Source organism: Pseudomonas sp. R5-89-07 (assembly GCF_003851685.1).
Classification (GTDB): domain Bacteria; phylum Pseudomonadota; class Gammaproteobacteria; order Pseudomonadales; family Pseudomonadaceae; genus Aquipseudomonas.
Genome location: NZ_CP027727.1, coordinates 5762758 through 5876519, shown reverse-complemented (window position 1 = coordinate 5876519; position 113762 = coordinate 5762758). Strand labels below are relative to the sequence as shown.

The 113762-nt window shown below is 62.1% G+C and carries 100 protein-coding genes and 2 pseudogenes (1 of these 102 running past the window's edge); 53 read left to right on the top strand and 49 right to left on the bottom strand.

Annotated elements, in window-relative coordinates:
- Positions 1–1270: the 5' portion of an aspartate ammonia-lyase gene (aspA, locus tag C4J94_RS27005; protein WP_124388809.1), read on the bottom strand. It extends 155 nt beyond the left edge of the window; 1270 of the gene's 1425 nt are visible here — the first part of the coding sequence; it begins with the start codon at positions 1268–1270; its stop codon lies off the left edge, out of view.
- A gap of 183 nt (positions 1271–1453) precedes the next feature.
- Between aspA and C4J94_RS27000 the strand changes: the two genes are divergently transcribed.
- From C4J94_RS27000 to C4J94_RS26980, 5 genes are all read left to right on the top strand, one after another.
- Positions 1454–2362: a LysR substrate-binding domain-containing protein gene (locus C4J94_RS27000; RefSeq protein ID WP_124388808.1), complete on the top strand. Its 909-nt coding sequence runs from the start codon at positions 1454–1456 to the stop codon at positions 2360–2362.
- Positions 2363–2706: 344 nt separating this feature from the next.
- On the top strand, positions 2707–3198 hold the full coding sequence (gene purE, locus C4J94_RS26995; RefSeq protein WP_003195648.1) for a 5-(carboxyamino)imidazole ribonucleotide mutase: 492 nt from the start codon (positions 2707–2709) through the stop codon (positions 3196–3198).
- Between the two features lie 11 nt (positions 3199–3209).
- Entirely contained in the window at positions 3210–4295 is a 1086-nt protein-coding gene (locus C4J94_RS26990) for a 5-(carboxyamino)imidazole ribonucleotide synthase (protein ID WP_124365023.1), read from the top strand.
- 105 nt (positions 4296–4400) lie between these two features.
- Positions 4401–4646 carry a GlsB/YeaQ/YmgE family stress response membrane protein gene (locus C4J94_RS26985; protein WP_005792540.1) on the top strand — a complete coding sequence of 82 codons (246 nt, stop codon included), beginning with the start codon at positions 4401–4403 and terminating at the stop codon, positions 4644–4646.
- Positions 4647–4723: 77 nt separating this feature from the next.
- On the top strand, positions 4724–5260 hold the full coding sequence (locus C4J94_RS26980) for a DUF3299 domain-containing protein (protein WP_124388807.1): 537 nt from the start codon (positions 4724–4726) through the stop codon (positions 5258–5260).
- 119 nt (positions 5261–5379) lie between these two features.
- Here the strand turns inward: C4J94_RS26980 and C4J94_RS26975 are convergent, their stop codons facing one another.
- Together C4J94_RS26975 and C4J94_RS26970 are read right to left on the bottom strand one after the other, a co-directional pair.
- Positions 5380–6279, bottom strand: coding sequence for a D-hexose-6-phosphate mutarotase (locus C4J94_RS26975; RefSeq protein ID WP_124388806.1), 900 nt, complete (start codon positions 6277–6279; stop codon positions 5380–5382).
- Positions 6280–6337: 58 nt separating this feature from the next.
- Complete coding sequence (locus tag C4J94_RS26970) at positions 6338–6742, bottom strand: acyl-CoA thioesterase (protein WP_003176975.1); 405 nt, start codon at positions 6740–6742, stop codon at positions 6338–6340.
- 405 nt (positions 6743–7147) lie between these two features.
- On the opposite strand from C4J94_RS26970, the gene C4J94_RS26965 reads away from it, so the two are divergent.
- From C4J94_RS26965 to C4J94_RS26930, 7 genes are all read left to right on the top strand, one after another.
- Positions 7148–8437 (top strand): MFS transporter, encoded by a 1290-nt coding sequence (locus C4J94_RS26965; protein WP_124388805.1) that lies wholly within the window; start codon positions 7148–7150, stop codon positions 8435–8437.
- 316 nt (positions 8438–8753) lie between these two features.
- Positions 8754–9740 carry a phosphate ABC transporter substrate-binding protein PstS gene (locus C4J94_RS26955; RefSeq protein ID WP_124388804.1) on the top strand — a complete coding sequence of 329 codons (987 nt, stop codon included), beginning with the start codon at positions 8754–8756 and terminating at the stop codon, positions 9738–9740.
- Between the two features lie 414 nt (positions 9741–10154).
- Entirely contained in the window at positions 10155–12188 is a 2034-nt protein-coding gene (locus C4J94_RS26950) for an ABC transporter permease subunit (protein ID WP_177413488.1), read from the top strand.
- A gap of 15 nt (positions 12189–12203) precedes the next feature.
- Complete coding sequence (gene pstA, locus C4J94_RS26945) at positions 12204–13874, top strand: phosphate ABC transporter permease PstA (protein WP_124388802.1); 1671 nt, start codon at positions 12204–12206, stop codon at positions 13872–13874.
- A 135-nt stretch (positions 13875–14009) separates the two neighbouring features.
- Entirely contained in the window at positions 14010–14843 is an 834-nt protein-coding gene (pstB, locus tag C4J94_RS26940; RefSeq protein WP_048723523.1) for a phosphate ABC transporter ATP-binding protein PstB, read from the top strand.
- A gap of 111 nt (positions 14844–14954) precedes the next feature.
- Positions 14955–15716: a phosphate signaling complex protein PhoU gene (gene phoU / locus C4J94_RS26935; protein ID WP_065953276.1), complete on the top strand. Its 762-nt coding sequence runs from the start codon at positions 14955–14957 to the stop codon at positions 15714–15716.
- 167 nt (positions 15717–15883) lie between these two features.
- Positions 15884–16786, top strand: a complete 903-nt coding sequence (locus C4J94_RS26930; protein ID WP_124388801.1) for a response regulator — start codon at positions 15884–15886, stop codon at positions 16784–16786.
- A gap of 120 nt (positions 16787–16906) precedes the next feature.
- Here C4J94_RS26930 and C4J94_RS26925 read toward each other — a convergent pair whose 3' ends face one another.
- From C4J94_RS26925 to phoB, 3 genes are all read right to left on the bottom strand, one after another.
- Positions 16907–18247, bottom strand: coding sequence for a hemolysin family protein (locus C4J94_RS26925; RefSeq protein WP_124388800.1), 1341 nt, complete (start codon positions 18245–18247; stop codon positions 16907–16909).
- 265 nt (positions 18248–18512) lie between these two features.
- Entirely contained in the window at positions 18513–19799 is a 1287-nt protein-coding gene (gene phoR / locus C4J94_RS26920) for a phosphate regulon sensor histidine kinase PhoR (RefSeq protein ID WP_256657739.1), read from the bottom strand.
- A gap of 81 nt (positions 19800–19880) precedes the next feature.
- A complete protein-coding gene (gene phoB / locus C4J94_RS26915) occupies positions 19881–20570 on the bottom strand; it encodes a phosphate regulon transcriptional regulator PhoB (RefSeq protein WP_003195617.1) in 690 nt (229 codons plus the stop codon).
- A 154-nt stretch (positions 20571–20724) separates the two neighbouring features.
- Between phoB and C4J94_RS26910 the strand changes: the two genes are divergently transcribed.
- Positions 20725–21102, top strand: a complete 378-nt coding sequence (locus C4J94_RS26910; protein WP_124388798.1) for a hypothetical protein — start codon at positions 20725–20727, stop codon at positions 21100–21102.
- A 110-nt stretch (positions 21103–21212) separates the two neighbouring features.
- Here C4J94_RS26910 and ubiA read toward each other — a convergent pair whose 3' ends face one another.
- Both ubiA and C4J94_RS26900 read right to left on the bottom strand, forming a co-directional pair.
- Complete coding sequence (gene ubiA / locus C4J94_RS26905; protein WP_124388797.1) at positions 21213–22103, bottom strand: 4-hydroxybenzoate octaprenyltransferase; 891 nt, start codon at positions 22101–22103, stop codon at positions 21213–21215.
- The gene (locus C4J94_RS26900; RefSeq protein ID WP_124388796.1) at positions 22103–22666 is read right to left on the bottom strand and encodes a chorismate lyase; all 564 of its coding nucleotides are present in this window, start codon (positions 22664–22666) and stop codon (positions 22103–22105) included. The genes ubiA and C4J94_RS26900 overlap by 1 nt, the downstream gene beginning before the upstream one ends.
- A 194-nt stretch (positions 22667–22860) precedes the next feature.
- On the opposite strand from C4J94_RS26900, the gene C4J94_RS26895 reads away from it, so the two are divergent.
- The 3 genes from C4J94_RS26895 (at position 22861) to C4J94_RS26885 (ending at position 24679) form a co-directional block, all read left to right on the top strand.
- Positions 22861–23028 carry a rubredoxin gene (locus tag C4J94_RS26895; protein WP_065953270.1) on the top strand — a complete coding sequence of 56 codons (168 nt, stop codon included), beginning with the start codon at positions 22861–22863 and terminating at the stop codon, positions 23026–23028.
- A gap of 36 nt (positions 23029–23064) precedes the next feature.
- Positions 23065–24213, top strand: coding sequence for an NAD(P)/FAD-dependent oxidoreductase (locus tag C4J94_RS26890; protein WP_124388795.1), 1149 nt, complete (start codon positions 23065–23067; stop codon positions 24211–24213).
- A 190-nt stretch (positions 24214–24403) separates the two neighbouring features.
- Positions 24404–24679 carry an HU family DNA-binding protein gene (locus tag C4J94_RS26885; protein ID WP_003195589.1) on the top strand — a complete coding sequence of 92 codons (276 nt, stop codon included), beginning with the start codon at positions 24404–24406 and terminating at the stop codon, positions 24677–24679.
- Positions 24680–24751: 72 nt separating this feature from the next.
- Here the strand turns inward: C4J94_RS26885 and C4J94_RS26880 are convergent, their stop codons facing one another.
- The 12 genes from C4J94_RS26880 to tssA form a co-directional block, all read right to left on the bottom strand.
- On the bottom strand, positions 24752–25321 hold the full coding sequence (locus tag C4J94_RS26880) for an Imm26 family immunity protein (RefSeq protein ID WP_124388794.1): 570 nt from the start codon (positions 25319–25321) through the stop codon (positions 24752–24754).
- 15 nt (positions 25322–25336) lie between these two features.
- Positions 25337–29725 carry an RHS repeat-associated core domain-containing protein gene (locus C4J94_RS26875; RefSeq protein ID WP_124388793.1) on the bottom strand — a complete coding sequence of 1463 codons (4389 nt, stop codon included), beginning with the start codon at positions 29723–29725 and terminating at the stop codon, positions 25337–25339.
- A 12-nt stretch (positions 29726–29737) separates the two neighbouring features.
- Entirely contained in the window at positions 29738–30172 is a 435-nt protein-coding gene (locus C4J94_RS26870; protein ID WP_124388792.1) for a DcrB-related protein, read from the bottom strand.
- Positions 30173–30186: 14 nt separating this feature from the next.
- Positions 30187–32127, bottom strand: coding sequence for a type VI secretion system Vgr family protein (locus tag C4J94_RS26865; protein ID WP_124388791.1), 1941 nt, complete (start codon positions 32125–32127; stop codon positions 30187–30189).
- A 156-nt stretch (positions 32128–32283) separates the two neighbouring features.
- Complete coding sequence (gene tssH, locus C4J94_RS26860; RefSeq protein ID WP_124388790.1) at positions 32284–34938, bottom strand: type VI secretion system ATPase TssH; 2655 nt, start codon at positions 34936–34938, stop codon at positions 32284–32286.
- Positions 34931–35974, bottom strand: a complete 1044-nt coding sequence (gene tssG / locus C4J94_RS26855) for a type VI secretion system baseplate subunit TssG (RefSeq protein WP_124388789.1) — start codon at positions 35972–35974, stop codon at positions 34931–34933. Before tssG ends, tssH begins: the two co-directional genes overlap by 8 nt.
- Positions 35938–37797, bottom strand: a complete 1860-nt coding sequence (gene tssF, locus C4J94_RS26850) for a type VI secretion system baseplate subunit TssF (protein WP_124388788.1) — start codon at positions 37795–37797, stop codon at positions 35938–35940. The genes tssG and tssF overlap by 37 nt, the downstream gene beginning before the upstream one ends.
- Positions 37794–38309, bottom strand: a complete 516-nt coding sequence (tssE, locus tag C4J94_RS26845) for a type VI secretion system baseplate subunit TssE (RefSeq protein ID WP_042945974.1) — start codon at positions 38307–38309, stop codon at positions 37794–37796. The genes tssF and tssE overlap by 4 nt, the downstream gene beginning before the upstream one ends.
- A gap of 78 nt (positions 38310–38387) precedes the next feature.
- A complete protein-coding gene (locus C4J94_RS26840) occupies positions 38388–38876 on the bottom strand; it encodes a type VI secretion system tube protein Hcp (protein ID WP_005792512.1) in 489 nt (162 codons plus the stop codon).
- A gap of 162 nt (positions 38877–39038) precedes the next feature.
- Entirely contained in the window at positions 39039–40535 is a 1497-nt protein-coding gene (gene tssC, locus C4J94_RS26835) for a type VI secretion system contractile sheath large subunit (RefSeq protein WP_049710908.1), read from the bottom strand.
- 2 nt (positions 40536–40537) lie between these two features.
- The gene (gene tssB, locus C4J94_RS26830) at positions 40538–41044 is read right to left on the bottom strand and encodes a type VI secretion system contractile sheath small subunit (RefSeq protein ID WP_010207547.1); all 507 of its coding nucleotides are present in this window, start codon (positions 41042–41044) and stop codon (positions 40538–40540) included.
- Positions 41045–41098: 54 nt separating this feature from the next.
- Positions 41099–42118: a type VI secretion system protein TssA gene (tssA, locus tag C4J94_RS26825; RefSeq protein WP_124388787.1), complete on the bottom strand. Its 1020-nt coding sequence runs from the start codon at positions 42116–42118 to the stop codon at positions 41099–41101.
- A 393-nt stretch (positions 42119–42511) separates the two neighbouring features.
- On the opposite strand from tssA, the gene tagH reads away from it, so the two are divergent.
- From tagH to C4J94_RS26760, 13 genes are all read left to right on the top strand, one after another.
- Positions 42512–43840, top strand: coding sequence for a type VI secretion system-associated FHA domain protein TagH (gene tagH / locus C4J94_RS26820; RefSeq protein ID WP_124388786.1), 1329 nt, complete (start codon positions 42512–42514; stop codon positions 43838–43840).
- 56 nt (positions 43841–43896) lie between these two features.
- On the top strand, positions 43897–44406 hold the full coding sequence (gene tssJ, locus C4J94_RS26815; protein ID WP_124388785.1) for a type VI secretion system lipoprotein TssJ: 510 nt from the start codon (positions 43897–43899) through the stop codon (positions 44404–44406).
- An 18-nt stretch (positions 44407–44424) separates the two neighbouring features.
- Positions 44425–45759, top strand: a complete 1335-nt coding sequence (gene tssK / locus C4J94_RS26810; protein WP_124388784.1) for a type VI secretion system baseplate subunit TssK — start codon at positions 44425–44427, stop codon at positions 45757–45759.
- A 6-nt stretch (positions 45760–45765) separates the two neighbouring features.
- Entirely contained in the window at positions 45766–47055 is a 1290-nt protein-coding gene (locus C4J94_RS26805; RefSeq protein WP_124388783.1) for a DotU family type VI secretion system protein, read from the top strand.
- A complete protein-coding gene (gene tssM / locus C4J94_RS26800) occupies positions 47052–50552 on the top strand; it encodes a type VI secretion system membrane subunit TssM (protein ID WP_124388782.1) in 3501 nt (1166 codons plus the stop codon). The genes C4J94_RS26805 and tssM overlap by 4 nt, the downstream gene beginning before the upstream one ends.
- Positions 50549–51202, top strand: a complete 654-nt coding sequence (gene tagF / locus C4J94_RS26795) for a type VI secretion system-associated protein TagF (protein WP_124388781.1) — start codon at positions 50549–50551, stop codon at positions 51200–51202. The genes tssM and tagF overlap by 4 nt, the downstream gene beginning before the upstream one ends.
- Positions 51203–51922, top strand: coding sequence for a PP2C family serine/threonine-protein phosphatase (locus tag C4J94_RS26790; RefSeq protein ID WP_124388780.1), 720 nt, complete (start codon positions 51203–51205; stop codon positions 51920–51922).
- Positions 51919–54888: a serine/threonine-protein kinase gene (locus tag C4J94_RS26785; protein WP_124388779.1), complete on the top strand. Its 2970-nt coding sequence runs from the start codon at positions 51919–51921 to the stop codon at positions 54886–54888. The genes C4J94_RS26790 and C4J94_RS26785 overlap by 4 nt, the downstream gene beginning before the upstream one ends.
- Positions 54888–55592 (top strand): ABC transporter ATP-binding protein, encoded by a 705-nt coding sequence (locus C4J94_RS26780; RefSeq protein WP_124388778.1) that lies wholly within the window; start codon positions 54888–54890, stop codon positions 55590–55592. The genes C4J94_RS26785 and C4J94_RS26780 overlap by 1 nt, the downstream gene beginning before the upstream one ends.
- Positions 55592–56776: an ABC transporter permease gene (locus C4J94_RS26775; RefSeq protein WP_124388777.1), complete on the top strand. Its 1185-nt coding sequence runs from the start codon at positions 55592–55594 to the stop codon at positions 56774–56776. Before C4J94_RS26780 ends, C4J94_RS26775 begins: the two co-directional genes overlap by 1 nt.
- Entirely contained in the window at positions 56769–58481 is a 1713-nt protein-coding gene (locus C4J94_RS26770) for an SUMF1/EgtB/PvdO family nonheme iron enzyme (RefSeq protein ID WP_124388776.1), read from the top strand. The genes C4J94_RS26775 and C4J94_RS26770 overlap by 8 nt, the downstream gene beginning before the upstream one ends.
- Positions 58482–58565: 84 nt before the next feature.
- Positions 58566–59489: a type VI secretion system-associated lipoprotein TagQ gene (gene tagQ / locus C4J94_RS26765; protein ID WP_124388775.1), complete on the top strand. Its 924-nt coding sequence runs from the start codon at positions 58566–58568 to the stop codon at positions 59487–59489.
- Positions 59490–59613: 124 nt separating this feature from the next.
- Positions 59614–59988, top strand: coding sequence for a hypothetical protein (locus tag C4J94_RS26760; protein WP_003195530.1), 375 nt, complete (start codon positions 59614–59616; stop codon positions 59986–59988).
- Between the two features lie 130 nt (positions 59989–60118).
- On the opposite strand, the gene C4J94_RS26755 is transcribed toward C4J94_RS26760, so the two are convergent.
- The 6 genes from C4J94_RS26755 to exbB form a co-directional block, all read right to left on the bottom strand.
- On the bottom strand, positions 60119–61519 hold the full coding sequence (locus tag C4J94_RS26755; protein ID WP_124388774.1) for an aminoacyl-tRNA deacylase and HDOD domain-containing protein: 1401 nt from the start codon (positions 61517–61519) through the stop codon (positions 60119–60121).
- 77 nt (positions 61520–61596) lie between these two features.
- On the bottom strand, positions 61597–63672 hold the full coding sequence (recG, locus tag C4J94_RS26750) for an ATP-dependent DNA helicase RecG (protein ID WP_124388773.1): 2076 nt from the start codon (positions 63670–63672) through the stop codon (positions 61597–61599).
- 8 nt (positions 63673–63680) lie between these two features.
- A complete protein-coding gene (locus C4J94_RS26745; protein WP_124388772.1) occupies positions 63681–64601 on the bottom strand; it encodes a hydrogen peroxide-inducible genes activator in 921 nt (306 codons plus the stop codon).
- Between the two features lie 158 nt (positions 64602–64759).
- Positions 64760–65506, bottom strand: a complete 747-nt coding sequence (locus C4J94_RS26740) for an energy transducer TonB (RefSeq protein WP_124388771.1) — start codon at positions 65504–65506, stop codon at positions 64760–64762.
- Positions 65503–65928, bottom strand: a complete 426-nt coding sequence (gene exbD / locus C4J94_RS26735) for a TonB system transport protein ExbD (RefSeq protein ID WP_124388770.1) — start codon at positions 65926–65928, stop codon at positions 65503–65505. The genes C4J94_RS26740 and exbD overlap by 4 nt, the downstream gene beginning before the upstream one ends.
- Before the next feature lie 6 nt (positions 65929–65934).
- Positions 65935–66900 (bottom strand): tonB-system energizer ExbB, encoded by a 966-nt coding sequence (gene exbB, locus C4J94_RS26730; protein WP_124388769.1) that lies wholly within the window; start codon positions 66898–66900, stop codon positions 65935–65937.
- 189 nt (positions 66901–67089) lie between these two features.
- Here exbB and C4J94_RS26725 point away from each other — a divergent pair, with 189 nt between their 5' ends.
- On the top strand, positions 67090–67941 hold the full coding sequence (locus C4J94_RS26725) for an SDR family oxidoreductase (RefSeq protein ID WP_124388768.1): 852 nt from the start codon (positions 67090–67092) through the stop codon (positions 67939–67941).
- A gap of 122 nt (positions 67942–68063) precedes the next feature.
- Here C4J94_RS26725 and C4J94_RS26720 read toward each other — a convergent pair whose 3' ends face one another.
- From C4J94_RS26720 to C4J94_RS26695, 6 genes are all read right to left on the bottom strand, one after another.
- Positions 68064–68807 (bottom strand): hypothetical protein, encoded by a 744-nt coding sequence (locus C4J94_RS26720; protein ID WP_124388767.1) that lies wholly within the window; start codon positions 68805–68807, stop codon positions 68064–68066.
- Positions 68808–68862: 55 nt separating this feature from the next.
- Positions 68863–69243, bottom strand: a complete 381-nt coding sequence (locus C4J94_RS26715; protein WP_003176922.1) for a RidA family protein — start codon at positions 69241–69243, stop codon at positions 68863–68865.
- A 39-nt stretch (positions 69244–69282) separates the two neighbouring features.
- Positions 69283–71388: a bifunctional GTP diphosphokinase/guanosine-3',5'-bis pyrophosphate 3'-pyrophosphohydrolase gene (gene spoT, locus C4J94_RS26710; RefSeq protein ID WP_124388766.1), complete on the bottom strand. Its 2106-nt coding sequence runs from the start codon at positions 71386–71388 to the stop codon at positions 69283–69285.
- A 60-nt stretch (positions 71389–71448) separates the two neighbouring features.
- The gene (rpoZ, locus tag C4J94_RS26705) at positions 71449–71712 is read right to left on the bottom strand and encodes a DNA-directed RNA polymerase subunit omega (protein WP_003176920.1); all 264 of its coding nucleotides are present in this window, start codon (positions 71710–71712) and stop codon (positions 71449–71451) included.
- Between the two features lie 167 nt (positions 71713–71879).
- The gene (gene gmk / locus C4J94_RS26700) at positions 71880–72500 is read right to left on the bottom strand and encodes a guanylate kinase (protein WP_124388765.1); all 621 of its coding nucleotides are present in this window, start codon (positions 72498–72500) and stop codon (positions 71880–71882) included.
- A gap of 10 nt (positions 72501–72510) precedes the next feature.
- Positions 72511–73374 carry a YicC/YloC family endoribonuclease gene (locus C4J94_RS26695; protein WP_124388764.1) on the bottom strand — a complete coding sequence of 288 codons (864 nt, stop codon included), beginning with the start codon at positions 73372–73374 and terminating at the stop codon, positions 72511–72513.
- 216 nt (positions 73375–73590) lie between these two features.
- Between C4J94_RS26695 and rph the strand changes: the two genes are divergently transcribed.
- Positions 73591–74313 carry a ribonuclease PH gene (gene rph / locus C4J94_RS26690; protein WP_124388763.1) on the top strand — a complete coding sequence of 241 codons (723 nt, stop codon included), beginning with the start codon at positions 73591–73593 and terminating at the stop codon, positions 74311–74313.
- A 22-nt stretch (positions 74314–74335) separates the two neighbouring features.
- Positions 74336–74707, top strand: a complete 372-nt coding sequence (locus tag C4J94_RS26685; RefSeq protein WP_124388762.1) for a DUF4870 domain-containing protein — start codon at positions 74336–74338, stop codon at positions 74705–74707.
- A 57-nt stretch (positions 74708–74764) separates the two neighbouring features.
- Here C4J94_RS26685 and C4J94_RS26680 read toward each other — a convergent pair whose 3' ends face one another.
- The gene (locus tag C4J94_RS26680) at positions 74765–75544 is read right to left on the bottom strand and encodes an exodeoxyribonuclease III (protein ID WP_003195493.1); all 780 of its coding nucleotides are present in this window, start codon (positions 75542–75544) and stop codon (positions 74765–74767) included.
- 82 nt (positions 75545–75626) lie between these two features.
- Between C4J94_RS26680 and pyrE the strand changes: the two genes are divergently transcribed.
- Positions 75627–76274, top strand: a complete 648-nt coding sequence (gene pyrE / locus C4J94_RS26675; protein WP_124388761.1) for an orotate phosphoribosyltransferase — start codon at positions 75627–75629, stop codon at positions 76272–76274.
- Here the strand turns inward: pyrE and C4J94_RS27960 are convergent.
- The 5 genes and pseudogenes from C4J94_RS27960 to coaBC all read right to left on the bottom strand — a co-directional run bounded on the left by C4J94_RS27960 (position 76268) and on the right by coaBC (position 80682).
- Positions 76268–76390: a hypothetical protein gene (locus C4J94_RS27960; RefSeq protein WP_256657615.1), complete on the bottom strand. Its 123-nt coding sequence runs from the start codon at positions 76388–76390 to the stop codon at positions 76268–76270. The two genes, pyrE and C4J94_RS27960, sit on opposite strands and share 7 nt — an antisense overlap.
- A gap of 34 nt (positions 76391–76424) precedes the next feature.
- The gene (gene argB, locus C4J94_RS26670; RefSeq protein ID WP_015886532.1) at positions 76425–77330 is read right to left on the bottom strand and encodes an acetylglutamate kinase; all 906 of its coding nucleotides are present in this window, start codon (positions 77328–77330) and stop codon (positions 76425–76427) included.
- 19 nt (positions 77331–77349) lie between these two features.
- Positions 77350–78753: pseudogene (locus tag C4J94_RS26665) on the bottom strand (phosphomannomutase/phosphoglucomutase); the annotation flags it as partial.
- Positions 78754–79012: 259 nt separating this feature from the next.
- A complete protein-coding gene (dut, locus tag C4J94_RS26655) occupies positions 79013–79468 on the bottom strand; it encodes a dUTP diphosphatase (protein WP_124388758.1) in 456 nt (151 codons plus the stop codon).
- A 5-nt stretch (positions 79469–79473) separates the two neighbouring features.
- Positions 79474–80682, bottom strand: a complete 1209-nt coding sequence (coaBC, locus tag C4J94_RS26650) for a bifunctional phosphopantothenoylcysteine decarboxylase/phosphopantothenate--cysteine ligase CoaBC (RefSeq protein ID WP_015886530.1) — start codon at positions 80680–80682, stop codon at positions 79474–79476.
- A gap of 154 nt (positions 80683–80836) precedes the next feature.
- Between coaBC and radC the strand changes: the two genes are divergently transcribed.
- Positions 80837–81511 carry a DNA repair protein RadC gene (radC, locus tag C4J94_RS26645; RefSeq protein ID WP_124388757.1) on the top strand — a complete coding sequence of 225 codons (675 nt, stop codon included), beginning with the start codon at positions 80837–80839 and terminating at the stop codon, positions 81509–81511.
- A 54-nt stretch (positions 81512–81565) separates the two neighbouring features.
- On the opposite strand, the gene C4J94_RS26640 is transcribed toward radC, so the two are convergent.
- Positions 81566–83158 (bottom strand): ABC transporter substrate-binding protein, encoded by a 1593-nt coding sequence (locus C4J94_RS26640; protein ID WP_124388756.1) that lies wholly within the window; start codon positions 83156–83158, stop codon positions 81566–81568.
- 458 nt (positions 83159–83616) lie between these two features.
- On the opposite strand from C4J94_RS26640, the gene rpmB reads away from it, so the two are divergent.
- Entirely contained in the window at positions 83617–83850 is a 234-nt protein-coding gene (gene rpmB, locus C4J94_RS26635) for a 50S ribosomal protein L28 (protein WP_003176907.1), read from the top strand.
- A gap of 11 nt (positions 83851–83861) precedes the next feature.
- Positions 83862–84017, top strand: a complete 156-nt coding sequence (rpmG, locus tag C4J94_RS26630; RefSeq protein WP_003176906.1) for a 50S ribosomal protein L33 — start codon at positions 83862–83864, stop codon at positions 84015–84017.
- A gap of 73 nt (positions 84018–84090) precedes the next feature.
- On the opposite strand, the gene C4J94_RS26625 is transcribed toward rpmG, so the two are convergent.
- Positions 84091–84453 carry a cupin domain-containing protein gene (locus C4J94_RS26625; protein ID WP_124388755.1) on the bottom strand — a complete coding sequence of 121 codons (363 nt, stop codon included), beginning with the start codon at positions 84451–84453 and terminating at the stop codon, positions 84091–84093.
- 229 nt (positions 84454–84682) lie between these two features.
- On the opposite strand from C4J94_RS26625, the gene C4J94_RS26620 reads away from it, so the two are divergent.
- Both C4J94_RS26620 and C4J94_RS26615 read left to right on the top strand, forming a co-directional pair.
- Positions 84683–86176: an aldehyde dehydrogenase gene (locus tag C4J94_RS26620; protein ID WP_124388754.1), complete on the top strand. Its 1494-nt coding sequence runs from the start codon at positions 84683–84685 to the stop codon at positions 86174–86176.
- A 165-nt stretch (positions 86177–86341) separates the two neighbouring features.
- A complete protein-coding gene (locus C4J94_RS26615; protein WP_124388753.1) occupies positions 86342–87484 on the top strand; it encodes an MFS transporter in 1143 nt (380 codons plus the stop codon).
- 14 nt (positions 87485–87498) lie between these two features.
- Here C4J94_RS26615 and C4J94_RS26610 read toward each other — a convergent pair whose 3' ends face one another.
- Positions 87499–89067 (bottom strand): phospholipase D family protein, encoded by a 1569-nt coding sequence (locus tag C4J94_RS26610; RefSeq protein WP_124388752.1) that lies wholly within the window; start codon positions 89065–89067, stop codon positions 87499–87501.
- A 62-nt stretch (positions 89068–89129) separates the two neighbouring features.
- Positions 89130–90554: a PLP-dependent aminotransferase family protein gene (locus tag C4J94_RS26605; RefSeq protein ID WP_124388751.1), complete on the bottom strand. Its 1425-nt coding sequence runs from the start codon at positions 90552–90554 to the stop codon at positions 89130–89132.
- A gap of 166 nt (positions 90555–90720) precedes the next feature.
- On the opposite strand from C4J94_RS26605, the gene C4J94_RS26600 reads away from it, so the two are divergent.
- Entirely contained in the window at positions 90721–90945 is a 225-nt protein-coding gene (locus C4J94_RS26600; protein WP_124388750.1) for a DUF1127 domain-containing protein, read from the top strand.
- Here the strand turns inward: C4J94_RS26600 and C4J94_RS26595 are convergent, their stop codons facing one another.
- Positions 90946–92238, bottom strand: a complete 1293-nt coding sequence (locus tag C4J94_RS26595) for an FAD-binding oxidoreductase (protein WP_124388749.1) — start codon at positions 92236–92238, stop codon at positions 90946–90948.
- A gap of 114 nt (positions 92239–92352) precedes the next feature.
- On the opposite strand from C4J94_RS26595, the gene C4J94_RS26590 reads away from it, so the two are divergent.
- Positions 92353–92706, top strand: coding sequence for a YkgJ family cysteine cluster protein (locus tag C4J94_RS26590; protein ID WP_124388748.1), 354 nt, complete (start codon positions 92353–92355; stop codon positions 92704–92706).
- 64 nt (positions 92707–92770) lie between these two features.
- Here C4J94_RS26590 and C4J94_RS26585 read toward each other — a convergent pair whose 3' ends face one another.
- Positions 92771–93259, bottom strand: coding sequence for an Lrp/AsnC ligand binding domain-containing protein (locus tag C4J94_RS26585; protein ID WP_003176896.1), 489 nt, complete (start codon positions 93257–93259; stop codon positions 92771–92773).
- A 156-nt stretch (positions 93260–93415) separates the two neighbouring features.
- Here C4J94_RS26585 and dadA point away from each other — a divergent pair, with 156 nt between their 5' ends.
- The 6 genes from dadA (at position 93416) to C4J94_RS26555 (ending at position 99509) form a co-directional block, all read left to right on the top strand.
- Complete coding sequence (gene dadA / locus C4J94_RS26580) at positions 93416–94717, top strand: D-amino acid dehydrogenase (protein WP_124388747.1); 1302 nt, start codon at positions 93416–93418, stop codon at positions 94715–94717.
- Positions 94689–95042: a RidA family protein gene (locus C4J94_RS26575; RefSeq protein WP_124388746.1), complete on the top strand. Its 354-nt coding sequence runs from the start codon at positions 94689–94691 to the stop codon at positions 95040–95042. Before dadA ends, C4J94_RS26575 begins: the two co-directional genes overlap by 29 nt.
- 77 nt (positions 95043–95119) lie before the next feature.
- Entirely contained in the window at positions 95120–96193 is a 1074-nt protein-coding gene (gene alr, locus C4J94_RS26570) for an alanine racemase (RefSeq protein ID WP_124388745.1), read from the top strand.
- A 116-nt stretch (positions 96194–96309) separates the two neighbouring features.
- On the top strand, positions 96310–96858 hold the full coding sequence (locus C4J94_RS26565) for a cupin domain-containing protein (RefSeq protein WP_003176893.1): 549 nt from the start codon (positions 96310–96312) through the stop codon (positions 96856–96858).
- Positions 96859–97038: 180 nt separating this feature from the next.
- Entirely contained in the window at positions 97039–97449 is a 411-nt protein-coding gene (locus C4J94_RS26560; RefSeq protein ID WP_124389046.1) for a cytochrome c5 family protein, read from the top strand.
- A 137-nt stretch (positions 97450–97586) separates the two neighbouring features.
- On the top strand, positions 97587–99509 hold the full coding sequence (locus tag C4J94_RS26555; protein WP_124388744.1) for an acetyl-CoA hydrolase/transferase C-terminal domain-containing protein: 1923 nt from the start codon (positions 97587–97589) through the stop codon (positions 99507–99509).
- A 124-nt stretch (positions 99510–99633) separates the two neighbouring features.
- Here C4J94_RS26555 and C4J94_RS26550 read toward each other — a convergent pair whose 3' ends face one another.
- Entirely contained in the window at positions 99634–100203 is a 570-nt protein-coding gene (locus tag C4J94_RS26550) for a xanthine phosphoribosyltransferase (RefSeq protein WP_003176890.1), read from the bottom strand.
- A gap of 58 nt (positions 100204–100261) precedes the next feature.
- Positions 100262–102271 carry a DNA helicase Rep gene (rep, locus tag C4J94_RS26545; protein ID WP_124388743.1) on the bottom strand — a complete coding sequence of 670 codons (2010 nt, stop codon included), beginning with the start codon at positions 102269–102271 and terminating at the stop codon, positions 100262–100264.
- 264 nt (positions 102272–102535) lie between these two features.
- Here rep and C4J94_RS26540 point away from each other — a divergent pair, with 264 nt between their 5' ends.
- Positions 102536–104200 carry a bifunctional diguanylate cyclase/phosphodiesterase gene (locus C4J94_RS26540; protein ID WP_124388742.1) on the top strand — a complete coding sequence of 555 codons (1665 nt, stop codon included), beginning with the start codon at positions 102536–102538 and terminating at the stop codon, positions 104198–104200.
- Between the two features lie 42 nt (positions 104201–104242).
- Here C4J94_RS26540 and C4J94_RS26535 read toward each other — a convergent pair whose 3' ends face one another.
- Positions 104243–105646: a NorM family multidrug efflux MATE transporter gene (locus tag C4J94_RS26535; protein ID WP_124388741.1), complete on the bottom strand. Its 1404-nt coding sequence runs from the start codon at positions 105644–105646 to the stop codon at positions 104243–104245.
- A 151-nt stretch (positions 105647–105797) separates the two neighbouring features.
- On the opposite strand from C4J94_RS26535, the gene C4J94_RS26530 reads away from it, so the two are divergent.
- Positions 105798–106718: a LysR substrate-binding domain-containing protein gene (locus C4J94_RS26530; RefSeq protein WP_124388740.1), complete on the top strand. Its 921-nt coding sequence runs from the start codon at positions 105798–105800 to the stop codon at positions 106716–106718.
- Positions 106719–106895: 177 nt separating this feature from the next.
- Positions 106896–108872 carry a methyl-accepting chemotaxis protein gene (locus C4J94_RS26525; protein ID WP_124388739.1) on the top strand — a complete coding sequence of 659 codons (1977 nt, stop codon included), beginning with the start codon at positions 106896–106898 and terminating at the stop codon, positions 108870–108872.
- Positions 108873–108904: 32 nt separating this feature from the next.
- Here C4J94_RS26525 and C4J94_RS26520 read toward each other — a convergent pair whose 3' ends face one another.
- Entirely contained in the window at positions 108905–110401 is a 1497-nt protein-coding gene (locus tag C4J94_RS26520) for a YifB family Mg chelatase-like AAA ATPase (RefSeq protein ID WP_124388738.1), read from the bottom strand.
- 164 nt (positions 110402–110565) lie between these two features.
- Here C4J94_RS26520 and C4J94_RS28220 point away from each other — a divergent pair.
- Positions 110566–110661, top strand: a pseudogene (locus tag C4J94_RS28220) (N-acetyltransferase); the annotation flags it as partial.
- A 42-nt stretch (positions 110662–110703) separates the two neighbouring features.
- On the opposite strand, the gene C4J94_RS26510 reads toward C4J94_RS28220, so the two are convergent.
- Positions 110704–110967 (bottom strand): accessory factor UbiK family protein, encoded by a 264-nt coding sequence (locus C4J94_RS26510; protein ID WP_124388737.1) that lies wholly within the window; start codon positions 110965–110967, stop codon positions 110704–110706.
- A gap of 422 nt (positions 110968–111389) precedes the next feature.
- Here C4J94_RS26510 and glnK point away from each other — a divergent pair, with 422 nt between their 5' ends.
- The 3 genes from glnK to C4J94_RS26495 all read left to right on the top strand — a co-directional run bounded on the left by glnK (position 111390) and on the right by C4J94_RS26495 (position 113739).
- Positions 111390–111728, top strand: a complete 339-nt coding sequence (glnK, locus tag C4J94_RS26505; protein ID WP_002555808.1) for a P-II family nitrogen regulator — start codon at positions 111390–111392, stop codon at positions 111726–111728.
- A 34-nt stretch (positions 111729–111762) separates the two neighbouring features.
- Positions 111763–113103: an ammonium transporter gene (locus C4J94_RS26500; protein ID WP_124388736.1), complete on the top strand. Its 1341-nt coding sequence runs from the start codon at positions 111763–111765 to the stop codon at positions 113101–113103.
- Between the two features lie 210 nt (positions 113104–113313).
- Positions 113314–113739 (top strand): secondary thiamine-phosphate synthase enzyme YjbQ, encoded by a 426-nt coding sequence (locus C4J94_RS26495; RefSeq protein WP_124388735.1) that lies wholly within the window; start codon positions 113314–113316, stop codon positions 113737–113739.
- Positions 113740–113762: the final 23 nt, after the last annotated feature.

Genomic DNA, 113762 nt, shown 5'->3' with positions numbered 1-113762 from the left:
CATAGCCGATATAAGGGTTCAGCGCGGTCACCAGGCCGATGGAGTGCTCCACCAGTTCGCGGCAGCGCGCTTCGTTGGCGGTGATGCCGACGATGCAGTGTTCGCGCAGCATGTCCATGGCGCGTTGCAGCAGGCGGATCGAGTCGAAGATCTTGAACGCGATCAGCGGCTCCATCACGTTCAACTGCAGTTGGCCGCCTTCGGCTGCCATGGTCAGCGCCAGGTCGTTGCCGATGACCTGGAACGCAACCTGGTTTACCGCTTCCGGGATCACCGGGTTGACCTTGCCGGGCATGATCGAGCTGCCTGGCTGGCGTGCCGGCAGGTTGATCTCGTTGATGCCGGTGCGTGGGCCGCTGGACAGCAGGCGCAGGTCGTTGCAGATCTTCGACAGCTTCACCGCGGTACGCTTGAGCATGCCGGAGAACAGCACGAAGGCGCCCATGTCGGAGGTGGCTTCGATCAAGTCGGCAGCCGGTACCAGCGGCTGGCCGCTGATCAGGGCCAGGCGCTGCACGGCCAGGGCCTGGTAGCGCGGGTCGGCATTGATGCCGGTGCCGATGGCGGTGCCGCCCAGGTTCACTTCGGTCAACAGTTCCGGCGCCAGTGTTTTCAGGCGGGCCAGGTCTTCACCGAGGGTGGTGGCGAAGGCGCGGAATTCCTGGCCGAGGGTCATCGGCACGGCGTCTTGCAATTGGGTGCGGCCCATCTTCAGCACGTGGCCGAACTCGACGCCTTTGGCGGCGAATGCCTGGATCAGGCTGTCGAGGCTGGCCAGCAGCGCGTCATGGCCCAGCAGCAGACCCAAACGGATCGCGGTCGGGTAGGCGTCGTTGGTCGACTGCGCCATGTTCACGTCGTTGTTGGGGTGCAGGTACTGGTATTCGCCCTTGTTGTGGCCCATGGCCTCCAACGCGATGTTGGCGATGACTTCGTTGGCATTCATGTTGGTTGAAGTGCCGGCGCCGCCTTGAATCATGTCCACCACGAACTCTTCGTGGAAATCGCCGCGGATCAGGCGGGCACAGGCTTCGCTGATAGCAGCGTGCTTGGCTTTGCTGAGCTGGCCCAACTCGCGGTTGGCGTCAGCAGCGGCTTGCTTGACCATTGCCAGGCCGACCACCAATTTCGGGTAATGCGAAATCGGAACGCCCGAGAGGCGGAAGTTATTCACCGCTCGCAGGGTCTGGATGCCGTAATACGCTTGAGCCGGTACTTCGAGTACGCCAAGCAGGTCTTTTTCTGTGCGGAATGATGCAGCGGAGGACATGACGGAAATCATCTCGATATGGACCCGGAACTGGCCGGAACGCTGCGAATGCTAGGCTTGTGGAAGTTTTTGGGCCAATGCTGTTAAACACTGGCCTATGCACAAACGGCATAATGTTGATGTGACCCGGTTACCATGACGGGCGTGTGTGCCAAAATGGTGCATTCGGCGTGGGAGGCAGTGATGAACCTTGAAAGCAAATGGCTGGAAGACTTCAGCGCCCTGGCAGCGACGCGCAGTTTTTCCCAGGCGGCGGAGCGACGCTTTGTCACTCAGCCGGCGTTCAGCCGACGTATTCGCAGCCTGGAAGCGGCGTTGGGGCTGACGTTGGTCAATCGCTCGCGCACGCCGGTCGAGCTGACGGCGGCGGGCCAGTTGTTCCTGGTCACCGCGCGTACCGTGGTCGAACAGTTGGGCGAAGTGCTGCGCCACTTGCATCACTTGGAAGGCGGGCAGGGTGAAGTCATGCAAGTGGCGGCGGCGCACTCCCTGGCATTGGGCTTTTTTCCGCGCTGGATCGCGCAACTGCGCAACGAGGGCCTGAACATCGCCACGCGGCTGGTCGCCACCAACGTGGGTGACGCCGTTCATGCGCTGCGCGAAGGCGGCTGTGATTTGATGCTGGCGTTCTACGACCCGGACGCCGCGATGCAGATGGACGCCGAGATTTTCCCGTCGCTGCACCTGGGCAATACCGAAATGCTCCCGGTATGCGCCGCCGATGCCGAGGGCAAGCCGCTCTTTGACCTGGAAGGCGAGGGCAGCGTGCCGTTGCTGGCCTACAGCGCCGGCGCTTTCCTCGGGCGCTCGGTGAACTTGTTACTGCGCCAGCGCGCGCTGCGCTTCACCACTATCTATGAAACGGCCATGGCCGACAGCCTCAAGAGCATGGCGCTGGAAGGGTTGGGCATTGCCTGGGTGCCACAACTGAGCGTGCGGGCGGAACTGGCCCGCGGCGAGTTGGTGGTGTGTGGCGGGCCGCAGTGGCACGTGCCGCTGGAGATTCGGCTGTACCGCTGCGCATTGGTGCGCAAGGCGAATGTGCGGTTGTTGTGGCGCAAGCTGGAAGGTGGCGCGGCGCAAACTACCTGAGCCCAATCTCGGGCCGAATGCAGGGTAACTGTGGGAGGGGGCTTGCCCCCGATTGCGGTGGGTCAACTGAAGATAAGCTGACTGATACACCGCTATCGGGAGCAAGCCCCCTCCCACAGGGTTTTGGGGTGAGTTGGCTGACTTGAAAGTCAATAAAACCGCCACTTTGCACCGCAAGACAGATGGTCATTCCAGGGGCTGTTTATCTGCATTATTACGGTATACTGCGCGGCCTTCGGCCGGTCCAACCGGCCTAAATTCGTACACCAAGCCACGCCGGATTTCCCGCGTGGCTTGTTGTTTTTTGACGCGCCTGCGGGCGCCCAGAGAGAAGAGGCACGACGATGAGTGCATTGGTTGGCGTGATCATGGGCTCCAAGTCCGATTGGTCCACCCTTAGCCACACCGCCGATATGCTGGAAAAACTCGGCATTCCGTACGAAGTGAAGGTGGTCTCCGCCCACCGCACCCCGGACTTGCTGTTCCAGTATGCCGATGAAGCAGAATCCCGTGGCATCGAGGTGATCATCGCCGGTGCCGGCGGTGCGGCGCATTTGCCTGGCATGTGCGCGGCCAAGACTCACCTGCCGGTACTGGGTGTGCCAGTGCAGTCTTCGATGCTCTCGGGCGTGGATTCGCTGTTGTCTATCGTGCAGATGCCTGCCGGCATCCCGGTGGCGACCCTGGCGATCGGCAAGGCCGGCGCGATCAACGCCGCATTGCTGTCCGCCAGCATCCTGGGCGCCAAGCATCCGCAGTTCCATGCGGTGCTGAAAAAATTCCGTGCTGAGCAGACAGACAGCGTGCTGGACAATCCAGACCCACGTATCGCCTGAGGTTGTTGACGATGAAAATCGGTGTAATCGGTGGCGGCCAGCTGGGCCGCATGCTGGCTCTGGCGGGAACCCCGCTGGGGATGAATTTCGCTTTCCTGGACCCGGCGCCGGACGCTTGTGCGGCAGCCTTGGGTGAACACCTGCGCGCGGACTACAGCGACCCGGACCACCTGCGTCAGTTGGCCGACGAAGTCGACCTGGTGACCTTCGAGTTCGAAAGCGTGCCGGCCGAAACCGTGGCGTTCCTGTCGCAGTTCGTACCGGTGTACCCGAGTGCCGAAGCCCTGCGCATCGCCCGTGATCGCTGGTTCGAAAAGAGCATGTTCAAGGACCTGGGCATCCCGACGCCGGCCTTCGCCGATATCCAGTCCCAGGCGGACCTGGACGCCGCCGTCGCCAGCATCGGCCTGCCGGCCGTGCTGAAAACCCGCACCCTGGGCTATGACGGCAAGGGCCAGAAAGTGCTGCGTACCGCTGCCGATGTGGTGGGTACCTTCGCCGAACTGGGCAGCGTCGCCTGCCTGCTGGAAGGCTTTGTGCCGTTCACCGGCGAAGTCTCGCTGATCGCCGTGCGTGCCCGTGACGGCGAAACCCGCTTCTACCCGTTGGTGCACAACACCCACGTCAACGGCATCCTCAAGCTCTCCGTGGCCAGTACCGACCACCCACTGCAGGCGCTGGCCGAAGACTATTCCAGCCGTGTGCTCAAGCAGCTGGATTACGTCGGCGTGATGGCGTTCGAGTTCTTTGAAGTCGATGGCGGCCTCAAGGCCAACGAAATCGCCCCACGCGTGCACAACTCCGGGCACTGGACCACCGAAGGTGCCGAGTGCAGCCAGTTCGAAAACCATCTGCGGGCGGTGGCGGGCTTGCCGTTGGGCTCCACGGCCAAGGTTGGCGAGAGCGCCATGCTCAACTTCATCGGCGTGGTGCCGCCGGTTGAGCGGGTAATGGCGATCGACGATTGCCATGTGCATCACTACGGCAAGGCTTTCAAGGCAGGGCGCAAGGTGGGTCACGCCAACCTGCGCTGCAAGGACCGCGCGACCCTTCAGGCGCAGATCCTCAAGGTCGAAGCGCTGATCGCCGAGCAATAAGCCTCGTAGCCGCGGGAACCATTAAGGCTCCATGTCCCTCTGATTGCAGGATGCCAAAGTCTGACTAGGCTTTGGCATGACTCACACCAATCAGAGGGAAATGCCATGGGTATCATCGGAACCATCTTTATCGGCTTGATCGTCGGCCTGCTGGCGCGTTTCCTCAAGCCCGGCGACGACAGCATGGGCTGGATCATGACCATCCTGCTGGGTATCGCCGGCTCCCTGGCTGCGACCTACGGTGGCCAGGCGCTGGGGATCTACCAGGCCGGTCAAGGCGCAGGCTTTATCGGTGCGCTGGTCGGTGCCATTGTGCTGCTGGTGATCTACGGCCTGATCAAAAAGAAGTAATCAGCCGACAAAGTCCTCTGCGCTGCGCAGGCGCAGAGGGCTAGAATGCTCGCCACCCGAACTTGTCGAGCCTTTGCATGCGCCGTCTTTTATTGACTCTCCTCTTGCTGGGCTCAAGCCTGGCCCACGCTGGCGAACTGCCGGAAACCGACTGGCTTGAGCTGATGCCACTGTCGGATCAGAAAGCCCTCGAGGCCATGCCCGAGATCGATCACAACTCTCCCGAAGCCCAGGGCACCTTTACCGATAAGGGCGGCCTGAAGCAGAGCAAAGGCTTGCCGGCGGTGATGTACTCCACCAAGACCGTGGCCGCCATGAACGGCAAGAACATCCGCATCGGCGGCTACCCGGTACCGTTGGAAACCGACGCCAAGGGCCGCAGCACGCTGTTTTTCCTGGTGCCCTATCCAGGCGCCTGCATCCATGTGCCACCGCCGCCGCCTAACCAACTGGTGCTGGTACGATATCCCAAGGGCTTGAAGCTCGATGATATCTACACGCCGCTGTGGGTCACCGGCACGCTGAAGGTGGAGAAGGTCAACAATGACCTGGCTGACGCCGCGTATGCGCTGGATGCGGGGAAGGTGAGGGTGGTGAAGGAATCCGATCTTTAAGCGTGCGCAGAACCCAATGTGGGAGGGGGCTTGCCCCCGATAGCGGTGTATCAGTCACCTATGAATTGACTGAGCCACCGCAATCGGGAGCAAGCCCCCTCCCACATTTTGATCTTCATCTACAGGGCGATAGTGGTGATGCTCACGCCTAGGGTGCGGCTTTCACCGGGCGCCAAAGCCACCACATCTTCCAGCACATTCGCCGTCTCGATGCACAGCATGCCCTGCCAGCCATCGTCGGCCATGTCGTCGAAAGCCTTGACGCGTTCGGTCCAGGGGTTCCAGACCACCGTCGACTTCGAACCCTGGCTGGTGAGTTGCACGCGGCGTCCCCAGGCTTTGTCGATGATGCTCAGCTGGGCCGGCGTATCGAGGTAGATGCGATCCGTCTCGGCGGTGAAGTGCAGCAGGCCCGATTGGGTCTTCTCGCTCCAGCCATCTGCCGTGTCGATATAGGTCGCGCCGTTTAGGCCATCGACCTGCACGTTACGCACATCGCTCACGGCAAAGTAAGTGTGCAGCGCCTGGCTTAGGGTCACGGTGTGGGTGTCACGGTTATGGCTGGTCAGGCGGATATGCAGTTGATCGTCCAGCAGCAGGCTCAGTTTCAGATCGACCTGATGAGGCCAGCCAGGGAAACCGCCTGATGGCACCGGCAATACCAGGTCAACGCGCAATGCCTGGCCTTCGAGTTCGGTCGCCGCCAACTCCCACAGCGCGGTCCGCGCAAAACCATGAGCCCCGGCCGGCTGGTCACTCTGGCGCATCGCCTTGACGCTTTGGGGGTTGCGGTCGAATACACCAAACCACGGCCAGCAAATCGGTACGCCGGTACGGATGCCTTTGCCTTGCTTGAACACCGCTTCAGGGTTCGGCCAGATCAGCGGCTGCTCGCCGTCGCGCTGGTAACTGAAAATATGCGCGCCCTGTCGGGCCACCATCAGTTCGGCGCCGTTGTGGCGGATGCGCCAGCAGTCCAGCTCGTCGATTTTCACGGTTTCAACGTGGGGCGTCGGCATAACAAAGCACTCTCAATGGCAGGCAATGGGGCAATTGACCGTCAAAACCCGGTGAGGTTTAACGCGCCCGCGACGGAACCGAGCGCGTGCGGCCGCTGCCATCGATGGCGACGAACACGAATACCGCCTCGGTCACCTTGCGCCATTCACTGGACAGCGGGTCATCGCTCCACACTTCGACCATCATCTGGATCGAGCTGCGGCCGATTTCCAGGGCTTGGGTATAGAAGGACAACTGCGCGCCCACCGCGACCGGTACCAGAAAGGCCATGCGATCAATGGCCACGGTGGCTACGCGCCCGCCTGCAACCTTGCTGGCCATTGCTGTGCCGGCCAGGTCCATCTGTGCGACCAGCCAGCCACCGAATATATCGCCAAAGCCGTTGGTTTCACGCGGAAGCGCGGTGATTTGCAGGGCGAGATCGCCTTGCGGGATAGGATCTTCTTGTTCGAGTTCGATCATGCCGAGGGTGCCTCTGACCCGTGACGCTTCATGGGTATTTCAAGTGGATAGCCGTCTTCTGGAAAAACGTTTCAGCACCAACATACACCGCTCGATGCGTTTCTCGTAAGGCGAACTAAAGGGAAACTCTGCCAAATCGGCTGGATGGCGCCCAACAGCGTTTTGGCACAGCAGCCCCTCAAGCTTGGGGTTCTTGCGCTTGCACGGGCGAGTATATCGGGACGCTGGCGCGCCGACGACCACCTGAGGCTCATTTGGTCGGTAAATAGAGGCTGTATCTGGGCTTTTGTGCGCAACTGTGCTCATGGCGCTGTGCTTTTTCAGGCGATTTGCTATCTTGCCAAGCCCGCCGCAAGTCACGGGCGTGCAGTCCTTTACGATGACTACTATAAGAGAAGCCTTGCCATGTCCTCCGTGCCCGCAAGCAGCGCGCAACCGTCGCGCCCGCTGACCCGCAACGACTACAAGACCCTGTCGCTGTCTGCCTTGGGCGGGGCGTTGGAATTCTACGACTTCATTATTTTCGTGTTTTTCGCCACCGTGGTCGGGAAACTGTTCTTCCCCGTCGACATGCCCGAATGGCTGCGCATGATGCAGACGTTCGGCATTTTCGCTGCCGGCTACCTGGCGCGCCCGCTGGGCGGCATCATCATGGCGCACTTCGGCGACCTGCTGGGCCGCAAGAAAATGTTCACCCTGAGCATCTTCATGATGGCCGTGCCGACCCTGATCATGGGCCTGCTGCCGACTTACGCGCAGATCGGCCTGTGGGCGCCGCTTTTGCTGCTGCTGATGCGCATCATCCAGGGCGCGGCGATTGGCGGCGAAGTGCCCGGTGCGTGGGTCTTCGTCTCCGAACACGTACCGCCACGCCATATCGGCTACGCCTGCGGCACCCTGACCAGCGGCCTCACCGCCGGCATCCTGCTGGGTTCGCTGGTGGCCACGGCGATCAACTCGATCTACAGCCCGGAGCAGGTATCGGAGTTCGCCTGGCGGATTCCGTTCCTGCTGGGCGGTGTGTTCGGTTTGCTGTCGGTGTACTTGCGCCGCTGGCTGCATGAAACGCCGATCTTCGCCGAAATGCAGCAACGCAAGACCCTGGCCGCCGAGCTGCCGTTGCGCGCGGTGCTGCGCGATCACCGTGGCGCCATCGTGCTGTCGATGCTGCTGACCTGGCTGCTGTCGGCCGGCGTGGTGGTAGTCATCCTGATGACCCCGACCGTGCTGCAGACCGTCTACCACTTCAGCCCCACCGTTGCGTTGCAGGCCAACAGCCTGGCGATCGTCACCCTGAGCCTGGGTTGCATCGCTGCTGGCGCACTGGCTGACCGCTTCGGTGCTGGCCGGGTGCTGATTACCGGTTGCGCATTGTTGCTGGCAACGTCCTGGACGCTTTATCACAGCCTGCTGGCCCACCCGGACTGGCTGTTCCCGCTGTACGCGCTGACCGGCCTGTTTGTCGGCACTATCGGTGTAGTGCCGTACGTGATGGTCAAGGCATTCCCGCCGGTAGTGCGCTTCAGTGGCCTGTCGTTTTCCTACAACGTGGCCTACGCCGTGTTCGGCGGGCTGACGCCGCTGGCCGTGTCGCTGCTGATGAAGGAGAGCCCGATGGGGCCTGCTTACTATGTCGCCGTACTGTGTGTGATGGGTATGGTGGTGGGCGGTTACCTGTGGAAACGCGGTCGGTAAACAGATCCCTTCGTGGCGAGGGAGCTTGCTCCCGCTGGGGCGCGCAGCGGCCCTGAAAAAATGGGCCTGCTGCGCAGTCCAGCGGGAGCAAGCTCCCTCGCCACAACGAATGTGCTTAACCAATGATTACAGTGTGTTTCTGAATTACCGTACTCCTGCGTCTCACCCCCCGCGTTTCCAGGCCTTCCTCTGCTTCTCAGCCTTCGCTGCCCATGCTGGCCTTTCATCTAATTGTCACATTCCAGACATAGAGTGTTCACACGGCCTACCGATACTTGGCCCCGATCCAACTATCCCTATCTGCTAGGAGTAAGGCATGAAACTGAAGCGTTTGATGGCGGCAATGACGTTTGTCGCTGCTGGCGTTGCAACTGCCAACGCGGTGGCTGCTGGTGTTGACCCGGCTATCCCGGCTTACGTGAAGACCACTGGTGTGTCGGGCAACTTGTCCAGCGTCGGTTCCGATACCCTGGCCAACCTGATGACCCTGTGGGCCGAGGGTTACAAAAAGGAATACCCGAACGTCAACATCCAGATTCAAGCCGCCGGCTCCGCCACCGCGCCACCTGCGCTGACTGAAGGCACCTCCAACCTGGGCCCGATGAGCCGCAAGATGAAGGACACGGAACTGGCGGCCTTCGAGCAGAAGTACGGCTACAAGCCAACCGCGATCCCGGTTGCCGTGGACGCCCTGGCGGTGTTCGTGCACAAGGACAACCCGATCCAGCACCTGACCATGGAACAGGTCGACGCGATTTTTTCCTCGACGCGCCTGTGCGGTAGCAAAGCCGACGTGAAAACCTGGGGCGACCTGGGCGTGACCGGCGACCTGGCCAACAAGCCAGTGCAACTGTTCGGTCGTAACTCGGTATCCGGCACCTACGGCTACTTCAAGGAAGAAGCCCTGTGCAAAGGCGACTACAAGCCTAACGTGAACGAACAGCCGGGCTCGGCTTCGGTCGTGCAGTCGATCAGCTCCTCGCTGAACGGCATCGGTTACTCGGGCATCGGCTACAAGACCGCCAGCGTGAAGACCGTGGCGTTGGCCAAGAAAGGCAGCACCGACTTCATCGAAGACACCGAAGAAAACGCCCTGAACGGCAAGTACCCGCTGTCGCGTTTCCTCTACGTGTACGTCAACAAAGCCCCGAACAAGCCGCTGGCCCCGCTGGAAGCCGAGTTCGTGAAACTGGTGCTGTCCAAGCAGGGCCAGGAAGTTGTGGTCAAGGACGGCTACATCCCACTGCCAGCCAAAGTGGCCGCCAAGGCCCTGGCTGACCTGGGTCTGAAAGAAGGCAACTAAGCCTGGTGTAACAGCGGGCCCTGTGGGAGCGAGCAAGCTCCCTCCCACACGGAGCTCCCTGCACCGCTAATTTTTCGTCCGCTGCCAGCCTCGCTACGCGGCGGATTTCTTGCGTCACTGCATTGTCATCTTTCTGTCATACAGGATCGCTAGGGTGTGCGCATGAATGATCTGGCCAATTCCACCATGACGACGACTTCCCCTCCCAAGCGCATTGATTTCAATACGCCTGAGCTGCAACGCAAGCGCCGCATTCGCGCGCTCAAGGATCGCTTCACCCGTTGGTATGTACTGGTCGGCGGCCTCGCCGTGCTGGCTGCCATTACCCTGATTTTTTTCTTCCTCGCCTATGTCGTCGCGCCGCTGTTCCAGGGCGCCTCGCTGACCAAGGAAGACGCGCTGACGCCCGCCTGGATGCAGGACGCCGGCAAGCCCTTGCTGATTTCGCTTGAAGAACAGAACCAGGTCGCCATGCGGGTTTCCGACAAGGGCCAGGCGCTGTTCTTTGAAGTCGACACCGGCGCTGAACTCAAGCGTGTCGACCTGCCACTGCCGGCCGGTACCCAGGTGGTGTCCATCGGTGAAGACCAGCCGGGCAGCCCGCTGGTGATCCTGGGTCTGTCCAACGGGCAGTCGATGGTGTTCCGGCACACCTACAAGGTGTCCTACCCGGACGGCAAGAAAACCATCAGCCCGGCGATCGAATACCCTTATGGCGAAACGCCGATCGTACTCGATGAGGCCGGCCGCCCGCTGGAACACGTCGCGCTCAATGCCACCGATGCGTCCCTGGTGGTGGCCGGCTCGGCCGGTTCGCACTTGAATGTGCTGACCCTGAGCCGCGAAGAAAACATGATGACCGGCGAAGTCACCAGCGAGCAGAAGCGTGTCGAACTGCCGCAAATGACCGAGCCGGTGAAGGCGATCTTCATCGACCCGCGTCAGCAATGGCTGTATGTGATCAACGGTCGCGCCCTGGCCGATGTGTTCAGCCTGCGCGACAAGAGCCTCAACGGTCGCTACAAACTGCTTGAAGACGGCAACGCCGAAGTCACCGCCAGCACTCAGCTGGTGGGCGGCATCTCGCTGATCGTCGGTAACTCCAAGGGTGGCCTGGCCCAGTGGTTCATGGCCCGCGACCCGGATGGCGAGCAACGCCTCAAGCAAATCCGCACCTTCCAGATGGGCAGCGCGCCGATTGTGGAAATCACCGCTGAGGAACGTCGCAAAGGCTTCACCGCCCTCGACGCTTCCGGCCAGTTTGGCGTGTTCCACAGCACCGCGCACCGCACCTTGCTGGTCGACCCCGTGGTTGACGGCCAAGGGGTGTTCGGCCTGTCGCCACGGGCCAACCGCGTGATCGTCGAGGCCGGTGGCAAGCTGCAGCCGTTGCTGCTCGACAACCCGCACCCGGAAGTGTCGTGGAGCGCGCTGTGGAGCAAGGTCTGGTACGAGAACTACGACGAGCCTAAGTACGTCTGGCAATCGACCGCCGCCAACACCGACTTCGAACCCAAGATGAGCCTGGCGCCGCTGACCTTCGGTACGCTGAAAGCGGCGTTCTACGCCATGCTGCTTGCCGCGCCACTGGCTGTCGCTGCGGCGATCTACACGGCTTACTTCATGGCCCCGAGCCTGCGCCGCAAGGTCAAGCCGGTGATCGAGTTGATGGAAGCGATGCCGACGGTGATCCTCGGCTTCTTCGCCGGCCTGTTCCTGGCGCCCTATGTGGAAGGGCACCTGCCGGGGATTTTCAGCCTGCTGATGCTATTGCCGATTGGCATCCTGGTGGCCGGTTTTGTATTCAGCCGCTTGCCTGAATCGATCCGCCTGCGCGTTCCCGACGGCTGGGAAAGCGCGATCCTGATCCCGGTGATCCTGTTCGTCGGCTGGCTCTCGCTGTACATGAGCCCGTACCTGGAAACCTGGTTCTTCGGCGGCGACATGCGCATGTGGATCTCCCACGACCTGGGTATCACCTACGACCAGCGCAACGCCCTGGTGGTCGGCCTGGCCATGGGTTTCGCGGTGATCCCGAACATCTACTCCATCGCCGAAGACGCCGTATTCAGCGTACCGCGCGGTCTGACCCTGGGCTCCCTGGCGCTGGGCGCTACGCCTTGGCAGACCATGACCCGTGTCGTGATCCTGACCGCCAGCCCGGGCATTTTCTCCGCGCTGATGATCGGCATGGGCCGCGCCGTGGGCGAGACCATGATCGTGCTGATGGCCACGGGTAACACGCCGGTGATGGAGATGAACCTGTTCGAAGGCCTGCGCACCCTGGCGGCCAACGTCGCGGTGGAAATGCCCGAGTCGGAAGTGGGCGGCAGTCACTACCGCGTGCTGTTCCTCTCGGCGCTGGTGCTGCTGCTGTTCACGTTCATCATGAACACCCTCGCCGAGCTGATTCGTCAGCGTCTGCGCAAGAAATACTCGTCGCTTTAAGAAAGGTAGAAGTCTGTGAAACAGAACTCCCTGAATGGATGGTTCAAGAGCGGCGCCCCCGGCGTCTGGATCAGCGGTGGCGCGGTGTCCATCGCGGTCATCATGACCCTGGGTTTGCTGGCCGTGATTGCGGTGCGCGGCCTGGGCCACTTCTGGCCGGCTGACCTGATCCAGGCCCACTACAACGTACCGGGCCAGGAAAACCATATCGTCATCGGCGAAGTGGTGCAGAAGGAAGAAGTGCCCCGCGAGCGCCTGAAAAGCGCTGGCCTGCCGGTGCCCGATGAGGGCCCGGAGTTCATGACCCGCGAGCTGATCAAGGTCGGTAACCGCGACTTGAACGGCAATGACTTCACCTGGATCGTCGGCGAATGGTTGAAGGACCAGACCAAGCCGGTGCAGTTGATGGCCATCGAGCGGCGTGAGTGGGGCAACTTCTACGGCACCCTGGTCAACGTCAAGCAGGACGGCAAGATCATCGCCGAAGGCGAGGCCGCGTGGCCGGAGCTGCAGGCTCGCGTGGACCGCGTCAACAAGCTCGCCACCCAGCTCAAGAGCCTGGAAAAAACCGATATCGGCGCGATCAACGCCGGGCTGGAACGCATCCGCCTGCACGGTCGCAAGCTGGAACTGGAAGGCAAGCTCGACGCCGCCGCCCAGGCCGACATGGACGCCGACCGCGCCGAACTGAACGCCCGCTATCAGGACATCGAAGCGCGCCTGGCCGACCTGCACGCCCAGTTCAACCGCGACGCGCTGACGGCCCGTGACGGCAACGGCAAGGAAATCGAAATCGGCATCGGTAAGGTGGTGCACGCCTACCAGCCGAACGCCATGGGCACCCTGACCAAGATCGGCTTCTATTTCAGCAAGGTCTGGGAATTCTTGAGCGACGACCCGCGGGAAGCCAACACCGAAGGCGGGATCTTCCCGGCGATCTTCGGCACCGTGATGATGACCCTGATCATGGCGATGATCGTGACGCCGTTCGGCGTGCTGGCGGCGGTGTACTTGCGCGAATACGCCAAGCAGAACACCTTGACGCGGATTATCCGCATTGCGGTCAACAACCTGGCGGGCGTACCGGCCATCGTTTACGGCGTGTTCGGCCTGGGCTTCTTCGTGTACGTACTGGGCGGCTCGGTGGACCGGCTGTTCTTCGCCGAAGCCTTGCCGGCGCCGACCTTCGGCACGCCGGGCCTGCTCTGGGCTTCGCTGACCCTGGCGTTGCTGGCGGTGCCGGTGGTGATCGTGGCGACTGAAGAAGGCCTGGCGCGGATTCCTCGCACCGTACGCGAAGGCTCCCTGGCGCTGGGCGCGACCAAGGCGGAAACGCTGTGGAAGATCGTGCTGCCGATGGCCAGCCCGGCGATGATGACGGGCATGATCCTCGCCGTGGCCCGTGCCGCCGGTGAAGTGGCGCCGCTGATGCTGGTCGGCGTGGTCAAGCTGGCCCCGTCGCTGCCGCTGGACGGTAACTACCCGTACCTGCACCTTGACCAGAAGATCATGCACCTGGGGTTCCATATTTATGACGTCGGTTTCCAAAGCCCCAACGTCGAAGCGGCGCGCCCGCTGGTATACGCCACCGCGCTGCTGCTGGTATTGGTGATCGCCACGCTCAACCTGTCGGCAGTGTGGATACGTAACCACCTGCGCGAGAAGTACAAGGCGCTGGACAGCTGATTTTTATAAGTGAACGCAGAATAAATGTGGGAGGGGGCTTGCCCCCGATAGCGGCGGATCAGAAACAGATGTACTGACTGGCACACTGCCATCGGGGGCAAGCCCCCTCCCACACAACAGCACAGGGAGCATCCCATGCAACACGAAACCCATTCCCACGGCATCAACATGTCTGCCCTGGGTCGCGACAAGCAGAGCCTGAGCCTGGCCCAGGAAACCGTGGCCATCGAAGTGCCGGGCCTGAGCCTCTACTACGGTGAAAAGCAGGCGCTGTTCGACGTCAGCATGAACATTCCCAAGCAGCGCGTGACCGCCTTCATCGGCCCGTCGGGCTGCGGCAAGTCCACGCTGCTGCGCACCTTCAACCGCATGAACGACTTGGTGGACGGTTGCCGTGTGGAAGGCGCCATCAACCTCTACGGCACCAACATCTACCGCAAGGGCGAAGACGTGGCCGAGCTGCGTCGCCGCGTGGGCATGGTGTTCCAGAAGCCCAACCCGTTCCCCAAGACCATTTATGAAAACGTGGTCTATGGCCTGCGCATCCAGGGCATCAACAAGAAGCGCATCCTCGACGAAGCCGTGGAGTGGGCGCTCAAGGGTGCCGCGCTGTGGGATGAGGTCAAGGATCGCCTGCACGAGTCCGCCCTTGGCTTGTCCGGCGGTCAGCAGCAGCGTCTGGTGATCGCCCGCACCATCGCCGTGGAGCCGGAGGTATTACTGCTCGACGAACCGTGCTCGGCCCTCGACCCGATCTCGACGCTGAAGGTTGAAGAACTGATCTACGAGCTCAAGTCCAAGTTCACCATCGTCATCGTGACCCACAACATGCAGCAAGCGGCGCGGGTTTCCGACTACACCGCGTTCATGTACATGGGCAAGCTGGTGGAGTTTGGCGACACCGACACCCTGTTCACCAATCCGGCGAAGAAGCAGACCGAAGACTACATCACCGGGCGTTATGGCTAGCCCCAGCTGCAAGCCGCAAGGTTCAAGCGGCAAGTAAAAGCAGTTTGATCAACGACACAAATCAGCTTGCAGCTTGTAGCTTGCGGCTTACAGCGTTTGCGGAGCAAACCCATGATTAGCAAAGAAGGCCTTACCCACCACATCTCCGCGCAGTTCAACGCCGAGCTTGAGGAAGTGCGCAGCCACCTCCTGGCGATGGGCGGCCTGGTGGAGAAGCAAGTCAACGATGCGGTCACCGCGCTGATCGAGGCCGACTCGGGCCTGGCCCAGCAAGTGCGTGAGATCGATGACCAGATCAACCAGATGGAACGCAACATCGACGAGGAATGCTTGCGCATCCTGGCCCGTCGCCAACCGGCGGCCTCGGACCTGCGTTTGATCATCAGCATCTCCAAATCGGTGATCGACCTCGAGCGTATCGGCGACGAAGCCACCAAGATCGCCCGCCGCGCCATCCAGCTGTGCGAGGAAGGCGAAGCGCCGCGTGGTTACGTGGAAGTGCGCCATATCGGCGACCAGGTGCGCAACATGGTGCGCGATGCCCTCGACGCCTTTGCGCGTTTCGATGCGGACCTGGCGCTGTCAGTGGCTCAGTACGACAAGGTTATCGACCGCGAATACAAGACTGCCTTGCGTGAGTTGGCCACCTACATGATGGAAGACCCACGCTCTATCTCGCGGGTCTTGAGCATTATCTGGGTGCTGCGCTCGCTGGAGCGTATCGGCGACCACGCGCGCAACATCTCGGAATTGGTGATTTATCTGGTGCGCGGTACCGACGTTCGGCACATGGGCCTCAAGCGCATGAAAGCCGAAGTTGAAGGCAACGCGGATCTTATCCCTAATGTTCCGGGCGAATCTGACGATAAGTAAGGTTGCCCGAGAAATTAACGCCCGGCCATTGGCCGGGCGTTTTCGTTTGTGGCGAGCGGAATATATTGCGGGTAGGGCGAAATAAGTCCTAACGTGACTGCAGAGTTTTGGCAAAATGCCATTAGTCAGGCGTACTGCCAGCCAAGGTTTTATAGGATGAAGGGTCGATGAGTAAAGTCAGTGTATTGGTGGTGGATGACGCCTCGTTTATTCGCGACCTGGTGAAGAAGTGCCTGCGCAATTACTTCCCCGGGATCAAGATCGAAGATGCGGTGAACGGCAAGAAGGCGCAATCCATTCTGATGCGCGAGACCTTCGACCTGGTGCTGTGCGACTGGGAAATGCCGGAGATGTCCGGGATTGAGCTGTTGACCTGGTGCCGCGAGCAAGCCCATCTGAAGGCCATGCCGTTCGTGATGGTGACCAGCCGTGGCGACAAGGAAAACGTAGTGCAGGCGATCCAGGCCGGTGTGTCCGGTTACGTCAGCAAGCCGTTCACCAACGAACAGTTGTTGAACAAGGTCAAGCAGGCGCTGCACAAGATCGGTCGCCTCGACGCATTGATCGCCAGCGCGCCGACCAAGATGAACTCGGCCTTCGGCAACGACTCCCTGAGCGCGCTGACCGGTGGCAAGCCTGAAGCCGTCAAACCGGCACCCGTGGCGGCAGCCCCGAGCAAAGGCCTGCTCAACAGCGCGCCGGTCGCCGCCGCTCCGGCCGCTGCGCCTGCCGGCGGTCGTGGTCAGGGCCAGCTGCGCCTGGCCAGCGGCACCCAGCAATGCGTGATCAAGGCGTTGAGCATCAAGGAGGCGTTGTTGGTGGTGCGTCGTGGTGAGGTGCTGCCCCAGGTGCTGGAAAGCGCCGTGCTCGACCTTGAACAAGGCGAGAACGCTGAAGTGGCGCGCCTCAATGGCTACCTGCATGCAATCGTGGCCTACGAGCCCAAGCCCGACAGCGACTGGCTGCAACTGACCTTCCGCTTTATCGACCAGGATGCGCAGAAGCTGGACTATATCTCCCGCCTGATCGCGCGTGGCACCGCACAGAAGCATTTCGTGCCGGGCGCGTAATCCAAAGCATAGCCAACAACCAATGTGGGAGGGGGCTTGCCCCCGATAGCGGTGTATCAGTATCAGATGTGCTGACTGACACACTGCTATCGGGGGCAAGCCCCCTCCCACAATGGGTAGTCAATCCAGCATTAGCACCTTGGCCAGCACGATCTTCGGCCCTTTCATCTTCTTGATGATGATCCGCAGGCCTTCTACCTCCAGCACTTCTTCCTCTTCCGGCACCCGTTTCAGGGTGTCGTAGATCAGGCCGGCCAGGGTTTCGGCTTCGATGTGGTCCAGGTCGATGCCGAGCAGGCGTTCTACCTTGAACAGCGGGGTGTCGCCGCGCACCAGCAGCTTGCCCGGCTGGTAGGCGAGGATGCCGCGTTCGGCCTTGCGGTGTTCGTCTTGGATATCGCCCACCAGCACTTCCAGCACGTCTTCCATGGTCAGGTAGCCGATGATCTTGCCATCGGCTTCTTCCACCAGGGCGAAGTGCGCGCCGCCTTTACGAAACTGCTCCAGCAGCTGCGACAACGGCATGTGACGCGATACGCGTTCCAGCGGGCGGGTCAGTTCGGCCAGGTTGAACGACTCGGGGATATGGTCCAGGGCCGCCAGTTCCAGCAGCAGGTCCTTGATGTGCAGCAGGCCCACGAACTCGTTGCGCTGCGCGTCGTACACCGGATAGCGGCTGAACTTGTGGCGACGAAACAGCGCGAGGATTTCCTTGAGCGGCGCGTTGAAGTCCAGGGTGACCAGGTCTTCCCGGGAGTTGGCCCAGTCCACCACTTCCAGTTCGCCCATTTCCACGGCGGAGGCGAGCACGCGCATGCCTTGGTCGCTGGGGTCCTGGCCACGGCTGGAGTGCAGGATCAGCTTGAGTTCTTCGCGGCTGTAATGGTGTTCGTGGTGTGGGCCAGGCTCGCCTTGGCCGGCGATGCGCAGGATGGCGTTGGCGCTGGCGTTGAGCAGGTAGATCGCCGGGTACATCGCCCAGTAGAACAGGTAGAGCGGTACGGCGGTCCACAGCGACAGCAATTCGGGTTTGCGAATGGCCCAGGATTTGGGGGCCAGCTCACCGACCACGATGTGCAGGTAGGAAATCACGAAGAAGGCGGCAAAGAACGACACGCCCTTGATCACTTCCGGCGACTCGACGCCCATGGCGCCCAGCAACGGCTCGAGGATATGCGCAAAGGCCGGCTCACCGACCCAGCCCAGGCCCAGCGAGGCGAGGGTGATACCCAGCTGGCAGGCCGACAGGTAAGCGTCGAGCTGGCTGTGTACGGTACGCAGGATCTGCCCGCGCCAGCCGTTGGTGTGGGCGATGGCCTCGACCCGGGTCGAGCGCAGTTTGACCATGGCAAATTCCGCCGCAACGAAGAAACCGTTGAGCAGTACCAGGACCAGTGCAAAAAGAATCATGCCGAAATCGGCGAAGAGTGTAGCGAGGGTGATACCAGGGGAAGGGTCCATGATGGGGTTTTGCGGGTTCCGTGTGTTCAATAGGGGACAGGCGGGCCTGAAAGGCAGGCACAAGTCGGCCAATGTAGCGGCTGATGGGGCGCTTGCCTAGTACTCACTGCCGGGCGGAGTGTGGAATACACCCTGCAGAACGATGCAAATCCAATGTGGGAGGGGGCTTGCCCCCGATAGCGGTGGGTCAGTCAGCACATGTGAAGCTGACACACCGCTATCGGGGGCAAGCCCCCTCCCACATTAGTTTTGTAGTGTCTGCGGGTTATTCGTCTGTGCCAATCGCCCGCGAACGGGTCACCTGCGCCGGCGGAAAGTGGCAGGTGAACGTACTGCCATGCCCCAGCACGCTGCTGATCTCCAGGCGCGCGCGATGGCGCAGCAGCACATGCTTGACGATCGCCAGGCCCAGCCCCGTGCCGCCAGTGTTGGAGTTGCGGCTGGAATCGACGCGGTAAAAGCGCTCGGTCAGGCGCGGCAGGTGCTTGGCGTCGATGCCAATGCCGGAGTCCTGCACGCTCAGGTGTGCGCCATGGCTGTCGGCCCACCAGCGAATGCGGATATTGCCCTTGTCCTGGGTGTACTTCACCGCGTTGAACACCAGGTTGGAGAACGCACTGCGCAACTCGCCCTCGCTGCCCTTGAGCAACACCAGCGGGTCGGCTTCCAGGGTGATCTGCTGGCCGCGCTCGCCCGACAGGGCCTGGGCGTCATTCTTGATGGTCTGTAGCAGGCTCTGCACGGCCACGGGGTGGTTATCCGACGGATAATCAGTGGCCTCCAGCTTGGCCAGCAGCAACAGGTCGTTGAGCAGGGTTTGCATGCGTGAGCCTTGTTGCTGCATTTGCTGCAGGGCGCGGCTCCAGCGCGGGTTGATCTCCTCGACGTTGTCCAACAGCGTCTCCAGATAGCCGCAGATCACCGTCAATGGCGTGCGCAGCTCGTGGGAGACGTTGGCGACGAAGTCCTTGCGCATCTGCTCCAACTGATGAATGCGGGTCACATCGCGCACCAGCATCAAGTGTTCGTTGTTGCCGTAGCGCGTCAGGTACAGCTGGATACGCACGCGGTCGTTGGTGGGCGAGGGGATTTCCAGGGCTTCTTCGTAATTGTCCTGCTCGAAGTATTCCTTGAAGCGCGGGTGGCGTACCAGGTTGGTCACCGGCTGACCGCTGTCCTGGGGCGTCTTGAGGCCCAGCAGGGTCTCGGCGGCGCGGTTCCACCATTCCAGGTTGCCGTCGCTGTCGAGCATGATTACCGCGTCCTTGAGCGCGGCAGTGGACTCCTGCACCCGGTCGATCACCGCTTGCAGGCGCCCGCGTACCCGTTGGTCGCGGCGTTGCAGGTGGTAAATGCTGTCGAACACCTCGCCCCACAGGCCGTAGCCGTCGGGCGGTGCTTCGTCGGGTTGGTGCTGGCGCAGCCATTCATGCAGGCGCAGCAACTGTTTGAGAGTCCAGCCCAGGTACAGCGCGATGCCGATGGCCAGGCTCCAGCCGTAATAACCACTGATCAGCCCGACCAGCAGGCAACCGGTGACCAGCAGGAGCATGTGGCGAATCAGGGTGCCATGCCAGTTTTGGTTCACTTGAACATGCGTCCTTGTCAGCTGTTAAGTCAGGAGACGGCCGGCTCAGCCCTTGGTTGAAAACCGGTAGCCCGTACCGCGCACGGTTTGTACCAGATTCTCATAGGCGTCGCCCAAGGCTTTGCGCAGGCGGCGGATATGCACGTCCACGGTGCGCTCCTCCACGTACACATTGCCGCCCCACACTTGGTCCAGCAGTTGGCCGCGGGTGTAGGCGCGTTCCTGGTGGGTCATGAAGAACTGCAGCAGACGGTATTCGGTCGGGCCCATTTCAGCGGGCTTGCCGTCGATGGTCACCCGATGGCTGATCGGGTCCAGAATCAGGCCGTCGACTTCGATAGGGGCTTCGCCATCGGTCGGGCCGGCCCGGCGCAGTACGGCTTTGAGGCGCGCGACCAGCTCGCGAGGGGAGAAGGGCTTGGTGATGTAGTCATCGGCGCCGACTTCCAGGCCCTGGATCTTGTTGTCCTCTTCGCCCTTGGCGGTGAGCATGATGATCGGGATATCCCCGGTCAGCTCGTCACGCTTGAGACGTCGGGCCAGCTCGATGCCGGAGGTGCCGGGCAGCATCCAGTCGAGCAGGATCAGGTCCGGCTTGCGGTCGACGATGATGGCATGGGCCTGCTGGGAGTTCTCCGCCTCCAGGCAGTCGTAGCCGGCCATTTCCAACGCAACGGCGATCATCTCGCGAATGGGCGCTTCGTCGTCAACAATCAGAATGCTCCTGCCAACCATGCTCAAAATCCTCTTGTCATTTAACTGTCTTGCGCCGCATTAGATAACGGAATTATTGCAGTCGTGTGACAGTAATTTAGTCGCTTGGGCAATTCACGGCACTCTGGACTACCCTTTGGGTCCGAATCCTGACAACCACAAAAGGAAGGTTCCGATGACTTACAGCACGATTTCCTGGAAAGCCCTGCTGGTAACGGCCGCGTTGACGCTGCCGGGCCTGGCCTTTGCCGCAGAACCTGCGATGACAAAAGACGGGATGCTGGTCGATCACAAGGGCTTGACCCTCTACACCTTCGACAAGGATGCCGACGGCAAGTCCGTGTGCAAAGACCAGTGCGCGACCAATTGGCCGCCATTGAAAGCTGAGTCTACCGACAAGTCAGCGGGTAAATGGACGGTAATCACCCGTGACGACCAGACCAGCCAGTGGGCCTACGACGGCAAGCCGGTCTACACCTACAAGGATGACAAGAAGGCCGGGGACAAGACCGGTGATGGCAAGGGCGGGGTTTGGCACATCATCAAGCCTTGAGGCTGGTGCGCCTTTGAGGCCTCATCGGGGGCAAGCCCCCTCCCACATTTGAAGGCGTTCGCAAATCAACTGTGGGAGGGGGCTTGCCCCCGATGGCTTCAGCAGCCCTCTCATCGCAATCCGTAGTCAGCCACAATCCCCACAAAAATCGCCAACCCCGCCCAATGGTTGTGTAAAAACGCCTTGAAGCACTTCATGCGGTCCCTGTCACGGGTATACCAGAACTCCCAGGCAAAACAGCCCGCTGCCGCCAGCAACCCGAGGTGGAACCAGCCGCCCAGCTCGAACCGTGCCCCGGCGAGCAACAGACACACCAGCGCCAGGCCCTGCAGGGTGAGGATGATCACCCGGTCAGCATCACCGAACAGGATCGCGGTGGATTTCACCCCAATCTTCAGGTCGTCGTCGCGGTCGGTCATCGCGTAGTAGGTGTCGTAACCCACCGTCCATAACAGGTTGGCGATGTACAGCAGCCACGCCTCCGCCGGCAGATGGCCCGTCTCGGCCGTGAACGCCATCGGCATGCCCCACGAAAACGCCGCGCCCAACACCACCTGCGGGTAATAGGTGTAGCGCTTCATGAATGGATAGCTCGCCGCCAGCGCCAGCCCGCCAAGGGACAGCAGGATGGTGCTGGCGTTGGTCAGCAGCACCAGCAGGAAGCTGATGCCCATCAGCAGCGCGAAAAACACCAGCGCCTCTTTCGAACTGATCTTGCCGCTGACCAGCGGACGCTGCTCGGTGCGCTTCACATGGCCGTCGACCTTGCGGTCGGCCCAGTCATTGATCACGCATCCACCGGCACGGGTCAGCACCACACCCAGCACGAAAATCACGATATTGAGCAGCGACGGCGAACCCTTGCCGGCGATCCACAGCGCCCACAGCGTCGGCCACAGCAGCAGGTAGATGCCGATGGGCTTGTCCATGCGCGTCAATTGAATGAAATCCCAGGCCCTGGGGTTCAGGCGATTCAAGGATTTGAGCACACGTTGGTACATCAGCGGTTCTCCGGATGGTCATGCAGCGCGTGCCAGAAACTCGGCAGGAAGACTTCCGCCACCAGCACGCTCAGCGATCCGCGGTCGAAGCGCGAGCGGCGCGCCCACAGCCCGTCGGCCTGATCCGCCGTGGGCAGCCATTGCCCTGGGTAATGGCACACTTCGATCGGCTGACGTTTGAAGGCGTGGTCGCAGAACAACAACTCGCCCAGCGATCGGCTGCCCAGCTCATCCATATGCAAGCCGTCGCCCTGCAAGGCGCTTCGTGACGCGACGCTGCGGGCAAATACCCAAGGCTGGTCATGCCCGCGCAGATACACCTCGCGCACCCAGCCGATGGTTGCCGGGGGCAGGCCCAGCGCTGCACATTCATCGTCACGCAACGGTTGCCAGCCCTCGAGCAGCGGCGTCACGCTGAAGCCATCGTTGGACAGCCCGGTCAGCCGCCGCGTCAGCGAGCCCTCATCGAACAGCCAATCGAGGGTCAAGGGCGCAGGCATTGGGCTTAGAAGGCTCTGGGGCAGCCATTGGCAAGCAGCGGAGGAGGCGATTGAGTGCGGCACGGCGAGTCAATATTGGCAGCAAAAGAGGCGGCGAGCTTACCATGGCGTCCTGAACTTTTGCCGGGCTGAACCCGCTGTTGACGTCGATCGTGCTTGCATCTGCCGGCTGCGATCAGTACAAAACGCCCTGAGCCGAGCGGCAGCGCAGGTTATCGACCGTCGGCCAAGATGCCTGGACCCTGAGGAAGCACGTAATGAAGAAGTGGCAATGTATCGTCTGTGGCCTGATCTACAACGAAGCGGATGGCTGGCCGGATGACGGAATTGTGCCCGGCACCCGTTGGGAAGATGTCCCCGAAGACTGGCTGTGCCCGGACTGCGGCGTGGGCAAAATGGATTTCGAAATGATCGAAATCGGCTAATTTGAAGTTTACGAAACGTACTACAAGGAGAAAGGAATGAACGCACCTGTCGTGATCATCGGCACAGGATTGGCCGGTTACAACGTAGCCCGGGAGTTTCGCAAGCTCGACAGCGACACCCCATTGCTGCTGATCACCGCGGATGACGGGCGCTCCTACTCCAAGCCCATGCTCTCCACCGGTTTTGGCAAGAACAAGGAGGCCGACGCCCTGAGCATGGCTGAACCTGGTGCCATGGCCGAGCAACTCAAGGCGCAAGTACGCACCCACACACGTATCAGCGGCATCGATCCAGGCCACAAGCGCCTGTGGATCGGCGAGGAAGCGGTGGTTTACCGTGACCTGATCCTGGCGTGGGGCGCAGAGACCGTCCGTGTACCGGTAGAGGGCGATGGCGCCGAGTTGGTTTTCCCGATCAACGATCTGGAAGACTACGCCCGCTTCCGCGCCGCGGCTGCCGGCAAACGCCGCGTACTGGTGCTGGGCGCCGGCCTGATCGGCTGCGAATTTGCCAACGACCTGATCCTGGGTGGTTATGAGGTCGACCTGGTCGCGCCGTGTGAGCAAGTCATGCCGACCCTGCTGCACCCGTCGGCTGCGGCTGCGGTGCAAGCCGGGCTGCAGGGGCTGGGTGCGCGTTTCCACCTGGGGCCGGTGCTCAACCGCCTGCAGCGCAGCGCTGATGGCCTCGAAGCCCATCTGTCCGACGGTGAAGTGATCCAGTGTGACCTGGTGGTTTCCGCCATCGGCCTGCGCCCGCGCATAGACTTGGCGGCGGCGGCCGGCCTGCAAGTCAACCGCGGCATCATGGTGGACCGTCACCTCAAGACCTCCCATGCCAATATCTACGCCCTGGGCGACTGCGCCGAGGTCGACGGCTTGAACCTGCTGTACGTCATGCCCTTGATGAGCTGCGCCCGCGCCTTGGCCCAGACCCTGGCCGGCAACGCCACGGCCGTCAGCTACGGACCAATGCCGATCACCGTGAAAACCCCGGTCTGCCCGCTGGTGGTTTCACCGCCTCCACGCGGCAGCGAAGGCGTGTGGAGTGTGGAAGGCGAGGGTGCCGACATCAAGGCCCTGTGCCGGGACGCCAGCGGTCGCCTGCTGGGCTACGCGCTGACCGGTACCGCCGTCATGGAAAAACTGGCATTGAACAAGGAACTTCCGCCACTGCTGGCGTAAATGCCGGTCGTTCTGTCGGAATAAGCCCCTTCTTACCCGTATAAAGGTCGCGGCGAGACTGGCGGAGCGTGCGAGGGCATGCCATCCTCACTCCCGTCTGCCGCAGAGTAGAGCCTGCGGCGCCTTGGCGCTGCTCCACCAGAGAGCAGCACGGACATAACAACAAAAAACCGTCAAAGAGGCTTCACACATGCGTAAACCAGATCTCGCCGCCGCCATCGCTGAAAAAGCCGATCTCACCAAAGAACAGGCCAACCGCGTTCTCAACGCCGTTCTCGAAGAAATCACCGGCGCCCTGCACCGCAAGGACAGCGTCACCCTGGTCGGTTTCGGCACTTTCCTGCAACGCCACCGCGGCGCCCGCACCGGCAAAAACCCGCAAACCGGCGAGCCTGTGAAGATCAAGGCGAGCAACACCGTAGCGTTCAAACCGGGCAAGTCGCTCAAAGACAGCGTCAACCCGTAAAGAGCGGTACCGCCTGAAGGGAGGCGGGATGGTATGAAAAGTGGGCACGCCAACTGGGTTGGGTGCCCATTTTTAGTGGGCGTTGAATAAGGCCTGTGCGCTGATGATGGCCTTGTTTACTCGTTCCGATGCAACGGTGCTGTCTACGCGCAAATCGGGAGGCAAGCGCTCATAATCCATCGGCTCATTCTCTGCCAGCGCGCCACGAAGATGGGCAATCACCCTGAAAATGATGTGTTCCATACGCCAGCAAATGGATGGTTCGATGTTGACTAACTGCCGTTCGCTCGCGGGCTTGCTGACCCCTCCCGTCCAAATTTCAGAATCAAACGCAAATTGAATCTCGTCATATCTGGAGGTCGCTTTTTGGTAATTTGGATCGCTGAAAAGAATCTTCCAGCGAGGAATGCCTGAAAAGCGCATGCTGCAAAAAATTGGGCGGAATAGGCGTTTTGAAGTGTCTATGTCGGTAATCGATGCGGGTATTTGTGTATAGAATTTCGCAAAAACCTCGATTAAATGCCCAAGCGCCGGAGGAATGAGTTCGATGTAACGAGCGATCACAAACCCTGGTTCATCTGAAGCATTGACGGCCGGGATATAAAAAAGATCGCCTGGCTTGGGTGCTGTAAGTGTTTTCATGCAGCGGTCTCTTCTCTATGTACAGGATTTAACCTTGCTTGGTTTAATGCCCAGCGCCTTGGCCGCAGCCCGGTAATTTTTATAATGAGCCTTACCCCGTGAGTCGGTGCGGCTCTTATTGATCGGTTCGATGACGTTGTTTGGAAATTTTCCCTTGGTCTTGTATTTTTCCCGATAGGCCTGTTCATAGCCTTTGGCCTGAGAGTAAGTCATCTTTCCGTCCTGGCCCTTCAACACTCTCAACTCCCCATTTCCCAAACGGGTAGTCCTGGCATGCTGACCTTCACGTACTGAGGGAATCTGCTCCGTATGGCCAATGTAGTATGGGGTTTTGGCATTGGGTGCGTAGAGTCCATATACATAAAATCCTGGCTTGTTCAGGGGAGTAGGCGCCCAGCCCAATGGATCCAGGCTAGTGAATGGATTTTCCCCATACAGGTAGAGGTTCAAGCCACCTTGGAGGCCAATCGGATCCGGCGTCGTAAACCGCCCCACATCCGGATCATAAAACCTGAACGTATTGAAATGCAGCCCCGTCTCCCGGTCCAGGTACTGCCCCTGGAACCGCAAATTCTGCTCTTCAATGTAATAAGGCTCGCGCACCTCTTCCAGCGTATTACCCCACACCCGATAGGTCGCCCGCCAGACGTTGTGTCCGTCTGCTTCGGTCAACTGTTCCGGCAGCCCATTCAGATCATTGTGGTAGTAACGAATTTTCTGCAGCGGCCCGCTTCCGTCGACGCGGGCTAGGGGCTCGTAGCCTTCGTCCTGATAAATATAAAGACTCGTCTGACTGTGCTTATGCTCCTGCAATAACCGCAAGCCATCCCAGGTAAACCGTGTTTCCCCCAGCGGATAACCATCGCTGCCAAGCTCGGTTTTCTCAACCCTGCGCCCCAGCGGGTCATAAGTCATCCTGACCACGCTGCCATCGTCATTACGCACTTCAATCAGTCGGCTTTCAGCGTCATACGCAAACCGCTGCACACCCCGTTTAGCGCTGCGTTTTTCAATCATCCGCCCAAACGCGTCGTACCGATAACGCTTGTCCTGATACGTCAGCAGCTTGTTGTGCACCACCAACCCGGCACCGGCCTGCGGCCCGTCGAGCAAGTTGGCGGCAGCGTCGTAGGCGAAGGTTTCGCGCTGGCCATGCAGGCTGTCCTGGCTGGCGATGATGCGGCCGGTGGCGTCGTAATGCAGCAGCTGGCGGTGCTGTGCGGCGGGCTGTTGGTCGAGTTTGCCGATCAGGTTGTCGGCGGGGTCGTACTCGAACTGCTTTTGCGCGACGGCTGGCATCAACGAGGGCTGACTTGCCAGGCGGCGCTGGCGTGAGCGCAGTCGGCCGCTGCGGTCGTAATCGCTGCGGGTGCTGAGTTGGCCTTGGGTGCGCAGGACTTCGCGATGCAGGCGGTCGCGTTCGAAGTCGCTGATCACTTGGCCATCAAGGTTGATCTGGTGCAGGTGGCCGCTGCCGTAGTACAGGCGGTTGAGCCAACGGCCGTCCGGCAGTTGGGTCTGGATCAGGTTGCCGAGTTCGTCGTAGTGGTGTTGCAGGCTACCCGCCGAGCTCTGTTCGACAAGCAACTGACCGAGCGGATCGTAACTGAACCCCAAGGCTTGGGTATTGCCTTGCAGGTCGGTGAAGGTGACGGCCGTCAGCTGATCCACTTCATCGTAGCTGTAGTCGGTACGACCCTCGTCGGTGGTTTTAGCAATGAGTCGGCCGACCGCATCGCGCGCCAGCCTATGCACGATGGGCGCGGGCGGTGTTTCGGGAACAATCGCCAGTCCATTGCCAAACGGTGCCGGGATGGCGGTCACGGTGGTGATGTTGTCCAGCCGGTCGTAATCGTAGCGTTTGGCACTGCCATCGAGGTCTTGCTGCTCAGCCAACCGATCCCCGGCATCCCAGGCAAACCGATAACGTTCGCCGTTCTCGTTGACCAGCGCTTGCAGGCGCCCGTAGCTGTCATAGCCAAACTGCACCTGTCGGCCATGGGCGTCGGTGCGCTGGCTGACCTGGCCACGCCGGTTGTGCTGGTAGAGCGTGGTGTGCCCGGCGGGGTCGGTGTAGCCCACCAGTTGGCCGTTGATGTCGCGTTGGAACTGTTCGGTACGACCATCCGGCAACTGGCTGCTGAGCAAACGGCCCTGGGCGTCATAGCGAAATTGAGTGCGCTCGCCGAGGGCGTCGGTGATGGCCTGCAAAAAGCCGCGTTCGTCGTAGCTGAACCGTGTTGGATAACCTGAGCAGTCGATATGCTCAACCAATTGCCCGAACGGGTTCCAGCGCAGCTTTTTGCTCTTGCCGGTAGCGTCGATGATTTCCACGACCTGCCCGTGGGTGTCATAGCCATAACGGGTGACGTAGCCCAGCGGATCGGTTTCGGCGATGCAGTTGCCGCGTTGGTCGTAGCGGTACTGCCAGCTGTTGCCGGCGGCGTCGGTTTCCACCAGCGGTAGCGCCCAATGCTCCAGCCACAACGTCGAGTCGCTGCGGCCCAGTGGGTCGGTTTCACCGATAAGGTTGCCGGACTCGTCGTAGCTGTATTCGTAGCGGCCTCCCAACGGGTCGGTGGCGCTGAGCAATTGGCGTTCGTCGCTCCAGTCGAAAAGCCAGGTCTGGCCGAGGTTGTCGCTGTAGCGAATGATTTGGTGCTGGGTGTTCCACAGGCGGGTACTGACGCGCTGCAAACCGTCGGTGATGCGGGTGAGGCCGGCCTGCAGGTCATAGTCGAACTGATACGTGTCGCCCTCGTCGGTCCAGTGGCGGACGACTCGCCATTCCAGGCCCTCTACCAGAGCCCACTCATAGAAACAGCGCAATCCAGTGGGTAACTGATGCTCCACCATCCGGCGTCCGGCATCGTAGGTGAAGCGCCGTTGAACCTGCCCGGTGGCATCGCGAACCAGAGCCAACTGACCGGCCACGTCATACTCATAGCTGACCAGCACTTCGCGGCGTTGATCGGGGTACAGGCGTTCGATCCGGGTCAAGACATCGAGGTCGCGGATCAGCTCAACCTGCACCAGGTCAAACGTATCGCGCAGCCGCAGCAGGCGTCCGGCCTGGTCATAGTCGACATGAATACGGTTGTCGTTGCGATCACCCAGCTGAACCAGGCGCAGCAGCGCAGCATTGGTCGGCGTGGGTTCGAACAAGCGGTACAGGCCGTTATCACTTTCGATCAACAACTGCCCGTTGAGGTGTCGCCGTACGGCAAGGCCTTCACCGGCGCTGTACACCGCACCACCCAGCGGGATGGAACCCATGTCGATAGGGCGCCCCTGCTCGTCGGTGTACACCAGCGTTTCGCCGCCTTCGGGGTGAGGACGCACTTCGACGCACACTTCATACGCCACGCTCCAGCCCGTGCCGAACAGGCTACCGGTACGCTCGTCACGGCTGTTGTAGACGCGTTGCCAGTCAATCGGCAAGATGCCGGGCAGTGCGAAATCCAGCTCTTCATCGCCGCCCAGCACTTTGGCGCCAGTCGCGGCATGCACCGGGTTCGACGAGCCCGTTGCCGCATTGGCCAGCGCGCCCATCGCACTGCTGACGGCCATCGAGGTGGCGCCGCCGATCAGCATGCACGGCAGCTTGCTGAAGAACTTGCCCTTGCCGCCCTTGAGCATCAGCAGCGCCGTGACCGCCAGCCCCACCCCCGGCGTCTTGCCGCTGCGAATCTCGCGCACCACCACTGTGCCGCCGCCGATGGTCACATCGGAGGAAATCAGCCCGGATGACACCACGGTCGCATCACACGTGCTGCGATCTCCGCTGCGCACCGCCGGCTGGCCGTTGATCGTGACCTTGTCCGAGCCCTCGGCCAGAAACTGCGGCGGCATCGGCGGGTGCTTCATGCACACGACCAGGTCCAGTGGCTTGGGCACGGCGCCGGGCGCAGGTGTGGCGACGGTCGGGCGCCACATCTGCGAGAAGAAGCTTTCGGCCATGTCCAGGTAGCTGGCTTCGGGTTCCGGCTCGGGGGCTTTCAGCTCGGTACCCGCTGGTGCAACGTGGGAGCTGATCGCCCCGGCGGCGCGGGCGGCGGGAATGTTGTTGGTGAGCGTGTTTGTGGAGCCGGTGAGAATGTTTGCTTGCACCGTGGGGGGGAACAGGGCATTGCTGAAGGCATCGCATAATTTGGTCAGCCCTTTATCCGCCCCGCTCTTGCTCATGAGAAGGCCGACTATCGTGCCCACCACCGCGCCCAGCAGGATGCATCCCAACCCGCCGGTAGCGACGGTAATGCCGGTAGCCGCGACCACGGCAAACGTCGCCACGGCGGTGATCGCGATATTCGCCGCCACCTCCAGCACGCCGCCGAGAATATCGGCCATCATCGAAGTGTGGGCCAGCGCATCGCCCATCCGGGCCGCCCATAACGGGTCAGACATGCAGGCCGCTCATCAGGAAACAGCGTCGAACGACAGGGAATTCTTGATCAATGCCCAATGCGCCGCTTCGGCATCACCCAGCGCATCCGCCTTCACATAACTCAACGCAAGCATCTTGCGCGTGCCCGGAATCACCAACGCCAACTGATACTGGAACACCTTGTCATTACCCTTGTTGAACTGGCTGCGCAGCTCAATGCCTTCCACCTCTTGATTCGTACCCAGGCGCACATCGACGCCGGGTTGATAACGCAGGTCCTGTACCTGTTTTTCCAGGCGCTGGAGTTGGTCGTTGAAGTTGCTGTGCAGGGTTTCGCCTTCGGCGAGCAAGCTGCGGCTGACGATCAGCGAGGTGCCCAGTTCGGGAAACTTGAGGATGTTGATCGTCGCATCCTGCAGCTCGCCGGCAGGCAACTGGAACTGGAATTCATTGATTCGATACGTCATGGAAACAGGTCTCGTCAGGAACTTTTAGGCGTGGGGAACGCGGCTTTGATATTGGCATCGATGCTGGCTTTCACGCCCTGGCCATCAGGCGTGGCGCCCGCGCCGCCGCCGTTGTTCAGGTGCAGCACGCCGCCGGTATTGAACTCGGCATCACCGCTGGCGTAGATACTGATCTGCACACCGGTCAGGTTGATCTGCCCGCTGGCGTTCAGCTCCAGGATGCTTTTGCCGCAGACCAGGCGCAGGTTTTCGCCCACTTCGATCACGTAGCTTTGGCTGATGCTGTCGGTCTTGCGCTGGCCCACCGAGAGGATGTCTTCCTGCTTGACGATGCGCAGACGGTTATTGCCGATGGTCACCGTCTCGTTATGCCCAATGCTTTTATTACGGTCATGCCCCACCGAATGGCTTTCATCCACCTCCACCACGATGTCCTGATTACGCTCGGCATGGATATACAACTGCTCCAGCCCCTTCTTGTCCTCCATGCGGATTTCATTGAAGTTGGCCGGCGTGCCGCCTTTGCTGGAGCGGCTTTTCATGCCGCTCTGGGTGGCGTTTTCCGGAAGGTCGTAAGGCACGGTCTGCTCGGCGTTGTACACCCGCCCGGTGATGATCGGCCGGTCCGGGTCGCCTTCGAGGAAGCTGACGATCACTTCCTGGCCGATCCGTGGAATCTGCATCGACCCCCAGTTCTTGCCGGCCCAGGATTGCGACACGCGAATCCAGCAGGAGCTGTTCTCGTTGGACTGGTCGTGGCGGTCCCAGTAGAAGTGCACCTTCACGCGGCCGTACTGGTCGGTCCAGATCTCTTCGCCTTTGGGGCCCACCACCAGGGCGGTCTGCGGGCCTTTGACGATGGGGCGGTGGGTGCTGGCCAGCGGGCGGAAGCTTTGCTGGGCGTCGATGCAGGTGAGGCTGCTTTCGAACTGCGCGCCGCCCGCGCCGCCGCCGCTCTCCAGGCTTTCCTGCACGATGTAGTAGCGACAGCCGACGATCAGGTATTCGCGGTTCTGATCCTGGCGGCTGAAACCGGTGAGGCTGAACAGGTGGCCCGAACCCAGGCCGCGGGCATTGCCGGCGAACTCGATCTGTTCGTGCAGGGTTTGCAGGGCTTCGATGCGGGTGCGCGCGTAGTGTTCGCCGTCGGCGCTTTGCACGTAGGTGCCCGGATAGTCGTACAGCGGGTAGTCACCGGCGGTGTGCGGGCGCGGCATCGCCGAGCGCACATCGATGCTGGCGCTGGGGCGCTGGAAGTCGTAGTCGTTGAGCTCCAGCGAACCCGGCTGCACCTCCTGCGCCAGGTGCCAGTTGTGCATATGGTCGCGTTCGCGCTGCTGCTCGTCCTTGGGGTAATACGGGATCGACCCATAGCCGGGCACGGTAGTGTGGGCGCCATAAGCGTCGGCCAGCACCAGCACATGGCGGTCCTGCTCGTGACGGAAGAAGTAGTAGATGCCTTCCTGTTCCATCAAGCGGCTGACGAAATCGAAGCTGGTCTCGCGGTACTGCACGCAGTATTCCCACTCGCGATACGGCCGGCTCAGGGCGTCTTCGAAGTCGGAAAAACCCAGGTCGCGAAACACCTGCTTGATGATCTGCGGGATGCTCAGGTTCTGGAAAATCCGGCAATCGGAGGTGCGGCTGAGCAGCCACAGCCAGGGGCGCAGCGTCACTTGGTAACTGGCGAACTGGCCCTGGTCGATGTTCTGGCTGCAGCGCGCGACGATGCCATGGAAGTGCCGCTCGCCACCGTCCGCCAGTTGCAGGCCCACGCTCATCGGCTTGCCCAGCAGTTGGTTGAGGTCGATGTTGGCGTCCAGGGACGTCAGTTGCAGCTCATAGTTGAACAGCCTGCCCAGCTCTTCACCGCCGCCCATTTCATTGAGCAACAGCACATCCGGCCCGAGGGGGCTGGTGATCTTGGCCAGGCGTGAGGCTTGGTTGAATAGCATCGGTAGTCCCGTAGACATCTTAATAACTGAAGAAACCGAATCCACTGTGGGAGGGAGCTTGCCCCCGATAGCGGTGTATCAGGTTAGAAATTTCTGGCTGACCCACCGCCATCGGGGGCAAGCCCCCTCCCACATTTTGAACAGCATTGCGTCAGGTTAATCGCTGAAGTCGTAGTGCAATTCGTTATCCCGGCTGCTGATGCGCACCCCCGCCAGCGCCTTGCCTTCGAGCATGCGCGTGAGGAATTCACGGCTCATGTCCGGCAGCAGGCTGTTGGTGAGGATGGTGTCGATCATGCGCCCGCCGCTTTCGGTCTCGGTGCAACGCGAGACGATCAGATCGACCACCGCGTCGTCGTAGTCGAAGGCAACCTTGTGGGTATTCTCCACGCGCTTCTTGATGCGGCCCAGCTGCAGGCGGGTGATTGCCTTGAGCATCTCGTCGCTCAGCGGGTAGTACGGGATCGTCACCAGACGGCCGAGCAGCGCGGGTGGGAAGATTTCCAGCAGTGGCTGGCGCAGGGCCTTGGCAATTTCCTCCGGCTCGGGGATGTTCGCCGGGTCCTTGCACACCTGGGAAATCAGCTCGGTGCCGGCATTGGTGGTCAGCAGGATCAGCGTGTTCTTGAAGTCGATCACGCGGCCTTCGCCATCTTCCATGACGCCTTTGTCGAATACCTGGAAGAATATTTCATGCACGTCCGGGTGGGCTTTTTCCACCTCGTCCAGCAGTACCACGCTGTAGGGCTTGCGCCGCACCGCTTCTGTCAGCACGCCGCCTTCGCCATAACCGATATAGCCCGGTGGTGCGCCCTTGAGGGTCGACACGGTGTGGGCTTCCTGGAATTCGCTCATGTTGATGGTGATCACGTTCTGCTCGCCGCCATACATGGCTTCGGCCAGGGCCAGGGCAGTCTCGGTCTTGCCCACACCCGAGGTGCCGGCGAGCATGAATACGCCAATCGGCTTGCTCGGGTTGTCGAGGCCGGCGCGCGAAGTCTGGATGCGCTTGGCGATCATCTGCAGGGCATGGTCCTGGCCGATGATGCGTTTTTTCAAGTGCTGGTCGAGGTTGAGCACCGTTTCCAGTTCGTTGCGCGCCATGCGGCCCACCGGGATACCGGTCCAGTCCGCGACGACCGACGCCACGGCCTGGTAATCCACGGTAGGCAGGATCAACGGGGTCTCGCCTTGCAGGGCGCTGAGGCGTTGTTGCAGGTCCACCAGCTGGGCGCGCAATTGATCGTTGCCGCTGTCGACTTCGCCGACCTTTTCACGCAGCGTCGCGCGGGTGGCGAGCAACTCATCCACCAGCGTTTTCTCCTCGGCCCAACGGCTTTCCAAGGTGGCCAGGCGCTCACGCTCGGCGCTCAACAAGGCTTCGCTGTTGGTTTGACGCGCACCAATGGCAATGCCAATCGCATGTTCACGGGCGATGATCTGCAGCTCGGTTTCCAGCGCTTCGATACGGCGGCGGCTGTCGTCGACTTCGGCCGGCACGGCGTGCAGGCTGATCGCGACGCGGGCGCAGGCGGTGTCCAGCAGGCTCACGGATTTGTCCGGCAACTGACGCGCCGGAATGTAGCGGTGGGACAGCTTCACCGAAGCTTCCAGCGCTTCATCGAGCACCTGCACCTGGTGGTGTTTCTCCATGGTCGAGGCCACGCCGCGCATCATCAGCAGCGCCTTGTCTTCCGACGGCTCGGCGACTTGCACCACCTGGAAGCGGCGGGTCAGGGCCGGGTCTTTTTCGATGTGCTTCTTGTACTCGGCCCAGGTCGTCGCGGCCACGGTACGCAAGGTGCCACGGGCCAGGGCAGGCTTGAGCAGGTTGGCCGCGTCGCCCGTGCCGGCCGCGCCGCCGGCACCGACCAGGGTGTGAGCTTCGTCGATAAACAGGATGATCGGCTTGGGCGAGGCCTGCACGTCTTCGATGACCTGGCGCAGGCGCTGTTCGAACTCGCCCTTCATGCTCGCGCCGGCTTGCAGCAGGCCCACGTCGAGGCTGCGCAGCTCAACGTCCTTGAGCGCAGGCGGTACATCGCCGGCGACGATGCGCAGGGCAAAGCCCTCGACCACGGCCGTCTTGCCCACCCCGGCTTCGCCGGTGAGGATCGGGTTGTTCTGGCGACGACGCATGAGGATATCCACCAGTTGGCGAATCTCTTCATCACGGCCCACGATAGGGTCGAGCTTGCCGCTGCGCGCCTGTTCGGTCAGGTCGACGGTAAACCGCTTGAGCGCTTCCTGCTTGCCCATTGCGCTGGGGGCCATGGCGCCGCTGGCTTCGCCGGGCACCCCGGCATTGAACCCATCGCTGGCGCTGAGGGCGTTCTCGGGCGAGTCGCCCACGTATTCATCAAAGCGCTCGCTCAGGGCCTCGGGCTTGATCTTGTCGAACTCGGACGACAAGCCCAGTAACGCGTGGCGCAGGCTCGGCGTTTTGAGGATGCCCAGCACCAGGTAACCGGTGCGCACCTGGCTTTCGCCGAACATCAAGCTGCCGTACACCCAACCGCGCTCCACCGCTTCTTCCACATGGGATGACAGGTCGGTGATCGAGGTCGAGCCGCGCGGCAGGCGGTCCAGGGCTTCGGTGAGGTCACGCGCCAGGCGCGCCGGTTCGACGTTGAACTGGCGGATGATGCGGTGCAGGTCCGAGTCCTGCAGTTGCAGCAACTGGTGAAACCAGTGGGCCAGTTCCACATACGGGTTGCCCCGCAGTTTGCAGAACACGGTGGCGGCTTCTATGGCCTTGTAGGCCACGCTGTTGAGTTTGCCGAACAGTGCGGCGCGACTGATTTCACCCATGCTCTGGATTCCTTGAGGTGGTGGCGTGATCGGCGTAATGCCGCGCCAGGATTAGGTCGTTGGCGTCATGCGCAGGTTGGCCGAGCCAGGTATTGAAGCCCAGGCGGAACTGGCCGTTGAGTTGCAGCGCCGGAACTTCGGGTTGTTGCAGAACCAGGTTCAGGTCCCAGTCCAGTTCATGGCCCAGGTACTCGGCGACCCAGGCCACCAGTTCGTTGAACGGCTGCTGGCCGGGCAGCATGCCCATGTAGTCGTCGAGTTTCAGCGGCCCCAGGCGAATACGGAACTTGTGCTGGCGGTCCCACACATGGCTGCCCAGGCAGAAATCCACGCCCAGCCGGTTGGCGCTCACGCCGACGCGGCTGCGTTCGGGCAGTTCCAGCCATTGGCCGACGTATTCTTCGATCGCCACCGGCAAGCCGAAGTACTCGCTGAGGATGGCTTTCAAACCATCCGGGTAACGGGTTTGCGCCGACAAGTGGCCGCTGTAATGCAGCTTCGCCGTATCCGGGATTAGCCCCTGGTTGAGCAGGCTCGGCATGCCGCGGCCGCTCAAGGCGGCGAGGCGTGCGGACCAGTAGTCATCGTCCGGGCGGTCATGGCTGACCGTTGGCCGCGCCTCGGCCCAGGCACGGTAGAACAGGGTCAGCAGGCGATGGTGAAACACATCCAGGAACTGCTTGCTGGTGCTGTCGGCGTTGTTGCGCTGGCGCTCGCGCACGTACTCGGTGATATGCAGCGGCAGCGGGCCGTTGGGGCCGCCGAGGCCGAAGAAGAACTGCTCCAGACGCGCCGGTTTACCCTCGCCACCGGGGTCGACTGAGGCCAGTGTGGCCGGGGCGAAGGTGCAATCGGCCTGCTGCCCCAGGCGCAGCGGGTCATCGGCCAGGCGCAGGGAATGGCCCAGCCGCGGCAGGTCCGGCGATTCGCACTCGATACGCCGCAGCGCCTGGAAGAAGTCATATTCCCAGGGCTCCTGGTGCATCGCGTCCAGGGTACTCACAGGGTCGGACGCCGTCCGGGCTTGGCTTTCCATCGCATGATCTCGCCGCGTTCGGTGGTACGGATCACCGTCTCGGTAAAGCTGTTGATCGACACGTAGCGTGCCAGGAAGCGTTCCAGCACCGCACCGAGCAGGAACACGCCGGTGCCGCGAAACGCGTTTTCATCGAACTCCAGGGTAATTTCCAGGCCGCGGCCAAACACAATCGGGCCGGGCATCGGCAGGCGCCGGGTCACCGCTTTGCTGCTGACTTCACGCAAGCCTTCGATCTGCAATTGCAGGGCGGCGTCGTTGCTGTCGCCATACAGGCGCAACAGTTCACGCAAGGCGCCCGCGCCCTGGCCCTGTTCGCTCAGCGACAGGTAATTGAGTGACAACTGGCTGATCAGGCGCCAGGCCTTGGCGTCGTGGGCATGGCTGGCGCGCGGGCGGCTGGGGCCTGCGACGCAGCGCACCGAGAGCACCGGGGCGCTGTCGGCCAGGGTGAAGTCGGTCTTGCCGTTGCCCACGCTCATGAACAGCGGCAGGTCGCGGTTGGTGCACAGCGCTGTGACGCCCAACTGGCGCAGATCATGGCGGTATGGCGCCTGTCGGCTGTCCACCAGGCTGACGAAGGTTTCGCTGCCCACGTAGGTGGAGCGCGGGCCGTTACGGCGCTGGTCGCTGGACAGCACCCGCGGTTCGCGGCGCACGGTGTAGTACGCTTGGTCGCGCCCATAGCGAGAGGGGTCACGCACGGCGTAAAACGGCAGGAACGGCTGCTCCGGCCCGGTGCCATGGCCGGTGATGCCGCTCAACGAGTGAATCTCGAAATCCATCGGCCGTGTGCGGTCAGCGATCACATGGTGTTCGTTGACCCGGTCGGACAGGTGGATGCGGTCCACGCGTTTGGGGAACAGGTTGATCGCCGGCGTGCAGAACGGCAGAAACTGCGCCGCGCCGACGCTGCCTTCCAGGCTCGGCTCGTGGCGGTCGAACAGCACGATCAGCTCCAGTTCCTGGCCGTCGCAGCGCTTGACCGCACGACTCAGTTCGGCGAATTCGACGAACAGGAAGCGGTGGGGCAGGGCGAAGTATTCCTGCAGCAACCGATAGCCCTGGAAGGCACGCGCGACCACCGGCATGGCCGCGTCGGCATCGTCAAAACCGCGAGAGCGCAACGCGTCGTGAGGCAAGCGCTCAACCCAGTCGCCCCCCGGCTTGCGCGCGAATACCGCGCAGGCGTTGCCCAGCAATTGTTCGTAGAGGCGGAACGGTTGCTCATCGGCGCCGCTGAGGTACAGCGGCAGGTTATCCAGGTCGAGGCTGTTGAAGGGCAATTCGGCGCCGGTGCGCAGGGTCAGGCGCAAGCCGGCCTTGGCTTTCGGTTCGCTGGCGGCCAGGCGACCGAGCACGGCGGCAGGGTTGCCGAAGTACTCGGCATTGCTTACCTGCAGCGGCCACAGCGTCACCGGGTGCGCGGTGCGGTACTCGCAGCAGGTCTGGGTTTCACGGCCCAGGGCCGCGCGCAGCACTGTGTCGCGGGGCAGGCGGAAACCGCTGGCCAGAGAGCCTTCGTCGGGGTCGGTCTGCAGTTGCACCACGGTCATCGACGGGGTGGGCGCCAGGTAATGCGGGTAGGCGATTTCCAGCAGGTTGTGGGTGAAGGTCGGGTACTCGGCGTCGAGCTTCAACTGCACGCGGGCGGTGAGGTAGGCAAAGCCTTCGAGCAGGCGTTCGACGTACGGGTCGGCGCAGTCCATACCGGACAGGGTCAGCCGACTGGCGATCTTCGGGTATTCCTTGGCGAACTCGGCGGCGCTTTCGCGCACATGGTGCAGTTCCTGGTTATACAGCTCCAGCAGGCGCGGGTTCATGGGCGCCTCCGTTGGTCTGCGTTCACCACGCGCACATGGCCGGACTCAAGGTCCAGGTCGGTTTGCAGCAGCAGGCGCAACGGTACCGGCTGGGCCCACAGGTCACCTTCGATCTCGAAACTCAGGGCGTTGTGGTTCATTTCACCCTGGCCGACGCGGGCCTTGACGCGCAGCGTGTGGCGCAGGATGCGCGGCTCGAACGTTGCGATGGCCTGGTAGATCAGGGCTTCCAGGGCCTTGATGTCGACGCTGGAAACACTGTTGCCCGCCAGCGCCGGCAGGCCGTAATTGACCACCGAGGTACCGGCCGGGGTGTGCAGCGTGGCATCGGCATCGAGCAACGACGTGGTGTTGAGCAGCCACGCCAGGTCGCGCAATACCGAGGCTTTCAATTGGGTCAGGGACAGCACGCGTTTGTCGGCGCTTTCCTTGGGATTGGTTGGGTCATCGTCGGTCAACCGGTCCAGCAAGGACGGTTGCAGACGGTCGCGGGAAGCGATTTCAGTTACCACCAAAGCAGCTCCACGGACGGGTTGCGAGAGGGACAAAAAGTTTGTGGCCGTGGCGCGAAGCCACGGCCACAAGGGCTATCAGCGCTTGGTGTTGGAACGGATGTTCCAGCCAAACTTGATCGCGCCGCCGTCTTTGGTGCCGTCGGCTTTCTGCGGCTGGTAGTCGACCATCACTTGGGCGAAGTTCAGGGTGACGTTCTCGGTCAGGCGGTCATCGGTGCCCGAACCGCCGGTGCTCAGGGAGGTCACCAGGACTTCTTCCAGGTTGATCACCATGTACTCGACCTGGCTTTCGCCACCGGCCTTGCGCACGGTCAGCTTGACCTTGTCGATGTGCTTGCCGCTGGCGCAGTGCATCATCAGGTTCGGCGAAGCCTTGTCGACGTACTTGGTCAGCGACAGGTCCTGGATATTCACCTTGCCCGCGCCGCCGCCACCGCCAACGTGCATGTTGCCGGACTGGGCCATGCCCCAGCTCCAGTTCAACACGTCGATTTCGTCCTTGTGGGCCTTGTCCATGGACTCGCCCTTGATGTCGCCGATCTTGATGAAAATATCAACAGCCATGTTTTCTCCCTGTGTGGCGTGGGCCACTGAATTTGGTTATGCCCCAAAGGGGATGCTTTTGTGTGGGAGGGGGCTTGCCGCCGATGCAGGCAACTCGGTCTGTCAGTCAGACCGAGGTGATGCTATCGGGGGCAAGCCCCCTCCCACAGAAGAGCGAGTTACTTAAGCGCTTTTTGCAGACGGCAGCTTCGACACCAGGCGCAGCGACACCGTCAGCCCTTCGAGCTGGTAGTGCGGGCGCAGGTAGAACTTGGAGTTGTAGTAACCCGGGTTGCCTTCCACTTCTTCCACGATCACTTCAGCGGCTGCCAGTGGGTGCTGGGCCTTGGTGGTTTCGGTGGAGTGCGCCGGATCACCGTCGACGTAGTTGAGGATCCAGTCCTGCAACCAGCGCTGCATCTCGTCCTTCTCTTTGAAGGAACCGATCTTGTCGCGCACGATGCACTTCAAGTAGTGCGCGAAACGGCAAGTGGCGAACAGGTACGGCAGGCGCGCGGCCAGGTTGGCGTTGGCGGTGGCGTCGGGGTCGTCGTATTCGGCCGGTTTCTGCAGCGACTGGGCGCCGATGAACGCGGCGAAGTCGGTGTTTTTCTTGTGCAGCAGCGGCATGAAACCGTTCTTCGCCAGTTCCGCTTCACGGCGGTCGCTGATGGCGATTTCGGTCGGGCACTTCATGTCCACGCCACCGTCATCGGTAGGGAACGTGTGGGCCGGCAGGTTTTCCACTTCGCCGCCGGACTCGATGCCACGGATGCGCGAGCACCAGCCGTAGTGCTTGAACGAACGGTTGATGTTCACCGCCATCGCGTAGGCGGCGTTGGCCCAGGTGTACTTGGAGCTGTCTGCGCCGTCGGTGTTTTCTTCGAAGGCGAAGGCCTCCACCGGGTCGGTCTTGGCGCCGTATGGCAGGCGCGCCAGGAAGCGCGGCATGGTCAGGCCGATGTAGCGCGAGTCTTCCGATTCACGCAGCGAGCGCCAGCCGGCGTATTCCGGAGTGGTGAAGATCTTGGTCAGGTCGCGCGGGTTCGACAGTTCCTGCCACGAGCCCATGCCCATCACGGTCGGCGACGCGGCTGCGATGAATGGAGAGTGCATGGCGGCACAGACTTTCGACAGCTCGCCCAGCAGTTCCACATCGGGAGGCGACTGGTCGAAGTAGTAGTCGCCCACCAGGCAGCCGTAGGGTTCGCCGCCGAACTGGCCGTATTCTTCTTCGTACATCTTCTTGAAGATCGGGCTCTGGTCCCACGCTGTGCCCTTGAATTTCTTCAAGGTCTTGTGCAGGTCCGGCTTGGAGATGTTGAGCACGCGAATCTTCAGCTGCTCATCGCTCTCGGTGTTGTTGACCAGGTAGTGCAGGCCACGCCAGGCGCTTTCCAGCTGCTGGAAATCCGGGTGGTGGATGATCTGGTTGACCTGGGCGGTGAGCTTGGCGTCGATGGCGGCGATGATCGATTCGATCGACTTGATCGCGTCGTTGGACACCAGGTCGGTTTGCGCCAGGGCCTGTTCGGCCAGGGTGCGCACCGCGGTTTCCACGGCTTCGCGGGCGCGCTCGGTCTTGGGTTTGAATTCCTGCAGCAGCAGGTTGGCAAACTCGCTGGCTTCTTCGGTGGCACCCAGGATCTGGCTGCCTTCGCGGGCGGTATTGTCAGTCATGATTACTGGTCCCCTGCAGGCTTAGGCGCACTGGCAAGTGCCTGGAGCAGTGCCGGGTCCTTGATCGCCTTCATGATGATTTCTTCAGCGCCGGTCTTGCCGTCCATGTAGGTCAGCAGGTTGGCCAGCTGGGTGCGGGCTTCGAGCAACTGGTTCAACGAATCGACCTTGCGCGCCACGGCGGCCGGGCTGAAGTCGTCCATGCTTTCGAAGGTGATGTCCAGGCTCAGGTTGCCTTCGCCTGTCAGCTCATTGGGTACGTGGAACGCCACGCGTGGCTGCATGGCCTTGAGGCGGGAGTCGAAGTTGTCGACGTCCACTTCAAGGAACTTGCGGTCGGCCACGGGTGCCAGCGGCTCGGCAGGCTTGCCGGCGAGGTCGGCCATCACGCCCATGACGAAGGGCAGCTGGACCTTTTTCTCGGCGCCGTAGAGCTCGACGTCGTACTCGATCTGCACTCGAGGCGCACGGTTGCGCGCGATGAATTTCTGAGAACTTTGCTTCGCCACGTTGCTGCTCCTGGTCGCTTGAGCGACGGTGTTGTTACTGCACGGTCCGGCGGCTTACTCGCTGTCTGGGCCGCGCAGGTTTTCAAATTGGGACATGCCGTCGGGAATCAGATTGCGCACGATGGCCGCGAAGTCGGCGTGCACCAGATGCTTCGCGCGGTTCAACAGCACCGGCAACGGGCTCGACGGCTCGTGCCGGGTGTAATACGCAAGGATTTTGTCGAGGCTGCGCAGCACGTCATCGCGGCTCGCGATATCGCCGACGGGGCGCGGTGCTGCGGACGCGGCGGCGTAATCCACCGAGGGGGCACTGTCTTCACTGACAGCCTCGGGTTCGCTGCTGCTGTCGCTGCCGGGTACGGCTTGATTGAGCAGTTGCAGGGCCTGTTTGAGCGGCTGTTTCAACGCGCCGAGGTCCACGCCCTGGGCGGAACCGACCTGCTCGTTGACCTGTTGTTCGATGGCTTCGCAGGCGGCGCGCGCGGCGCTCAAGGCGTCACGGGTGGCTTGCAGCTGTTGCGGGTCGCTGTCGAGGAACGCCGCGTTGAGTTGCTGCGCGCCCAGTTGTTCATCGGGGAAACTCAGCAGGCCGCTGGCGTTCAATGCGGCGCGCAGGCTCACGGGGCCGAAGGTGCGCGAGCGCGTGAGGATGCTTTCGCGCAGCAGGCGAATCGTCGTGTCGCTGGTCAAGCCGGACAGCGCGTTGATACGCACAGTGGGGTCGTTGTCGTCGTCGGCATCCAGGCGCGGGTGCAGATCGGCCCAGTACTGGCGCAGTAACGCGTCGATCAGTGTCAGGGTTTCGGCCAGCCCGGCCACGCCTTGCAGGGCAAGCGAGCTTTGCAGCAGGAAATGGGTGATGCGCAGGTCTTTGCTGCGCTGGAGCAAGTCCAGGCTCTGCTGCTGGATGCTGCGCCATTCCGGCGGCTCGGCGGGCAGGATCGAGTCGCCCATGCTGCGTTCGGGCTGGCCCTTGGCATCACGTTCCAATTGCAGAAATTGCGCGTCATATTCCATGTCTTCGCCACAAGGCGACGACGCGGACACGGCGGTGAGCAGCAACGGCACATCCACTGAATTCGATCTCCCTATCAGCCCGTTAGATGCCGGGCAATGCATGCATTAGTTGCGCTGTGAACTTTGCATGTTTTCTTGGTCATACTTGCAGAGTGCCACTACTGTGACATCACTGATGTTCAAGAAGTTGTGCATTTTTGGTGTAGTACTTATGCCTTGTCAAGGTAAGCTATTCGCCCTCTGTGACAGATGTGCGGTGTTTAACAACCTGCGCGACTGGTGGGTCGAACGGTGCCCGTCGTAGAGGATTTTTGTCATGCAAGCCGGATAAGATCAGCGATCATGCTGGCAAATACAGATTCAGACGGTCGTTTCCACGACCTGGCGCAGATACCTGGGCAAGCGTAGCCCTTGGATCGGCCGCGCGCGATGTATCAGCAAGGAGGCAAGATGTCGCTGTGTTTGACTATCACTAGTTACCACAAGATTACCCCTGGGCAGTGCTCCGAAAAGTCCATGAACCAGGGCTCGATGGCGATCGGCCGCAGTTCGGAAAACGACTGGGTATTGCCCGACCCCGAGCGTCTCGTCTCCTCTCAACATTGCGTTATTCAATACAAAGACGGCCGTTATTACTTAACCGATAACAGTACCAACGGCGTGGAGCTGGTTAACGCCGGCATCCGTTTGCGCCGGGGAAACAGCGAGCCTCTGCAGAATGGCGAGCTGATTCGCATCGGCGATTACGAAATCCAGGCGCGCATCGACTTCAACGTGCAGGCCGTCGACAGCCAGCCGTTTGCCGGTGATTCGCCGAACAGTTTCGAGGCGCTGATGGGCGCCGTGGCGAACACGCCCGCGCCCACGCCGATGATCGCGCCGCAATTCCAGAGCGCCTCGTCGATGGAGACCCTGCCGGACCTGTTCGACTTCCTCAGCCCCACTGCCGTGCCTCCGCCGACCGTGGCGGACCATGTGCCGTCCGAACAACACGACTTCCGTCCGCCGGCGCCGGTTGCCGTGCCGGTCGCAGCAACACCGGTGGTGCAAGGCTCGGTGATTCCCGAAGACTGGGACCTGTTGGGCGACGCGCCTGCGCCGGTGGTCAATGCTGCGCCACCCGCCGCCCCGGTTATTGCACCGCCGCCTGTGGTCGAGCCCGTTGCGCTCCCTGTCGGCGATGCCCAGCAACAACCCGACCTGCTGCAAGCCTTCCTGCGCGGTGCCGGCCTTGATCTGTTACGCCAGGACAAGGCCGATGCCTGCGCCCAGATGGAAAGCATTGGCCGCAGCTACCGGCTGATGGTGGAGGGCCTGATCGATGTGTTGCGTGCCCGGGCCAGCCTCAAGGGCGAATTCCGCATGCAGCAGACCATGATCCGCCCCGCCGAAAACAATCCGTTGAAATTTGCCCCGAATGCCGACGAAGCGTTACTGCTGCTGCTGCGTCACGGCAACCAGGCGTTTATGGCGCCTGACGTCGCGGTACGTGACAGTTTCGACGACCTGCGCGCTCACCAATTGGCGGTGATGGCCGGTGTGGAAGCGGCGATCAAGCATTTGCTGCTGCGCTTTGAACCGGCGCAGTTGGAGGAACGCATGGGCAAGCCCGGTGGCCTCTCGAGTATTTTCAACGGCTCGCGCCAGGCCCAGTACTGGCAGCAATTCACCGAGCTTTACAACAATATTTCCCGCGAGGCCCAGGACGATTTCCAGGACCTGTTCGGCCGCGAGTTCAGCCGGGCCTACGAAGAGCACAGCGCACGACAGCGACGCTGAAGCGCGTCGCAGTGATGGACAAAACGGATAGCTAAACACGTCATTGAGGACGCAGGATGATTCCCAGGTTTTTACTCGCAGCCGCCACCGCGCTGCTGCTGACGGCGTGTGCCAAAGACGCGGTCAAACCCGAAGCCGCCGCCGAGGCTGAAGCGGATACGGCCGCCGTCGAGTTGCATTTTCATGCGATTGCCGGGCTCAACCCCGGCGCCAGTGGCCAGGCCGCCCCGGTACGGGTGCGCATTTTCGAGCTGAAAAACGCCGCCACGTTCGCGCGCTCCGATTACTTCGCCCTGGCGGATCGGGCGCAATCCACCCTTGGCCTGGACCTGCTCGACCAGGACGAAGTGGTGATCCAGCCCGGCCAGCAATTGAGCATCCAGCGCGATCTCGACCCGTCCACGCGCCAGATCGGCCTGCTGGTGGGTTATCGCGAGCTGGACCGGGCGCAATGGCGCACGGTCATCGACGTGCCGCCTCGCCAATACACCGAATATCAGATCAGCCTCGATGTGCGCGCCGTGCGCGCAGACGTCGTGGCCACTCCCTCCAGCCCAGCCCAATAACAAGCAATCGGAGCCCCCATGTCCTGGAACAATCGCGTGGTCTGGTCGGAAGGCATGTTCATCGGAACGCAGCACTTCCAGCAGCATGACCGTTACCTGGAAAACCTGATCGACGCCCGCAGCCGGCCTTTGTCCGCGGGCGCCTGGGGGTTCTCCGAGCTGCTGATCGACCAGGGCCTGCTCGCCCAGGGCAAGCTGGCAATCGTGTCGGCGCGGGGCCTGTTGCCAGACGGCACGCCGTTCAATATCCCTCACGACGACCTGGCACCGAGCCCGCTGAATATCGACGACAACCTGCGCGATGGCCTGGTCTACCTGGCCCTGCCGCTCAAGCGAGCAGGCGCGCGTGACACCGTGGAGGCAGGCGAAGCCCTGGAAGCGGCGCGCTACGTCAGCCAGGTGCGTGAAGTGCGTGACGACAACGCGCCCTTCGAAAACCGCGCCCCGGTGGCGGTGGGCTCACGGGCGTTGCGTTTGCTGACCGCCCAGGATGGCATCAGCGACTACGCCGCCATTGGCCTGGTGCGCATCAAGGAAAAACGTGCCGACCGCGCCCTCGTGCTCGATGACAGCTACATCCCTCCGGTGCTGGACGTGGCTGCGAGCAAACCGCTGAGCGCATTCCGTAGCGAACTGCTCGGCCTGCTGCACCAGCGTGGCGAAGCCCTGGCCGGGCGTGTGGTGGCGTCGGGTGCCGGTGGCGCGTCGGAAATCGCCGACTTCATGCTGCTGCAACTGGTCAACCGCGCGCAGCCGCTGATCCAGCATTTCAGCCAGTTGAGCCCGCTGCACCCGGAGCGCTTCTTCAGCGAGCTGGTCAGCCTTGCCGGTGAGTTTTCGACTTTTTCCACCTCCGGCCGGCGCCCCCAGGAATACCCGCAGTACCAGCACGACGACCTGGCCCTGAGCTTCGCCCCGGTGATGGCGGCGCTGCGCGAAGCGCTGTCGATGTTGATCGACAGCAAGGCCACGCCGATTCCGATTGTGGAGAAGGCCTACGGCATCCACGTGGCGATGCTGGCCGACAAAACCCTGCTCGATAACGCCAGCTTCATTCTCGTGGTGCGTGCCGATGTGCCTGGCGAAACCCTGCGCGCACGCTTCGGCCAGCAGAGCAAGGTCGGTTCGGTGGAGCACATCCGCGACATGGTCAACCTGCAGCTGCCGGGCATCGGCCTGCTGCCGTTGCCGGTGGCGCCACGCCAACTGCCGTACCACGCCGGCAGCACCTATTACGAGCTGGACCGGGGCAGCGAGCACTGGCAGCAGCTGAGCAATTCCGGCGGTTTCGCCTTTCACATCGCCGGGCAGTTCCCGGGCTTGAACCTGGCCTTCTGGGCGATCCGAGGATAATCCGCGATGCACCCCAATGATGATGACCGCACTCAGTTCATGCCGCGCCCCGGCGGCCGTGCGCCGGAACCTGCGCGTGCGGAGCCGGCGCCTTTGTCGATGCCGGCCGCGCCGATGCTCACCGGCAAGAGCCAGGGCCTCAACCCGCTGGAAAGCGCCGCCGGCCCGCTGCTGGCCTTGCTGACGCGGTTGCGCAACACCATCGCGCACCCGGCGCCGGCCAGCCTGCGCGCACAGTTGCTGGCCTATCTGCGCCAATTCGAAGAGCGCGCCGAAGCCGCCGGTGTGGCGCGCAACGAAGTGCTGCTGGCCCGTTACGCGCTGTGCACCGCCCTCGATGAAGCGGTGTTGAGCACGCCGTGGGGCAGCACCAGCGATTGGGGCAAGCAAAGCTTGCTGATCACCGTGCACAACGAAGCCTGGGGCGGCGAGAAGGTCTTCCAGTTACTTGACCACTGCCTGCAAAGCCCGCGGGAACGCCTGTACCTGCTGGAGCTGCTGTACTTGTGCATGTGCCTGGGTTTCGAAGGGCGCTACCGCGTGATGACCGACGGGCGCAGCCAGCTGGAAGCCTTGCGCGAGCGCACCGCAGCGGCGATTCGCAACGCTCGCGGCGAGCATGAGCGCGAGCTGTCGCCGCACTGGCGCGGCGTCACCGTGGCGCGCGATCGCCTGGCGCAGTTCATGCCGCCTTGGATCGCCGTGGCCATCGGCCTGGCGCTGCTTTTGGCGTTGCTGTTTGGCTTGCGCATGAAGCTGGCGTCGGATGCCGAACCGGTATTCAAGAATATCCATGCACTGGGCGAGATCCCGGTGCAGGCCATCGACCGTCCGGTGGCGCAGCCAAAAGTCATCGAGCGGCCACGCCTGGCCGGGTTCCTGGCCGAAGACATCAAGGCCGGCCGCGTCGCGGTGGAAGACAAGGTCGACCGCTCGGTCGTGACCATTCGGGGTGACGAACTGTTTGCGTCCGCCAGCTCCAGCATCGTCGATGACTACCAGCCGCTGATGCTGCGCATCGCCGACGCCATCCGCAAGGTCAAGGGCCAGGTCCGGGTGACCGGCCACAGTGACAATCGCCCGATTGCCACGCTGCGCTTCCCGTCGAACTGGGCGCTGTCCGAAGCACGGGCCAAGTCGGTACTGGACATCCTTGCCGCCAAGACCGGCCAGGCCGAGCGCTTCAGCGCCGAAGGCCGCAGCGACACCGAGCCGTTGGCGACCAACAGTACTGCCGAAGGCCGTGCCCGCAATCGTCGGGTTGAAATCACCGTATTGGCGGAGGGCGTCGAGTGAAGGCGTTTTTCAGTTTCATGATTCGCTGGGTGATCCCCGTGCTGGGGTTGATCGCCCTGAGCCTGATCATCTGGTTCGTTGGGCCGTTGCTCGACATGCTGGCACCCGAAGGACGCCGCTGGGCGCTGATCATCCTGGTGTTCGCGCTGTGGATTGCCTACCGCGTATTCCGCATCATCCAGGCGCGCCGTCAGGCCGCCGAGGTCATGCGCAGCCTGGCCGCAGAAACCCCGGCCGACCCCAACAGCGTTGCCACTGCCGAAGAACTCAGCACCCTGCGCCAGCGCATGGACGAAGCCCTGGCGCTGCTGAAAAAGGCCAAGCTGGGTGGCGACGAGCGCCGCAACCTCTACGAACTGCCGTGGTACGTGATCATCGGCCCGCCGGGTTCGGGCAAGACCACTGCGCTGGTCAACTCCGGGCTGCACTTCCCGTTGGCCGCGCAGTTGGGTGCCGGTGCGGTGCGCGGCGTCGGCGGCACGCGTAACTGCGACTGGTGGTTTACCGATCAGGCCGTGTTGCTCGACACCGCCGGGCGCTATACCACCCAGGACAGCAACTCCACGGTGGATAAAGCCGCTTGGCTGGGCTTTCTCGACCTGTTGAAAAAGCAGCGCTCGCGCCGCCCGATCGACGGCGCCTTCATCGCCATCAGCCTGTCGGACCTGCTGCTCGGCACCGACGCCGAACGCGCCGCCCATGCCGCTGCCATCCGCCTACGCATCCAGGAGCTGTACACCCAGCTGGGGGTGCGCTTTCCGATCTACCTGATGCTGACCAAGCTCGACCTGGTGCCAGGCTTCATGGAGTTCTTCGACAACCTGAGCAAAGAAGAGCGCGCCCAGGTGTGGGGCATGACCTTTGCCCTGGACGATGGCAAGCACAGCGACAGCCCGTTGGCGCACCTGCAAAGCGAGTTCGCCGGCCTGGAACAACGCCTCAACGAACGCCTGGTGGAACGCCTGCAACAGGAACGCGACCCGGCGCGGCGCGACCTGATCTACGGTTTCCCGCAGCAGTTCGGTGCGTTGAAAGATTGCCTGCAGAGCTTCCTCGAAGGGGTGTTCAAACCCAACGCCTTCGAAGAGCGCGTGCTGTTGCGCGGCGTGTATTTCACCAGCGGCACCCAGGAAGGCAGCCCGATTGACCGCCTGATCGGCGCCATGGCCCAGAGCATGAACCTGGACCGTCAGCACCTGGCGCGCCAGAGCGGCACGGGGCGCAGTTACTTTATCGAAAAACTGTTCACCGCCGTGGCCTTTGCCGAACGTGGATTGGTGGGGGTAAACCCGAAAGTCGAGCGCCGCCGCAAGTGGATCGCCCGGGGTGTGCTGGCCGCCACCGTGGCCACCGTTGTGGTGGTCAGCGGCCTGTGGTGGGTAAGTTATCGCGCCAACCAGGCGTATATCGCCCAGGTCGATCAAAAGGTCGCGCCCCTGGGCCAGACCGTGCAGAACCTCAGCCCGGCGCAGCGTGAAGTCTTGGCCGTACTGCCGCTGCTCAACGCGGTGAAGCACCTGGCCGGAGATTCGCCGAGCTGGTCCGAAGGGCTGGGGCTGTACCAGGGCGACATGCTCGAAGCCGAGTCGGCGAGCGTTTACCGCAAGTTGCTGATCGCGGTCTTTGCGCCGCGCCTGGTCACGCGCATCGAAGAGCAACTGCACGGCGGCGGCAATTCGGATTTTCTCTACGAAGGCCTCAAGGCTTACCTGATGCTGGCCGACAGCGAGCATTACGACCCGGACTTCATCAAGGCCTGGATCGCCCTCGACTGGGACCGCAACCTTCCACGCGACCTGCCGGCCGATCAGCGCCAGGCGTTGACCGGGCATTTGCAGGCGCTGTTTGACCGCCACCCACCGAATGCTCGCCTCGACCCACGCCTGATCGACGACCTGCGCCGCCAACTGCAACAGCTGCCGGTGGCCCAGCGCGTCTACGACCGGGTCAAGCGTCAGAAACTGCCCGAAGGCATCCCGGACTTTCGCATCAATGAAGCCGCCGGCCGTGATGCCGCGCTGGTGTTCAGTCGCAAGAGCGGCAAGCCGTTGGGCGAACCGCTGAGCGGGTTTTTCACCGCCAAGGGTTATCGTCAGGGGTTTTTGCTGAGCAGCCTGAACCAGACCGGCACCCTGGCGGAAGAGCAATGGGTGCTCGGCCAGGAACAGGCCGACCAGCAGAACGTGGTGAGCCTGGCTGCCGATGTGCGCCGCTTGTACTTCCAGGATTATCAGCGCCAGTGGGATGCGTTGCTGGCAGACATCGACTTTGTGCCGATCACCAGCGTGGCCCAGGCGGCCGATGTGCTGCGGGTGATTTCCGGCCCGACCTCGCCGCTGAAAAAGCTGCTGGTGGCGGTGGCCAAGGAAACCGACCTGCAAGCCGAAGAGCGCCAATTGGCGGCCAAGGGCGTGCCGGTGGAAGGCGGCGTCGACAAGCTCAAGGAGCGCCTGGGCAGCCTGCTTGGTCAGGAGCAACCGAGCGCCAACGCGCCCGCTGCGGCGGACGATCCGGTCACCGCGCACTTTGCCGAACTCAACAGCATCGTCAGTAAAAACGAAGGCGAGCCGGCCGCTATCGATGGCTTGCTGTCGGACATGAACGCGCTGTACGTGCAGGTCAGCGCCATGGTCGGTGCCAGCGGCGATGCCTTGCTGGGCGAGGCGAAGAACCAGGCGGCGGCTGCGGCCACGCGGGTCAGCCTGAATGCCGAACGCCAACCGCCGCTGGTGCAGGGCATGGTCAAGTCGGTGGTCAATTCCACCACCAATAGCATGATGGGCGGGGTGCGTAACCAGTTGAACGCGGCCTGGGTCAGTGAAGTGGTCAACGTGTATCGCCAGTCCCTGGCCGGCCGTTACCCGATGTCGCCGGGCAGTGCACGGGACGCCACCCTGGATGATTTCGGCCAGTTTTTCGGCGTCGGCGGGGTGATGGATAACTACTTTCGCAAGTACCTGCAGCCTTACGTAGACACCTCGGCCCAGACCTGGCGCTGGCAGCCGGGCGCGGCGCAGAAGCTCGGCATTGCGCCAGGCGTGCTGCAAACCTTCCAGCGTGCGGCGACGATTCGCGACGCGTTCTTCAGGTCCGGCGGCACGCAACCCATCGTGCGCTTCGAACTCAAGCCGGTGTCGATGGACCCGACCATCACCCAGTTCCTGCTTGACCTCGATGGCCAGCAACTGAGCTACGACCACGGCCCGAGCCGCCCGGTGGCGATGCAATGGCCGAACCCCGGCAGCAGTGGCGTGGTGCGGCTGTCGATCATGCCGCCGTCGACCAGCGGACGCTCCGGCGTAACCCTCGACGGCCCGTGGGCCTGGTTCCGCCTGCTGGAGCAATCGGACCTTACCGCCGGCAACTCGCCAGACCGCTTCAACCTGCGCCTGCGGGTCGACGGTGCGAGCATTGCCTACGAGCTGCGCGCCAACAGCGCCTTCAACCCGTTCAAGAGCCGCGTGCTCAGCGGCTTCAGCCTGCCGGAGCGGCTATGACGACGCTGGGTTTCTACGGCAAGTTGGCCAGTCGCGGTGATTTTGTCAGCCGCGCCTTGCCCCAGAGTTTTATCGGCCCCTGGGACAGCTGGCTGGCGGCGGGTTTGCTCGCCAGCCAGAACAGCCTGGGTGGTGACTGGCTCAACGCTTACCTGGTCAGCCCGCTGTGGCGCTTTGTGCTCGCGCCAGGCGTGTGCGGGCCGGACGCGGCGGCGGGTGTGCTGATGCCAAGCATCGATCGAGTCGGGCGCTATTTTCCGCTGGCGGTGGTGGTGGTGCTCGATCACGACATCAACCCGGCCTCCCTGGTGGGCGGGCCTGATGCGTGGTTCGAGCAGGCCGAGGAGCTGTTGCTGAGCACGCTGGACACCGGCGCCACGTTCGAAGCGTTCAATGCTGGCCTGGACAACCTTGGCCTGCCAGCGACGGCACCGCGTGCGGTCGACAGCCGTTTTGCCGGCCTGCAACGCGTGGCCGCCACCGTGCCCCACGGGCGCATGACGGCGCTTGCCGAACAGGCCTGCGAAGGTGCCAGCCTTTGGTGGGGACGAGGTTCGCAGCGTATTTCCCCCGGTTTATTGCGGTGCCAGGGCTTGCCTGTCGCCAACGATTTTGCGCAGTTTTTGCTCGGACAAGAAGGTGTGATGTAGATGGGCGCGACGTATGTATCCGCGAGCAAAAGCCATGTGGGCATGGTGCGCCAGGTCAATGAAGACGCGTGCCTGGACCTGCCGCAAAACCGCCTGTGGGTGGTGGCCGATGGCATGGGTGGGCACGCGGCGGGGGACTATGTCAGCAGCCTGATCGTCGACAGCCTGCGCAACGTGCCGGTGGGACGCTCCCTTGAGGAATACGCGGCGGCCTTGCGCAACGACCTGATCCGCATCAACGCGGCTGTCCGCGAAGAAACCGCCAACCGTGGCGTGACCATGATGGGCAGCACCGTGGTGGTGCTGGCGGCGCGTGGCTTGCGCGGGGTGTGCCTGTGGGCCGGAGACAGTCGCCTGTACCGCCTGCGCGATGGTGAGCTGCACAGCATTTCCCGCGACCACAGCTACGTGCAGGACCTGCAAGACAGCGGCCTGCTCAGCGAAGCCGACGCCCGTGTGCATCCGCGCGCCAACATCGTGACCCGCGCAGTGGGCGTGGAAGCGCAACTGGACGTGGCCTCGGTCGACCTGTTGATCGCCCCCGGCGACAGCTACCTGCTGTGCAGCGACGGCCTGACCAAAACCGTCGAAGACCACGAAATCCGTGAAGTGCTCGGCCATGACGCGCCCGATGAAATCGTACGCAGCCTGGTGCACCTGGGGCTCAATCGCGGCGCGCCGGACAACATCACCACCATCGTCGTGAAGGTGTCGCCATGAATATTGTCATCCCCGGCTATGACATCGAAGGCGAAATCGGCGAAGGCGCCATGGCCAATGTGTACCTGGCGACCCAGCGTTCGCTGGAACGCAAGGTGGCACTCAAGGTGATGGCGGCGGCGCTGGCGGCCGACCCGAGCTTCTGCGAACGCTTCCTGCGCGAGGGCAAGACCCTGGCGCGCTTGTCGCACCCGCACACGGTGACTATCCATGACATCGGCAATGTCGGTGAGCTGTATTACATGGCCATGGAATACCTGCCCAACGGCACGCTCAAGGAGCGCATCGCTGCCGGGCTGACCCCGGAGCAGGGCGTGACGCTGATCCGCCAGATTGCCTCGGCGCTCGGTTATGCCCACGCCCAGGGCCTGGTGCACCGCGACGTCAAGCCGGCGAACATTCTGTTCCGCGCCGACGGCACGGCGGTGTTGTCGGACTTCGGCATCGCCAAGTCCTTGGACGACCGCACCCAGTTCACCCAGGCCGGCTTTGCCGTGGGCACGCCGAGCTACATGAGCCCGGAGCAGGCGCGCGGCCAGGAGATCGACGGTCGCGCCGACCTGTATGCGCTAGGCGTGGTGCTCTACGAAATCCTGGTGGGCAAGCTGCCTTACAGCGGCACCGATGCGCTCTCCACCGCGCTGGCCCACCTGACCGAGCCCTTGCCGGAACTGCCGGTGCACCATGGCCGCTACCAGAGTGTGCTGCGCAAGTTACTGGCCAAGGACCCGGCAGAGCGTTATCCGGATGCGGCGGCGTTGCTGCTGGCGCTGGATCAACTGCCGGCGCAGTCGCCAGAGGCCACCTTGGTGCGGCCGCTGCCGATCCCGCTCAGCTTTGACCTGGCGGGGATCACGCCGGAGTCCATTGAAATACCGACGGGCCAGCCGCAACCCGTGCGTCGGCCGGTGGTGGCGCCGATGCAACACAGCGAGCAGCGCCGCGGGCCGGTATTGGCGCTGGCGGCGGTTGCCGTGGCAGTGGCTCTGGCCATCGGTGGCGCCAGTTACTGGTGGTTGGGCGGCACCGATGAATCGGTCAAGCCGCCGGCTGCCGTGGTGCCTCAAGCCAAGCCACCTGCGGCGGCGGTTGCGGTTGCGGATGCGGATGGCGGCCAGCGTCCGCTGCTGATGGCCGGCAAGAAGACCCTGTTCCAGCGTGTGCTGAGCAAGCCCGGCGCGAAGCTTTCCAACGAGGCGGGCAGCGCGTCGGGCAAAGCCTTGCCGGCGTTTTCCGTGCTCTACGTGTACCAGCGCAAGGAGGTCGACGGCAGCCCTTGGGTGCGGGTCGGCGCGGCCACCGATGGTCGCAGTGACGGTTGGCTGCCGGCCTCGCAGGTCAGTGACTGGAAGCAGAGCCTGGTGCTCAAGTTCACCGAGCGCTCAGGCCGGGCGCCGGTGATGTTCCTGCGCCAGTCCGCTGAGGTGGAAAAACTGCTGGCCGACCCCGCAGCGGCGAAAAGCGTGTTGGCCAAGGCGCAGAACAACCGCGAAGACAATCAACAAGTCCTGGCCCTGGAACCCACCGCCAGCGCGGTGCCGCAGAACCAGTTCTACCTGCTGCCGATCTTCGACGCCAAAGAGAGCTTCGACGAAAACGGCCAGCCCGTGCAACTGCTCAATGTCGCCTCCATCGACCCTGGCAGCAGCGCCATTGCCAAGCCGGCGGCCGCCGTGGCTGGCGCCAATGCCGACGCCTTCCGCACGGCGGTGGTGTTGGTGGTGGACACCACCGTGTCGATGCAGCCGTATATCGACCAGGTGCGCGACGTGGTGCACGAACTGCAAACCCGTATCGCCGAACGCGGCGAGCTGGACAGCGTCAGCTTCGGCCTGGTGGGCTTTCGCAACAGCATCAAGAAAACCCCCGGCCTGGAATACGTGGCCAAGACCCTGATCACCCTCGACCAGGGCCGCGACCCGCAACGCTTCCTGGACATGGCGCGGCAGGTCAAGGCGTCGACGGTGTCCAGCCATTCGTTCAACGAAGACGCGTTTGCCGGGGTGATGCAGGCGGTGGACGGCATGGATTGGTCCGGCTACGGCGGGCGCATCATCCTGCTGGTCTCCGATGCCGGGGCGTTGCGCAAGAACGACCCGTTCGCCGCCACCCAGATGAACGAAGCCGAAGTGCGCCAGGCGGCGCTGGGCAAGCAGATCAAGATCTACGCGTTGCATCTGCGCACCGACGCCGGCAAGAAAACCCATGCCGGCGCCGAAAGCCAGTACCGCACCCTGACTGCCGACGCAAACCCGCAGATCGGCGACCTGTACACAGCGGTGCCCGGTGGTGACGTGCGCAAGCTGGGTGAGCGGGTCGACGAGATCGGCACGGTGTTCGCCAACCTCGTGCATCAGGTGCGCAGTAACACGCCGCAGCCGGTGCCGCTGCTCAGTGCCGCGCCGAGCCTGGCGGATAAGTCCGCAGCGGTCGGTTATGCGATGCACATGGATTTTCTTGGCCGCAAAACCGCGAGCCAGGCGCCCCAACTGGTCAGCGCCTGGACCGCCGACCGCGACCTGACCAACCCGGCGCTGCCGGCGTTCCAGGTGTGCGTGATGCTGACCAAGCTGCAACTGAACGACCTGCAGCAGTCGCTGAAACTGATCGTCGACGCGGCGCGCAAAACCCAAAGCTCGCCCAAGGATTTCTTCCAGGAAATCGCCAGCGCCTCGGCGTATATGAGCCGTGACCCGCAAGCCCTGCGCAAGGGCGGCAACCTGGCCGACGGCGGCCTGCTGGGCGAATACCTGGAGGGCCTGCCGTATCGCAGCAAGTCGCTGAACATGACCCAGGACCTGTGGTTGTCGTTGAGCGTGGCTGAGCAGGAAGACTTTATCGACGAGCTGGATTCGAAAATCCGCCTCTACGAAACCTTCCACAATGACCTGGCCAACTGGGTGCGTTTCGGCGATGCCGAACCGGGCGATGCGTTGTACCGCGTACCGTTGTCGACGTTGCCGTGATGCTGAGCCTGAACGCGGTGCACAAGAGCCGGGGCGTCGGCAGCCAGCGCTACAGCCTGGTGATTCCGGCGCTGCACTTGTGTGCCGGTGAGCAACTAGCGATTGTCGGGCCCAGCGGCTGTGGCAAGAGCACCTTGCTGGACATGCTGGCGCTGGTGTTGGCGCCGGATCGGAGCGGGCAGTTCGAGTTCAACCAGGTCGACATCGACGGGCTCTGGCGCGCGGATGGGCAAAGCGCCCTGGCAAGGTTGCGCAGCCGGCATCTGGGCTATGTGCTGCAAACCGGCGGGCTGCTGGGGTTTCTCGATGTGCGCGGCAACATTGCCTTGTCCCGCCAATTACTGGGCTTGAAGGACGACGGCAGCGTGGCGCGCCTGGCCGAGCAATTGGAAATCAGCGACCAGTTGGACAAGCCTCCAGCTGCCCTGTCGGTGGGCCAGCGCCAACGCGTGAGCTGCGCCCGCGCCCTGGCCCACGCACCGCAACTGGTGCTGGCCGACGAGCCGACCGCGTCCCTCGACCCGCTCAATGCCGAGCGTGTGATGCAGGCGCTACTGGCCCAGGCTCGCGAGCACCGCGCCGCCTGTGTGATTGCCACCCATGATGAACCCCTGGCCCGCGCCAGTGGCTTGCAGGTGCGGCGCATCGGCTGCCGTCGCGATGCGGATGGCGGTGTCACGGCGACGCTCGGGGAGGCGTGCTGATGCGCATCGGCCTGGTTGCGTCGCTCGCCTGGCAGGACTACCGCAACGATGCGTGGCTGTCGGCCTGCTCGGTGCTGGCGCTGGTGGCCGTTATCGCGCCATTGCTGGTGTTATTTGGGCTGAAATTTGGACTGGTTAGCAGTTTGACCGAACGCTTGGAGACCGACCCGGCTACCCGTGAAATCATTGCGCTGGGCGGTGGTCGATTCAGCAGTGCCTGGGTCGAGCAGTTGGGCCAGCGTAGCGATGTGGCGTTCGCCATACCGCGTACGCGGCAGATCGCGGCGACCGCGCAGGTGGGTGCTTTGGTATTGGAAATGCTGCCCACCGCCTCGGGCGACCCGTTGCTGGCTGGCTTGCCGATGCCCAAGGGCCTGGACCAGATCGTGCTCAGCCATACCGCCGCCGAGAAGCTTGCGGCGCGGCCCGGCGACTGGCTGGAGACCCGCTTTGCGCGGCAACTGGCAGGGCGCGTCGAGGCGCAGCGCACGCGGGTGCAGGTGCTGGCGGTATTGCCGCTGGAGGCCTTTGCCCGTGACGGGCTGTTTGCTGACCTGGCGTTGCTGGAGGCGGTGGAAGATTATCGCGACGGCCGCGCGGTGCCGGCGTTGCAGTGGGAGGGTGAGGTGGTCGGCGTGGGCGAGCAGCGGGTGTATCCGGCGTTTCGCTTGTATGCGCGCACGCTCACCGACGTGGAACCGCTGCGCCTGTACTTCGCCGGGCAGCAGGTGCTGGTGTCGACCCAGGCGCAAACCATCGCCCAGGTGCAGTCGTTGAGTCGCAACCTGTCGATCGTATTCTGGATTATCTGCGGGTTGGCGTTGGCCGGTGCATTCGCGGCGACGTTCGCCGGGGCGCTGGCTGCGGTGGCGCGCAAGCGTCGGGAGTTGTCGGTGTTGCGCCTGTTGGGCTTTTCCACGGCCGCGCTGTTGTTGTTTGTGGTGATGCAGGCGCTGTACAGCGCGAGTGTTGCCGCCGTGCTCAGTGCCGGGTTGTATGGCCTGGCCGAAACCGTTGTGAATAAGCTATTCGTGCAGGTGCCGGGCGAACACGCCAGCCATCTGTTGGCGCGTCACTACGGCTTGGCCCTGGTAGCTGTACTCGGCGTCAGCGCCGTGGCGGCGGCCTGTGGTGGTTGGCGAGTGGCGCGTATCCAGGCTTCTGAAGGAATCAGAGATGTTTAAGTTAGTGGGCGCCTGTGTGGCGCTGAGCCTGGCCTCGCTGGCCTGGGCCGATGAGGCAAGCGACAAGCTCGACAACCCCAAGCCGTTGCCGGACGACGTGAGCCTGCCGCTGCCGTGCGAAGGCAGCATGGTGTTCCGCTACGCCTATGTGCTGGCCCAGGGCACCCTGGACGACCGTGAGGTCAACCTCGGCTACCCCTTTGCCGAAGGCGAGGCGGGCTATCAGCAGTCGTTCATCTCCGGTTACCGGCGCGACTTCATCAACGGCCAGTTCACCCTCAAGGACCTGCCCAAGGACTGGAGCAGCGTGATCGCGCCGCTGATGCCGAAGACCGACGCCAAGACCCCGCTCAAGCCCATGCTGTACTTCATCGGCAAATACGAAGTGACCGCCCGCCAGTACGCCCAGGTGATGTCCCAGGCCCAGTCGCTGGCCAGCGGCGAGCCGGCGCCGGCCTGCGATGCGCCCACCGGCATGGCCGGGCGCTTGCCGAAAGTAAAGCTGTCGCGCTTTGAGGCCGAGCGTTTCTCGGCGGTGTACAGCGCCTGGCTGATGAAATACCACCGCGAGTTGCTGCCGGTGAGTGGTCGCGGCGCCTCGGCCGAAGACGGCGGCCTGGGCTTTGTGCGCTTGCCCACCGAGGTGGAATGGGAATTCGCCGCGCGCGGTGGCCAGGCGGTGAGCCGTCAGGACCTGGAGGGGCGCCTGTTTCCACGCCGCGTCGAGGGCAGTGAAAGCGACGGGCCACTGAGCGATTACGCGGTGTTCAACCAGGTCGCCGGCGGCACTGGCCAGGCTGCACGGCTGATGCCCATCGGCACCAAGCTGCCCAACCCGATTGGTATGTTCGATGTGATCGGCAATGCCGCGGAAATGGTTCAGGAATCCTTCCAACTCGTTCACGCCGGGCGCCGCCAGGGCACCTATGGCGGCTTCGTGGTCAAGGGCGGCAACTACCTGGAGGGCGAAGGCACGTTATTCACCGGCATGCGCCGCGAGTACCCGCTGTTTGCCGCCGACGGCACCGAGCAAAGCAATGAGACCACCGGCTTTCGCGTCGCGATTGGCGCGCTGTCGGCGCCGCGCTCACGCTACAAGGAATTGTTTGTGCAGTGGCAGAAAGAAGGCCGCCTGGCGTCGCTGACCGACGCCATCGACGACGCCCAGGACCCGACCAAGCGCCTGGACAGCATCATCGCCGCCAGCGTCGACCCCAAGCTGCAAGCCGAACTGGGCCTGGTCAACGAAGAGCTCAAGCGCAACGTTTCGCTGATCGCCCAGCAGCGCGAAGAAGCGGCGGGCAACCTGATCCAGTCCGCCGCATTGGTGGCCGAGACCATCAGCAACTACAACATCCGCCTGGCCAACCTGCAGAAGAGTCGCCAGCAGGCCGTGGACAACAAGGACCAGGCCAGCGCGCAGTTGTTCGACATGGCGATTGCCAACGGGCGCAGCGCACTGGACGGCGCCGTGGCGATCTACATCGACAACCTGGCCACCGGCACGCGCTACACCGATGCGGTGATCCAGGCACAGTTTCAACGAATCAAGGAAGAGTTGGATCGCAAGCCAGTGCTCGGCAAGAGCCTGGTGACGCGCGCGACACTGTTCGTTCGCCATGTCGGCAACTACCGCAAGCAACAGCGGGCCGACCCGGCAACGATCTTGAAGGAATTGCTCGCAGCGAGCGGTCAGCGGTCTTGATCGTTGGCTGTCTAGCGAGCTTGGAAGGGACTCAGGCGGCGGTGGGCCGTGCTGGGCAAGTCAAACTTAATCGAGATCACACCTATGCTTTTTTCCCGTAAGTCGGTTTCCAAGCGTCACCTGCTGCTGATCGCGGCCGGTTTCAGCACCGTGTTGACCGGTTGCGCTACGTCGCCTGCGTCCAAGGTCGCGTCGAGCACCAAGGTTGAGTACTACCCCAACTGCTACGAGCCCGTGCAGCACCTGCGCGCTACCGACTCGAACATGACCAAGTCGGTCGTGACCGGTGCCGCCATCGGCGCAGCCGGCGGTGCATTGCTGGGCGCCCTGACCGGCGACAAGGAAAAGCGCGGCCGTAACGCCGCAATCGGCGCAGCGGGCGGCGCCCTGGCGGGTGGCGCAGCGGGCTACTACACCGAGCGTCAGAAGCAGATCAGCGATGACAACCAGCGCATCGCTTCCTACTCCACCGACTTCAACAAAAGCGCCTCGGACATCGACCGCAGCACCGCCTACGCCAAGGCATCGCAACAGTGCTACCAGAGCGCATTCACCAAGCTGGTGGCAGACCGCAAGGCCAAGACCGTCAACGACACCGAAGGCCGCAAGCGCCTGGCGGAAATCGTTGCGGGCCTCAAAGAGTCCAATGACCTGATCGTTGCGGTCAACGGCAAAGCCAGCGAAGACCTGAACAACTACACCCAGGCCTACGAAAAAGACCTGCAGCAGGTGGGCGTACAGCGTAGCGACGTGGTCACCGTGGCCACCGCCGACACCACGCCAGTGGTCGCTCCGGCCAAAGGCAAGAAAGCCGTCAAACCGGCCAAGAAGCCGGTGCTCCCGACCGTGCCGAAAGAGGCGGTGACCACCGAGAAGAGCATCCAGACCGTGCAGGCCAAGCAAGCTGAAAGCAAGCAGGTCGCCTCTGCCGGCAAGACTCAGATCGAAGGCACCTGCCGCGATCCGAACCTGGCCGACTGGGCACCGGTGCCTTGCCCTAACGTTTAAGCAACATGCTGCTATAAGCGTTAAACGCCAACCGATCTCCCGCTAAAGCGCGAGATCGGTGGCGTTCTGCCTGCAAATCGTTACACTGCTGCGGCCACTCAATAATTACACCGAGGCCGTGTGCATGAAATTTCGTCTTCTCCTGTGGGTGCTGGGCCTGATGATGGGCAAAGCCAGCCGCACCAACCCCGCCTTCCAGCAGCAGCTAGGTGACAAAGACCTGGCCTTCCAGTTGCAGACCCTCGACGGCAAGGTTGCCCGTCACTTCATTGTCAAGGACCAGCGCATCACCAGCCGCTCGGGTGTACACCCGGCGCCGGCGTTCGCGATTGCGTTCAAGGATGCCGCCTACGGCTTCGCCACGATGCAGGCCAAGAACAAGCAACTGGCGTTCATGACGGGCATTCAGGACAAGTCGATCCAGATCAAGGGCAACCCGGCGCTGGTGATCTGGTTTCAGGGGTTGACCAAGTATTTGAAGCCGAAGAAAAAGAAGTAGGCGTTCAGTTAAACCGAGGCGGATTTATCGGGGGCAAGCCCCCTCCCACACTTAACCGAGTTCCAGCTTTGGAATGCGGTCGAATGTGGGAGGGGGCTTGCCCCCGATTGCAGTCTGACAGGCTACACATTCAAGGCTGGGTGAACTGCGACGCCAGCTCGCGCAACAGCACCTCGGCATCCAGCACCTTGCCGACCACTTCCTCAGCCTTTTCACGGCTCAAGCCCAGGCGCTCGAGCAACGCATCGGGAATGGCCTCATCCGGCCCGGAACCGATGCCTCGGCTGCGCAACAGGCGCACGGCCAGGCACACCAGGTTCGGGTACTCGGCGTATTGCCCGTCGTAGGTCGGGTCGTGCTGGAAACGCAGGGCGGTGGACAGCTCGTCCGGCATGTCCCAGTAGCGCATCAGCCAGGCGCCGATCTGCTCGCGGCTGATGCCCAACAGGTGTTGCTCCACATAGCTGTGGCACAAGTGCGGATTGACCTCCAGGTGGCGGCAGATCAGCGAGAAGTGCGGCGGGAACACATGGGCCAGCAGCAGATAGCCAAAGTTGTGCAGCAAGCCGGCAAGGTAGGTCAGGCCGGCTTCCGGGCGCTGGGCACGGGGCATGGCGCGGGTCAGGCCTTCGATCACGGCAGCGGTGTAGATCGACTGGTGCCAGTACGGCGTGGACTGGTGCGGGCGGTCCTTGGGCAGGCTCAGGGTTTTGCCCAAGGCCAGGCCCAGCGCCAGGTTGATCACCAGATCGAAGCCCAGCACGCGCACGATGGCGTCTTCCACCGAACGGATCTTGCCGGGCGATGCGTAGTAGGGCGACGCCGCCCAGCTCACCACTTGGGCGGCCAGGGCCGGGTCGGTTTCCACCACGCCGGTGATGTCGTCGATGGTGGCGTTGGGGTCGACGCGCAGTTTGATGATCTTCTGCGCGGTGTCGGCCAGCGGCGGGATCTCGATGGTCGCTTCCAGGCGTTGCTGGATACGGCGCGCGGTGAATGCCTGCATCGCCTGGGTGATTTCCTCACGGTCATCGTTGGGGCGGTCGAGGTTGGGGCGAATGTTGCTCAGTGGCTCGCCGAACTGCGCGGCACTGGCCTTGGTCAGCATAATCTTGAAGTGCTCGCTGGCGATTTCCAGCAGCAGCCCGGCTTCGCCCGAATGCACCAATAGACTCGGCTCGTTGAGCAGGCTGCCTTCATACAGGCAGGGCGAACTGGTGAGCGGCGGCAGGCCCGGCAGCAGGTTCAGCTCATGCTTGCCCAGCATGCGCTCGACGCGCTCCGGCGCCACGGCCGTGAGGCGGCGACCGGTCAGTTCGGTCAGACGGTTGAGGTCGAGCAACTGGCTCTGGGGGAACAGCACCATGAGCGCGCCAACGGCGTCTTCGAGCAGTACCGCCTGGACCTTTCGTGCAGGGTTCAGGCCAGTCTGTTCGATGACTTCCGTGTAGGGAATGGCGAGCTTTGCGAGCAGCGCCCGAATGACCGGTGGGGCGGTCAGTGGGGCTGTAGCGAGGGCAACTTCTGACATGGCCGGATCCAATTTCTTACATTCATTGGAGTATAACCAGCTTGATACAGGTGTAGGTCGGATAAGTGAGTCCGGCGTCACACTTGGCCATATTGCTGCCCGTGCCGCAGCCAGCGGTTGAGCAATGGGCTGACATGCTCCGGCCAGCGTTCCAGCAGCGCTTGCGCCGCATCGCGCACAGCGGGCAACAGGTCGGCGTCGCGCATCAGATCGGCGACCTTGAATTGCAGCAAGCCGGTTTGGCGGGTGCCTAACATTTCACCCGGCCCGCGCAGCTCCAGGTCTTTTTCGGCGATGACAAAGCCATCGTTGGTTTCGCGCATGATCCCCAGCCGTTGGCGGCCGATCTGCGACAGTGGCGGGTGATACAGCAGCACGCAATGGCTGGCGGCGCTGCCCCGGCCGACGCGGCCACGCAATTGGTGCAATTGCGCCAGGCCCAGGCGCTCGGGGTTTTCAATGATCATCAGGCTGGCGTTGGGCACGTCCACGCCGACTTCGATCACCGTGGTGGCCACCAGCAGTTGCAGGTTGCCGGCCTTGAATTCGGCCATCACCGCGGCTTTTTCGGCGGGTTTCATGCGCCCGTGAATCAGCCCGACCTTGAGCTCGCCCAGGGCACTGGTGAGGTCTTCATAGGTGGTTTCGGCGGCCTGGCAGGTCAGCTCTTCGGACTCCTCGATCAGCGTACACACCCAGTAAGCCTGGCGGCCTTCGGCGCAGGCACCGCGCACACGTTCGATCACTTCGACGCGCCGCGTGTCGGTGACCAGCACGGTGTTGACCGGGGTACGGCCGGGGGGCAGTTCGTCGAGGATCGAGGTGTCGAGGTCGGCGTAGGCGCTCATCGCCAGGGTGCGCGGGATGGGTGTGGCGGTCATGATCAACTGGTGCGGGTTCATGCGTCCGCCCACGCCTTTCTGGCGCAGGGCCAGGCGCTGTTGCACGCCGAAGCGGTGCTGTTCGTCGATGATCACCAGCGCCAGGTTCTTGAACTGCACTTCGTCCTGGAACAGCGCATGGGTGCCCACCACCATGGGCGCGCCGGCAGCGATCTGCTCCAGCGCGGCCGCACGGTTCTTGCCCTTGAGCTTGCCGGCCAGCCACGCCACTTCCAGCCCCAGCGGTTCGAGCCAGCGCTTGAAGGTGATGAAGTGCTGTTCAGCGAGAATTTCCGTGGGTGCCATCAGCGCTACCTGGTAACCGGCTTCCAGGGCCTGCAGGGCGGCGAGGGCGGCGACCACGGTCTTGCCCGCGCCCACATCGCCCTGGATCAGGCGCAGCATCGGCTCCTGCTGGCTGAGGTCGTAGGCGATTTCGTTGCCGACACGCTGCTGGGCGCCGGTCGGTGCGAAACCCAGGTTGGCCAGGTACTGCGCGGGCAAGCGTGTGGCTTTGGGCATGGCTGGTGCGCGCAACGAGCGCATGCTTTCGCGCAGGCGTTGCTGGGACAGCTGATGGGTGAGCAATTCTTCGAAGGCCAGGCGATGCTGAGCCCAGTGATGGCCGAGGGCGAGTTCATCGACATCGGCGTCGGCCGGTGGGTGATGCAGGTAGCGAATCGCATCCGCCAGCGGTGCCAGCTGATAATCGCGGGCCAGCTCCAGTGGCAGCCAGTCGGGCAGGCTTTGCGGGCCGAGCATCGTCAGGGTTTGCATGCACAGCTGGCGCAGGCGCTGCTGGGTAAGGCCTTCGGTCAGCGGGTAGATCGGTGTGAGGGTGGTGTCCACCGGTGGCGGTTCGTCGCCGGTAATGGCGCGGTACTCGGGGTGGTAGATCTCCAGGCCCGAGGCGCCAGGGCGGGCTTCGCCGTAGCAGCGTACACGGGTGCCGCGCTTGAGGCCTTCTTTCTGCGCATTGCTGAAATGGTAAAAGCGCAGGCTCAGGCCACCGGTGCCGTCCTGCAGGCGCACCACCAGGCTGCGGCGCTTGCCCATCACCACGTCGGCGCCGCTGACGGTGCCCTCGATCACCGCGTCCTGGCCAGGACGCAACTGGCCGATGGGCACGACGCGGGTGCGGTCCTGGTAGCGCAGCGGCAGGTGGAACAGCACGTCCTGAAGATTTTCCAGACCGACCTTGGCCAGTTTCTCGGCCATGGCCTCACCGACACCCTTGAGTGCGGTCACCGGCACCTGCGACAGCTCTGTCATACCGTTACTTAGCTCGCAGCAGGCGGTTTGGCCACCGAGCACAGGCGTATCGAGTCGGCGAGAATCTCAATCGCTTTTGGTCGCGGAAAGCTGGCGCGCCAGGCGATGGCCACGGTGCGGAAGGGCACCGGTGGCGTGAGTGGGCGCACTTCGATCACGCCAGGGGCGTAGTGATGGCTGTCTACCGCCGACAGCGGCAGGATCGAAATACCCAGGCCGGAAGCGACCATATGGCGAATGGTCTCCAGAGAGCTGGATTCCACTGTGGTGTGCTTGGCGCCGTCATTGCCCTTGGTCAGGGTCGGACAGGCTTCCAGTACCTGGTCGCGGAAGCAGTGGCCTTCACCGAGCAGCAGCAGGCTCTTGTCATTGAGCAGGCCGGCATCGATGGTGTCCTTCTTGGTCCAGGGGTGCGATGCGGGCATCAGTACGTAGAACGGTTCGTCGTAGAGCGGCAGGGTCAGTACGTCCGCCTCGTTGAACGGCAGGGCGATGATGATCGCGTCCAGCTCACCGTTGCGCAGTTTGTCGCGCAGCACGTGGGTGAAGTTTTCTTCGATATACAGCGGCATCTGCGGCGCAACGCGGTGCAGTTGCGGGATCAGGTGCGGGAACAGGTAGGGCCCGACGGTGTAGATGGCGCCGACCTTGAGCGGTGCGGTCAGCTGGTTCTTGCCAGCCTGGGCCAGTTCGCGAATGCTTTGCGCTTGCTCCAGTACCTTCTGGGCCTGGGCAACGATGCCTTCGCCCACGGGGGTGAGGCGCACGGCGCTCTTGCTGCGCTCGAAAATCAGCACACCGAGTTCGTCTTCAAGCTTTTTCACACCCACCGACAGCGTCGGCTGGCTGACGTGGCAACGCTCGGCCGCGTGGCCAAAGTGCTGCTCTTGGGCGAGGGTCACGATGTAGCGTAATTCTGTAAGAGTCATAGCGGGCGTCCATGAGGTTGCGGGCCAAGCATACCGGCTGCAATCGATAGACGCACGTTATCAGAACTTTGCTGGGGATTGAGCGGGGAGTGTCGGTAATTTTGCTGATTCGCTGCAGATGCATGTGGGAGGGAACGGGCCCCTCCCACACGGTTCTGCTAACGGCGACGCTTGTCGATGTTGTAAACGAACGGTGCGACGAGTTCCACGCTGCCGTTTTTCAACAGGTCGGCGGGCGGCTTGGGCAAGGGTTGCGCCTTGCGGATCATCTCCAGCGTCGCACGGTCCAGGTCGGCGTTGCCGGAGCGGCCTTCCAGTTCGTAAGACAGCACATTGCCTTCGCCATCAACCACGAAGCGCAAGCGGTTCATGCCTTCCTTGCCACGCTGCTGGGCGCCCGGCGGGTACTTCTTGTACTTCTGCAGGTGCGCCAGCAGGGTGCTTTGCCAGGATGCCTGGGCCGCCAGCTGTTGCGCCGATGGACCGGGAGCAGGCTGGGCAGATTTTTGCGCAGGCGCGTTGCTCGGCGGTGTTTCGCTCGGTGGCTCCTCGGAAGGTTTTTCCTTGGGCGGATCGGGCTTTTTCTCCACCGGCTTGGGCGGTTGTGGCTTGGGCTTGGGCTTGACCGGCTTGGGCACCTGGATCGTCGGCTTGGGCGCCTCGGCCAGTTTCGGCAAAGGCAGCTCTTCGACCGGCGGCGGTGGTGGTGCCACGACCTTGGGCGGTGCCGGAGGCGGCGGTGGCGCCGGCAGGGGGGCCAGGTCGATGACCATCGCGGCCGGTGGCAACGGGATCGCCTGCGGCGCGGACCATTGAAGGGCGATGATGATCGCGACGGCATGCACGCCCAGCACGACTGCGAGGCTGGTGCCATAACGCGTCAGTTTGTGGCGCGTCGTGATCATTTCTTGGCTGCCGTCTCAAGTCCGACCAGGCCTACCTTGAGGTAGCCGGCCGCCCGCAGGGCATCCATCACGCCCATCAGGTCGCCGTAGTCCACGCCCTTGTCGGCCTGGAAGAAGATCGTCGTGTCTTTCTTGCCCTGGGTCTTGGCGTCGAGCACCGGCCCCAGGGTTTCAGCCTTGACTTCTTCTTCGCCCAGGAACAGGCGCTGGTCCGCCTTCACACTGAGGAAGATCGGCTTCTCCGGCCGTGGCGCCGGCTTGGCGCTGGAGGCAGGAAGGTCAACCTTGATGTCCACGGTGGCCAACGGTGCCGCCACCATGAAGATGATCAGCAACACCAGCATCACGTCGATAAACGGCGTGACGTTGATTTCGTGGTTCTCGACGAGTTCATCGTCGCCTTGATTCAAATGCAGGCCCATGGCCGATTACCCCACTTTCACCATGTGCGGTTGCGAGCTGCGCTCGGTAGGCAGGTGATCGAGGTCGCGGCTGACCAGCAGCAGGACTTCTGCCGACGCATCCGACACCTGGGCCTTGTAGCCGGCGATCGAACGGGCGAAGACGTTGTAGATCACCACCGCAGGAATCGCGGCAACCAGGCCCAGGGCGGTAGCCAGCAGGGCTTCGGCGATGCCGGGGGCCACTACGGCGAGGTTGGTGGTCTGGGTTTTCGCGATGCCGATGAAGCTGTTCATGATCCCCCACACAGTACCGAACAGGCCGACGAAGGGGGCGGTGGAACCGATAGTCGCCAGCACGCCGGTGCCACTGCTCATGTTGCGACCGCAAGCCGCCACCAGGCGCTCCAGGCGAAAGCTCACACGCTCCTTGATGCCTTCTTTTTCGCGGGTGTTGGCGGACAGGCGCATTTCTTCCAGGGCGTCATGGACCAGCAGGTTGGCCAGGGTGCCCTTCTTGGTCGCGGTTTCACTCGCTTCCTTGAGGGTGGTGGCCTTTTTCAGGTGGACGATTTCGGTACGCAGACGACGCTTGGCGCCCAGCAGCTCGAAGCCTTTGGCGATCCAGATGGTCCAGGTAATGATCGAGGCGATGGCCAGGCCGATCATCACGGCTTTCACCACCACGTCGGCGTTCTGGTACATGCCCCACGGGGACAGGTCGTGTGCCATGCCGAGGGTGTTGTCTTCTTCCAGCACCACGCCGGTTTCGTCAGCAGGGGCTGCAGCCTGGGCCGGGTCGGTGGCAGTCGGCGCGGCCGCTGGGGTGGTGGCATTCTGCTCGGCAGCGGCTGGAGCGGCCGGTGCGGTGGCATCAGCGAACGCGGCGGTCGGCGCCAGCAGTACGCTGAACAGCATCGCAGCAATCGCACGCCAGGCGCGGGATGGGCTGTGAGGCTTGGTTGGCGAAGCGGGGTTTGTATGACGTGTCATGCTGGCCGGACCTGAGAGAAAATAATGGGTGATCGTCCTGCCAGACCCCTGCGGGTCGAGGACAAATGGGTGGTTATTATTGCAAGTAATTCTTGTTAACTAAAGTGGCACTGTTACTTTATTTCGCTTTTTACTGGCCGTTGCTCCTCTCGCGCGGCTAATCTGCGCCTTTAAGAATGGAGTTTTATGATGTCTGCGCCTTCTGTTGTGATTGCCGGTTGCGGCGATGTGGGTAGTCGGCTGGCTAGCCAATTGCTGGCCGGAGGATGGGAGGTTCATGGCCTGCGCCGCGATATTTCGCGCCTTCCCGACGGCGTGATCGGCATTGCTGGCGACCTGTTCAATAAAGACTGCCCCGAGACCTGGCCGATTGGTGGTGTGGATTACCTGGTGTATTGCGCTGCAGCGACCGACCACGATGAGGCCGGCTATCGCGCGGCGTATGTGCAGGGTCTGAAGCATGTGCTGGAGTGGCTGCAGGATTACGGCCAGGAACCCAAGCATCTGGTGTTCGTGTCCAGCAGTAGCGTATATGGCCAGCAGAACGGCGAATGGGTCGACGAAACCTCTGAAACCCAGGCGAAGGGATATTCCGGGCAGGTCATGCTTGAAGCCGAGCAGGTCGCGCTCAACAGTGGCATCCCGGCGAGCATCGTGCGATTGACCGGTATTTACGGCCCGGGCCGCGAGTGGCTATTGACCCAGGTACGCCAAGGTTACCGAGTGGCAATTGACCCGCCTTTATATGGCAACCGGATTCACGCGGACGACGCGGCGGGCTTGCTGGCGTTTTTGCTGCGCCATGTGGAGCAGGGTGGTTCGCTGGACAAGGTTTATATCGGCGTAGACGATGCGCCGGCGCCATTGGCCGAGGTGGTGGGCTGGTTGCGCGAGTACCTGGGCGTGACAGAGTGGTCCGAGGACGCCAGTGTGCGACGCGCGGGCAGCAAGCAATGCAGCAATGCGCGCGTCAAGGCGCTGGGGTGGGTGCCAACGTACCCGACTTACCGCGAAGGTTATGCGGCGATCCTGAAGGGCTGAACTCGATCAAAATGTGGGAGGGGGCTTGCCCCCGATAACGGTGTGTCAGCCGAAGAGAGTTTGACTGAAGAAACGCTATCGGGGGCAAGCCCCCTCCTACATTTGGATTTGTGTCGCAGCCGTTATTGCTTTTCAAGCAGCCATTGGCGCTGGCCAGGCGTGAAGGAAGGCACTTCATCGGCCTGCGCGGTGTTAATTGCCTGGAAGATTTCCAGTTGCTTGCCTTTGCGCGCAAAGATCCACGGGTTGCCCACGCCATTTTCCTGCAGCCAGAGGCTGTCGTAACCACCGCTCATGGAGGCGCAATCCCCGGCCAGGCACAGGGAATACTGGTCGGCGCCAGGCAGGCCGGCGACTTTACCGTTGGCCTGAAACTGAACCGTTGCGCCATTGCCGACGCCGTCGGTGATCTTCCAGTCGCCGCCCATATAGGCTGCATAGAGCGCCCGCTCGAAGTTGGCGCCCAGGGGCGCGCCTTCTGGAGCCGGGTCCTGGGGGCGCGTGAACAGCTGCTCGGGCTCATTATCGTTGGCCAGTTGCAGCAGCTTTTTGCCTTTACGCTTGAGCTCGGTGGCAGAGCTGCCGTAGAAGTCCACACTCCAGGCCCCGGGTTTTTCGCTCAGCAGCTTGCCTTCCGCGACTTCAAAACCGTTGTAGTAGCGGGCCTGCAAGGCCTTGGTGTTGACCTCCCATTCCAGGTTCGGGCCAAAGGTCTGCAAGGCTTCACGCAAAGGGCCGCCCTTGGCTGCCGCATCAATGGCGGCCTGGTTGATCCAGGTACCGCTCACATCCAGATCGGCAGGGTTGCTGGCACAGCCGCCGAGCAGCAGGGCGAACAACGAAGAGGCGATAAGCGCTTTGCGCATGACTAAATCCTTCTGAAACGAAGTCGGCGCAGCGGTTGAGGCTGCGCCGGGTTTTTTATTCGATGACCAGAATCGCGTCCATTTCAACCTGCGCACCCTTTGGCAGGGCGGCAACGCCGATGGCGGCGCGGGCTGGGTAGGGCTGTTCGAAGTACTTGCCCATGATCTCGTTGACCTTGGCGAAGTGGCTCAGGTCGGTGAGGAAGATGTTCAGCTTGACGATGTCCTTGAACGAACCGCCAGCTGCTTCAGCCACGGACTTGAGGTTTTCGAAGACCTGCACGGTCTGTGCTTCGAAGCCTTCCACCAGTTCCATGGTCTTTGGGTCCAGCGGGATCTGGCCGGACATGTAGACGGTGTTGCCCGCCTTGATCGCCTGGGAATAAGTACCGATGGCGGCAGGGGCTTTGTCGCTGGTGATTACTGTCTTGGTCATGAATGACTCCTTGTAATGGGCGATGGCTTGCTTGAAGAACTACGCGCGCATGCGGGTGATGCGGATCACTCCGGTCAACGCACGCAGTTTCTTGATCACGCGGGCCAGGTGCACACGGTCGTGCACGCTGACCACCAGCTGGACCACGCTGATGCGCCCATCGCGTTCGTCCATGCTGATTTTCTCGATATTGCCGTCGGCCGCGTTGACGCTGCTGGCCAGCAGGGCGATCAAGCCGCGTTGGTGCTCGAGCTCCACGCGCAGCTCGACATTGAATTCGCCGGTGACATCCTTGGCCCACGAAAGCTGGATGCATTTTTCCGGGTTGTGGCGGATTTCGGTGATATTGCGGCAGTTGTCCAGGTGCACCACCATGCCTTTGCCCGCCGACAAATGGCCGACAATCGGGTCGCCCGGAATCGGCGTGCAGCACTTGGCATAGCTGAGCACCAGGCCCTCGGTGCCGCGAATCGCCAGCGGGCCTTCGGGGCTCGGTAGCTGTTCGCCTTCGCCGAGCAGGCGACGCGCAACCACGTAGGCCATGCGGTTGCCCAGGCCGATATCTTCGAGCAGGTCTTCGATGGTTTCCTGGCGATACTCGTGGAGCATCGCTTGCACCCGCTCCTGCGGGATCTTGTCCAGGGCGCTGTCAAAACCGTTGAGTACCTTGTTCAGCAGGCGTTCGCCCAGGCTGATGGATTCGGAACGGCGCTGCAGTTTCAAGGCGTGGCGGATGTGCGTACGCGCCTTGCCGGTGACCACGAAGTTGAGCCAGGCCGGGTTCGGCCGCGCGCCCGGCGCACTGACGATCTCCACCGTGGAGCCGCTTTGCAGCGGTTCTGACAGCGGGGCCAGGCGTCGGTTGATGCGGCAGGCGATGCAGCTGTTGCCCACATCGGTGTGCACCGCGTAGGCAAAGTCCACCGCCGTGGAGCCTTTGGGCAGCTCCATGATCCGGCCCTTGGGCGTGAACACGTAGACCTCGTCCGGGAACAGGTCGATCTTCACGCTTTCAATGAATTCCAGGGAGTTGCCGGCACGTTGCTGCATTTCCAGCACGCCCTTGACCCACTGGCGGGCACGGGCATGGGTGCCTTTTGGCTGCTCGTCGCCGCTGGACTTGTACAGCCAGTGCGCCGCGATGCCGTTGTTGGCCATCTCTTCCATCTCGCGGGTGCGGATCTGGATCTCGATCGGCACACCGTGCATACCGAACAGCGTGGTATGCAGCGACTGGTAGCCGTTGGCCTTGGGAATGGCGATGTAGTCTTTGAAACGACCCGGCAAAGGTTTGTACAAATTATGTACAGCGCCCAGCACGCGGTAGCAGGTGTCGACCTTGTCGACGATGATCCTGAACGCATACACGTCCATGATCTCGTTGAAGGCCCGACGCTTGCCGCGCATCTTCTTGTAGATGCCGTAGATGTGTTTCTGCCGCCCGCTGACTTCGCCTTCGATCTCGTCGACCGCCAGGCAATGGCTCAGGGACTCTTCGATCTTGTTGACGATTTCCTTGCGGTTGCCCCGGGCGCGCTTGACCGCCTGGTAAATGCGCGCCGAGCGCATCGGGTGCATGGCCTTGAAGCCGAGGTCTTCGAACTCGATACGAATGGCATGCATGCCCAGCCGGTTGGCGATGGGCGCGTAGATTTCCAGGGTTTCCTTGGCGATGCGCCGGCGTTTTTCGCCGGAGAGCACTTCCAGCGTGCGCATGTTGTGCAGCCGGTCGGCCAGCTTGACCAGGATCACGCGGATATCGCGGGCCATGGCCATGGCCATCTTCTGGAAGTTTTCCGCCTGGGCTTCGGCCTTGGTTTCGAAGTTCATCTGGGTCAGTTTGCTGACCCCGTCGACCAGTTCGGCCACGGTTTCGCCAAATTGCGCGCTGAGCGCTTCCTTGGCGATGCCGGTGTCTTCGATCACGTCATGCAGCATCGCGGCCATCAGGCTCTGATGGTCCATGTGCATGTCGGCCAGGATATTGGCCACCGCAAGAGGATGGGTGACATACGCCTCGCCGCTCCGACGGCGTTGGCCGTCGTGAGCCTGTTCGGCGTAGAAATACGCTCGGCGGACCAGGTTGACCTGGTCGGGGCCGAGGTAGGCCGATAAGCGATCGGCGAGGGCGTCTATGCTCGGCAAAGTGTGAACTCCTGCCGAAGGTTGTGACCCCGCGCCGTGCTACGTCGACCAGGCATAGGCTTAGACGGCCTCGTTGGACTCGTCCTCGAACGCTGCGAACAGCGGTTCGTCTTCAACGATTTCAGCGTTGGCGATGAACTCATAGCTCATCAGGCCTTCTGCGATTTCACGCAGGGCTACAACGGTAGGTTTGTCGTTTTCCCACTGGACCAGGGGCTCTTTGCCGCCAGTGGCCAGTTGACGGGCACGCTTGGTAGAGAGCATGACCAGCTCAAAGCGGTTATCCACGTGTTCTAGGCAGTCTTCAACGGTTACGCGGGCCATGGTATTCCTCGGAGCGAATGCAAGATGCGCGCTGCCCGGTTGGGCGAGCGGACTGAGCAGTTTAAAAAATCACCGGCGTTTAGGGAAGCGCTGATTTTTAGCAGGCCCTCGCGAAACCGCTACAAGTGCCAATGTAAAGCCCTCGCAGCGGTTTTGGGAAGGGCCAATCAGCCAAGCAGTTCGGCGAGTAATTTGCCGAAACGCTGCTGTTGACGCTTTTGCTGCAACTGGTTGGCGCGGAAAATCGCCTTCAAATCATCCAGTGCGTGGGCAAAGTCGTCGTTGATGATCAGGTAGTCGTAGTCGACGTAGTGGCTCATTTCGCTGACGGCTTCACGCATGCGGCCTTCGATGATCTCGTCGCTGTCCTGGCCACGGTTGGTCAGGCGCTGGTGCAAGGCTTCAAGCGAGGGCGGCAGGATGAAGATCGAACGCGCCTTGGGCATCAGTTGGCGCACTTGTTCGGCGCCCTGCCAGTCGATTTCCAGAATCAGGTCGTGGCCTTCGTCCAGCGTCTGCTGCAGGTGGCTTTGCGAGGTGCCGTAGAGGTTGCCGAACACTTCGGCGCGCTCCAGGAAGTCGCCGTGCTCGATCATCTTGACGAACTCGGTACGCTCGACGAAGTGATAATGCACGCCGTTCTCTTCACCCGGGCGCATGGCGCGCGTGGTGTGGGAAACCGAAATGCGGATCTGCTCGTCAGCGTCGGTCAGGGCCTTGACCAGACTGCTCTTGCCCGCGCCCGAGGGGGCGGAAATGATGTAAAGGGTGCCGGTGCTGTGGTTCATGGAGGTTGCCTTACTCAATATTCTGTACTTGTTCGCGCATCTGCTCGATCAACACTTTGAGGTTGACCGCAGCGGTGGTGCTGCGCGGATCGAACGCTTTGGAGCCCAGTGTATTGGCTTCGCGGTTGAGTTCCTGCATCAGGAAGTCCAGGCGCCGACCGGCGGCACCGCCGGACTTGAGCACGCGGCGCACTTCGAGGATATGGGTGCTCAGGCGGTCGAGTTCTTCGGCGACGTCACTCTTTTGCGCCAATAACACCATTTCCTGCTCAAGGCGCACGGGATCGAGGTCGGCCTTCATGTCGGCGAAGCGGTCCAGGACCTTCTGGCGCTGGGTGGCGAGCATTTGCGGTACGAGTTCACGCAGGGTGACGACGTCTGCTTCGATCGACGTCAGACGCTCGTTGATCAGGCGGGCCAGTTCGGCGCCCTCGCGCTCGCGGCCGGCCTTGAGTTCGTGCAAGCCCTGGGTGAAGAGGGCCAGCGCTTCGGCGTTCAAGGCTTGCGGGTCGGTGGCGTCGGCCACGAGCACGCCGGGCCAGGCGAGCACTTCCAGGGGGTTCAGCGCGGCGGGCTGCTTGATCAGGCCGGCGATGGTTTCGGCGGCGGCGACCAGTTGCGCGGCGCGGTCGCGGTCGACCTGCAACGGTTTGCCGGTGGTTTCTTCGGTAAAGCGCAGGGTGCATTCCAGCTTGCCGCGGGAAATGCCCTGGCGCAGCGCTTCACGCACGGCGCCTTCGAGGTCACGGAAAGACTCGGGCAGGCGCAGGTGCGGCTCCAGGTAACGGCTGTTGACCGAGCGCAATTCCCAGCTGAGGGTGCCTTGGGCGCCGGCTTTTTCGACGCGGGCGAAGGCGGTCATGCTGTGCACCATGGAGGTACCTCGCGATGCAGTCCCGCAAACACGGGATGATAATGAAATGGGAGCCGACAGGCTGCGAAGGCGCAGGAGTGTAGCGCAGTGGGGCGGGTGCGCCCAAACAATGGGCGATAGACCGCGTATTCGTAACCGGATTTTTAGAAGTGCCCCGAATCGGCTGGCGGCTCTATAATGCTCGGCAGTTTTTCGTCCTCAGTACAGGTATCCCCTATGAAACGTCCAAGTGGTCGCGCCGCCGATCAGCTCCGCTCGATCCGCATCACCCGCAACTACACCAAACACGCCGAGGGGTCCGTACTGGTCGAGTTTGGCGATACCAAGGTGATCTGCACCGTCAGCGTCGAGAACGGCGTGCCGCGGTTCCTCAAGGGCCAGGGCCAGGGTTGGTTGACCGCCGAGTACGGCATGCTGCCGCGCGCCACGGGCGAACGTAACCAGCGTGAAGCCAGCCGTGGCAAGCAAGGCGGGCGTACCCTGGAAATCCAGCGCCTGATCGGCCGCTCGCTGCGCGCCGCCCTGGACATGTCCAAGCTGGGCGATGTGACCCTGTATGTCGACTGCGACGTGATTCAGGCCGATGGCGGCACCCGCACCGCGTCGATCACCGGCGCCATGGTGGCCTTGGTTGATGCACTCAAAGTGATCAAGAAGCGCGGCGGCCTCAAAGGCGGTGACCCGCTCAAGCAGATGATCGCTGCCGTCTCGGTCGGTATGTACCAGGGCGAGCCTGTGCTGGACCTGGACTACCTGGAAGATTCGGCCGCCGAGACCGACCTGAATGTGGTCATGACCAGCACCGGTGGTTTCATCGAAGTGCAGGGCACCGCCGAAGGCGCGCCATTCCAGCCCGCCGAGCTGAACGCCATGCTGGCCCTGGCCCAGAAAGGCATGAGCGAAATTTTCGAACTGCAAAACGCCGCATTGGCTGACTGAGCCGGTCTCAAGGAGAAACGCCATGAATGACGACAGCCAAATGCCGGTGCCTGCGCCTTCCTACGAAGTGCGGCAGGCGGCGATGTTGTGCCATCTCGCGGCGTTTCTGGGGTTTGTGTTCCCCTTCGGCAGCGTTGTGGGGCCACTGATCCTGTGGCAGATGAAGAAAGAACAGGATGCGTTTATCGACGATCAGGGCAAGGAAGCGCTGAATTTCCAGATCACCGTCGCCATCGCCTGGATCGCTTGCATCGTGCTGGCCTTCGCAGTGATTGGTTTCTTCCTGATGATTGCCCTGGCGATTGCCACGGTGGTGCTGACCATCATCGGCAGTATCAAAGCCAATAAGGGGATTGCCTATCGCTATCCACTGACCTGGCGCCTGGTCAAATAATAGCCGCCCACAAAAAAACCGACATCGCTGTCGGTTTTTTTGTGCCTGGAAAAAGACCTAGATGGTCAAGGTCCAGTCGTAGTCCACGATCAGTGGCGCGTGCTGCGAGAAGCGCGGCTGGCGCGGCAAGCGTGCACTGCGCACGAACCGGCGCAGACCCGGGGTCAGCAGCTGGTAGTCGAAACGCCAACCCAAGTTGAGCATCTCGGCCTGTTCGTTATCCGGCCACCAGCTGTACTGGTCGCCTTCGCGGCTGACTTCGCGCAGGGCGTCGACATAGCCCATGTTGCCGACAATCTCGTCCATCCAGGCCCGTTCCGGCGCCAGGAAACCTGGGGATTGCTGGCTGTCGCGCCAGTTCTTGATATCCAGCTTCTGTTGCGCCACGTACAGCGAGCCACAATAAATGTACTCGCGACGTTTGCGTCGCTGTTTATCCAGATAACGGGCGAAATCGTCCATTAGCTTGAATTTCTGGTTCAAGTCTTCATCGCCGTTCTGCCCCGAAGGAAGCAGCAAGGTCGCGATGCTGACCTTGTCGAAATCGGCTTGCAGGTAGCGCCCGTAGCGGTCGGCTGTCTCGAAGCCGAGGCCGCTGATGACCGCCTTGGGTTGCAACCGCGAGTACAAAGCCACGCCACCTTGGGTGGGCACTTCGGCGTCGCAGGCATAAAGGAAGTAGCCATCCAGTTGGAAGGCTGGGTCGTCCAGTTCAAAGGCGGAGGCGCGGGTGTCCTGCAGGCAGATGACGTCGGCATTCTGAGCTTGCAGCCAACTGAGCAAACCACGCTCGACTGCAGCCTGAATACCATTAACGTTCACACTGATGATCCGCATAAATGGCCCCAAAAATCGCGTGCGTGTATGATACACGCCGTCTACCTAATTAGCTAAATCCGTGGTATCTGAGGCTTTTTTCATGCAGGCGTATCAACGCGATTTCATTCGTTTTGCCATCGATCGCGGGGTTTTGCGCTTCGGTGAGTTCACCCTCAAGTCCGGGCGTACCAGCCCGTACTTCTTCAATGCTGGCTTGTTCAACTCGGGTTCGGCCCTGGCCCAGCTGGGGCGTTTCTACGCGGCGGCCATCGTTGAGAGCGGTATTTCCTTCGACGTTCTGTTCGGCCCGGCCTACAAGGGCATTCCCCTGGCCGCTGCTACCGCGGTGGCCCTGGCGGAACATCACGGGCAGGACCTGCCGTGGTGCTTCAACCGCAAGGAAGCCAAGGCTCACGGCGAAGGCGGCAGCCTGGTGGGCGCGCCGCTGACGGGCAATGTGCTGATCATCGACGACGTGATCACCGCCGGCACCGCCATCCGCGAAGTGATGCAGATCATCGCTTCCCAGGACGGCGCCAAGGCGGCGGGTGTGCTGATTGCGCTGAACCGCCAGGAGCGCGGCAACGGTGAGTTGTCGGCGATCCAGGAAGTGGAGCGTGACTTCGGCATTCCGGTGGTGAGCATCGTGTCGTTGAACCAGGTGTTGCAGTTCCTGGAAGATGATCCGCAGCTCAAGCAGCACTTGCCGGCGGTCAAGGCATACCGCGAGCAGTTCGGCGTTCAATAAACGCCGCACAGCAAAAAGCCCCACCCTCCTGTAGGAGCGAGCTTGCTCGCGAAAAACTTGAAGGCGCCGCGTTTATCCAGAATAAACGCGTCATCGTTGACGTTCTTCGCGAGCAAGCTCGCTCCTACAGGGAGCTGGGGCTTTTTGTGTTTAAGGACGCTTGCGATTGCTGATCAGCGTGCCCACACCGGTATCGGTGAAGATTTCCAGCAGGATCGCATTCGGCACACGGCCATCCAGGATCAGCGAGCTGCCGACGCCGCCTTGCACGGCTTCCAGCGCACAACGAATCTTGGGCAGCATGCCGCCGTAGATCGTGCCGTCGGCAATCAGCTCGTCGACTTGCTGGGTAGTCAGGCCGGTCAACACCTTGCCTTCCTTGTCCATCAAGCCAGCAATGTTGGTCAGCAGCATCAGCTTTTCAGCCTTCAGTGCTTCGGCCACTTTGCCCGCAACCAGGTCGGCGTTGATGTTGTAGGACTCACCGTTGGCGCCCACGCCGATGGGCGCGATCACCGGGATGAAGTCACCCTTGACCAGCAGGTTGAGCAGATCGGTGTTGATGCCGATCACTTCGCCCACCTGGCCGATGTCGATGATTTCCGGTTGGGTCATTTCCGGCGTCTGGCGGGTCACGGTCAGTTTTTTCGCGCGGATCAGTTCCGCGTCCTTGCCGGTCAGGCCAATGGCGCTGCCGCCGTGGCGGTTGATCAGGTTGACGATGTCCTTGTTGACCTGGCCACCGAGCACCATCTCCACCACGTCCATGGTCTGCGCGTCAGTGACGCGCATGCCATCGATGAAGTGACTCTCGATCGACAAACGCTTGAGCAGATCGCCGATTTGCGGGCCGCCGCCGTGGACCACGACCGGGTTGATCCCTACGGCCTTCATCAGCACGATGTCGCGGGCAAAGCCGGTTTTCAGCTCGTCGCTTTCCATGGCATTGCCGCCGTACTTGATCACCAGCGTCTTGCCGACATAGCGTCGAATGTAGGGCAACGCTTCGGACAGGACCTTGGCGGTGTTGGCAGCGGCTTCGCGTTCGAGGGTCATTCAGGGCTCCGGTAAAAAATCAGAACGGTAATTGGAGATCAGGGGCAACACGTTTCAACTGGACGTGGAAGACGTCCTTGATGCGCTGCAACTCAGCCTCGGTATCCGCCTCGAAGCGCAGCACCAGCACCGGTGTGGTGTTGGACGCGCGCACCAGGCCCCAGCCTTTGGCGTAATCGACTCGCACACCATCAATGGTGGTCAGGTTGGCGCCTTCGCCCCATTGCGCATCGTGCAGTGCGTCAATGATGCTGAATTTGCTCTCTTCGGTCACATGGATATTGATCTCTGGCGTAGAAATATCGTTCGGGAAGGTCTGAAACAGCTCCTCTGCCGTGGATTTTTCCTTGCTGAGGATCTCCAGCAGACGTGCAGCACTGTAAATGCCATCGTCAAAACCGAACCAACGCTCCTTGAAGAACACGTGACCGCTCATTTCACCGGCCAGCAGGGCGCCGGTTTCCTTCATTTTCTTTTTGATCAACGAGTGACCGGTCTTCCACATCAGCGGGCGGCCGCCGTATTCCTTGATCAGGGGCGTGAGGCGACGGGTGCATTTAACGTCGAAGATGATTTCAGCATTGGCATTGCGCGCCACCACGTCACGGGCGAATAGCATCAACAGGCGGTCGGGGAATACGATCTCTCCGGTTTCGGTCACCACGCCTACGCGGTCACCGTCGCCGTCGAAGGCCAGGCCTACGTCTGCGCCCACCTCCTTGACCTTGGCGATCAGGTCCACCAGGTTTTCAGGCTTGCCTGGGTCCGGGTGATGGTTGGGGAAGTGGCCGTCGACGTCGCAGAACAGCGGGATCACTTCGCAGTTCAGCGCTTCGAGCAGTTGCGGAGCGATCACGCCGGCCGCGCCGTTGCCGCAGTCGACCACCACTTTCAGGCGGCGAGCGAGCTTCACGTCACGGGTGATTTCGTCGGAGTAGCGTTGCAGGATGTCGACCTTGGTGATGCTGCCGTTGCCGCTGGTCAGGTCGTTGGTTTTCAGGCGCGTGTGCAGGGCCTGGATCTGTTCGTTAGCGAGGGTGTCGCCGGCGATGACGATCTTGAACCCGTTGTAGTCCGACGGGTTGTGGCTGCCGGTAAGCATCACGCCAGACTTGCCGGCCAGCACGTTGGCGGCGTAATACAGGGCAGGCGTGGGCACCAGCCCGACATCGCTGACATGGCAACCACTGTCTGCCAGGCCCTGGATCAGTTGCTCCACCAGCTCCGGGCCGGACAGGCGGCCGTCACGGCCCACCGAAACATTCGGCTCGCCCTGGGCCAGGCTCTGTGAGCCGATGGCGCGGCCGATCCAGTAGGCGGTTTCGGCGGTCAGGGTCTTGGGCACCACGCCACGAATGTCATAGGCGCGAAAGATGCTGTCGGGAAAAGTCGGGGCTACACGGGCTGCGGTACTCATCGCGGGGGGAACTCCATCTGAAAGGGGGCAAGGCTGGCCTGGTGTGGCTGGCCGGCAGGCTCAAACTGAAGGGTATGACGGCGTTTTCGGCAGAGAGTTCGTGGTGTAAAAGTGCCATCGGCACCGCAGCGTCGTGTTGCGTATCGTGTAACCATTTGATTTTATTGTAGAAATCACGCTGATACCGTTCGCGCATTCTTCATCCTGAAAAGCCGGGCGGTGGCGGCTGGCCGGGCACAATTGCGCCCGGCCAGGTTCAGCTTAGTCAGTGGCTGCCGGAATGCCCGAAACCACCTGCGCCGCGCTGGGTTTCGTCGAATTCCTGCACCAGTTCGAAATGCGCCTGTACCACCGGCACCAGCACCAGTTGAGCGATACGCTCGCCGACCGCAATGTTGAACGCGGTCTGGCCACGGTTCCAGCACGACACCATCAACTCGCCCTGGTAGTCGGAGTCGATCAGGCCCACCAGGTTGCCCAGCACGATGCCGTGTTTGTGGCCCAGGCCGGAGCGCGGCAGGATCAAGGCTGCCAGGCCTGGGTCGCCGACGTAGATCGACAGGCCGGTGGGGATCAGGATCGTCTGGCCCGGCTCAAGCACAGTGTCTTGCTTGAGCATGGCGCGCAGGTCCAGGCCGGCGGAGCCTGGGGTGGCGTAGGCCGGGAGCGGGAATTCGCTACCGATGCGGGGGTCGAGGATCTTGGCTTGCAAAGCGTGCATGGACATTAAACCTGGTTCAGCCGTTGGGCGATAAAAGAGATCAGTTGGCGGGCGATCTTGCCCTTGCTGGTCTGGGCGAAAAGGGTGGCGTGCAGCTCACGGTCGATCACGCTGCAAGCGTTTTCCTCGCTGTTGAAGCCGATGCTCGGGTTGGCGACATCATTGGCAACGATCAGGTCGAGGTTTTTGTCTTTCAATTTGCGTGCGGCGTAATCCAGCAAATGTTCGGTCTCGGCGGCGAAGCCGACGCTGAACGGGCGGTCCGGACGCGTGGCGATGGTCGCCAGGATGTCCGGGTTGCGCACCATTTGCAGGAGCAGGCCATCGCCGCTTGTAGGGTCTTTCTTGAGCTTTTGCGGTGCAACGACTTCCGGTCGGTAGTCCGCAACCGCTGCCGAGGCGATGAACAGGTCGCACGGAATGGCAGCCTCACAGGCCGCCAGCATGTCCCGGGCGCTGACTACGTCGATTCGCGTCACACGATCAGGCGTTGGCAAATGCACGGGGCCTGTGATCAGGGTGACACGTGCGCCTGCCTCAACCGCCGCTTCAGCCAGGGCAAAGCCCATTTTTCCTGAGCTATGGTTGGTGATGTAGCGCACCGGGTCGATGTTTTCCTGGGTCGGGCCTGCGGTGATCAGCACGTGTTTGCCGGTCAGGGCCAGGTGCTGGAAGCACTCGGCGGCACACAGCGCCAGGTCGGTGGCTTCGAGCATGCGGCCCATGCCGACGTCGCCGCAGGCCTGGCTGCCGGACGCCGGGCCGAACACCTTGAGGCCGCGGCTTTGCAGGAGCTGGGTGTTGGCCTGGGTGGCCGGGTCGCGCCACATGGCCTGGTTCATCGCCGGGGCGATGGCGACGGTGGCGTCGGTGGCCAGTACCAGGGTGGTCAGCAGGTCATCGGCGATGCCCTGGGCCAGGCGCGCGATCAGGTCGGCGGTGGCCGGCGCGATCAGCACCAGGTCGGCCCATTTGGCCAGTTCGATATGGCCCATGGCGGCTTCGGCCGCCGGGTCCAGCAGGTCCAGGTGAACCGGGTGGCCGGACAAGGCCTGCATGGTCAGCGGGGTGATGAACTCACTGCCACCACGGGTCATGACCACGCGCACTTCGGCGCCTTGGTCCAGGAGCCTGCGAACCAGCTCTGCGCTCTTGTAGGCGGCAATGCCGCCGCCGACGCCGAGGACGATGCGTTTCCGATACAGACGCTGCATTGGTTTGCCTTTCCAGTTCAGTGATGCCAGTTCAGTGACGCCTGCGATGACCCCTCCCCAGGTGAAATCGCATGCAAAAAAGAGGGCCTACGATAACACAGCGTCCGTTCGGCAACAGCGGCGCATACGGCGTACATCAGGGAGAGGAGGTGGGATGAGTATTCGCGATTGGCCTGCTGCCGAGCGGCCGCGGGAGAAGCTATTGGAGTGGGGGGCGGCCAGTCTGTCCGATGCCGAATTACTGGCAATCTTCCTGCGCACCGGGGTGTCCGGCAGGAGTGCGGTGGACCTGGCGCGCCATTTGTTGGCGCAATTCGGCGGCCTGCGCCCGCTGCTGGAGGCCAGCCAGGCGCTGTTCAATCAGCAGTTGGGCCTGGGGCCAGCGAAGTTTGCCCAGTTGCAGGCGGTGCTGGAAATGTCGCGGCGCCATATGGCCGAGCGCCTGCGCAACGATTCGGTGCTGGAGAGTCCATTGGCCGTGCGCGAATACCTCAAGGCGCTGCTGCGTCATGAGACTCACGAGGTATTTGGCTGCCTGTTTCTCGACTCCAAGCATCGGGTGCTGGGTTTCGAGGCGCTGTCCGAGGGCACCATCGATGCCGCTGTGGTCTATCCCCGGCAAGTGGTCAAGCGCGCGCTGGCCTATAACGCGGCGGCCTTGATCCTGTGCCACAACCATCCCTCGGGCAGCGCGGACCCAAGCGCCGCTGATCGAAAATTGACCAAAGTTCTGCAGAAGGCCCTGGAAATGGTGGACGTGCGGGTGCTCGATCACATCATCGTGGGCGATGGTGATCCGTTGTCGATGGCGGAATACGGGTGGATGTAGAGGCGCAGCTGCAAGTTTGAAGCTGCAAGCCGCAAGTGGCTTGCAGCTTGCAGCTTAAGGCTTGACGCTGACCTTGGAATAATCCTGCCGGCCAAACGGGCTCACCTGGTAGCCCTCTACATTTTTGCGTGTCAGGGCGAATGCAGTGGGGTGCGCCAAGGGTAGCCACAGGGCCTGCTGCTGGATCTGCGCCTGGGCCTGCTGGTAGAGCTTGCTGCGCACGCCCTGTTCGCTGGTGGTCTTGCCGGCGCTGATCAGCTTGTCCAGCGCAGGGTCGCAGTAGCGGGCGAAGTTGGTGCCGGACTTGACTGCCGCGCAGGAAAATTGCGGGGTCAGGAAGTTATCCGGGTCGCCATTGTCACCGGCCCAGCCCATGAAGAGCAGGTCGTGCTCGCCGGCTTTGGCACGGCGAATCAACTCGCCCCATTCGATTACACGGATGTCGGCCTGGATGCCGACCTTGGCCAGATCAGCCTGCAACAGCTGGGCACCAAGATTGGGGTTGGGATTGAGCAGGCTGCCGGTAGGGCGAGTCCAGATCGTGGTCTTGAAGCCGTCCTTGAGGCCGGCGCGGTTCAGCAGCGCCTTGGCTTTGGCCAGGTCCTGTGGATAACCCGGCAGGTCCTTGGCATAACTCCAAGTATTGGGTGGGTAAACCCCATTGGCCGCTTCGGCGGTGCCTTCGAATACCGCCTTGAGGTAGCTGCCTTTGTCAAAGGCCAGGTTGATCGCCTGGCGGACTTCGGGCTTGTCCAAGGGCGGGTGCTGGCTGTTGATGGCGACGAAGGCAGTCATGAAGGCTGCGGTTTTTTCCACCTTCAGGGCCGGATCTTTTTCGGCCTCGCCCACATCCAGGGGCTTGGGCGACAGGGCGATCTGGCATTCGTCGCGATGCAGTTTCTGCAGGCGCACATTGGCATCCGGCGTGATGGCGAAGATCAGGTTGTCCACCGCCGGTTTGCCGGCGAAGTAGTCCGGGTTGGCCTTGTAGCGCACCACCGCATCCTTCTGGAAACGCACGAAAACGAACGGCCCGGTGCCGATGGGCTGACTGTTGAGTTTTTCCGGCGTGCCGGCCTTGAGCAGTTTGTCGGCATATTCCGCCGGGTAGATCGAGGCAAAGCCCATGCTCAGCGCGGCAAGAAACGTGGAGTCGGCGTGATCAAGGGTGAAGCGCACGGTCAGCGGGTCGAGGGCGTCGATCTTCTTGATCAACGCTGGCAGTTGCAGCGATTGCGCATGCGGAAAGCCGCTCTGGGCGATCTTGTGCCACGGGTTGGCTGGGTCGAGCATGCGTTCGAAGCTGAAGCGCACATCTTCGGCCGTCAGTGTGCGGCTTGGGGTGAAATACTCGGTGCGGTGGAATTTCACGTTCGGGTGCAACTTGAACGTGTACGTCAGGCCATCTGGTGAGACGTCCCAACTGTCGGCCAGGCTCGGAACCAGTTTTGCACCGGTTGCGTCGTAGTCCACCAGGCGGTTCATCAGCACATCCGCGGAGGCGTTGGTGGTGGTCAACGAGTTGTACTGCACCACGTCGAACCCTTCGGGGCTGGCCTCGGTGCAAACGCTCAGGTTGGTGGCGGCAACGGCCATCGGCGCGATAAAGAGGGGGGCTAGCAATAGCGGTAGGGCAGCGAGGCGCATATTCGGTTTCCTGTGCAGATCGAAGGCCCATCTGCGAGTGCAGTCTGGAAAAGGCCTACCGTAGTGGCCTGTTGGTTAAATGACTAGCCTATTTTTGCCTGTGCTTTTGGCTCAAATGCTGTTTTGATGGCGCCTCAGCGCGTTTCACCATGCAAGTCCGAGTACTTGCGCGCGCTGAAAATCATTCTGTGCGACGAGCGGTCGGCTGTTGTAGCGGCCCCTCCTGGCAACGGTTCAGGCGCCAATGGCCGAGATTTACCCAGGTAAAAACACACTCGCTGTTGTTGCACCCGGGTCTTTCTGGTATAAAGCAGCGCTCTTTTCTAGGGGCCCGGTTCCTTCGCTTGTAGGTGTAGCCGGTAAGACCCTAAAGAAACGCGGCGCCTGGCGCCAAATGACTGAGAGATTAAGCGGCCAACCCATGCCGGGTTGGGCATGTGGTTTTAGAGGGCTGAGGCATGTCGAGAGTCTGTCAAGTTACCGGTAAGGGTCCGGTGACTGGGAATAACATTTCCCACGCAAATAACAAAACCCGTCGTCGTTTCCTGCCGAACCTGCAGCATCACCGCTTCTGGGTTGAAGAAGAGAAACGTTTTGTTCGCCTGCGTGTATCTGCCAAAGGCATGCGTATCATCGACAAGCGTGGCATCACTGTCGTGCTGGCCGAAATCCGCGCCGCCGGCAAGATCTAAGGAGCTCTATCATGCGTGAATTGATTCGAATGATCTCTAGCGCCGGTACTGGTCACTTCTACACTACCGACAAGAACAAGCGTACTACCCCGGACAAGCTCGAAAAGAAAATGTTCGACCCGCGCGTTCGCAAGCACGTGATCTACAAAGAAGGCAAAATCAAGTAATTGATTTCCTTCCTTGTGAAAAAAAGCCCGTATCTCACGATGCGGGCTTTTTTTTGCCTGTGATGATCATTGATCAGGCTTTCTGTTCAAACACCACGTAGATCTTGCGGCACGCTTGCAGCACTTCCCAGGTGCCGTTGAAGCCGGCAGGGATCACGAAGCGGTCGCCAGCGCGCAAGGTTTTGGCGTTCCCTTCGGCATCGCGCAGCACGGAAACCCCCTGCACGATCTCGCAGTACTCATGCTCGGTGTAACTGACTTTCCATTGCCCGACTTCGCCTTCCCAAACGCCCGCGTTCATTTGTCCGCATGGGCTGTTGTAGTGGTTGTAGATCGTCTGTTCGGGATCACCCTTGAGGATTTTTTCGGCGGCAGGGCGGTAGCGCTCGGGGGCGGTGTTGGCTTGGCTGAAATCGACGATGTCCTGGATGCTCATGTGCTTGTCCCGTCTGGCCTGCGGTTGGAGAGCCCAAAGTCTATGTTTATTAAAATGAACATCGCAAGGGCGTTTGAAGCCGTTATGTCAAATATATTGAAACATCCCCAGCCGCTGGTTTAGGGTGGCAGCTGCCTTGAGCCGAACAACAGGCTGGCCAGGCAAGAATTCGTGAAGGCGCCGGGGCCAACCCCCTGGGCCTTGTATCCAATAAGAGGAGGACACTTGCATGACCACCCTGACCCGTGCCGACTGGGAACAACGCGCCAAGGACCTGAAGATCGAAGGCCGCGCTTACATCAATGGTGAATACACCGCCGCCGCGTCCGGTGAGACGTTCGAATGCATCAGCCCGGTCGATGGCCGTCTGCTCGCCACCGTAGCCAGCTGTGACGTCGCCGACGCCCAGCGCGCCGTGGAAAACGCCCGTGCCACCTTCAATTCCGGCGTGTGGTCGCGCCTGGCGCCGGCCAAGCGCAAGTCCGTCATGATCCGTTTCGCCGCGCTGCTCAAGGCTAATGCCGAAGAACTGGCCCTGCTTGAAACCCTGGACATGGGTAAGCCGATCAGTGACTCCCTGAACATCGACGTACCTGGCGCGGCGCAAGCGCTGAGCTGGAGCGGCGAGGCCATCGACAAGATTTACGATGAAGTGGCGGCCACGCCCCATGACCAACTGGGTCTGGTGACGCGTGAGCCGGTTGGCGTGGTCGGTGCGATCGTACCGTGGAACTTCCCGCTGATGATGGCTTGCTGGAAACTCGGCCCGGCGCTGTCGACCGGTAACTCGGTGATTCTCAAGCCATCCGAAAAATCTCCGCTGACCGCCATCCGCATCGCCGCCCTAGCCGTTGAAGCCGGCATTCCAAAAGGCGTGTTCAACGTGCTGCCAGGCTACGGCCACACCGTGGGCAACGCGCTGGCGGTGCATATGGACGTGGATACCCTGGTCTTTACCGGTTCCACCAAAATCGCCAAGCAACTGTTGATTCGTTCCGGTGAATCGAACATGAAGCGCGTGTGGCTGGAAGCCGGCGGCAAGAGCCCTAACATCGTGTTCGCCGATGCGCCGAACCTGCAAACCGCCGCCGAATCCGCAGCCAGTGCCATCGCCTTCAACCAGGGTGAAGTCTGCACCGCCGGTTCGCGGCTGTTGGTGGAACGTTCGATCAAGGACACATTCCTGCCGCTGGTGATCGAGGCGCTCAAGGGCTGGAAGCCGGGTAACCCGCTGGACCCTGCCACCACCGTGGGTGCGCTGGTGGATACCCAGCAGATGAACAATGTGCTGTCCTACATCGAAGCGGGCCATGCCGACGGCGCCAAGCTGGTTGCCGGTGGTAAGCGCACGCTGGAAGAAACCGGTGGCACTTACGTCGAGCCGACCATTTTCGACGGTGTGACCAACGCCATGAAGATTGCCCAGGAAGAGATCTTCGGCCCGGTCCTGTCGGTGATCACCTTCGACAGCGCCGAAGAAGCGATCGCCATCGCCAACGACACCCAATATGGCCTGGCCGCGGCGGTGTGGACGGCGGATATCTCCAAGGCGCACCTGACGGCCAAGGCGCTGCGTGCGGGCAGCGTGTGGGTGAACCAGTACGATGGCGGCGACATGACAGCTCCGTTCGGTGGTTTCAAGCAATCGGGTAACGGTCGCGACAAGTCGCTGCATGCGTTCGACAAATACACCGAGCTGAAGGCGACCTGGATCAAGCTCTAAGCTACGTTACACCGCAGGCCCCCTGTAGGAGCGAGCTTGCTCGCGAAAAACGCCAACGATAAAGCGTGCTGTCTGGTTGAACGCGATGTCTTTGAGTTCTTCGCGAGCAAGCTCGCTCCTACAGTTCGTTTACAACCCTGAAAATTTATCCACAGGAGCGTGGAGATGCGTTGGGCGACCTATTTCGCCGTCCTGGCCTCGGTACTCAGCGTCGGCCTGGCGCTGGGTGTCAGCATGCCGTTGGTGTCGCTGCGTCTGGAAAGTTGGGGCTACGGCAGTTTCGCCATCGGCGTGATGGCCGCGATGCCCGCCTTTGGCGTGCTGCTGGGCGCCAAGGTTTCCAGTCGCATGGCCGCCTGGCTTGGTACCGCCAACCTGATGCGTCTGTGCCTATGGGCGGGTGCGCTGTCCATCGGCTTGCTGGCGATCCTGCCCAGTTATCCGGTTTGGCTGGTGTTGCGTCTGTTGATCGGGGTGATCCTGACCATCGTGTTTATCCTGGGTGAAAGCTGGATCAACCAGTTGGTGGTGGAGCAGTGGCGTGGCCGACTGGTGGCGTTGTATGGCTGTACTTATGCGCTGAGCCAGCTATCAGGCCCGTTGCTGCTGGGCGTGATCGGCACCGACCACGATTACGGTTTCTGGGTGGGCGTTGGCCTGCTTGTGGTTGCTCCGCTGGCCTTGCTCGGCCGCTCTGGCGCGCCCGACGCCGAATCGTTCAGCGTGACCTTTGCCGACTTGTGGCGTTTCTGCCTGAGCCTGCCGGCGATTGCCTGGGCGGTGGCGCTGTTCGCCGCGTTTGAAGCGATGATCCTGACCCTGCTGCCGGTGTATTGCCTGCAACAAGGCTTCACCGCCGAAATCGCTCTGGCGATGGTCAGTACGGTGGTGGTCGGTGATGCGCTGCTGCAATTGCCTATCGGCGCACTGGCGGATTACCTGCCTCGGCGCACCTTGTTTCTCGGCTGCGCGTTGCTGTTGCTGGCCTCGAGCCTGGCGGTTCCACTGTTGATGCACACGCTGCTGATCTGGCCGCTCTGGGTGCTGTTCGGCGCCAGCGCGGGCGGGTTGTTCACGTTGTCGCTGATCCTGATCGGTGAGCGCTACCGCGACGATGCATTGGTGCGCGCCAACGCACATATCGCACAGCTGTGGGGTGTCGGTTGCCTGATTGGTCCGCTGGTGGCAGGCGCAGGCAGCCAATGGATCAGCGGGCACGCGCTGCCGCTATTGATGGCAGCTGGGGCCCTGGGGTTGGTGCTGTTGTTACTGCGCCAGGGCGCGTTTGGCGCGGCGCAACCGGCCTGAGCTGCCCTGCGTTTTCAAAGCATGCGTTCCAGGCCCACCGAGGTGGCGAACCAGGCGTTGAACCGGCGCCACCAGCTGCCCGGCTCCTGGCTCAGGGTGTGCAGCTGGCCGTTATCTTCGGTCACCCACACGATCTGCCCGTCCTGCAGTTTCGCCTCGTAGCTCAACGCTGGCGCCATGCCTTGCAGCGCCAGGTTGCGCACATGCTCGGCCAGTTCCGGGCTGTCCACCAGCACACCGACTTCGGTGTTCCACAGCACTGAGCGTGGATCGAAATTGAACGAGCCGATAAACGACTTTTCCCGGTCAAAAATCATCGCCTTGCTGTGCAGGCTGGAGTCTGAGCCGCGGAAACTGCTTCGACGAAACAGATGCGGGCCGCTGCCTGCACTGGGATCGCCCGGTTGGCGACGCAGCTCATAGAGCTTCACGCCATGCTCCAGCAGCGCCTTGCGATACGGCGCGTAGCCGCCGTGCACGGCCGGTACGTCAGTGGCTTCGAGAGAATTGGTCAACAGGCTCACCGACACGCCCGCATCGGCGCGGCCCGTCAGGTACACAAGCCCGGGCGGCCCCGGAACGAAGTACGCCGAAATCATGATCAGCTCGTGACTGACCCCTTGCAGCTCCGGCGCCAGTTGCGTGGTAAGCAGCAATTGCGGGTCCGGGTCGGCCTTGGCCAGCACCTTGCTGGGGGCGTCCCACAACGCCTGGTTCCAGGCCCAGATCAACTCGCGGCGCCAGATGTCCATGCGCGGTTGGGTCTGGTAGGTGCGCAGACGGTTATAGAGGGCGTGGTTCTGCTGGCGCGATTGGGCCAGCGAGGTCTCCAAGCGCCCGCGCGCAACGGCGAGGTCGCCCTTGGAGGGCATGCTTGCGACGAACTCATCGATAGGCTTGCTCAGTGCGCTGTTCCAGTACTGGTCGAAACTGTGGCCCAGTTGCTCGGCCACCGGCCCGACGCTGAGCATGTCGATATCGGTGAAATTCAGGTTGGGTTCGGCGTCGAAATATTCATCCCCCAGGTTGCGCCCGCCCACGATCGCCACGCTGTTGTCGGCCAGCCACAGTTTGTTGTGCATGCGCCGGTGTTGCAGCGACAGGTTGAACAAGCGCCCCATGGCGCGCGTCACACCCGTGCTACGCCCCAGATGCAGCGGATTGAACAGGCGGATGTCGATCTTGGGGTGAGCGGCCAGGGTCGCGATGATCTGGTCGAGGCCGTCGCTGGTGGTGTCGTCCAGCAGGATGCGTACGCGCACACCGCGGTCGGCGGCCTTGAGCAGTTCGTCCACCAGCATGCGCGTGCTGATGCCGTCATGCACGATGTAGTACTGAAGGTCCAGACTGGTCTGGGCGTTGCGGATCAACTCGGCGCGAGCCATGAAGGCTTCGCTGCTGTTGGGCAGCAAGCGAAAGCCCGAGCGGCCCTGATACGGCGCTGCCTGGGCCTGGATCGAACGGCCGAAGGAAGACTGTGCCGCCGGCAGGGCATCACTGGGCACGCGTGGTGGATAGGCCGTCGCGCAGCCACCCAGTGCCAGCGCTCCCAGCAGGACAAGCGGTAAAAGCCGTTGAATCATCAAGGAAGCGCCATCCAGGTCAGGGCGGTTGTCGGCATATGACGGCAATTGCTCGGAAAAGGTCAGTCCGCCGATTCGGCCAGCAGTTTGCGCGCAGCGGCGCCGACCTTGCGCACCGCCTCCTCAATCTGCGGCGTCGGTTTGGCAGCGTAGTTCATGCGCAGGCAATTACGGTACTTGCCGGAGGCAGAAAAAATGCTGCCTACCGCCACCTGTACGCCTTGTTCCATCAGTGCGCGGTTGAGCTTGAGGGTGTCGAAGCCTTCCGGCAGTTCTACCCACAGCATGAAGCTGCCCTGGGGCCGACTGGCCCGGGTGCCAGCGGGGAAGTAGCGGCTTACCCAGTCGAGCATCAGGTCGCGATTGCGCTGGTATTGGGTGCGCATCCTGCGCAAATGCGGTTCGAAATGCCCGCCCTTGAGAAATTCCGCTATCGCGATCTGCGGCTGCGTGGCGGTAGAGCCCGTGCTGATGTATTTCATGTGCAGCACCCGCTCCAGGTAGCGCCCCGGCGCGACCCAGCCAATGCGCAGGCCGGGCGCCAGGGTCTTGGAGAACGAACTGCACAGCAGCACTCGGCCGTCTTCGTCGAAGGATTTGATCGTGCGCGGGCGCGGGTAGCTGTAGGCCAGTTCGCCATACACATCGTCTTCGATGATTGCCACGTCAAAGCGCTGGGCCAGGGTCAGCAGTGCGCGTTTGCGCGCCTCCGGCATGATGTAGCCCAATGGGTTATTGCAGTTGGGCGTGAGCTGGATGACTTTGATCGGCCACTGTTCCAGCGCCAGTTCCAAGGCTTCAAGGCTGATGCCGGTGATCGGGTCGGTGGGGATCTCCAGCGCTTTCATGCCCAACCCCTTGAGGGTCTGCATGGCGCCGTGGAAACTTGGCGAATCCACTGCAACGATATCGCCGGGCGCACAAATGGCGCGAATGCTGGTGGAAAGCGCTTCGTGGCAACCGGTGGTGATGACGATGTCTTCGGCAGTCAGCTGGCACCCTGAATCCAATGACAGGCGCGAAATTTGCTCACGCAGTTCCATACAGCCAAGGATATTGTCGTAATACAGCCCCGGCAGATCCTGGCGGCGGCTGACACGGGCCAGGCTGCGCAGCAATGGCTTGATGGTTGGCGTCAACACATCCGGCATGCCCCGGCCTAGCTGTATGACGTCTTTGCGCGGCACCGCGCGAATCAACTCCAGCACCTGGTCCCACTGGGAAATTTCTACTGGCCGCTGGGCGGGGCGACCCACCTCGGGCAGCGCCGGCAGTTCACGGCCCGCCGGCACAAAATAGCCGGACTTGGGCTTGGGCATCGCCAGGCCGTTGTCCTCCAGCAAGCGATAGGCTTGCTGCACAGTGCTCAGGCTGACCCCATGCTCCACGCTCAATGCCCGCACGGAAGGCAGGCGGTCGCCGGGGCGATAGAAGCCTTGTTCGATGCGGGTGCCGAGCAATTCGGCGAGATTGACGTAGAGGGTCATGGCGGTCACTCCCAGGGGACCAATACAGATGGGGAGAAAATACAGGATTCAGCCGTTCATAGGCAGTATCTGTATGGATTTAATAAAGGCATGTTGAATCTGTATTGGTTTTGCTCGCGCGCTCATCCTATCCACTCAAAGCGACAAGCTAACGAGGGACGGCAAAATGAACGGCATGAGCGATGTGCGGCTGGCGTTACACAACCAGGAACTGGAAGCAGCCCAGGAGAGGACGTTGTCTGTGCCTGGGGATAACCGCTGGAGCCTGTTCTGGCGCCGCCGTCATACACGCAAGGCCTTGCTGACGCTGACTCGCGAGCAATTACGCGACGTAGGCCTGACGCCAGAGCAGGCGCGCCATGAAGGCTTGAAGCCGTTCTGGCGCGACTGATCAGACCCGTTCCTTGAGGCGGTGCCAGAGCATCCCCAGGGCCAGCAGCGGCGAGCGCAGGTGCTGGCCGCCAGGGAAGGTGATGTGCGGCACTTGGGCGAACAGGTCGAAGCGCCCTTGTTGCTGCCCGCTGATGGCTTCGGCCAGCAACCTGCCGGCCAGGTGCGTGGCGTTCAGGCCGTGGCCTGCGTAGGCCTGGGCGTAATACACATTGGGGTGATCTGCCAGGCGTCCGATCTGCGGCAACCGATTGGCGCCGATACCAATCATGCCGCCCCATTGGTAGTCGATCTTCACGTTGGCCAACTGAGGGAACACCTGCAGCATTTTTGGCCGCATATAGGCGCCAATGTCTTTCGGGTCGCGCCCGGAATAGTGGCAGGCACCGCCGAACAACAGGCGGCGGTCGGCGGACAGGCGGAAATAGTCCACCGTTACCCGCTGGTCACACACCGCCATGTTCTGCGGCAACAGGCTGGTGGCTTGCGCTTCACTCAGGGGTTCGGTGGCGATGATGTAGCTGCCCGCGGGCAGGATCTTGCCGCTCAAATGCGGATTGAGGCCATTGATGTAAGCGTTGCAGGCCAGCACCAGGGTGTTGGCAATGACCTGGCCCTGGGCGGTGTGCACCTTGACCTGCGGGCCGTAGTCGATGCGCGCCACTTCAGACTGCTCGAACAACTTCACGCCCAATTGTTGCGCGGCGCCGGCTTCGCCCAGGGCGAGGTTCAGCGGATGCAGATGCCCGGACCCCATGTCGATCATCCCGCCCACATAGCGGTCGGAGCCGATCACGCTGGCCATCTCGCTGGCTTGCAGCAGGCGAACCGGATGGCGATAGCCCAGGCTGCGCAGCTCTTCGGCGTCTTCGGCGAGGCCCTCAAGGTCACGGGGTTTGTTGGCCAGGTCGCAGTAGCCCCAGGTCAGGTCGCAAGGAATCTTGAAGCGTTCGACACGCTCGCGCACGATCTCCACGGCTTCCAGGCCCATCAGCTTCATCTGGCGCACGCCGTCGGTGCCGATCACCTTGGCGAACTGGTCAAGGCCGTGGCCGACGCCGCGAATCAGCTGGCCGCCGTTGCGCCCGCTGGCGCCCCAGCCGATCTTGCGCGCCTCCAGCAGCACCACACTGAAGCCGCGCTCGGCCAACTCCAGCGCAGTGTTGAGCCCGGAATAGCCGCCGCCAATCACGCAGACATCGGCACGCACCTCACCCGCCAACGCCGGGTAATCGGGGTGCGGCACGCTGCTGGCAGCGTAGTAGGACGCGGTGTGCCGGGCGCTGGCGGTCATGGGGAGCTCCCTGTTTGGAAAATTTGACGCAGGATACAGCGGTCGGACGAAGCTGTCTGCGCGGGGCGTTTTACGGCAGAATCCCGGTCTAATCGCGGTTGGGTGTGGATTTGGATGAGTTGCAACAGTCAGAAAGTCAGCGCCTTGCGTAGGCAGATTCCTTCGTTCGAGTGTGTCCCGGGTTGCCACGACTGCTGTGGGCCGGTCACCACTTCGCCTGAGGAAATGTCGCGTCTGCCGCGCAAGAATGCCGCCGAGCAGGAAGCCGCCATGGACGAGCTGAATTGCGTGCACCTGGGGCCCAGCGGCTGCACCGTGTATGACGAGCGCCCGCTGATCTGTCGCCTGTTCGGCACCACCAAAACCTTGCCGTGCCCCAATGGCCGGCGGCCGGTGGAACTGATTCATCCACGGGTTGAAAAGCAGATTCACGCGTATATGGCGAGTACCCGACAGGTACTGGTGTAGCGGATGTACTGGGTCAGTGTGGGAGGGGCAAGCCCCCTCCCACATTTGATTGAGTTCTGTCAGGTTAATCGGGGATCGGCAGGTTCAGGCTTTCCTTCACTTCTTCCATCACGATATAGCTCTTGGACTCGCGCACATGCGGCAGCTTGAGCAGGATATCGCCGAGTAATTTGCGGTACGAGGCCATCTCGGAAATCCGCGCTTTCACCAGGTAGTCAAAGTCCCCGGACACCAGGTGGCATTCCAGCACATGGGGCAGTTTGAGCACGGCGCGGCGGAACTCTTCGAACGTATCGCCGGACTTGTAATCCAGGCTGATCTCGACAAATACCAGCAAACTCCCTTTCAAATGCTGCGGGTTGAGCCGCGCGTTGTAGCCCATGATGATCCCCTCGCGCTCCAGGCGGCGCACCCGCTCGGTACACGGCGTCGTCGACAGCCCAACCTTTTCTCCCAATTCCGTGAACGAAATGCGCCCATCGGTTTGCAGGATGCGCAGGATATTGCGGTCAATCTTGTCCAGCTCCCGCTTGGTCTGGGTGTTGGTACGCATAGGGGATACGCCTCTGTAAAAACGGTTTGTGCCGAGAATTGTCGCCAAATATAGGCATTTATATAGTGAAATGCACTGCTGATAGTTTTTTACACTGCGCTCATCATTGCTCCAATAACACACGTCAGCGGCTCCGCCCGCGATGAGGATATAAAAATGCGCGTTCTGGTCTTGGGTAGCGGCGTCATCGGCGTGACCAGTGCCTATTATTTGGCTCGGGCCGGCTTTGAGGTCGTGGTGGTTGACCGTCAACCCGCCGCCGCCATGGAAACCAGTTTCGCCAACGCCGGCCAGGTATCCCCAGGCTACGCGTCGCCATGGGCCGCGCCGGGCGTGCCGCTCAAGGCGATCAAGTGGCTGCTGCAACGTCATGCGCCGCTGGCGATCAAGGCCACCACCGATATCGACCAATACTTGTGGATGGCGCAGATGCTGCGCAACTGCACCGCCAGCCGGTATGCGGTGAACAAGGAGCGCATGGTCCGCCTGTCCGAGTACAGCCGCGACTGCCTCGACGAACTGCGCGCTGAAACCGGGATTGCCTATGAAGGGCGCAGCCTGGGCACCACCCAACTGTTCCGCACCCAGGCCCAGCTCGATGGCGCGGCCAAGGACATTGCCGTGTTGCAGGAATCCGGCGTGCCCTTCGAGCTGCTGGACCGCGCCGGCATCGCCCGGGTTGAACCCGCCCTGGCCAGTGTCACCGATATTCTTGCCGGTGCACTGCGCCTGCCCAACGACCAGACCGGCGACTGCCAGATGTTCACTACCCGCTTGGTAGAGATGTGCAAGCAATTGGGCGTCGAGTTTCGTTTCGAACAGGACATCCAGCGCCTCGATTACGCAGGCGACCGCATCAACGGCGTGTGGATCGACGGCCAGTTGGAAACCGCCGACCGCTACGTGCTGGCCCTCGGCAGTTATTCGCCGAAGCTGCTCAAGCCGCTGGGGATCAAGGCGCCGGTGTACCCGCTCAAGGGCTACTCGCTGACCGTGCCGATCACCAACCCGGCGATGGCGCCGACTTCGACCATCCTGGACGAAACCTACAAAGTCGCGATCACCCGCTTCGACAACCGCATTCGCGTCGGCGGCATGGCTGAAATAGCCGGTTTTGACCTCTCGCTCAACCCTCGCCGGCGTGAAACCCTGGAGATGATCGTCAACGACCTTTATCCTCAGGGCGGCGATCTGGCCCAGGCCAGTTTCTGGACCGGCCTGCGCCCGACCACGCCCGATGGCACACCGATTGTCGGCGGCACCCCATTCAAGAACCTGTTCCTGAATACCGGCCACGGCACCCTCGGCTGGACCATGGCATGCGGCTCCGGTCGCTTGCTGGCCGACCTGATGGCGAAGAAAACCCCGCAGATCAGCGCCGAAGGCCTCGCTATTTCCCGTTACGGCAATCACCAGGAGTCCGCCCAACATGTCAATCCAGCGCCAGCTCACCAATGAGCGCATGAGCCAGATCGTTGTTCACAGCGGTACCGTGTACCTGGCAGGGCAGGTCGGCGACGACATGAGTGCCGGCATCGAGCAGCAGACCCGCGAAACCCTGGTCAACATCGAGCGTTTGCTTGACCTGGCCGGCACCGACAAGACCCGTTTGCTGTCGGTGACAATCTATTTGAAAGACATCGATGCTGACTTCGCCGGCATGAATGCGGTGTGGGACAAGTGGTTGCCTAAAGGCGCCGCGCCAGCTCGCGCTACGGTTGAAGCTAAACTGTGTGAGCCGAACATCCTGGTAGAGCTGTCCGTCGTGGCTGCGCTGCCTTAACGCTCAATCCCTCTCCCGGTGCCGACATTGTTGGTCGGCACCGGTTTTTTTACTCTGCCGCCTAGAAGCCTGCCGCCATGCGTCCAGCCCGTGCCTTGATCGATCTCCAAGCTCTGCGCCACAATTACCAATTGGCCCGCGAAGTCACCGGGGCCAAGGCCCTCGCCGTGATCAAGGCGGACGCCTACGGCCATGGCGCGGTAGCTGTTGCCCAGGCGCTGGAAGCCGAGGCCGATGGGTTCGCGGTGGCGTGCATCGAAGAGGCCCTGGAGCTGCGCGCCGCCGGGATACGTGCGCCGGTGCTGCTGCTGGAAGGTTTTTTCGAAGCCGACGAACTGCCGCTGATCATCGAGCAGGACCTGTGGTGCGTGGTGCATTCGCTGTGGCAACTGGAGGCTATCGAGCAGGCCGCGCTGAGCAAGCCCTTGACCATCTGGCTCAAGCTGGACTCAGGCATGCACCGTGTCGGCCTGCATCCCAAGGATTACCGGGACGCTTACAAGCGCCTGCTGGCCAGCGGTAAAGTCGCGAAGATCGTATTGATGAGCCATTTCGCCCGCGCCGACGAGCTCGATTGCGTGAGCAGCAACGAACAAGTGGCGGTATTCGACGCGGCCCGCCAAGGCCTGGCGGCTGAAGTCAGCCTGCGCAATTCACCGTCCGTACTGGGGTGGCCAAGTGTGAGCAGTGACTGGGTGCGCCCAGGCATCATGCTCTACGGCGCTACGCCCTTTGGTGAAGACCAGGCCATCGCAGCGCGTTTGCAGCCGGTGATGACCCTGGAGTCCAAAATCATTTGCGTACGCGAACTGCCGGCGGGTGAGCCGGTAGGCTACGGCGCCAGGTTCGTCACGCCCAAGCCAATGCGTATCGGCGTGGTTGCCATGGGGTATGCCGATGGCTACCCGCGCCATGCGCCCACTGGCACACCGGTGCTGGTCGCCGGCCAGCGCAGCCAGTTACTGGGCCGGGTATCCATGGATATGCTGTGTGTCGACCTGACGGATGTGCCCCAGGCGGGCCTGGGTTCCACGGTGGAGTTGTGGGGCAAGAATATTCTCGCCAGTGACGTCGCGACCGCTGCTGAAACCATCCCTTACCAGATTTTCTGCAACCTGCGCCGGGTACCGAGGCTCTATTCCGGCGCTTGATGGCCGGGTACGAACGCAGCTGCCCGGGATTTAGGCCCAAGTGTTGTAAATACTGAACGCTGTCGCCATGATAACGCTCAATTACAACAAAGCCTGAACCCTAGGAGGCTCCTGCATTGGACGTCGGCGAACGACTGCAATCGATCCGTAAACTCAAAGGTCTTTCCCAGCGCGAGCTTGCCAAGCGCGCGGGCGTCACCAACAGCACCATTTCGATGATCGAGAAAAACAGCGTCAGCCCCTCGATCAGTTCCCTGCGCAAGGTACTGGGTGGCATTCCCATGTCCATGGTCGAGTTCTTTTCCGAAGAGATCCTCCAGGAAATACCCACGCAGATCGTCTATAAAGCCAATGAGCTGATCGACATTTCCGACGGTGCCGTCACCATGAAGCTGGTAGGCCGAGCGCACCCCAGCCGGGCCATCGCGTTTCTCAACGAAATCTACCCGCCAGGCGCCGACACGGGCGAAGAAATGCTCACCCATGAAGGCGAAGAAACCGGGATTCTGGTGGAAGGTCGCCTGGAATTGGTGGTCGGTCTTGAAACTTTTGTGCTCGAAGCAGGCGATAGCTACTACTTTGAAAGTACCAAGCCCCATCGGTTTCGCAATCCGTTCGACGTGCCGGCGCGACTAATCAGCGCAGCCACACCCGCGAACTTCTAAAAGAGAGGCGCCCTGCCAGCGCTGCAGAGGTTCGCGCAGTGTACACCGTGAGGCCGAATCTCCCTTTGTTTAATAGGGTTGTTTCAGCCGGGCGGGCTAACCGCTATACTTTCGCCGCCTGCGAAACCGTGGCCGCAGGCGTGAATAGCCACCATTGAGGGTGAACGCGTGAACCTAATTATGAAAATGCTGGCTGCACCAGCAACCGTACTGGCCCTATGGGCTGTCAGCGCTCAAGCTGCGACCAACGATGACATTGCCAAGCGCCTGGAGCCCGTGGGCCAGGTCTGTGTCCAGGGCCAGGAGTGCAAAGGCATGGAGGTCGCCGTAGCAGCGGGCGGCGGTGGCGCAAGAACCCCGGATGAAATCATCGCCAAGCACTGTAATGCTTGCCACGGCACCGGCTTGCTGGGGGCACCGAAAATCGGCGACACCGCCGCGTGGAAAGAGCGCGCAGATCATCAGGGCGGCCTCGACGGCATCCTGGCCAAGGCGATCACCGGCATCAATGCCATGCCGCCCAAAGGCACTTGCGCTGACTGCTCGGATGACGATCTCAAAGGCGCGATCAAGAAGATGTCCGGGCTTTAACCCGCCGATCTTCGCCAAAAAAGCCGCTTGCGAGCGGCTTTTTTGTGCCTGGGATTATCTTTCATGGCTGTTCATTGCAGCAAAGACCCGGCAAGCTCGGTCCAACCCCAATTCATGGAATGTTCGGGAGCAGTCGGATGGTGCAGTTGTGTTCAATCGAGCAAGCAGTTGACGACGTACTGGCCCGCTTGCCGGCGCATATCCATATGGGCATGCCGCTGGGGCTGGGCAAGCCCAATCTGTTCGTCAACGCGCTGTACCGGCGTGTCGCACAGTTGCCCGAGCGGGCGCTGACGATCTACACCGCGCTGAGCCTGGGTCGGCCCACTCTGGGCGACGGTTTGCAGAAGCGCTTTCTCGAACCCTTTATCGAGCGCGTGTTTGGCGATTATCCCGAGCTGGATTTTCTCGCAGACCTGCACAAGGACTGCCTGCCGAAGAATATCCGCGTGCAGCAATTCTTCATGCAGCCCGGCAGCCTGCTGCACAGCGCCGCCGCCCAGCAGGATTACGTCAGCAGTAACTACAGCCATGCAGCCCGGGACATCAATGCCGCCGGCCTGAACCTGGTGGCCCAGCTGGTTGCCAGCAGCGCCGAGCATCCCGACCGCCTGAGCCTGAGCTGCAACCCGGACATCACCCTCGACCTGCTGCCGATGATCGCCAAGCGGCGCGCGGCGGGTGAGACCATCCTGATCGTCGGCCAGGTCCACAGCGACTTGCCCTACATGCCCGGCGATGCCGAGTTGGGCATGGACGCCTTCGACTACCTGCTCGATGAGAAAGACAGCACCACGCTGTTTTCCACGCCAAACATGCCGGTGGGGTTCCAGGACCATTTTATCGGTATGCATGCCAGCACCCTTGTGCGCGATGGCGGCACTTTGCAGATCGGCATCGGCTCCATGGGCGATGCGCTGACCGCCGCATTGTTGGCGCGCCAGGCCGACAACGAGGCCTATCGATTGCTGCTGACCGATCTGGACGTGTATCAGTGGGCGCCCTTGATCAGCCGTGAGGGCGGCGTTGAGCCGTTCGCCCGTGGCCTTTACGGTTGCAGCGAAATGTTCGTCAACGGCCTGCTGGTACTGGCGGATGCCGGGATCATCAGGCGCAAGGTGTACCCGGACGTGGCGACCCAGCAACAGGCCAATGCCGGGTTGCTCGACGATGCCGCGCAGCCCGATGGCATCTCGATCCATGGCGGCTTCTTTCTCGGCCCGCGCAGTTTCTACCAGCGCCTGCAGGAGATGAGCCACGCCAAGCGGCTGGAATTCAACATGACCGGCATCAGCTATATCAACGAGCTGTACGGTCAGGAAGAGCTCAAGCGTTTGCAGCGTCAGGATGCGCGATTCATCAACAGCGCGATCATGGTCAGCTTGCTCGGTGCCGGTGTGGCCGACCAGTTGGAAGATGGCCGAGTGCTCAGCGGCGTGGGCGGGCAGTACAACTTCGTTGCCCAGGGCCATGCGCTGGAGGGCGCGCGTTCGATCCTGATCCTGCGCAGCTGGCGCGAGTCGGCGGGGGAGGTCAGTTCGAATATCGTCTGGGAGTATGGCCATTGCACCATTCCCCGGCACCTGCGGGATATCGTCATCACCGAGTACGGCATTGCCGATTTGCGTGGCCAGACCGATGCCAAGGTGATTGAGGCGTTGCTCAATATCACCGACTCGCGCTTCCAGGGCGAGCTGATCGAAGAGGCGCAAAAGGCCGGCAAGTTACCCATGGATTTCAAGCTGGACCCGCGCTTTGCCGACAACACACCGCAACGGCTCCAGGCGATTCAAGCCAGGCATCGGCGCCTGTTCCCGGAATATCCGTTGGGCAGCGATTTCACGGACCAAGAGCGCGACCTGTTGCGCGCGCTGAACTGGCTCAAGAGCAAATTCAAGCTGACGGAGATGCTGGAGCTGGGCAAGGCAGCGCTGGATGCGCCGGATCCGGAAGCGTTTCCCGAGCATCTGAGGCGGATGGGGCTGGATCAGCCGCAGGGGTTCAAGGAGGACCTGTATCAGCGCCTGCTGCTCGCGGGTCTACAAGCCACCGCGCACTAACCGCCAACACAAGACAAATGTGGGAGGGGGCTTGCCCCCGATAGCTGTGGGTCAGCCAACCAGTTGGTGACTGATACACCGCAATCGGGGGCAAGCCCCCTCCCACATTTCGAGCTGCGTTGGTTCAGATGAAGGTAACGACGCCACCCGCCAGCGACTTCACCCGCGCCAGCGATTCAACCCGATACCCCTGGGCATCGAGCTCCGCACGGCCACCCTGGAACGACTTCTCGATAACGATGCCCAGGCCGGCCACGGTCGCGCCCGCTTGCTTGATGATCGAAATCAGCGCCTGGGACGCCTTGCCGTTGGCCAGGAAGTCATCGATGACCAGCACGCGGTCGCTGCTGGTCAGGTGGCGCGGGGAGATCGCCACGGTGCTTTCGGTTTTCTTGGTGAAGGAGTACACCGTCGCCGACAGCAGGTTTTCGGTCAGTGTCAGGGACTGCTGCTTGCGCGCGAAGATCACCGGCACGCCGAGGTTCAGGCCGGTCATGATCGCCGGGGCGATACCGGAGGCCTCGATGGTGACGATCTTGGTGATGCCCGAGTCCTTGAACAGCGCGGCGAATTCGTCGCCGATCAGTTTCATCAGCGCCGGATCGATCTGGTGGTTCAAAAAGGCGTCAACCTTGAGTACCTGATCGGAAAGCACGATGCCTTCTTCGCGAATTTTCTTGTGCAGTGCTTCCACGGAAAGCTTCCTCTGATGGCGCAACAGGCGCCGAAAGTAGATTGAAAAGTAGTCGATTCTAGCGCTTTAACATCGCGCGTATATCAGCCAGGGCGCTGTTGCCGCGAACGGCCTTCACCTCGGTCGGGGTGTCGTCGTTGCCTTCCCAGGCCAAGTCATCCGGCGGCAACTCATCCAGGAACCGGCTGGGGGCACAGTCGATGATTTCGCCGTATTGCTTGCGCTTGGCGGCGAAGGTGAAGGCCAGGGTCTGACGCGCGCGGGTAATGCCCACGTAGGCCAGGCGCCGTTCTTCCTCGATGGTGTCGGCTTCGATGCTGGAGCGATGCGGGAGGATCTCCTCTTCCATGCCCATAATGAACACGTAAGGAAATTCCAGGCCCTTGGACGCGTGCAGGGTCATCATCTGCACGCCTTCGGCGCCATCTTCCTCTTCCTGCTGGCGTTCGAGCATGTCGCGCAGCACCAGTTTGCCGATGGCGTCCTCGACGGTCATTTCACCGTCTTCGTCTTTTTCCAGGGTGTTCTTCAGGGCTTCGATCAGGAACCAGACGTTGCCCATGCGGTAGTCCGCGGCCTTGTCGCTGGAACTGTTGGTGCGCAGCCAGTTTTCATAGTCGATGTCCATGACCATGCTGCGCAGGGCGCTGATCGGGTCTTCGCCGGCGCACTGCTCGCGCACCTTGTCCATGAAGCGCTTGAAGCGCGACAGGCGGTCGGTGAAGCGCGTGTCCAGGTGTTCGCCCAGGCCGATTTCGTCGGTGGCGGCGTACATCGAGATCTTGCGCTCGGTGGCGTAGTTGCCGAGTTTTTCCAGGGTCGTCGAACCGATTTCCCGGCGTGGGACGTTGATCACCCGCAGGAAGGCGTTGTCGTCATCCGGGTTTACGATCAGGCGGAAGTAGGCCATCAGGTCTTTTACTTCCTGGCGTCCGAAGAAGCTGTTGCCACCCGACAGGCGATACGGCACCTGGTGGTGCTGTAATTTCAGCTCGATCAGCTTGGCCTGGTAGTTGCCGCGATACAGGATCGCAAAGTCGCTGTAAGGGCGGTCGGTGCGCAGGTGCAGGCTGAGGATTTCCACAGCCACGCGCTCGGCTTCGGCGTCTTCGTTGCGGCAGCGGATCACGCGGATTTCGTCGCCATGGCCCATCTCGCTCCACAGTTGTTTTTCAAACTCGTGGGGGTTGTTGGAGATCAGCACGTTGGCACAGCGCAGGATGCGGCTGGTGGAACGGTAGTTCTGCTCCAGCATCACCACTTTCAGGGACGGATAATCTTCCTTGAGCAACATCAGGTTTTCCGGGCGCGCACCACGCCAGGCGTAGATCGACTGGTCGTCGTCGCCCACCACGGTGAACTGGTTGCGCGTACCGATCAACAGCTTCACCAGCAGGTATTGGCTGGCGTTGGTGTCCTGGTATTCGTCCACCAGCAGGTAACGCACTTTGTTCTGCCACTTTTCCAGGATGTCCTTGTGTTCCTGGAACAGCTTGACCGGCAGCAGGATCAGGTCGTCGAAGTCCACCGCGTTGAACGCCTTGAGCGTGCGCTGGTAGTGGGTGTAGACGATGGCGGCGGTCTGTTCCTTGGGGTTGCGCGCGGCTTCCAGCGCTTCGGCGGGCAGGATCAGGTCGTTTTTCCAGGCGCCGATCATGTTCTTGATCTCGTCGACGCCGTCGTCGCCCGCGTATTCCTTCTGCATGATGTCGGTCATCAGGGCCTTGACGTCGGTCTCGTCGAAAATCGAGAAACCCGGCTTGTAGCCCAGCCGTGCATGCTCCTTGCGAATGATGTTCAGCCCAAGGTTGTGGAAGGTGCACACGGTGAGGCCACGGCCTTCGCCACCCTTGAGCAGGGTGCCGACGCGCTCTTTCATTTCCCGCGCCGCCTTGTTGGTAAAGGTCATGGCGACGATGTACTGGGCGCGGATCCCGCAGTTCTGGATCAGGTGCGCGATCTTGCGGGTAATCACGCTGGTCTTGCCGGAGCCAGCACCGGCGAGCACCAATAGAGGGCCGCCGACGTAGTTCACGGCTTCTTGCTGCCGGGGATTGAGTCGGGACATACAGAGTTCGGGGAGTCGTTGTTCAAAAGGGCGGGCATTTTAACAGGCTGGCAAGATTCTGCTGCCTTAGAACGACGGTGTGACGTACCACTCGATCTAAATTTGCCGGTTTTGCTACTTTGCCGCAGGATGTAGGGGATATCGCGACTATTTTCACAGTCAGCGTGTTTGATAACACCTATCATTTGTCATGCCATTGTCATTGTCAGGCCGCACGTCATAATGCCACCGCCAACGAATTCTTGCAGAGTCTAGGGAGCTAGCTTGTCTACGCCTGTCGAACCCTTGCGTTTGCTGCTGTTGGCCGATGAGCCTGAGTGGGCGGCGTTGTTGCGCGAGTGCCTGGCGCCGATGGGCGACGGGGCTGTGCTGATCAGTGCGCCCAACTGGGACTCGGTGAGTCGTCTGTTCGACGACGACCACAGTGCGGTGCTGTTGACCACACCCCCTCTGCAACCCGGTCCCGGCCGCTGCAGCTTGCCGTGTGTATTGTTGCTGGAACAGGAGCCGCTGGTTTCGCCGCTCGGTGTCAGCGATTGGCTGATCCATTCCGTGCTGGACGCCGATACCCTGCGCCGCTGTCTGCGCCATGTGCGTGAGCGCGGCGTGCTGGAAAACACGCTGCAGCGCCTGGCCGAACAGGACCCGCTCACCGGTATCGCCAACCGCCAGGGTTTCCAGACCCTGCTGGCGGCGCGGCTGGCGGATAACGAAGGCCGCGGCCTGGCCCTTGGGCATCTGGACCTGGACAACTTCCGTCATGCCAACGATGCCCTTGGTCACCAGGCCGGTGATCGCTTGATCCTGCAGGTGGTGTCACGGCTCAAGAGCCAGCTGGAAGCCGGTGATCAACTGGCGCGCCTGGGCAGCGATGAGTTCGCGCTGCTGATCGACACCCGCCGTGCGCCCCAGCGCGCCGAATGGATGGCCGAGCGCATCACCGAAGTGATGGCCGAGCCTTACTGGGTGGACGGTGAAAGCCTGTTGATCGGCTGCAGCCTGGGTGTGGCGCATGCCCGTGCCCGCGCCGGGGCCGACCCGTTGATGTGGCATGCCCATATCGCCATGCAGCAGGCCAAAAGCACCCAGGGCTGTACTTTTCACATCTTCAACGAACGCATCAATCGCAACGCGCGCAGCCTGGCCGACCTGGAAAGCGAATTGCGCCGTGCCTTGCGCCGTGATGAACTGGAGCTGCACTACCAGCCGCGCCTGGACCTGGATGACGGGCATATCGTCGGTCTGGAAGCCCTGGTGCGCTGGCGTCATGGCGAGCGTGGCCTGTTGCCACCGAGCGAATTCGTGCCCCTGGCCGAGCAGAGTGGCTTGATCGTGCCATTGGGTTACTGGGTGATTGCCCGCGCCTTGCGCGACATGCAGGACCTGCGCGAACGTGGCCTGCCGGCGTTGCACATGGCGGTCAACCTGTCGTTTCGCCAGTTCCAGGACAGCCAGTTGCTCTCGACCCTCAGCCGGCTGATTGCCGAGCGCGGCGTGGAAGCGCAATGGCTGGAGTTCGAGTTGACCGAAACCGCCGTGATGCGTCGCAGCGACCTGGTCAAACAGACCATGGACGCCCTCGGCCGCCTCGGCGTACGGTTTTCCCTGGACGACTTCGGCACCGGTTTCTCATCGTTCGTGCACCTCAACAGCCTGCCGATTGCCTTGTTGAAGATTGACAAGAGCTTCGTCGGCGGCATGGAGGAGCGCGAAGAGAATCGCAAGCTGGTGCACGCCATGATCAACCTGGCCCACAACCTCAACCTGGAAGTGGTGGCCGAAGGCGTGGAGACCTCGGAGCAGCTTGAGCTTTTGAAACTGTTTGGTTGCGATCAAGCCCAGGGTTATTTGATCAGTAAACCGTTGCCGTTGGCTGAGCTGGTGGAGTACCTGACGTTTGGCCAGAGCCAGCAGGCGTTGTTGGGCTAAACATGCCAGCCTTGTAAACCCAATCCAAAATCGAGTAGGACCTTAGTGCGTCTGTGCTGCCTCGAAAGCAGTGTGTGTTTGCGGCTCTCGTCGGATCATGCGTTTCATTTTCGCTTCGAACGCCCACGTCAGGCTCACCGCCGCGCACGCCAACCCCAGCGCCAGGCCCCACCACACGCCGGTCGGCCCCCAGCCCAGGGTGAATGCCATCAACCAGGCTGATGGCGCGCCGATCAGCCAGTAGCAACCGAGTCCCACCAGGAACGTGGTCTTGGCGTCCTTGAGGCCACGGATGCAGCCCATGGCAATGGTCTGCACGCCGTCGAACAGCTCGAACCAGGCCGCGACGGCCAGCAGGCTGACGGCGAGCACGATCACGTCGTGAAAGGCCGGGTCGTTATGGTCGAGGAACAGTCCGATCAGCGGGTCGGAAAACAGCCAGAGCACAGCGGCGAACCCCAGCATCACCAGGGCGCCAAAGCCAATGCCGACGCGCCCGGCCAGGCGTGCATTCAACAATTGCCCGGCACCATAATGCTGGCCGATGCGCATGGTGATCGCGTAGGACATGCCCGCCGGGACCATGAACGCCACCGAGACGATTTGCAGGGCTATCTGGTGCGCCGCCAACTGCGTGCTGCCCATGGTGCCCATGCACAGCGCCGCGAAAGCGAACAGCCCGACTTCCACCGCATAAGTGCCGCCGATCGGCAGGCCCAGGCGCCACAGCTCGCGCAGGTACCGGGTATTGAGGCGCAACAGGCCGGTACTCAGGGGGTAGGCGGCGTAGGTCCGGTTGCTGCGGATGTACCACATCAGCGCCAGCGCCATGCCATTGGCGACAATCGCCGTGACCATGCCAATGCCCATCAACCCGAGCTTGGGTAGGCCGAACATACCTTCGATCAGCGCATGGTTGAGCAGGTAGTTGACCACCGTGCCGCATAAGCTGATCACCATCACCGGGGTGGCTTTGCCGATGGCGCTGGTGAAGCCGCGCAGCGCCATGAAGCTAAGGTAGCCGGGCAGGGCGAAGGGCAGGAGGGTCAGGAATTGACCGGCGGCCTGCACGTTGGTTTCGGTCTGGCCGAATATCAGCAGCAGCGGCTTGAGGTTCCACAGCAGCAGCGCCGCCGCCAGGGCCATTAACCACGCCAGCCAAAGCCCGGCCTGGGTCAGGCGAGTGGCGCCTTCGATATCGCCCGCACCGTGACGGATAGCTACCAGGGTGCCCACTGCCGCAATCACACCGATGCAGAAAATCGCCACGAACGAATAGCTCGCCGCGCCCAGGCCACCGCCGGCCAGGGCTTCAGGGCTCAGGCGGGCCATCATCAGGGTATCGGTCAGCACCATCAGCATGTGCGCCAACTGTGAGGCAATCAACGGCCCCGACAGCCGCAGAATGGCCCAGAGTTCGGTGCGTGCTGGATGCTGCATGATCATCACTCTCGAAAATTCAGGAGGAGGGAAAGGGTTGATTCTCGGCGCTTTACGCGTATTGCACAAAAGGATAAATGCGATCATCTGCATGATTAAAACTCATGCCTGGTCTGTTCTGGTAGGGTCTGCTGATAGCACTGTCGGAGCTTTCAGAATGTCTCGTCGTCTTCCGCCGCTTTACGCCTTGCGGGCATTCGAGGCCGCGTCCCGTCACCACTCCTTCACCCGCGCGGCAGAGGAGTTGTCGATTACCCAGAGTGCGGTCAGCCGGCATATTCGTACCCTCGAGGAGCATTTCGCCTGCCGTCTTTTCCAGCGCAGCGGCCGCACCTTGCAGCTCACCGAAGCGGCGCGTTTGCTATTACCCGGCGTACGCGAAGGTTTCGCTGCCCTGGAGCGCGCCTGCCATACCCTGAATGCCGAAGACGACATCTTGCGCATGAAAGCGCCGTCCACCCTGACCATGCGCTGGCTGCTGGCGCGGTTGAGTCGCTTTAGGGCCTTGCAGCCGGGCAACGAGGTGCAGCTCACCAGTGCGTGGATGAGCATCGATGAGGTGGACTTCAACCAGGAACCATTCGATTGCGCGGTATTGCTCAGCAACGGGCACTTCCCAGCGGATTGGGAGGCCAGTTACCTGTTTCCCGAAATGCTCATTCCGGTTGGCGCGCCCAACCTGCTGGATGACGGCCCGTGGGAGGTGGCGCGGTTGGCAACGGCGGAGCTGCTGCATCCGACGCCGGATCGCCGCGACTGGCGTTACTGGCTGGAGCGCATGGGGCTGGCGTCCCGCGTTTCGCTCAAGGGTGGGCAGGTGTTCGACACGCTCGAGTTGGGCATGATCGCTGCCGCGCGGGGTTATGGGGTGTCCATGGGCGACCTGCTGATGGTGGCCGAGGACGTCGCCCAGAAACGCCTGAGCCTACCCTGGCCAACGGCCGTCGCCAGCGGCGAAAGTTATTACCTGGTTTGGCCGAAAACCCGCCCCGGTGGTGAGCGTTTGCGGCGCTTGGCGGAATTTCTTCAGGGTGAGGTGCAAGCGATGGTTTTGCCTGCTGTGGCACGCCTCGAATGAAGGGTTTGGTGTGTGTGATGCAATCGTTTGCGTGATACCCCTGCGAATCGCTCAAGTATTGCGAAACCGCGCCGAAGTAAGGTGTTGGAACCCTCGTGCACAAACGTTTCCCATTAGATAATTCGCCGAGCAGCGCTAAGAGATCAGGATGATCCTGGCCTCGGCTCAGGAGCTGTCATGTCTCAACCTCGCGCTCGGATCGCTTCGCAGTTAGGCCTCGCATTGGCCGTAATTCTGGCTGTCGTTATCAGCGGCAGTACCGTCTTCGCTCTACGCTCCCTCGACACCGCCAACCTCGCCACTCGCGAGGAACACCTGGCCAGCGAGGCGCGCCTGCTTGCCGACCAACTCAATACTTTCCACAGCACCTTGCGCGAGAGCACCCAGCGTTTGAGCGGGCTGTTTGAGAAGCGCTTTGGCGCCGGCTTGAGCGTGCGCCCGGAGCAGCCAGTCGCCGTGGCCGGTGTGCAGACCCCAAGCCTCTACCTGGGCAGCGAGTTGCTGAACAACAACTTCAGTGAAGTGGATGAATTCAAGGCCATGTCCGGCGGTGTGGCCACGGTATTCGTGCGCAGCGGCGATGACTTTGTTCGCATCAGCACCTCCCTGACCAAGCAGGACGGTAACCGCGCCATCGGCACCGTGCTCGATCGCCAGGGCCCGGCCTACCAGCGTGTGTTTGGCGGGCAGGCCTACATCGGTCGGGCCGTGTTGTTCGACCGCTCCTATATGACCCAGTACAGCCCGGTGCGTGATGCCAGCGGCAAAGTCATCGCAGTGTTGTTCATCGGTTTCGACTACACCGACGAACAGAAAGCCCAGTTCGACAACCTCAAGCGCTTCCGTATCGGCCAGACCGGCTCCCTTTCGCTGCTGGATGAACAGAAGCACTGGCTGGTGCCGCCGGCCGGTGTACAAGCCCTGGACCAAGCCATTCCAGTAATGCTCGACCTGGCGAAGAAGCCGGGTGTAGGCCGCTTCTGGAGCGACGAGAACGAAGATTTCTACAGCGTCTCGGTACCGTTCGAAGGCGGCCCCTGGGCGGTAGTGGCGAGCATGCCCAAGGCTGAAATTCGTGCGGTGACCTGGGACGTCGGCCTGCGCCTGGTGATCGGCAGCGTGCTGGCCATGCTGTTGGCGGTGGGCGCCACGGTGTGGCTGTTGCGCAGCAAGCTCGCGCCATTGAGTGACCTGGTGCGCCAAGCCGAAGCGCTCGGTGCGGGCGACCTGAGCGCGCGCCTCAACGTTTCCAGCCATGACGAAATCGGCCAGTTGGCGCGCAGCTTCAACCAGATGGGCGAAGCGCTGTCGACCATGGTTTCGCACATTCGCAAGGCAGCTGAAGAGGTCAACAGCCGTGCCCAGGCGTTGTCCGGTTTGTCTGGCGGTGCCTATGAAGGCATGGAGCAGCAGTCCGGTGAGATCACCAGCATGGCGGGCGCGGTGGAAGAATTCAGCGCCACCTCCCTGAATATCGCCGACAACATGGGCAGCACCGAGCGTCTGGCCCAGGAAAATGCCCAGCAGACCCGTATCGGGCGTGCCTCGATGCAAGAGGCGTCGTCGTCCCTGGAACATATCGCCACCGCCCTGAACAGCACCGCCACGGTGATCAACACCTTGGGCCAGCGTTCCCAGGAGATCGGCGGCATCGTCGGCGTGATTACGTCTATCGCGGAACAGACCAACCTGCTGGCTTTGAACGCGGCCATCGAAGCCGCCCGTGCCGGCGAGCAAGGCCGTGGTTTTGCCGTGGTCGCCGACGAAGTGCGCAACCTGGCCTCGCGCACTCGCCAGGCCACCGATGAAATTTCCGGCATGATCCAGAGCATCCAGCAGGAAACCGGGAATGCCATCAGCACCATGGAGCACGGTAATGTGCTGATGCAGGAAGGCCTGTCGCGCAACGCCGACGTGGCCTCGGCCCTGGCGCGCATCGACGAGCAAAGCCGTTCGGCCGGCCAGCAGTTCGCCGCAATCACCACGGCCACGCAAGAGCAGAGCAGCACCGCGACCTTGCTCAGCAGCAACCTGCAGAGTATTGCGCTGGCTAACAGCGAGCAGCGTGAAGTGGTGTCGAACCTGGCGATCACCGCCAAGGAGCTGGAGACTTTGGCGGCGGGCTTGCGGCATGAAGTGGACCGGTTCCGCTAAGCCACCGCATTCCGAATATAGGGGCGCACGGCTCAATTGATCGCCGCCGGACGGTACTGCAAGGCCTCTTGCAGATGGTGGCGAGCGATTGCTTCTGTTTGTTCGAGGTCCGCCAAAGTGCGCGCCACCTTGAGCAGCCTATGAGCCGCGCGCAGCGACAGTGTCAGTCGCTCACATGCACTTTCCAGCCAGCCTTCATCGACCTTTGCCAGCGTGCAGTACTCGCGCAGCCCCGGCAGATCGAGGAACGCATTGGCGCAGCCCTGGCGTCGTTGCTGGCGCTCCCGTGCGTCGGCAACCAGGGCGGCGGTTTTCGCAGTGTTGTCGCCGGTCTGTTGGGCCGGGCTCAGTGCCGTGGCCTCCCGCGCCACGGTCAGGTGCAAATCGATGCGGTCCAATAGCGGCCCCGAGAGCTTGTTGCGGTAGCGTTGAATCTGTTCCGGCGTGCACCGACAACGGCCGCTGGGTTCGCCCATATAACCGCAAGGGCAGGGGTTCATCGCCGCGACCAGTTGGAAGCGCGCCGGGAAACTCACCCGGTCCCGCGCGCGGGAAATCACAATATGTCCCGACTCGAGCGGCTCGCGCAGTACCTCCAGGACTTTGCGGTCGAACTCCGGCAACTCGTCCAGGAACAACACGCCGTGATGGGCCAGGGTGATTTCCCCCGGTTGCGGCTTCGATCCTCCGCCGACCAGCGCGGGGCCGGACGCCGAGTGGTGCGGCTGGCGGAACGGCCGGTGCGGCCAATGACTTAGCGGGGCCAGGCTGACCACGGATTGAATCGCCGCGACTTCCAGTGCTTCCTGCTCGCTGAGCGGTGGCAGCAAGCCCGGCAGGCGGCTGGCGAGCAAGGTCTTGCCGGTGCCGGGCGGCCCGCTGAATAACAGGTTATGCGCCCCCGCCGCGGCGATCAGCAAGGCACGCTTGGCGGCCAACTGGCCCTGTACTTCATTGAGGTCCGGGTAAGGCTTATTCAAATACAGCAAGCCGTCGGACTTGTAGGGCTCGATCGGTACATGCCCATTCAAGTGCGCCACCACCTGCAGCAAGTGATCTACCGCAATCACCTTCAACCCTGACGCCAGGCAAGCTTCCTCAGCGTTCGCCCTGGGCACTATCAGGGTGCGCCCGGCCTTGCGCGCCGCCAGCGCGGCCGGCAACACGCCTTTCACCGCGCGTACCTCGCCGGACAGCGCCAACTCTCCCAGGCACTCGACGTCATCGAGCATCAATGCCGGCACCTGCATGCTGGCCGCCAGGATCCCCAGGGCAATCGCCAGGTCAAACCGCCCGCCGTCCTTGGGCAGGTCGGCGGGCGCGAGGTTGAGCGTGATGCGCCGCGCTGGGTATTGCAGGGCCGAGTTGAGAATGGCGCTGCGAACGCGGTCCTTGCTTTCCTTGACCGCGGTTTCCGGCAAACCCACCAGGGTCAGGGATGGCAAGCCATTGGCCATATGCACTTCGACGGTAACGACGGGAGCTTCAACGCCGATCTGGGCGCGGCTGTGGACGATGGCGAGGGACATGCTCGATCCTTGAAATGGAGGCCGCTTCCTGCGGGTTATTCAAGGGTAGACGAGGGTGAGAAAAGCAAAGCGGGGGAGGTTTTACAGAACGTATCCAGACAACGACGCAGGACAACTGTGGAGAAAAACCCGCTAATGCCAGGCCGTTAAGGCGAACACCGTACCTGTGGCGAGGGAGCTTGCTCCCGCTGGGTCGCGAAGCGGCCCCAGACAATGGGACTGCTGCGCAGTCCAGCGGGAGCAAGCTCCCTCGCCACAGGTGATTTCACGCTTCTGCGGGGTAGCCCCTTCACTGATTGCGTTTATTCGGCGGAAGGTGGCGTCATCCGCGCTTCCAGTTCCGCGACCTTCGCCTCCAGGCTCTCAAGCCGCGCACGCGTGCGGGCCAACACCACCATCTGGCTGTCGAACTCTTCACGGCTCACCAGGTCGAGCTTGCTGAAGCCACTTTGCAGCAGTGCCTTGAACTGGCTTTCGATTTCATTGCGGGGCAGCGGGGTGTCGCCGCTGAACAGGCGAGAGGCGTGGCCGCTCAGGGCGTCGAGGAAGTCTTTGGGCGCGAGCATGGGAAATATTCCGGAAAACAGTTGGCCGGCAGTGTATCACGCAGCGTCTATAGTCTTTTCACGGCTGATGCGCACGCTTTTCGCGCACGAGGAAGGGCGGTCGCGCACTGTTTTAATGCGCATCGCGATTGGCGGAACGCCCCGCAGGTGGGCACGAGTGGGCAATGGACTGATTTCAGTGATTTTTACGGAGCTGGCAAGGTTTCTGCTTAGACGAACATGACCCATGCACTGATGCAGTCGCTGTGACGAATGCAGTGCGCCGATGGATCAGGGGTACAGGTTTTTCGTCACCAGTGGTTCGCTGGCGTCGCCGCGGTAAATGCCGAGGCGACGATGCGTTACAAAGCCAGGCACTGCGCTTAGACTTGAGACGGGTTTGTTTTCCTGGGGCAAGTCCACCAATTCGGGAGAGAGTTTTCATGAAGCTAGTCACTGCCATCATCAAGCCGTTCAAGTTGGACGACGTACGCGAGTCACTGTCCGAGATCGGCGTGCAGGGCATTACCGTTACTGAGGTCAAGGGCTTCGGTCGGCAGAAGGGTCATACCGAGCTGTATCGCGGCGCGGAATACGTAGTCGATTTCCTGCCGAAGGTGAAGATTGATGTCGCCATTGACGACAAGGATCTTGACCGGGTTATCGAAGCGATAACCAAGGCCGCCAACACCGGCAAGATCGGTGACGGCAAGATCTTCGTGGTCAATCTGGAACAGGCTATTCGCATCCGTACCGGCGAAACCGATACCGACGCAATCTAAGCCGCCAAACCCCAACGCCCCAGGAGAAAACACTATGACTCTGCGTAAATTCGCAGGGCTCGGAGCCCTGTTGTCCATCGTAATGCCAAGCCTTGCAATGGCGGCAGATGAAGTGGCGGCTCCAGTCCTCAATTCCGGCGACACCGCCTGGATGCTGACCGCCACCGCACTGGTGCTGTTCATGACCATCCCTGGCCTGGCGCTGTTCTACGGCGGCATGGTCCGTTCCAAGAATATTCTGTCGGTGATGATGCAATGCTTTGCCATCACTGGCCTGATCAGCATTCTGTGGGTCATCTACGGTTACAGCATTGCGTTCGATACCACCGGTATGGAGCAGGGCGTCGTCAACTTCAACTCCTTCTTCGGCGGCATGGGCAAGGCGTTCCTGGCAGGGGTCACTCCAGCCAGCATCACCGGGCCGGCGGCGCTGTTCCCGGAAGCGGTGTTCATCACCTTCCAGATGACCTTCGCCATCATCACGCCGGCGCTGATCGTCGGTGCCTTCGCCGAGCGCATGAAGTTCTCCGCGATGCTGATTTTCATGGGCATCTGGTTCACCCTGGTCTATGCGCCGATTGCGCACATGGTCTGGAGCGGCAACGGCGGCCTGATGTGGGACTGGGGCGTGCTGGACTTTGCCGGTGGCACCGTGGTGCACATCAACGCCGGTGTGGCTGGCCTGGTAGCGTGCCTCGTGCTCGGCAAGCGTAAAGGCTTCCCGACCACCCCGATGGCCCCGCATAACCTGGGTTACACCTTGATCGGCGCGGCCATGCTGTGGATCGGCTGGTTCGGCTTCAACGCCGGCTCCGCTGCTGCGGCCAACGGCACGGCCGGCATGGCGATGCTGGTTACCCAGATCGCTACCGCCGCCGCTGCGCTGGGCTGGATGTTTGCCGAGTGGATCACCCACGGTAAGCCGAGCGCACTGGGCATCGCCTCGGGTGTGGTGGCCGGCCTGGTTGCAATCACACCGGCTGCTGGCACCGTCGGCCCGATGGGCGCGCTGGTGATCGGCCTGGCGGCGGGCGTGGTGTGCTTCTTCTGCGCCACGACCCTCAAGCGCAAGCTGGGCTACGACGACTCCCTGGACGCCTTCGGCGTGCACGGTATCGGCGGTATCCTCGGCGCGATCCTGACCGGCGTGTTCGCAGCTCCGTCGATGGGTGGCTTCAACGCCGCTACCACCGACATCGCTGCCCAGGTGTGGATCCAGTGCAAAGGCGTCGGCTTCACCGTGATCTACACGGCGATCGTCACCTACGTTATCCTCAAGGTGCTGGACATGGTCATGGGCCTGCGCGTCACCGAAGAGGAAGAGGCGGTCGGCCTCGACCTGGCGCAACACAACGAGCGCGGCTACAACTTGTAAGTACGCGAAAAAAAGATGCCCGGCTTGCCGGGCATTTTTTTGCCTGGCGTTTGTCTTTGGCTATAAGTGGTATGGGTTTTTCGTCGACTTTGTGATGGGATCCACACCGCACTTTTGGGGGTGCGAATGTCTTACAGGCATGTAGGCGTATTCGGCACTTTGTTTTTTTCCAGAGCGCGCTAGAATGCGCGCCGATGGGCGGAGAACTGTATGTGGCAACAGACCCTGATAACCCTGCGGGCCAAGCCCCGGGGCTTTCACTTGGTGACCGATGAGTTGCTTGCCGGCTTGCCTGAATTGAAGGCGTGTCGCGTGGGCCTGTTGCATCTGTGGCTGCAGCACACCTCGGCCTCGTTGACGGTCAACGAGAATGCCGATCCGGCAGTTCGCCGGGACTTCGAGCGTTTTTTCAACGTGCTGGTGCCGCAAGGCCAGGCAGGGTTCGAACACAACGACGAAGGTCCGGATGATCTGCCGGCGCACTTCAAGGCCAGTCTCCTGGGCTGCCAGTTGAGTTTGCCGGTGAAGGCCGGCCGCTTGGCGATGGGGACCTGGCAAGGTGTTTATCTGGGCGAGCACCGTGATCACGGCGGTGCTCGTAAAGTCCTCGCCACCTTGCATGGTGAAGGGGCATAAGCCACTGGAGATCCAGTGGACGT

What these genes read in the sequence shown, in the direction of transcription:
- C4J94_RS26885 (WP_003195589.1), top strand. Translation starts at nt 24,404, where the DNA reads ATGCGTAAACCAGATCTCGCCGCCGCCATCGCTGAAAAAGCCGATCTC.
- C4J94_RS26600 (WP_124388750.1), top strand. Translation starts at nt 90,721, where the DNA reads ATGAACGGCATGAGCGATGTGCGGCTGGCGTTACACAACCAGGAACTG.
- pyrE (WP_124388761.1), top strand. Translation starts at nt 75,627, where the DNA reads ATGCAGGCGTATCAACGCGATTTCATTCGTTTTGCCATCGATCGCGGG.
- C4J94_RS26620 (WP_124388754.1), top strand. Translation starts at nt 84,683, where the DNA reads ATGACCACCCTGACCCGTGCCGACTGGGAACAACGCGCCAAGGACCTG.
- C4J94_RS26535 (WP_124388741.1), bottom strand. Translation starts at nt 105,646, where the DNA reads ATGATCATGCAGCATCCAGCACGCACCGAACTCTGGGCCATTCTGCGG.
- C4J94_RS26965 (WP_124388805.1), top strand. Translation starts at nt 7,148, where the DNA reads ATGTCCTCCGTGCCCGCAAGCAGCGCGCAACCGTCGCGCCCGCTGACC.
- pstB (WP_048723523.1), top strand. Translation starts at nt 14,010, where the DNA reads ATGCAACACGAAACCCATTCCCACGGCATCAACATGTCTGCCCTGGGT.
- C4J94_RS26685 (WP_124388762.1), top strand. Translation starts at nt 74,336, where the DNA reads ATGAATGACGACAGCCAAATGCCGGTGCCTGCGCCTTCCTACGAAGTG.
- C4J94_RS26775 (WP_124388777.1), top strand. Translation starts at nt 55,592, where the DNA reads ATGCGCATCGGCCTGGTTGCGTCGCTCGCCTGGCAGGACTACCGCAAC.
- C4J94_RS26770 (WP_124388776.1), top strand. Translation starts at nt 56,769, where the DNA reads ATGTTTAAGTTAGTGGGCGCCTGTGTGGCGCTGAGCCTGGCCTCGCTG.
- C4J94_RS26840 (WP_005792512.1), bottom strand. Translation starts at nt 38,876, where the DNA reads ATGGCTGTTGATATTTTCATCAAGATCGGCGACATCAAGGGCGAGTCC.
- tagF (WP_124388781.1), top strand. Translation starts at nt 50,549, where the DNA reads ATGACGACGCTGGGTTTCTACGGCAAGTTGGCCAGTCGCGGTGATTTT.
- C4J94_RS26975 (WP_124388806.1), bottom strand. Translation starts at nt 6,279, where the DNA reads ATGCCGACGCCCCACGTTGAAACCGTGAAAATCGACGAGCTGGACTGC.
- C4J94_RS26990 (WP_124365023.1), top strand. Translation starts at nt 3,210, where the DNA reads ATGAAAATCGGTGTAATCGGTGGCGGCCAGCTGGGCCGCATGCTGGCT.
- coaBC (WP_015886530.1), bottom strand. Translation starts at nt 80,682, where the DNA reads ATGCAGCGTCTGTATCGGAAACGCATCGTCCTCGGCGTCGGCGGCGGC.
- C4J94_RS26740 (WP_124388771.1), bottom strand. Translation starts at nt 65,506, where the DNA reads ATGATCACGACGCGCCACAAACTGACGCGTTATGGCACCAGCCTCGCA.
- C4J94_RS26930 (WP_124388801.1), top strand. Translation starts at nt 15,884, where the DNA reads ATGAGTAAAGTCAGTGTATTGGTGGTGGATGACGCCTCGTTTATTCGC.
- C4J94_RS26720 (WP_124388767.1), bottom strand. Translation starts at nt 68,807, where the DNA reads ATGCGCAAAGCGCTTATCGCCTCTTCGTTGTTCGCCCTGCTGCTCGGC.
- purE (WP_003195648.1), top strand. Translation starts at nt 2,707, where the DNA reads ATGAGTGCATTGGTTGGCGTGATCATGGGCTCCAAGTCCGATTGGTCC.
- C4J94_RS26615 (WP_124388753.1), top strand. Translation starts at nt 86,342, where the DNA reads ATGCGTTGGGCGACCTATTTCGCCGTCCTGGCCTCGGTACTCAGCGTC.
- C4J94_RS26785 (WP_124388779.1), top strand. Translation starts at nt 51,919, where the DNA reads ATGAATATTGTCATCCCCGGCTATGACATCGAAGGCGAAATCGGCGAA.
- C4J94_RS26880 (WP_124388794.1), bottom strand. Translation starts at nt 25,321, where the DNA reads ATGAAAACACTTACAGCACCCAAGCCAGGCGATCTTTTTTATATCCCG.
- radC (WP_124388757.1), top strand. Translation starts at nt 80,837, where the DNA reads ATGAGTATTCGCGATTGGCCTGCTGCCGAGCGGCCGCGGGAGAAGCTA.
- tssK (WP_124388784.1), top strand. Translation starts at nt 44,425, where the DNA reads ATGTCCTGGAACAATCGCGTGGTCTGGTCGGAAGGCATGTTCATCGGA.
- C4J94_RS26520 (WP_124388738.1), bottom strand. Translation starts at nt 110,401, where the DNA reads ATGTCCCTCGCCATCGTCCACAGCCGCGCCCAGATCGGCGTTGAAGCT.
- C4J94_RS26875 (WP_124388793.1), bottom strand. Translation starts at nt 29,725, where the DNA reads ATGTCTGACCCGTTATGGGCGGCCCGGATGGGCGATGCGCTGGCCCAC.
- C4J94_RS26495 (WP_124388735.1), top strand. Translation starts at nt 113,314, where the DNA reads ATGTGGCAACAGACCCTGATAACCCTGCGGGCCAAGCCCCGGGGCTTT.
- tagH (WP_124388786.1), top strand. Translation starts at nt 42,512, where the DNA reads ATGTCGCTGTGTTTGACTATCACTAGTTACCACAAGATTACCCCTGGG.
- C4J94_RS26585 (WP_003176896.1), bottom strand. Translation starts at nt 93,259, where the DNA reads ATGCGTACCAACACCCAGACCAAGCGGGAGCTGGACAAGATTGACCGC.
- C4J94_RS26755 (WP_124388774.1), bottom strand. Translation starts at nt 61,519, where the DNA reads ATGTCAGAAGTTGCCCTCGCTACAGCCCCACTGACCGCCCCACCGGTC.
- tssG (WP_124388789.1), bottom strand. Translation starts at nt 35,974, where the DNA reads ATGGAAAGCCAAGCCCGGACGGCGTCCGACCCTGTGAGTACCCTGGAC.
- C4J94_RS27000 (WP_124388808.1), top strand. Translation starts at nt 1,454, where the DNA reads ATGAACCTTGAAAGCAAATGGCTGGAAGACTTCAGCGCCCTGGCAGCG.
- phoR (WP_256657739.1), bottom strand. Translation starts at nt 19,799, where the DNA reads ATGCTCCTGCTGGTCACCGGTTGCCTGCTGGTCGGGCTGATCAGTGGT.
- rph (WP_124388763.1), top strand. Translation starts at nt 73,591, where the DNA reads ATGAAACGTCCAAGTGGTCGCGCCGCCGATCAGCTCCGCTCGATCCGC.
- C4J94_RS26680 (WP_003195493.1), bottom strand. Translation starts at nt 75,544, where the DNA reads ATGCGGATCATCAGTGTGAACGTTAATGGTATTCAGGCTGCAGTCGAG.
- phoU (WP_065953276.1), top strand. Translation starts at nt 14,955, where the DNA reads ATGATTAGCAAAGAAGGCCTTACCCACCACATCTCCGCGCAGTTCAAC.
- C4J94_RS26910 (WP_124388798.1), top strand. Translation starts at nt 20,725, where the DNA reads ATGACTTACAGCACGATTTCCTGGAAAGCCCTGCTGGTAACGGCCGCG.
- exbD (WP_124388770.1), bottom strand. Translation starts at nt 65,928, where the DNA reads ATGGGCCTGCATTTGAATCAAGGCGACGATGAACTCGTCGAGAACCAC.
- rep (WP_124388743.1), bottom strand. Translation starts at nt 102,271, where the DNA reads ATGTCCCGACTCAATCCCCGGCAGCAAGAAGCCGTGAACTACGTCGGC.
- C4J94_RS26890 (WP_124388795.1), top strand. Translation starts at nt 23,065, where the DNA reads ATGAACGCACCTGTCGTGATCATCGGCACAGGATTGGCCGGTTACAAC.
- tssF (WP_124388788.1), bottom strand. Translation starts at nt 37,797, where the DNA reads ATGAACCCGCGCCTGCTGGAGCTGTATAACCAGGAACTGCACCATGTG.
- dut (WP_124388758.1), bottom strand. Translation starts at nt 79,468, where the DNA reads ATGCACGCTTTGCAAGCCAAGATCCTCGACCCCCGCATCGGTAGCGAA.
- C4J94_RS26980 (WP_124388807.1), top strand. Translation starts at nt 4,724, where the DNA reads ATGCGCCGTCTTTTATTGACTCTCCTCTTGCTGGGCTCAAGCCTGGCC.
- C4J94_RS26640 (WP_124388756.1), bottom strand. Translation starts at nt 83,158, where the DNA reads ATGCGCCTCGCTGCCCTACCGCTATTGCTAGCCCCCCTCTTTATCGCG.
- C4J94_RS26985 (WP_005792540.1), top strand. Translation starts at nt 4,401, where the DNA reads ATGGGTATCATCGGAACCATCTTTATCGGCTTGATCGTCGGCCTGCTG.
- C4J94_RS26715 (WP_003176922.1), bottom strand. Translation starts at nt 69,243, where the DNA reads ATGACCAAGACAGTAATCACCAGCGACAAAGCCCCTGCCGCCATCGGT.
- gmk (WP_124388765.1), bottom strand. Translation starts at nt 72,500, where the DNA reads ATGAACCACAGCACCGGCACCCTTTACATCATTTCCGCCCCCTCGGGC.
- C4J94_RS26605 (WP_124388751.1), bottom strand. Translation starts at nt 90,554, where the DNA reads ATGACCCTCTACGTCAATCTCGCCGAATTGCTCGGCACCCGCATCGAA.
- tssC (WP_049710908.1), bottom strand. Translation starts at nt 40,535, where the DNA reads ATGACTGACAATACCGCCCGCGAAGGCAGCCAGATCCTGGGTGCCACC.
- phoB (WP_003195617.1), bottom strand. Translation starts at nt 20,570, where the DNA reads ATGGTTGGCAGGAGCATTCTGATTGTTGACGACGAAGCGCCCATTCGC.
- C4J94_RS26970 (WP_003176975.1), bottom strand. Translation starts at nt 6,742, where the DNA reads ATGATCGAACTCGAACAAGAAGATCCTATCCCGCAAGGCGATCTCGCC.
- C4J94_RS26760 (WP_003195530.1), top strand. Translation starts at nt 59,614, where the DNA reads ATGAAATTTCGTCTTCTCCTGTGGGTGCTGGGCCTGATGATGGGCAAA.
- rpmB (WP_003176907.1), top strand. Translation starts at nt 83,617, where the DNA reads ATGTCGAGAGTCTGTCAAGTTACCGGTAAGGGTCCGGTGACTGGGAAT.
- rpmG (WP_003176906.1), top strand. Translation starts at nt 83,862, where the DNA reads ATGCGTGAATTGATTCGAATGATCTCTAGCGCCGGTACTGGTCACTTC.
- C4J94_RS26695 (WP_124388764.1), bottom strand. Translation starts at nt 73,374, where the DNA reads ATGGTGCACAGCATGACCGCCTTCGCCCGCGTCGAAAAAGCCGGCGCC.
- C4J94_RS26805 (WP_124388783.1), top strand. Translation starts at nt 45,766, where the DNA reads ATGCACCCCAATGATGATGACCGCACTCAGTTCATGCCGCGCCCCGGC.
- C4J94_RS26510 (WP_124388737.1), bottom strand. Translation starts at nt 110,967, where the DNA reads ATGCTCGCGCCCAAAGACTTCCTCGACGCCCTGAGCGGCCACGCCTCT.
- C4J94_RS26590 (WP_124388748.1), top strand. Translation starts at nt 92,353, where the DNA reads ATGAGTTGCAACAGTCAGAAAGTCAGCGCCTTGCGTAGGCAGATTCCT.
- C4J94_RS26500 (WP_124388736.1), top strand. Translation starts at nt 111,763, where the DNA reads ATGACTCTGCGTAAATTCGCAGGGCTCGGAGCCCTGTTGTCCATCGTA.
- C4J94_RS26725 (WP_124388768.1), top strand. Translation starts at nt 67,090, where the DNA reads ATGTCTGCGCCTTCTGTTGTGATTGCCGGTTGCGGCGATGTGGGTAGT.
- tssH (WP_124388790.1), bottom strand. Translation starts at nt 34,938, where the DNA reads ATGGGTGAAATCAGTCGCGCCGCACTGTTCGGCAAACTCAACAGCGTG.
- recG (WP_124388773.1), bottom strand. Translation starts at nt 63,672, where the DNA reads ATGACAGAGCTGTCGCAGGTGCCGGTGACCGCACTCAAGGGTGTCGGT.
- C4J94_RS26925 (WP_124388800.1), bottom strand. Translation starts at nt 18,247, where the DNA reads ATGGACCCTTCCCCTGGTATCACCCTCGCTACACTCTTCGCCGATTTC.
- C4J94_RS26745 (WP_124388772.1), bottom strand. Translation starts at nt 64,601, where the DNA reads ATGACTCTTACAGAATTACGCTACATCGTGACCCTCGCCCAAGAGCAG.
- C4J94_RS26955 (WP_124388804.1), top strand. Translation starts at nt 8,754, where the DNA reads ATGAAACTGAAGCGTTTGATGGCGGCAATGACGTTTGTCGCTGCTGGC.
- C4J94_RS26525 (WP_124388739.1), top strand. Translation starts at nt 106,896, where the DNA reads ATGTCTCAACCTCGCGCTCGGATCGCTTCGCAGTTAGGCCTCGCATTG.
- glnK (WP_002555808.1), top strand. Translation starts at nt 111,390, where the DNA reads ATGAAGCTAGTCACTGCCATCATCAAGCCGTTCAAGTTGGACGACGTA.
- tagQ (WP_124388775.1), top strand. Translation starts at nt 58,566, where the DNA reads ATGCTTTTTTCCCGTAAGTCGGTTTCCAAGCGTCACCTGCTGCTGATC.
- C4J94_RS26950 (WP_177413488.1), top strand. Translation starts at nt 10,155, where the DNA reads ATGCAGGACGCCGGCAAGCCCTTGCTGATTTCGCTTGAAGAACAGAAC.
- C4J94_RS26780 (WP_124388778.1), top strand. Translation starts at nt 54,888, where the DNA reads ATGCTGAGCCTGAACGCGGTGCACAAGAGCCGGGGCGTCGGCAGCCAG.
- C4J94_RS26865 (WP_124388791.1), bottom strand. Translation starts at nt 32,127, where the DNA reads ATGCTATTCAACCAAGCCTCACGCCTGGCCAAGATCACCAGCCCCCTC.
- C4J94_RS26560 (WP_124389046.1), top strand. Translation starts at nt 97,039, where the DNA reads ATGAAAATGCTGGCTGCACCAGCAACCGTACTGGCCCTATGGGCTGTC.
- C4J94_RS26595 (WP_124388749.1), bottom strand. Translation starts at nt 92,238, where the DNA reads ATGACCGCCAGCGCCCGGCACACCGCGTCCTACTACGCTGCCAGCAGC.
- tssJ (WP_124388785.1), top strand. Translation starts at nt 43,897, where the DNA reads ATGATTCCCAGGTTTTTACTCGCAGCCGCCACCGCGCTGCTGCTGACG.
- dadA (WP_124388747.1), top strand. Translation starts at nt 93,416, where the DNA reads ATGCGCGTTCTGGTCTTGGGTAGCGGCGTCATCGGCGTGACCAGTGCC.
- C4J94_RS26895 (WP_065953270.1), top strand. Translation starts at nt 22,861, where the DNA reads ATGAAGAAGTGGCAATGTATCGTCTGTGGCCTGATCTACAACGAAGCG.
- rpoZ (WP_003176920.1), bottom strand. Translation starts at nt 71,712, where the DNA reads ATGGCCCGCGTAACCGTTGAAGACTGCCTAGAACACGTGGATAACCGC.
- C4J94_RS26610 (WP_124388752.1), bottom strand. Translation starts at nt 89,067, where the DNA reads ATGATTCAACGGCTTTTACCGCTTGTCCTGCTGGGAGCGCTGGCACTG.
- C4J94_RS26870 (WP_124388792.1), bottom strand. Translation starts at nt 30,172, where the DNA reads ATGACGTATCGAATCAATGAATTCCAGTTCCAGTTGCCTGCCGGCGAG.
- C4J94_RS26555 (WP_124388744.1), top strand. Translation starts at nt 97,587, where the DNA reads ATGGTGCAGTTGTGTTCAATCGAGCAAGCAGTTGACGACGTACTGGCC.
- alr (WP_124388745.1), top strand. Translation starts at nt 95,120, where the DNA reads ATGCGTCCAGCCCGTGCCTTGATCGATCTCCAAGCTCTGCGCCACAAT.
- C4J94_RS26575 (WP_124388746.1), top strand. Translation starts at nt 94,689, where the DNA reads ATGTCAATCCAGCGCCAGCTCACCAATGAGCGCATGAGCCAGATCGTT.
- C4J94_RS26530 (WP_124388740.1), top strand. Translation starts at nt 105,798, where the DNA reads ATGTCTCGTCGTCTTCCGCCGCTTTACGCCTTGCGGGCATTCGAGGCC.
- exbB (WP_124388769.1), bottom strand. Translation starts at nt 66,900, where the DNA reads ATGACACGTCATACAAACCCCGCTTCGCCAACCAAGCCTCACAGCCCA.
- C4J94_RS26790 (WP_124388780.1), top strand. Translation starts at nt 51,203, where the DNA reads ATGGGCGCGACGTATGTATCCGCGAGCAAAAGCCATGTGGGCATGGTG.
- argB (WP_015886532.1), bottom strand. Translation starts at nt 77,330, where the DNA reads ATGACCCTCGAACGCGAAGCCGCTGCCAACACCGCCAAGGTCCTGTCC.
- ubiA (WP_124388797.1), bottom strand. Translation starts at nt 22,103, where the DNA reads ATGTACCAACGTGTGCTCAAATCCTTGAATCGCCTGAACCCCAGGGCC.
- C4J94_RS26625 (WP_124388755.1), bottom strand. Translation starts at nt 84,453, where the DNA reads ATGAGCATCCAGGACATCGTCGATTTCAGCCAAGCCAACACCGCCCCC.